The sequence below is a fragment of the Achromobacter denitrificans NBRC 15125 genome (assembly GCF_001571365.1).
Taxonomy (GTDB): Bacteria; Pseudomonadota; Gammaproteobacteria; order Burkholderiales; family Burkholderiaceae_B; genus Achromobacter; species Achromobacter denitrificans.
Window position 1 is genome coordinate 1 of the sequence record NZ_BCTQ01000023.1, and the last position, 110,369, is coordinate 110,369.

At 67.3% G+C, this 110,369-nt stretch carries 111 protein-coding genes, 1 pseudogene and 1 riboswitch (1 of these 113 running past the window's edge); of the genes and pseudogenes, 71 read left to right on the forward strand and 41 right to left on the reverse strand.

Translation table 11 applies throughout. The features are described from left to right. From ADE01S_RS18940 to ADE01S_RS18955, 4 genes are all read left to right on the forward strand, one after another. Positions 1-363, forward strand: a 363-nt coding sequence (locus ADE01S_RS18940; RefSeq protein WP_062683279.1) for a YraN family protein, incomplete at its 5' end; no start/stop codon positions are given. A gap of 85 nt (positions 364-448) precedes the next feature. After that, positions 449-1,042 (forward strand): phosphoheptose isomerase, encoded by a 594-nt coding sequence (locus ADE01S_RS18945; RefSeq protein WP_062683280.1) that lies wholly within the window; start codon positions 449-451, stop codon positions 1,040-1,042. After that, positions 1,039-1,776, forward strand: coding sequence for a BON domain-containing protein (locus ADE01S_RS18950; RefSeq protein WP_062683281.1), 738 nt, complete (start codon positions 1,039-1,041; stop codon positions 1,774-1,776). Before ADE01S_RS18945 ends, ADE01S_RS18950 begins: the two co-directional genes overlap by 4 nt. Further along, on the forward strand, positions 1,773-2,264 hold the full coding sequence (locus ADE01S_RS18955; protein WP_062683282.1) for a TlpA disulfide reductase family protein: 492 nt from the start codon (positions 1,773-1,775) through the stop codon (positions 2,262-2,264). The genes ADE01S_RS18950 and ADE01S_RS18955 overlap by 4 nt, the downstream gene beginning before the upstream one ends. Before the next feature lie 70 nt (positions 2,265-2,334). Here the strand turns inward: ADE01S_RS18955 and ADE01S_RS18960 are convergent, their stop codons facing one another. Further along, positions 2,335-3,123 carry a MetQ/NlpA family ABC transporter substrate-binding protein gene (locus ADE01S_RS18960; protein WP_062683283.1) on the reverse strand — a complete coding sequence of 263 codons (789 nt, stop codon included), beginning with the start codon at positions 3,121-3,123 and terminating at the stop codon, positions 2,335-2,337. A 264-nt stretch (positions 3,124-3,387) separates the two neighbouring features. On the opposite strand from ADE01S_RS18960, the gene argB reads away from it, so the two are divergent. The 5 genes from argB to ADE01S_RS18985 all read left to right on the forward strand — a co-directional run bounded on the left by argB (position 3,388) and on the right by ADE01S_RS18985 (position 8,650). Next, entirely contained in the window at positions 3,388-4,290 is a 903-nt protein-coding gene (gene argB, locus ADE01S_RS18965) for an acetylglutamate kinase (protein WP_062683284.1), read from the forward strand. A 121-nt stretch (positions 4,291-4,411) separates the two neighbouring features. After that, positions 4,412-5,158 (forward strand): pyrimidine 5'-nucleotidase, encoded by a 747-nt coding sequence (locus tag ADE01S_RS18970; protein WP_062683378.1) that lies wholly within the window; start codon positions 4,412-4,414, stop codon positions 5,156-5,158. A 54-nt stretch (positions 5,159-5,212) separates the two neighbouring features. Further along, positions 5,213-5,788, forward strand: coding sequence for a nucleoid occlusion factor SlmA (gene slmA, locus ADE01S_RS18975; protein ID WP_062683285.1), 576 nt, complete (start codon positions 5,213-5,215; stop codon positions 5,786-5,788). A 303-nt stretch (positions 5,789-6,091) separates the two neighbouring features. Next, a complete protein-coding gene (locus tag ADE01S_RS18980; protein ID WP_062683286.1) occupies positions 6,092-7,585 on the forward strand; it encodes a DASS family sodium-coupled anion symporter in 1,494 nt (497 codons plus the stop codon). Between the two features lie 12 nt (positions 7,586-7,597). Next, positions 7,598-8,650: an Ldh family oxidoreductase gene (locus ADE01S_RS18985; protein WP_062683287.1), complete on the forward strand. Its 1,053-nt coding sequence runs from the start codon at positions 7,598-7,600 to the stop codon at positions 8,648-8,650. A 449-nt stretch (positions 8,651-9,099) separates the two neighbouring features. Here the strand turns inward: ADE01S_RS18985 and rodA are convergent, their stop codons facing one another. From rodA to ADE01S_RS19010, 5 genes are all read right to left on the reverse strand, one after another. Beyond that, positions 9,100-10,236 (reverse strand): rod shape-determining protein RodA, encoded by a 1,137-nt coding sequence (gene rodA / locus ADE01S_RS18990; protein WP_062683288.1) that lies wholly within the window; start codon positions 10,234-10,236, stop codon positions 9,100-9,102. Next, positions 10,233-12,161 carry a penicillin-binding protein 2 gene (gene mrdA, locus ADE01S_RS18995; protein WP_062683289.1) on the reverse strand — a complete coding sequence of 643 codons (1,929 nt, stop codon included), beginning with the start codon at positions 12,159-12,161 and terminating at the stop codon, positions 10,233-10,235. Before mrdA ends, rodA begins: the two co-directional genes overlap by 4 nt. Positions 12,162-12,176: 15 nt before the next feature. Beyond that, positions 12,177-12,743, reverse strand: a complete 567-nt coding sequence (mreD, locus tag ADE01S_RS19000; protein ID WP_062683290.1) for a rod shape-determining protein MreD — start codon at positions 12,741-12,743, stop codon at positions 12,177-12,179. Beyond that, positions 12,730-13,614 carry a rod shape-determining protein MreC gene (gene mreC, locus ADE01S_RS19005; RefSeq protein ID WP_062683291.1) on the reverse strand — a complete coding sequence of 295 codons (885 nt, stop codon included), beginning with the start codon at positions 13,612-13,614 and terminating at the stop codon, positions 12,730-12,732. Before mreC ends, mreD begins: the two co-directional genes overlap by 14 nt. Before the next feature lie 84 nt (positions 13,615-13,698). Beyond that, complete coding sequence (locus ADE01S_RS19010) at positions 13,699-14,742, reverse strand: rod shape-determining protein (RefSeq protein ID WP_006216320.1); 1,044 nt, start codon at positions 14,740-14,742, stop codon at positions 13,699-13,701. A 227-nt stretch (positions 14,743-14,969) separates the two neighbouring features. On the opposite strand from ADE01S_RS19010, the gene gatC reads away from it, so the two are divergent. The 6 genes from gatC (at position 14,970) to ADE01S_RS32165 (ending at position 19,017) form a co-directional block, all read left to right on the forward strand. Next, complete coding sequence (gene gatC, locus ADE01S_RS19015) at positions 14,970-15,278, forward strand: Asp-tRNA(Asn)/Glu-tRNA(Gln) amidotransferase subunit GatC (protein WP_043546962.1); 309 nt, start codon at positions 14,970-14,972, stop codon at positions 15,276-15,278. Positions 15,279-15,281: 3 nt separating this feature from the next. Then, entirely contained in the window at positions 15,282-16,871 is a 1,590-nt protein-coding gene (gene gatA / locus ADE01S_RS19020) for an Asp-tRNA(Asn)/Glu-tRNA(Gln) amidotransferase subunit GatA (protein WP_062683292.1), read from the forward strand. A gap of 4 nt (positions 16,872-16,875) precedes the next feature. Next, positions 16,876-18,333, forward strand: a complete 1,458-nt coding sequence (gatB, locus tag ADE01S_RS19025) for an Asp-tRNA(Asn)/Glu-tRNA(Gln) amidotransferase subunit GatB (protein WP_062683293.1) — start codon at positions 16,876-16,878, stop codon at positions 18,331-18,333. 131 nt (positions 18,334-18,464) lie between these two features. Then, positions 18,465-18,710: a type II toxin-antitoxin system Phd/YefM family antitoxin gene (locus tag ADE01S_RS19030; protein ID WP_062683294.1), complete on the forward strand. Its 246-nt coding sequence runs from the start codon at positions 18,465-18,467 to the stop codon at positions 18,708-18,710. After that, positions 18,707-18,862, forward strand: a complete 156-nt coding sequence (locus tag ADE01S_RS32160; RefSeq protein WP_242663411.1) for a hypothetical protein — start codon at positions 18,707-18,709, stop codon at positions 18,860-18,862. Before ADE01S_RS19030 ends, ADE01S_RS32160 begins: the two co-directional genes overlap by 4 nt. Next, positions 18,859-19,017: a type II toxin-antitoxin system VapC family toxin gene (locus ADE01S_RS32165; RefSeq protein ID WP_242663410.1), complete on the forward strand. Its 159-nt coding sequence runs from the start codon at positions 18,859-18,861 to the stop codon at positions 19,015-19,017. Before ADE01S_RS32160 ends, ADE01S_RS32165 begins: the two co-directional genes overlap by 4 nt. Positions 19,018-19,068: 51 nt before the next feature. Here ADE01S_RS32165 and pyrE read toward each other — a convergent pair whose 3' ends face one another. After that, positions 19,069-19,752, reverse strand: a complete 684-nt coding sequence (gene pyrE, locus ADE01S_RS19035) for an orotate phosphoribosyltransferase (RefSeq protein WP_062683295.1) — start codon at positions 19,750-19,752, stop codon at positions 19,069-19,071. Between the two features lie 132 nt (positions 19,753-19,884). Here pyrE and ADE01S_RS19040 point away from each other — a divergent pair, with 132 nt between their 5' ends. Beyond that, positions 19,885-20,673, forward strand: coding sequence for an exodeoxyribonuclease III (locus tag ADE01S_RS19040; RefSeq protein WP_062683296.1), 789 nt, complete (start codon positions 19,885-19,887; stop codon positions 20,671-20,673). On the opposite strand, the gene ADE01S_RS19045 is transcribed toward ADE01S_RS19040, so the two are convergent. Then, positions 20,655-21,584, reverse strand: coding sequence for a LysR substrate-binding domain-containing protein (locus ADE01S_RS19045; protein ID WP_062683297.1), 930 nt, complete (start codon positions 21,582-21,584; stop codon positions 20,655-20,657). The genes ADE01S_RS19040 and ADE01S_RS19045 overlap by 19 nt on opposite strands. Before the next feature lie 105 nt (positions 21,585-21,689). Here ADE01S_RS19045 and ADE01S_RS19050 point away from each other — a divergent pair, with 105 nt between their 5' ends. Both ADE01S_RS19050 and gdhA read left to right on the forward strand, forming a co-directional pair. Continuing rightward, on the forward strand, positions 21,690-22,301 hold the full coding sequence (locus ADE01S_RS19050) for a LysE family translocator (RefSeq protein ID WP_062683298.1): 612 nt from the start codon (positions 21,690-21,692) through the stop codon (positions 22,299-22,301). Positions 22,302-22,730: 429 nt separating this feature from the next. Continuing rightward, a complete protein-coding gene (gene gdhA / locus ADE01S_RS19055; RefSeq protein ID WP_062683299.1) occupies positions 22,731-24,077 on the forward strand; it encodes an NADP-specific glutamate dehydrogenase in 1,347 nt (448 codons plus the stop codon). Between the two features lie 253 nt (positions 24,078-24,330). Here the strand turns inward: gdhA and ADE01S_RS19060 are convergent, their stop codons facing one another. Both ADE01S_RS19060 and ADE01S_RS19065 read right to left on the reverse strand, forming a co-directional pair. Continuing rightward, on the reverse strand, positions 24,331-24,831 hold the full coding sequence (locus ADE01S_RS19060; protein ID WP_062683300.1) for a copper chaperone PCu(A)C: 501 nt from the start codon (positions 24,829-24,831) through the stop codon (positions 24,331-24,333). 19 nt (positions 24,832-24,850) lie between these two features. Then, positions 24,851-25,750 carry a LysR family transcriptional regulator ArgP gene (locus ADE01S_RS19065; RefSeq protein ID WP_062683301.1) on the reverse strand — a complete coding sequence of 300 codons (900 nt, stop codon included), beginning with the start codon at positions 25,748-25,750 and terminating at the stop codon, positions 24,851-24,853. A 150-nt stretch (positions 25,751-25,900) separates the two neighbouring features. Between ADE01S_RS19065 and ADE01S_RS19070 the strand changes: the two genes are divergently transcribed. The 7 genes and pseudogenes from ADE01S_RS19070 (at position 25,901) to ADE01S_RS19095 (ending at position 32,853) form a co-directional block, all read left to right on the forward strand. Beyond that, positions 25,901-26,533, forward strand: coding sequence for a LysE/ArgO family amino acid transporter (locus tag ADE01S_RS19070; protein ID WP_062683302.1), 633 nt, complete (start codon positions 25,901-25,903; stop codon positions 26,531-26,533). After that, positions 26,524-26,655, forward strand: a pseudogene (locus ADE01S_RS32170) (antibiotic biosynthesis monooxygenase); the annotation flags it as partial. The gene ADE01S_RS19070 and the pseudogene ADE01S_RS32170, both read left to right, overlap by 10 nt. A 52-nt stretch (positions 26,656-26,707) precedes the next feature. After that, positions 26,708-27,646 (forward strand): LysR substrate-binding domain-containing protein, encoded by a 939-nt coding sequence (locus ADE01S_RS19075; RefSeq protein ID WP_062683303.1) that lies wholly within the window; start codon positions 26,708-26,710, stop codon positions 27,644-27,646. A gap of 319 nt (positions 27,647-27,965) precedes the next feature. Then, a complete protein-coding gene (locus ADE01S_RS19080; RefSeq protein ID WP_062683304.1) occupies positions 27,966-29,129 on the forward strand; it encodes an ABC transporter substrate-binding protein in 1,164 nt (387 codons plus the stop codon). A 183-nt stretch (positions 29,130-29,312) separates the two neighbouring features. Beyond that, a complete protein-coding gene (locus tag ADE01S_RS19085) occupies positions 29,313-30,185 on the forward strand; it encodes a branched-chain amino acid ABC transporter permease (RefSeq protein ID WP_013396765.1) in 873 nt (290 codons plus the stop codon). A 5-nt stretch (positions 30,186-30,190) separates the two neighbouring features. Then, on the forward strand, positions 30,191-32,113 hold the full coding sequence (locus tag ADE01S_RS19090) for a branched-chain amino acid ABC transporter ATP-binding protein/permease (RefSeq protein WP_062683305.1): 1,923 nt from the start codon (positions 30,191-30,193) through the stop codon (positions 32,111-32,113). A gap of 17 nt (positions 32,114-32,130) precedes the next feature. Beyond that, on the forward strand, positions 32,131-32,853 hold the full coding sequence (locus tag ADE01S_RS19095) for an ABC transporter ATP-binding protein (protein ID WP_062683306.1): 723 nt from the start codon (positions 32,131-32,133) through the stop codon (positions 32,851-32,853). 219 nt (positions 32,854-33,072) lie between these two features. Here the strand turns inward: ADE01S_RS19095 and ADE01S_RS19100 are convergent, their stop codons facing one another. From ADE01S_RS19100 to ADE01S_RS19110, 3 genes are all read right to left on the reverse strand, one after another. Beyond that, positions 33,073-33,498: an organic hydroperoxide resistance protein gene (locus ADE01S_RS19100; RefSeq protein ID WP_062683307.1), complete on the reverse strand. Its 426-nt coding sequence runs from the start codon at positions 33,496-33,498 to the stop codon at positions 33,073-33,075. A gap of 141 nt (positions 33,499-33,639) precedes the next feature. Continuing rightward, a complete protein-coding gene (locus ADE01S_RS19105; protein ID WP_062683308.1) occupies positions 33,640-34,101 on the reverse strand; it encodes a MarR family winged helix-turn-helix transcriptional regulator in 462 nt (153 codons plus the stop codon). A gap of 59 nt (positions 34,102-34,160) precedes the next feature. Further along, positions 34,161-34,871, reverse strand: a complete 711-nt coding sequence (locus ADE01S_RS19110) for a Crp/Fnr family transcriptional regulator (protein ID WP_062683309.1) — start codon at positions 34,869-34,871, stop codon at positions 34,161-34,163. 169 nt (positions 34,872-35,040) lie between these two features. On the opposite strand from ADE01S_RS19110, the gene ADE01S_RS19115 reads away from it, so the two are divergent. The 7 genes from ADE01S_RS19115 (at position 35,041) to ADE01S_RS19145 (ending at position 43,686) form a co-directional block, all read left to right on the forward strand. Further along, positions 35,041-37,017: an AMP-dependent synthetase/ligase gene (locus tag ADE01S_RS19115; protein WP_062683310.1), complete on the forward strand. Its 1,977-nt coding sequence runs from the start codon at positions 35,041-35,043 to the stop codon at positions 37,015-37,017. A 5-nt stretch (positions 37,018-37,022) separates the two neighbouring features. After that, a complete protein-coding gene (locus ADE01S_RS19120) occupies positions 37,023-37,820 on the forward strand; it encodes an ABC transporter ATP-binding protein (RefSeq protein ID WP_062683311.1) in 798 nt (265 codons plus the stop codon). 11 nt (positions 37,821-37,831) lie between these two features. Further along, complete coding sequence (locus ADE01S_RS19125) at positions 37,832-38,761, forward strand: branched-chain amino acid ABC transporter permease (RefSeq protein WP_062683312.1); 930 nt, start codon at positions 37,832-37,834, stop codon at positions 38,759-38,761. Positions 38,762-38,771: 10 nt separating this feature from the next. Then, the gene (locus tag ADE01S_RS19130) at positions 38,772-39,836 is read left to right on the forward strand and encodes a branched-chain amino acid ABC transporter permease (protein WP_062683313.1); all 1,065 of its coding nucleotides are present in this window, start codon (positions 38,772-38,774) and stop codon (positions 39,834-39,836) included. A 168-nt stretch (positions 39,837-40,004) separates the two neighbouring features. Then, positions 40,005-41,342 carry an ABC transporter substrate-binding protein gene (locus tag ADE01S_RS19135; protein ID WP_082775850.1) on the forward strand — a complete coding sequence of 446 codons (1,338 nt, stop codon included), beginning with the start codon at positions 40,005-40,007 and terminating at the stop codon, positions 41,340-41,342. 153 nt (positions 41,343-41,495) lie between these two features. Beyond that, the gene (locus ADE01S_RS19140) at positions 41,496-42,335 is read left to right on the forward strand and encodes an ABC transporter ATP-binding protein (RefSeq protein WP_062683314.1); all 840 of its coding nucleotides are present in this window, start codon (positions 41,496-41,498) and stop codon (positions 42,333-42,335) included. 82 nt (positions 42,336-42,417) lie between these two features. Then, positions 42,418-43,686 (forward strand): phenylacetate--CoA ligase family protein, encoded by a 1,269-nt coding sequence (locus ADE01S_RS19145; RefSeq protein ID WP_062683315.1) that lies wholly within the window; start codon positions 42,418-42,420, stop codon positions 43,684-43,686. A gap of 19 nt (positions 43,687-43,705) precedes the next feature. Here ADE01S_RS19145 and ADE01S_RS19150 read toward each other — a convergent pair whose 3' ends face one another. The 5 genes from ADE01S_RS19150 to ADE01S_RS19170 are packed head-to-tail and all read right to left on the reverse strand — an operon-like array spanning position 43,706 to position 46,983. Continuing rightward, positions 43,706-44,533, reverse strand: coding sequence for a sulfite exporter TauE/SafE family protein (locus ADE01S_RS19150; RefSeq protein WP_062683316.1), 828 nt, complete (start codon positions 44,531-44,533; stop codon positions 43,706-43,708). 10 nt (positions 44,534-44,543) lie between these two features. After that, positions 44,544-45,779 carry an NAD(P)/FAD-dependent oxidoreductase gene (locus tag ADE01S_RS19155; RefSeq protein WP_062683317.1) on the reverse strand — a complete coding sequence of 412 codons (1,236 nt, stop codon included), beginning with the start codon at positions 45,777-45,779 and terminating at the stop codon, positions 44,544-44,546. Positions 45,780-45,798: 19 nt separating this feature from the next. Continuing rightward, entirely contained in the window at positions 45,799-46,218 is a 420-nt protein-coding gene (locus ADE01S_RS19160; RefSeq protein WP_062683318.1) for a YeeE/YedE family protein, read from the reverse strand. A 1-nt stretch (position 46,219) separates the two neighbouring features. Further along, positions 46,220-46,651, reverse strand: a complete 432-nt coding sequence (locus tag ADE01S_RS19165) for a YeeE/YedE family protein (RefSeq protein WP_062683319.1) — start codon at positions 46,649-46,651, stop codon at positions 46,220-46,222. Further along, positions 46,648-46,983, reverse strand: coding sequence for an ArsR/SmtB family transcription factor (locus ADE01S_RS19170; protein WP_062683320.1), 336 nt, complete (start codon positions 46,981-46,983; stop codon positions 46,648-46,650). The genes ADE01S_RS19165 and ADE01S_RS19170 overlap by 4 nt, the downstream gene beginning before the upstream one ends. A 124-nt stretch (positions 46,984-47,107) precedes the next feature. Between ADE01S_RS19170 and ADE01S_RS19175 the strand changes: the two genes are divergently transcribed. The 10 genes from ADE01S_RS19175 (at position 47,108) to ADE01S_RS19220 (ending at position 57,443) form a co-directional block, all read left to right on the forward strand. Then, complete coding sequence (locus ADE01S_RS19175; protein ID WP_062683321.1) at positions 47,108-47,971, forward strand: MBL fold metallo-hydrolase; 864 nt, start codon at positions 47,108-47,110, stop codon at positions 47,969-47,971. Between the two features lie 95 nt (positions 47,972-48,066). Further along, positions 48,067-49,533, forward strand: a complete 1,467-nt coding sequence (pap, locus tag ADE01S_RS19180; protein WP_062683322.1) for a polyphosphate:AMP phosphotransferase — start codon at positions 48,067-48,069, stop codon at positions 49,531-49,533. 23 nt (positions 49,534-49,556) lie between these two features. Beyond that, a complete protein-coding gene (locus tag ADE01S_RS19185) occupies positions 49,557-50,006 on the forward strand; it encodes a GNAT family N-acetyltransferase (RefSeq protein WP_062683323.1) in 450 nt (149 codons plus the stop codon). Then, a complete protein-coding gene (locus tag ADE01S_RS19190; RefSeq protein ID WP_062683324.1) occupies positions 50,003-50,467 on the forward strand; it encodes an HIT family protein in 465 nt (154 codons plus the stop codon). Before ADE01S_RS19185 ends, ADE01S_RS19190 begins: the two co-directional genes overlap by 4 nt. A gap of 319 nt (positions 50,468-50,786) precedes the next feature. After that, positions 50,787-52,007, forward strand: coding sequence for a Na+/H+ antiporter NhaA (nhaA, locus tag ADE01S_RS19195; protein ID WP_062683325.1), 1,221 nt, complete (start codon positions 50,787-50,789; stop codon positions 52,005-52,007). Between the two features lie 59 nt (positions 52,008-52,066). After that, positions 52,067-52,456 (forward strand): DUF488 domain-containing protein, encoded by a 390-nt coding sequence (locus ADE01S_RS19200; protein WP_062683326.1) that lies wholly within the window; start codon positions 52,067-52,069, stop codon positions 52,454-52,456. 143 nt (positions 52,457-52,599) lie between these two features. After that, positions 52,600-53,388, forward strand: coding sequence for a 3-hydroxybutyrate dehydrogenase (locus tag ADE01S_RS19205; protein WP_062683327.1), 789 nt, complete (start codon positions 52,600-52,602; stop codon positions 53,386-53,388). Positions 53,389-53,485: 97 nt separating this feature from the next. Then, positions 53,486-54,148 carry a thiaminase II gene (tenA, locus tag ADE01S_RS19210; protein WP_062683328.1) on the forward strand — a complete coding sequence of 221 codons (663 nt, stop codon included), beginning with the start codon at positions 53,486-53,488 and terminating at the stop codon, positions 54,146-54,148. A 497-nt stretch (positions 54,149-54,645) separates the two neighbouring features. Further along, positions 54,646-55,407: a uracil-DNA glycosylase gene (locus ADE01S_RS19215; protein ID WP_062683380.1), complete on the forward strand. Its 762-nt coding sequence runs from the start codon at positions 54,646-54,648 to the stop codon at positions 55,405-55,407. Positions 55,408-55,682: 275 nt separating this feature from the next. Next, the gene (locus ADE01S_RS19220; RefSeq protein ID WP_062683329.1) at positions 55,683-57,443 is read left to right on the forward strand and encodes a DEAD/DEAH box helicase; all 1,761 of its coding nucleotides are present in this window, start codon (positions 55,683-55,685) and stop codon (positions 57,441-57,443) included. Positions 57,444-57,570: 127 nt separating this feature from the next. Here ADE01S_RS19220 and ADE01S_RS19225 read toward each other — a convergent pair whose 3' ends face one another. The 4 genes from ADE01S_RS19225 to ADE01S_RS19240 form a co-directional block, all read right to left on the reverse strand. Then, a complete protein-coding gene (locus ADE01S_RS19225) occupies positions 57,571-58,362 on the reverse strand; it encodes an IclR family transcriptional regulator (RefSeq protein WP_062683330.1) in 792 nt (263 codons plus the stop codon). Positions 58,363-58,444: 82 nt separating this feature from the next. Further along, positions 58,445-59,818 carry an MFS transporter gene (locus ADE01S_RS19230; RefSeq protein ID WP_062683331.1) on the reverse strand — a complete coding sequence of 458 codons (1,374 nt, stop codon included), beginning with the start codon at positions 59,816-59,818 and terminating at the stop codon, positions 58,445-58,447. A 177-nt stretch (positions 59,819-59,995) separates the two neighbouring features. Next, positions 59,996-61,015: a 4-hydroxy-2-oxovalerate aldolase gene (gene dmpG / locus ADE01S_RS19235; protein ID WP_062683332.1), complete on the reverse strand. Its 1,020-nt coding sequence runs from the start codon at positions 61,013-61,015 to the stop codon at positions 59,996-59,998. 15 nt (positions 61,016-61,030) lie between these two features. Beyond that, positions 61,031-61,987, reverse strand: coding sequence for an acetaldehyde dehydrogenase (acetylating) (locus ADE01S_RS19240; RefSeq protein WP_075873307.1), 957 nt, complete (start codon positions 61,985-61,987; stop codon positions 61,031-61,033). Positions 61,988-62,181: 194 nt separating this feature from the next. Here ADE01S_RS19240 and ADE01S_RS19245 point away from each other — a divergent pair, with 194 nt between their 5' ends. Beyond that, positions 62,182-63,372: a class I SAM-dependent methyltransferase gene (locus ADE01S_RS19245; RefSeq protein ID WP_062683333.1), complete on the forward strand. Its 1,191-nt coding sequence runs from the start codon at positions 62,182-62,184 to the stop codon at positions 63,370-63,372. Between the two features lie 5 nt (positions 63,373-63,377). On the opposite strand, the gene ADE01S_RS19250 is transcribed toward ADE01S_RS19245, so the two are convergent. Together ADE01S_RS19250 and ADE01S_RS19255 are read right to left on the reverse strand one after the other, a co-directional pair. Next, entirely contained in the window at positions 63,378-64,490 is a 1,113-nt protein-coding gene (locus ADE01S_RS19250; RefSeq protein ID WP_062683334.1) for a tRNA nucleotidyltransferase/poly(A) polymerase-related protein, read from the reverse strand. Continuing rightward, entirely contained in the window at positions 64,487-66,616 is a 2,130-nt protein-coding gene (locus ADE01S_RS19255; RefSeq protein ID WP_062683335.1) for a lytic transglycosylase domain-containing protein, read from the reverse strand. The genes ADE01S_RS19250 and ADE01S_RS19255 overlap by 4 nt, the downstream gene beginning before the upstream one ends. Positions 66,617-66,738: 122 nt before the next feature. Between ADE01S_RS19255 and ADE01S_RS19260 the strand changes: the two genes are divergently transcribed. The 11 genes from ADE01S_RS19260 to ADE01S_RS19310 all read left to right on the forward strand — a co-directional run bounded on the left by ADE01S_RS19260 (position 66,739) and on the right by ADE01S_RS19310 (position 77,754). Then, on the forward strand, positions 66,739-67,413 hold the full coding sequence (locus ADE01S_RS19260) for a 5-formyltetrahydrofolate cyclo-ligase (protein WP_062683382.1): 675 nt from the start codon (positions 66,739-66,741) through the stop codon (positions 67,411-67,413). A gap of 479 nt (positions 67,414-67,892) precedes the next feature. Beyond that, entirely contained in the window at positions 67,893-69,323 is a 1,431-nt protein-coding gene (locus ADE01S_RS19265) for a circularly permuted type 2 ATP-grasp protein (RefSeq protein ID WP_062683336.1), read from the forward strand. A 2-nt stretch (positions 69,324-69,325) separates the two neighbouring features. Continuing rightward, a complete protein-coding gene (locus ADE01S_RS19270) occupies positions 69,326-70,294 on the forward strand; it encodes an alpha-E domain-containing protein (RefSeq protein ID WP_062683337.1) in 969 nt (322 codons plus the stop codon). Positions 70,295-70,323: 29 nt separating this feature from the next. After that, the gene (locus tag ADE01S_RS19275) at positions 70,324-71,127 is read left to right on the forward strand and encodes a transglutaminase family protein (RefSeq protein WP_062683338.1); all 804 of its coding nucleotides are present in this window, start codon (positions 70,324-70,326) and stop codon (positions 71,125-71,127) included. Between the two features lie 55 nt (positions 71,128-71,182). Beyond that, positions 71,183-72,046, forward strand: a complete 864-nt coding sequence (locus tag ADE01S_RS19280; protein ID WP_062683339.1) for a proteasome-type protease — start codon at positions 71,183-71,185, stop codon at positions 72,044-72,046. 134 nt (positions 72,047-72,180) lie between these two features. After that, the gene (locus ADE01S_RS19285) at positions 72,181-73,179 is read left to right on the forward strand and encodes a tripartite tricarboxylate transporter substrate-binding protein (protein ID WP_062683340.1); all 999 of its coding nucleotides are present in this window, start codon (positions 72,181-72,183) and stop codon (positions 73,177-73,179) included. 56 nt (positions 73,180-73,235) lie between these two features. Then, complete coding sequence (locus ADE01S_RS19290; RefSeq protein WP_165695623.1) at positions 73,236-74,000, forward strand: IclR family transcriptional regulator; 765 nt, start codon at positions 73,236-73,238, stop codon at positions 73,998-74,000. Positions 74,001-74,278: 278 nt separating this feature from the next. Beyond that, the gene (locus tag ADE01S_RS19295; protein WP_062683342.1) at positions 74,279-74,728 is read left to right on the forward strand and encodes a MaoC family dehydratase; all 450 of its coding nucleotides are present in this window, start codon (positions 74,279-74,281) and stop codon (positions 74,726-74,728) included. Between the two features lie 10 nt (positions 74,729-74,738). After that, positions 74,739-75,593, forward strand: a complete 855-nt coding sequence (locus ADE01S_RS19300) for an HpcH/HpaI aldolase/citrate lyase family protein (RefSeq protein ID WP_062683343.1) — start codon at positions 74,739-74,741, stop codon at positions 75,591-75,593. 2 nt (positions 75,594-75,595) lie between these two features. After that, positions 75,596-76,753 carry a CaiB/BaiF CoA transferase family protein gene (locus ADE01S_RS19305; RefSeq protein WP_062683344.1) on the forward strand — a complete coding sequence of 386 codons (1,158 nt, stop codon included), beginning with the start codon at positions 75,596-75,598 and terminating at the stop codon, positions 76,751-76,753. Between the two features lie 29 nt (positions 76,754-76,782). Next, a complete protein-coding gene (locus tag ADE01S_RS19310; RefSeq protein WP_062683345.1) occupies positions 76,783-77,754 on the forward strand; it encodes a Bug family tripartite tricarboxylate transporter substrate binding protein in 972 nt (323 codons plus the stop codon). A gap of 82 nt (positions 77,755-77,836) precedes the next feature. Here the strand turns inward: ADE01S_RS19310 and metF are convergent, their stop codons facing one another. The 9 genes from metF to ADE01S_RS19355 all read right to left on the reverse strand — a co-directional run bounded on the left by metF (position 77,837) and on the right by ADE01S_RS19355 (position 86,552). Next, positions 77,837-78,685, reverse strand: a complete 849-nt coding sequence (metF, locus tag ADE01S_RS19315; RefSeq protein WP_062683346.1) for a methylenetetrahydrofolate reductase [NAD(P)H] — start codon at positions 78,683-78,685, stop codon at positions 77,837-77,839. 143 nt (positions 78,686-78,828) lie between these two features. Further along, positions 78,829-79,164, reverse strand: a complete 336-nt coding sequence (locus tag ADE01S_RS19320; protein WP_006389784.1) for a phage holin family protein — start codon at positions 79,162-79,164, stop codon at positions 78,829-78,831. A gap of 119 nt (positions 79,165-79,283) precedes the next feature. Continuing rightward, the gene (gene ahcY / locus ADE01S_RS19325) at positions 79,284-80,702 is read right to left on the reverse strand and encodes an adenosylhomocysteinase (RefSeq protein ID WP_062683347.1); all 1,419 of its coding nucleotides are present in this window, start codon (positions 80,700-80,702) and stop codon (positions 79,284-79,286) included. A gap of 100 nt (positions 80,703-80,802) precedes the next feature. Beyond that, positions 80,803-80,937, reverse strand: a riboswitch (S-adenosyl-L-homocysteine riboswitch). Between the two features lie 42 nt (positions 80,938-80,979). After that, a complete protein-coding gene (locus ADE01S_RS19330; protein WP_062683383.1) occupies positions 80,980-82,071 on the reverse strand; it encodes a glycosyltransferase family 4 protein in 1,092 nt (363 codons plus the stop codon). Between the two features lie 100 nt (positions 82,072-82,171). Further along, complete coding sequence (locus ADE01S_RS19335) at positions 82,172-82,408, reverse strand: DUF1289 domain-containing protein (protein ID WP_062683348.1); 237 nt, start codon at positions 82,406-82,408, stop codon at positions 82,172-82,174. Between the two features lie 87 nt (positions 82,409-82,495). Continuing rightward, entirely contained in the window at positions 82,496-83,398 is a 903-nt protein-coding gene (locus ADE01S_RS19340; RefSeq protein ID WP_062683349.1) for an alpha/beta fold hydrolase, read from the reverse strand. A gap of 48 nt (positions 83,399-83,446) precedes the next feature. Then, positions 83,447-84,097, reverse strand: coding sequence for a 3-isopropylmalate dehydratase small subunit (gene leuD, locus ADE01S_RS19345; RefSeq protein WP_062683350.1), 651 nt, complete (start codon positions 84,095-84,097; stop codon positions 83,447-83,449). Then, positions 84,094-85,515 (reverse strand): 3-isopropylmalate dehydratase large subunit, encoded by a 1,422-nt coding sequence (leuC, locus tag ADE01S_RS19350; RefSeq protein WP_062683351.1) that lies wholly within the window; start codon positions 85,513-85,515, stop codon positions 84,094-84,096. The genes leuD and leuC overlap by 4 nt, the downstream gene beginning before the upstream one ends. Positions 85,516-85,568: 53 nt before the next feature. Next, a complete protein-coding gene (locus tag ADE01S_RS19355; protein WP_062683352.1) occupies positions 85,569-86,552 on the reverse strand; it encodes a tripartite tricarboxylate transporter substrate binding protein in 984 nt (327 codons plus the stop codon). Between the two features lie 126 nt (positions 86,553-86,678). Between ADE01S_RS19355 and ADE01S_RS19360 the strand changes: the two genes are divergently transcribed. Then, positions 86,679-87,602, forward strand: coding sequence for a LysR family transcriptional regulator (locus ADE01S_RS19360; RefSeq protein WP_062683353.1), 924 nt, complete (start codon positions 86,679-86,681; stop codon positions 87,600-87,602). Between the two features lie 27 nt (positions 87,603-87,629). Here the strand turns inward: ADE01S_RS19360 and ADE01S_RS19365 are convergent, their stop codons facing one another. Continuing rightward, positions 87,630-88,637: an Lrp/AsnC family transcriptional regulator gene (locus tag ADE01S_RS19365; RefSeq protein WP_062683354.1), complete on the reverse strand. Its 1,008-nt coding sequence runs from the start codon at positions 88,635-88,637 to the stop codon at positions 87,630-87,632. A gap of 81 nt (positions 88,638-88,718) precedes the next feature. Between ADE01S_RS19365 and ADE01S_RS19370 the strand changes: the two genes are divergently transcribed. Both ADE01S_RS19370 and ADE01S_RS19375 read left to right on the forward strand, forming a co-directional pair. Further along, the gene (locus ADE01S_RS19370) at positions 88,719-90,035 is read left to right on the forward strand and encodes an MFS transporter (RefSeq protein WP_062683355.1); all 1,317 of its coding nucleotides are present in this window, start codon (positions 88,719-88,721) and stop codon (positions 90,033-90,035) included. 2 nt (positions 90,036-90,037) lie between these two features. Further along, positions 90,038-91,465 (forward strand): amidase, encoded by a 1,428-nt coding sequence (locus tag ADE01S_RS19375; RefSeq protein ID WP_062683356.1) that lies wholly within the window; start codon positions 90,038-90,040, stop codon positions 91,463-91,465. Between the two features lie 66 nt (positions 91,466-91,531). On the opposite strand, the gene metK is transcribed toward ADE01S_RS19375, so the two are convergent. After that, positions 91,532-92,695, reverse strand: coding sequence for a methionine adenosyltransferase (metK, locus tag ADE01S_RS19380; protein WP_062683357.1), 1,164 nt, complete (start codon positions 92,693-92,695; stop codon positions 91,532-91,534). A 282-nt stretch (positions 92,696-92,977) separates the two neighbouring features. On the opposite strand from metK, the gene ADE01S_RS19385 reads away from it, so the two are divergent. The 5 genes from ADE01S_RS19385 to xerC all read left to right on the forward strand — a co-directional run bounded on the left by ADE01S_RS19385 (position 92,978) and on the right by xerC (position 97,420). Then, positions 92,978-93,844 (forward strand): lysophospholipid acyltransferase family protein, encoded by an 867-nt coding sequence (locus ADE01S_RS19385; protein WP_062683358.1) that lies wholly within the window; start codon positions 92,978-92,980, stop codon positions 93,842-93,844. Between the two features lie 40 nt (positions 93,845-93,884). Further along, entirely contained in the window at positions 93,885-94,775 is an 891-nt protein-coding gene (locus ADE01S_RS19390) for a lysophospholipid acyltransferase family protein (RefSeq protein ID WP_062683359.1), read from the forward strand. A 28-nt stretch (positions 94,776-94,803) separates the two neighbouring features. Beyond that, positions 94,804-95,715: a diaminopimelate epimerase gene (gene dapF / locus ADE01S_RS19395; protein ID WP_062683360.1), complete on the forward strand. Its 912-nt coding sequence runs from the start codon at positions 94,804-94,806 to the stop codon at positions 95,713-95,715. 3 nt (positions 95,716-95,718) lie between these two features. Further along, the gene (locus ADE01S_RS19400; RefSeq protein WP_062683361.1) at positions 95,719-96,396 is read left to right on the forward strand and encodes a DUF484 family protein; all 678 of its coding nucleotides are present in this window, start codon (positions 95,719-95,721) and stop codon (positions 96,394-96,396) included. An 88-nt stretch (positions 96,397-96,484) separates the two neighbouring features. After that, positions 96,485-97,420 (forward strand): tyrosine recombinase XerC, encoded by a 936-nt coding sequence (gene xerC, locus ADE01S_RS19405; RefSeq protein ID WP_062683384.1) that lies wholly within the window; start codon positions 96,485-96,487, stop codon positions 97,418-97,420. 12 nt (positions 97,421-97,432) lie between these two features. On the opposite strand, the gene ADE01S_RS19410 is transcribed toward xerC, so the two are convergent. The 5 genes from ADE01S_RS19410 to ADE01S_RS19430 are packed head-to-tail and all read right to left on the reverse strand — an operon-like array spanning position 97,433 to position 101,663. Further along, positions 97,433-98,395 (reverse strand): nickel/cobalt transporter, encoded by a 963-nt coding sequence (locus ADE01S_RS19410; protein WP_062683385.1) that lies wholly within the window; start codon positions 98,393-98,395, stop codon positions 97,433-97,435. A 44-nt stretch (positions 98,396-98,439) separates the two neighbouring features. Further along, positions 98,440-99,123, reverse strand: coding sequence for a DUF1007 family protein (locus ADE01S_RS19415; RefSeq protein ID WP_062683362.1), 684 nt, complete (start codon positions 99,121-99,123; stop codon positions 98,440-98,442). Beyond that, a complete protein-coding gene (locus tag ADE01S_RS19420) occupies positions 99,084-100,061 on the reverse strand; it encodes a metal ABC transporter substrate-binding protein (RefSeq protein WP_062683363.1) in 978 nt (325 codons plus the stop codon). The genes ADE01S_RS19415 and ADE01S_RS19420 overlap by 40 nt, the downstream gene beginning before the upstream one ends. A gap of 19 nt (positions 100,062-100,080) precedes the next feature. Continuing rightward, entirely contained in the window at positions 100,081-100,947 is an 867-nt protein-coding gene (locus ADE01S_RS19425) for a metal ABC transporter permease (RefSeq protein WP_062683364.1), read from the reverse strand. Beyond that, on the reverse strand, positions 100,944-101,663 hold the full coding sequence (locus ADE01S_RS19430; RefSeq protein WP_062683365.1) for a metal ABC transporter ATP-binding protein: 720 nt from the start codon (positions 101,661-101,663) through the stop codon (positions 100,944-100,946). Before ADE01S_RS19430 ends, ADE01S_RS19425 begins: the two co-directional genes overlap by 4 nt. A gap of 331 nt (positions 101,664-101,994) precedes the next feature. Here ADE01S_RS19430 and ADE01S_RS19435 point away from each other — a divergent pair, with 331 nt between their 5' ends. From ADE01S_RS19435 to hslU, 5 genes are all read left to right on the forward strand, one after another. Then, entirely contained in the window at positions 101,995-102,501 is a 507-nt protein-coding gene (locus ADE01S_RS19435; protein WP_062683366.1) for a Fur family transcriptional regulator, read from the forward strand. Between the two features lie 375 nt (positions 102,502-102,876). Then, positions 102,877-103,983, forward strand: a complete 1,107-nt coding sequence (locus ADE01S_RS19440) for a CobW family GTP-binding protein (RefSeq protein WP_062683367.1) — start codon at positions 102,877-102,879, stop codon at positions 103,981-103,983. A gap of 125 nt (positions 103,984-104,108) precedes the next feature. Beyond that, positions 104,109-104,573, forward strand: coding sequence for an RNA polymerase-binding protein DksA (gene dksA, locus ADE01S_RS19445; RefSeq protein WP_043544572.1), 465 nt, complete (start codon positions 104,109-104,111; stop codon positions 104,571-104,573). Between the two features lie 307 nt (positions 104,574-104,880). Continuing rightward, positions 104,881-105,420, forward strand: a complete 540-nt coding sequence (gene hslV / locus ADE01S_RS19450) for an ATP-dependent protease subunit HslV (protein WP_062683368.1) — start codon at positions 104,881-104,883, stop codon at positions 105,418-105,420. Positions 105,421-105,490: 70 nt separating this feature from the next. Next, on the forward strand, positions 105,491-106,825 hold the full coding sequence (hslU, locus tag ADE01S_RS19455) for an ATP-dependent protease ATPase subunit HslU (protein WP_062683369.1): 1,335 nt from the start codon (positions 105,491-105,493) through the stop codon (positions 106,823-106,825). A gap of 89 nt (positions 106,826-106,914) precedes the next feature. Here hslU and ADE01S_RS19460 read toward each other — a convergent pair whose 3' ends face one another. Beyond that, the gene (locus ADE01S_RS19460; protein WP_062683370.1) at positions 106,915-107,220 is read right to left on the reverse strand and encodes a copper-binding protein; all 306 of its coding nucleotides are present in this window, start codon (positions 107,218-107,220) and stop codon (positions 106,915-106,917) included. A gap of 209 nt (positions 107,221-107,429) precedes the next feature. On the opposite strand from ADE01S_RS19460, the gene ADE01S_RS19465 reads away from it, so the two are divergent. The 4 genes in view from ADE01S_RS19465 to rfbA are tightly spaced (at most 51 nt apart) and all read left to right on the forward strand, a layout consistent with a single transcriptional unit that may run on beyond the window. Next, positions 107,430-107,984 carry a cob(I)yrinic acid a,c-diamide adenosyltransferase gene (locus ADE01S_RS19465; RefSeq protein WP_062683371.1) on the forward strand — a complete coding sequence of 185 codons (555 nt, stop codon included), beginning with the start codon at positions 107,430-107,432 and terminating at the stop codon, positions 107,982-107,984. A gap of 51 nt (positions 107,985-108,035) precedes the next feature. After that, positions 108,036-109,097, forward strand: coding sequence for a dTDP-glucose 4,6-dehydratase (gene rfbB / locus ADE01S_RS19470; protein WP_062683372.1), 1,062 nt, complete (start codon positions 108,036-108,038; stop codon positions 109,095-109,097). Between the two features lie 13 nt (positions 109,098-109,110). After that, positions 109,111-110,022, forward strand: coding sequence for a dTDP-4-dehydrorhamnose reductase (gene rfbD / locus ADE01S_RS19475; RefSeq protein WP_062683373.1), 912 nt, complete (start codon positions 109,111-109,113; stop codon positions 110,020-110,022). Then, a protein-coding gene (gene rfbA, locus ADE01S_RS19480; protein ID WP_062683374.1) for a glucose-1-phosphate thymidylyltransferase RfbA crosses the window boundary here: on the forward strand, positions 110,004-110,369 show its start. Its footprint extends 516 nt past the window's final position; the window shows 366 of its 882 coding nt (coding positions 1-366); it begins with the start codon at positions 110,004-110,006; its stop codon lies beyond the right edge, outside the window. The genes rfbD and rfbA overlap by 19 nt, the downstream gene beginning before the upstream one ends.

Consider the following 110,369-nt stretch of genomic DNA (forward strand, 5'->3'; position numbering starts at 1 on the left):
TCGCCCACGCAGCGCAACGGCGACCGCCACGAGGCGGCCGCGCTGCGCCTGCTGCGCGCGCGGGGCCTGATGCTGCTGGCGCGCAACCTGCGCACCCGCGCCGGCGAGATCGACCTGGCCATGCGCGACGGCGACACGCTGGTGTTCGTCGAGGTCCGCGCCCGGGGCGACGGCCGCTATGGCGGCGCGGCGGCCAGCATCGGCCGCGAAAAACAGGCCAGGGTGGCCCGCGCCGCGGCCCATTGGCTGCCCGAACTGGCCCGGCGGCATTGGCGCGGCCGCCCGCCCGCCGCCCGCTTCGACGCGGTGGTCTTCGAGGCCGGCCACCCCCAGTGGCTGCGCGGGGCGTTCTGGCTGGACTGACCCCCCGCCACGCCGGTAACGGCGCGTCCGCGGATCGTTACGCCTGGACAGAACGGCGTTACGGCACCGTGAGATAATCGCGCCCATGGACATGACCTCTCGTATGACGTCGCACTTTCGCGACGCCATGGCTGCGTGCGAACAAAGCATGAACGTGCTGGCCGAACCGCTGGCGATAGCGGTGGACGTGCTGTTCGGCGCCCTGGCGAACAACGGCAAGATTCTGGCTTGCGGCAACGGCGGCTCGGCCGCCGACGCGCAGCACTTCATCGCCGAACTGGTGGGCCGCTTCGAGCGCGAACGCCTGCCCCTGGCCGGCATCGCGCTCAATACCGACACCTCCATCCTCACCGCCGTCGGCAACGACTACGGCTTCGACGAAGTCTTCGAGCGCCAGGTCAACGCCTTCGGCCAGGCCGGCGACGTGCTGGTGGCGATCTCCACCAGCGGCAATTCCCCCAATGTGGTGCGCGCCATGGAAGCCGCCAGCGCCCGCGAGATGCACGTGCTTGCCCTGACCGGCAAGGGCGGCGGCGTCATGGGGGAACTCATTACGCCCATGGACGTCCATCTATGTGTTCCCAGCGATCGCACGATGCGCATCCAGGAAGTCCACATTCTGCTGCTGCACGCGCTGTGCGACGGCATTGACGCTCTTCTGCTTGGAGACACCGAATGATTTCTGACGCCCGTACCGCAGTCCGTCCGCTGATGCTTGCCGCGGCCCTCTCCGCGGCCACGCTGTCGCTGTCGGCCTGCGCGCCGCTGATCGTGGGCGGCGCCGCCGCCACCACGGCGGTCGTCGTGACGGACCGCCGGACCTCCGGCGTCCAGCTCGAAGACCAGAACATGGCGTTCAAGGCGCAGAGCCAGATCTCGCAGAAACTGGGCGACACCGCCCGCGTCAACGCCATGGCCTATGGCGGCCACCTGCTGCTGACCGGCGACGTGCCCACGGAAGAAGCCAAGAGCCAGGCCACCGCGATCGCCCAGGGCGTGGAAAACGTCAAGCAGGTCATCAACCAGCTGACGGTCGGCCCCATCGCCTCGTTCGGCGTGCGGTCCAACGACACCTGGCTGACCTCCAAGGTCAAGAGCACCCTGCTCAATACCAAGTACGTGCCCTCGGGCACCATCGCGGTCACGACGGACCACAGCGTGGTCTACCTGATGGGCAAGGTGACGCAGGCGGAAGGCGAGTATGCCGCCAACGCCACCGCCGACGTGGGCGGCGTGGCCAAGGTGGTTAAACTGTTTGAAACGATCAGCCGCGAGGAAGCGATCCGGCTGTCGAACAGCGGTTCCCAGTCCACAACCACCGAAGCCAAAGCGCCCATCGAAAGCGGCGCCGGCGCGGCCAGCGACAATGCGGGCGGCACGGGCGGCGGCGTAGAGGTCATGCCCATCAAATGAAAAAAGCCATCGTAGCGCTCGCCGTCCTGGTGGCGGTCGGCATCGGCGCCTGGTTCGTCCTGCGCCCCGCGCAGACCGCCCCCGACGTCACCTTCACCACCCTGGAAGGCAAGACCTTCTCCATGCAGGACCTGCGAGGCAAGGTCGTGCTGGTCAAATTCTGGGCAACCAGCTGCGTGACCTGCGTGAAGCAGATGCCCGAGACCATCGCGGCCTACAAGGAATACGCAGGCAAGGGCTACGAAGCGGTGGCCGTCGCCATGGACTACGATCCGCCCAACTTCGTGCTGAACTTCGCCGAAACGCGCAAGCTGCCATTTCCCGTGGCGCTGGACACCAAGGGCGACATCGCCCGCGCCTTCGGCGATATCCGCCTGACGCCCACCGCCTTTTTGATCGACAAGAAGGGCAACATCATCAAGCGCTACCTGGGCGAATACGACGTGGCGGAATTCCACGCCACCGTGGAAAAGGCTCTGGCGGGCTGACCCGCCGGCGCGCCAGGGTTCCCCGCGGCGCGCCCATCATCGGTGCAACGGGCGCCCGCGCAGCCAGGCTTCAGAACGCCGGAACGACCGCGCCCTTGTACTTCTCCAGGATGAACTGCTTCACCGCCGGGGTGTGCAGGGCATCGACCAGCTTCTTGATGCCCGGGGCATCCTTGTTGTCGTCGCGGGTCACCAGGATGTTGGCGTAGGGCGAATCCGAACCTTCGATGAACAGCGCGTCCTTGGTCGGCACCAGGCCGGCTTCCAGCGCGTAGTTGGTGTTGATCAGGGCCAGGTCCACGTCATCGAGCGAACGCGGCAGCATCGCGGCTTCCAGTTCGCGGAACTTCAGCTTCTTGGGATTCTCGACCACGTCCGCCGCGGTGGCGAGGATGTTGGCCGGGTCCTTCAGCTTGATCAGGCCCTGCTTCTGCAGCAGCACGAGCGCGCGGCCGCCATTGGACGGATCGTTCGGGATCGCGACGGTCGCGCCGTCCTTGAGGTCGGACAGGCTCTTGAGCTTCTTGGAGTAGCCGCCGAAGGGCTCGACGTGCACCAGGGCCACCGGCACCAGATTGGCCTTGCGGTCCTTGTTGAAGGAATCCAGGTAGGGCTTGTGCTGGAAGAAATTGGCGTCCAGCTGCTTGTCGGCCAGCTGCAGGTTCGGCTGCACGTAGTCGCTGAAGACCTTGATGTCCAGCTCCACGCCTTCCTTGGCGAGTTGCGGTTTCACCACTTCCAGGATTTCGGCGTGCGGGACCTGGGTCGCGCCGACCACCACTTTTTCGGCGTGGGCCGCATTCGCCGCCACGAGGAAAGCCGACGCCACCAGGGCGGAACGGACAAGATTCAAACGCATGTATTGCCTCTTATAGGGATGAAAATTGGGGACGGCTTTCCGACCCTGACGGCCTGGCCCCCTTTTGCGGGGCCCGCCGTGGCGAAAACGCCCCCAATTTACCTGAATGCCGGTTATTTGTCGGGCATATGAACATGGGTTTAAAGCATAAGAAACCTGTGGGTACTACAATCCGTCGTATGCTTGCGCTACCGCGTTCCGAACGCGTTTTTGTGCAGGCATTTTTTCTAACCACTCATACGTATATTTGCCGACTTAGCTGCCATGACCGACACCCCCGACCCTGCTGCCGTTTCGTCTCCTGCCGTCAAAGCCGCCGTGCTGTCCGAGGCATTGCCGTACATTCGACGATTTCACGGCAAGACCATCGTGGTCAAGTACGGCGGCAACGCCATGACGGAAGAGCGATTGCAGCGTAGTTTCGCGCACGACGTGGTGCTGCTGAAGCTGGTGGGGTTGAACCCGGTGGTGGTGCACGGCGGCGGTCCGCAAATCGACGACGCGCTGCGCCGCATCGGCAAGCAAGGCACCTTCATCCAGGGCATGCGCGTCACCGACGCCGAGACCATGGAAGTCGTGGAATGGGTGCTGGGCGGCCAGGTCCAGCAGGACATCGTCATGATGATCAACGAAGTCGGCGGCAAGGCCGTCGGCCTCACCGGCAAGGACGGCGGGCTGATCCAGGCCCGCAAGAAGCTGATGGAAAACAAGGACAACCCGTCCGAGCCCATCGACATCGGCTTCGTCGGCGACATCACCATGGTCGAGCCGGCCGTGGTCAAGGCGCTGCAGGACGACCAGTTCATCCCCGTCATCTCGCCCATCGGCTATGGCGAGGACGGCACGGCCTACAACATCAATGCCGACGTCGTGGCCGGCAAGATGGCGGAAGTGCTGGGCGCCGAAAAGCTGCTGATGCTGACCAACACCCCGGGCGTGCTGGACAAGGGCGGCAAGCTCCTGCGCAGCCTGTCGGCCCAGACCATCGACGAGCTCTTCGCCGACGGCACGATCTCCGGCGGCATGCTGCCCAAGATCTCGTCCGCGCTGGACGCCGCCAAGAACGGCGTGAACTCCGTCCACATCGTCGACGGCCGCGTGCCGCACTGCCTGCTGCTGGAAATCCTGACCGACCAGGGCGTCGGCACGATGATCAGCTCGCACTGATGCACCCCCCCGTAGCGCTGCGCGCTTCCCCCCCGGGGGGGCGCCGCCGCGGACCGGCGGAGCCGGATCCGCGCGGCCCTGATTGGGGCGGCCTTGCCATATCTCCCCCGCGGTGCTTCTGATGCGAGTCCATCGCCAGTTGCTGCGGCCCGCGGTGCGGCTGCGACGTTCCCGGCGGACGGCCGAAGGCGCCTCCGAGCGCCTGTGGCTGTTCGACCTGGACAACACGCTGCACGATACCTCGCACGCCATCTTCCCGAAGATCGACCATGGCATGACCATGGCCGTGGCCGAGGCGCTGAACGTGGATATCGACACGGCCAACCGCCTGCGCTCGCAGTACTGGAAGCGCTACGGCGCCACCATGATCGGCATGGTCCGGCATCATGGCGTGGACGCCCACGATTTCCTGCACCGCAGCCACGACTTCGACGTCGATTCCCTGGTGCGCGCGGAGAAGGCGCTGGCCTACAAGCTGCGCCGGCTCCCCGGCCGCAAGGTGCTGCTGACCAACGCGCCGCTGCACTACGCCCGCGCCGTGCTCTCGCGCCTGGGCATCCTGCGGCAGTTCGACAGCCTGTGGGCCGTCGAGCACATGCGGCTGCATGGCGAATACCGGCCCAAGCCCTCGCCCGCCCTGCTGCGCTACGTGCTGGCGCACGAAGGCGTGCCGGCCCACCGGGCGGTGCTGGTGGAGGACACGCTGGCCAACCTGCGCGGCGCGCGCCGGGTCGGCCTGCGCACCGTCCACGTGTACCACCCAGGCACCCCGTTCTCCCGCGGCCGGTCGCAACGTCCGGCCTACGTCGACTTGCGGGTAAACTCCGTCAGTGATTTGCTGTTACGCCGACGCCCCTTGCGGGGATAGCGGCGCGCTCCTCCCTCCCCTTCACCGTCAGCCTGCGCGAGAGCAGACACTTCCATGGCGAGCAAACCCGGCGAGCGCAAGACCCAGATTCTGCAGACCCTGGCCGAGATGCTGGAGCAGCCGCACGCCTCCCGCATTACCACGGCCGCCCTCGCCGCGCGCCTGGAAGTCTCGGAAGCCGCCCTGTACCGGCACTTCGCCAGCAAGGCGCAGATGTTCGAAGGCTTGATCGAATTCATCGAAACCAGCATTTTCACGCTGGTCAACCAGATCGCCACCGCCGAGCCCTATGGGCTGGCCCAGGCGCACCAGACCGTCTCCATGCTGCTGACCTTCTCGGAACGCAACAAGGGCATGACCCGGGTGCTGACGGGCGACGCGCTGGTTACCGAAGACAATCGCCTGCAGGAACGCATCAACCACATCAACGATCGTATCGAGGCTTCGCTGAAGCAGTCGCTGCGCATCGCGATCACCGACGGCGGCCTGCCGCCGGAAGCCAATGTGGCCGCGCATGCCAGCCTGCTGACGCACCTGGTGCTGGGCCGCTGGCTGCGCTATGCGCAAAGCGGCTGGCGCGTCGCGCCTACCCTGCACCTGGACGAACAGTTGCGCCTGGCGCTGGGCTGAACCCGCCGATCAAGGCCGCCGCGCGAGCGAATCGGCGGCTGGCCGAGCGGGCCGGATGGGCGGCGCGCGCCCGGATTGGCGTGCGTTCATGCAACATTGCCATGCTTGCCGACCGCGGGGGCCGACGAGCATAATGCGCGGGATGGGTTTTCCACAAGCGCTAATCTCCATTTGCTTGACCTGCATCAATACGGGTTTTCCGCAATGCCGTCACGATCATCCTGTAGCGTCGACATGCCGAATTGATTGATCCCGTGCTCGCGGGGCGGCGTGTCGTCAGTTTGACCTCAACCGGAGATGGATATGACCGCGCAAGCCGCAGTCCCTGCCTCGCAAGCCCCAAAGAAAACCAAAATTCCCATCGGACTGGTTGCCGGCATCGTCGTAATGATCGGCGTGCTGATGCTCCCCCTGCCGGCCGACCTGCCCGTCGCGGGCCACAGGATGCTCGCCATCCTCGCGTTCGCCGTGGTGGTCTGGATTACCGAAGCCGTGTCCTACGAAGCCAGCGCGATCATGATCACGACGCTGATGGCCTTCCTGCTGGGCACGGCTCCGACAGTCAAAGACCCGCAAGTCCTCTACGGCACCTCCGCCGCGATCAGCATGGCGCTGACCGGCTTCTCGAACTCGGCGCTGGCGCTCGTTACCGGCGCCTTGTTCATCGCGGCCGCGATGACCTTCACCGGGCTGGACCGCCGCATCGCGCTGGTGACCCTGGCCAAGGTGGGCACCAGCACGCGCCGCATCCTGATCGGCTGCATCGCCGTGACCATCGTGCTCAGCCTGGTCGTGCCCAGCGCCACCGCGCGCAGCGCCGCCGTGGTGCCCATCATGATGGGCGTGATCGCGGCCTTCGGCGTGGACAAGCGCTCCAACATCGCCGCCGGCATCATGATCATCGTGGCGCAGGCCACCAGCATCTGGAACGTCGGCATCCAGACCGCCGCGGCGCAGAACCTGCTGACCGTGGGCTTCATGGAAAAGATGCTGGGCCAGCGCGTAGCGTGGTCGGACTGGCTGATCGCCGGCGCCCCCTGGTCGCTAATCATGTCGGCCGTGCTGATCGTCATCGTGCTCAAGCTGCTGCCGCCGGAAAGCGACAGCATCGCGGGAGGCAAGGAAGCCGTCGAGAAGTCGCTGCTTGAGCTGGGCCCCATGACCGGCGCGCAAAAGCGCCTGATGGCCGTGTCCATCATGCTGCTGCTGTTCTGGTCGACCGAAGGCAAGCTGCACAAGTTCGACACCACTTCCACCACCTACTTCGGCCTGGTGCTGCTGCTGCTGCCGCGCTTTGGCGTGATGACCTGGAAAGACGTGCAGTCGCGCATTCCGTGGGGCACCGTGATCGTGTTCGGCGTCGGCATCAGCCTGGGCACCGCGTTGCTGACCACGCAGGCAGGCCAATGGCTGGGCAACCAGGTCGTCGCGCACACCGGGCTGGACCACCTCGGACCGCTGGCCATCTTCGCGATCCTGGCGGCCTTCCTGATCATCATCCACCTGGGCTTCGCCAGCGCGACCGCCCTGACCTCGGCGATGCTGCCTATCCTGATCTCGGTGCTGGCCACGCTGCCGGGCGACTTCAGCCGCCTGGGCATGACCATGCTGCTGGGCTTCGTGGTGAGCTACGGCTTCATCCTGCCGATCAACGCGCCGCAGAACATGGTGTGCCTGGGCACGGAAACCTTCAACGCCAAGCAGTTCGCCAAGGTCGGCATCCTGGTCACCATCATCGGCTACGCGCTGATGATCCTGATGGGCATGACCTACTGGCGCTGGCTGGGCTGGCTGTAAGGAGGGCGCACGATGAAACTGTCGCTAGCCCAAGCCAATGAATACGGACGCCGCGTGCTGATGGCCCAGGGCGTGCCCGAGGACATCGCCCGCGACGTGGCCGAACACCTGGTGGAGTCCGACCGCGTCGGCTACACCAGCCACGGCCTGTCCATCCTGACGAACTATCGCCGCGTGCTGTCCGAGGGCCTGGCCCGGCCGGACGGCCGCCCGGAACTGGTCAACGATCGCGGCGCCATGCTGGCCTACGACGGCCACCACGGGCTGGGCCAATACGTAGGCAAGGTAATCATCGAGAAGGCCATCGAGCGCACGCAGGAGCACGGCCAGTGCATCCTCACGCTGCGCCACAGCCATCACCTGGGCCGCATGGGCCACTTCGGGGAAATGGTGGCGGCCAAGGGGCTGATCCTGCTGGCCTTCACCAACGTCATCAACCGTTCGCCCACCGTGGCGCCCTTCGGCGGCGCCCAGGCCTGCCTCACGACGAACCCGCTGTGCTTCGCCGGCCCGCTGCCCGGCGGGCGGCCCCCGTTCATCGTGGACATGGCCACCAGCTCCATCGCCGTGAACAAGGCCCGCGTGCTGGCCGCCAAGGGCGAGCCCGCGCCCGCGGGCTCCCTGATCGATGCCCAGGGCAATCCGACCACCGACCCCAACGCGCTCTTCACCGACCCGCCCGGCGCCCTGCTGCCGTTCGGCGGCCACAAGGGCTACGCGCTGGGCCTGGTGGCCGAACTGCTGGCCGGCGTCCTGTCCGGCGGCGGCACGATCCAGCCCGAGCATCCCCGCATCGGAGTGGCGACGAACAATATGTTCGCGCTGCTGCTGGATCCGCAGGTGGACTTCAATACGGACTGGCGATCGATGGAGGTGGGCGCGTTCATCGACTACCTGCACGCCTGCAAGCCTCAGCCTGGCGTCGAAGCCGTGCAGTATCCGGGGGAATACGAGGCCCGCAACCGGGCGGTGAACGCGGATTCGGTGGAATTCGACAGCCGGATCTGGGATGGGTTGATGAAGCTGGCCGTTGATCTTGGCGTGCCTGAGGCGTTGCCTTCTTGAGGTAGCAGGCTGTTCTTGCGGGTAGCGTTTGTTTGCTTGCTTTCGGACGTCTTGGGTTCTCAAGACGCCCGTCAGCATTAACGCCTCGATGGTGGCTGCTCATCCCCGAACTTCACCAGGTCGCTGATCATCACCTGCCGCTAAGCCACGATGCCAGATGGGTGGCGCGCGCGAGAGAGTCGTCAAGCGCACACCGCTACCTGCCGCGCGCCACCCATCACCGCCCCACCCACTGAACGGTGATGTCATCAGAAAACGACTGCTCGCATTCGCGACAGCGAACACCATCGAAATTTCAGAAATCACGTATGTCGTTTTCGGCCGCCTGCGCGGACGAAAACGACGGGCAGTAAAAGACTCGCCACTACCCACGGCTCCAGCAGCGCACCAGGCCAAGACGGGCGACCTACGAAGAACCCGCAGCGCCCACTAGCAAACCAGCAAAAAGATCAACTCTTAGCCGACCGATGCCGACTAATACTCATCATGATCCCAAACGCAATCCCCATGGTGAACAAAGCCGTCCCCCCATAGCTCATGAACGGCAACGGCACCCCCACCACGGGCAGGATCCCCGTCACCATCCCCACGTTCACGAACACGTAGATGAACAGCATCATCGTCAGCGAGCCCGACAGCAGGCGTCCGAACTGCGAAGAGGCGCGCGACGCGATGGTCAGGCCGCGGGCCATCATCAGCCCGTACAGCACCAGGAGCGCGATGCCGCCGTACAGGCCGAACTCCTCGGCATACACGGCGAAGATGAAGTCGGTGGTGCGTTCCGGGATGAAGTCCAGGTGGGTCTGGGTGCCCTTCATGTAGCCCTTGCCGTAAACGCCGCCGGAGCCCACGGCGATCATCGACTGGATCGTGTGGAAGCCCTTGCCCAGCGGATCGGAACTGGGATTGAGCAGCGTGCAGACCCGGTGCTTCTGGTAATCGTGCAGCACGACCCAGTCCACCTCGGGCTCGCACAGCTGGTCCTCGTAGTAGACCAGCGTGCCGATGGCGATGATGCCGGCCAGCAGGACCGGCACCAACAGCTTGAACGACAGGCCCGCGAAATAGATGACGAAGAAGCCGGCGCCGAACACCAGCAGCGCCGTGCCCAGGTCGGGCTGCAGCACGATCAGGCCGAAAGGCGCGGCCAGCATCGCGGCCGCGGCCAGGAAGTCGCGGATGCGGACCGCCCCCTCATGGCGCTGGAAGTACCAGGCCAGCATCATGGGCACGGCGATCTTCATCATCTCGGACGGCTGGATGCGGGTCACGCCCAGGTTCAGCCAGCGGGTCGCGCCCTTGCTGGTCTCGCCGAAGAATTCCACGCCCAGCAGCAGCACCACCCCCACCACGTAGAAGGGCAGGGCGAGCTTCATCAGCCACTTGGGCGGAATCAAGGCCATGGTCCACATGGCGAAGAAGGCGATGATGAAATTGCGCGACTGCTCGGCGAACCGCCAGTCGGTGCCGCCCACCGCCGAATGCATGACGGTCAGGCCCAGGGCCGCGAACATCAGCAGGATCGCCAGCAGCGGCCAGTCGAAAGCGGTGAACACCCGCAGCAGGATGAGGCCCAGGCGTTTCATGGTTTGCGCACCACTTCGGAGGCGATGGTTTCAACCGAGGCCAAGGGATCCGCGCGCTCCGGCCGCACGATCTTGTCCTGCCGGTCCTTGGCCAGCCAGTAGTCGAACACCTTGCGCGCCACGGGCGCCGCGACGCTCGCGCCCCAGCCGGCGTTTTCGACGATCAGCGCCACCGCGATGCGGGGGTGCTCCAGCGGCGCGAAGCCCATGAACAGGGCGTGGTCGCGCAGGCGCTCGTCGATGGCGCTGGCGCGGTAGTGGCCGCCCCGCAGGCTGAACACCTGGGCGGTGCCCGTCTTGCCGGCCGCCTGGTAGGGCGTGTTGGCGAAGGCGCGCCGCGCCGTGCCGGCGCGCACCACGTCCGCCATGGCGTTCTTGATCACGTCGACGTTGGCCTGCTTGAGCGGAATGCGGTAATCCGGCGCGGATTCGGTGGGCTTGGCCACGCCGCTGCGCGGATCGCGCACCGCATGCACCAGGTGCGGGCGCCGGTAGAGGCCGTTGTTGGCCAGGGTGGACGTGCCCTGCGCCAGTTGCAGCAGCGTGAAGGCGTTGTAGCCCTGCCCGACCGCCACGGAAATCGTCTCGCCCGCATACCAGCGCTGGCGCTCCTTGTCCTTGTAGGCCGAACGCTTCCAGTCGGTGGACGGCAGCACGCCGCGCTTCTCGCCTTCCAGGTCGATGCCGGTGATCTGGCCGAAGCCGAACTGCTTGGTGAAATCGTGCAGCGCGTTGACCCCGATCTCGGGGCCGAGGGAATAGAAATACGTGTCGGACGACACCACGATGGCCTTGTGCATGTCGGTCATGCCGTAGGCCGCGCCGCCGGCGTTGCGGAACTTCTGGCCGCCGAATTCGAAGTAGCCCGGGTCCGAGATCCGGTCCGTGGCGCGGCGCTTGCCCAGTTCCAGGGCGGCCAGGCCCACGAAGGGCTTGTAGGTGGAGCCGATCGGATAGGTGCCGTACAGCGGCCGGTTGATCAGGGGGTGATCGGGCGATTCGTTCAGCATGCGCCAGTTGTCGACGTCGATGCCGTCGACGAACAGGTTGGGGTCGAAGGACGGCTGCGAGACGAAGGCCAGCACCTCGCCGGTATCGGGGTCCAGGGCGACCAGCGCCCCGCGCTGCCCCTCGAATGCCTCTTCGGCCACTTTCTGCAGGCCCAGGTCGATGGACAGCATGATGTCGGAGCCCGGCACCGGATCGATCCGGCGCAGCGTGCGCATGGGCCGCCCGCCGGCGGTCACTTCGACCTCTTCCAGGCCGGTGCGGCCGTGCAGCTGCTCTTCCCAGGTCTTCTCGATGCCCTTCTTGCCGATGACGTCGGTGCCGCGGTAGTTGCCCAGCAGCCCGGCGCGGTCCAGCTCTTCGATGTCGCCCTCGGCGATGCGGCCGATGTAGCCCACCACGTGGGCGGCGGACAGGCCTTGCGGATATTCGCGCACCCAGCGGGCGCGCAGCTCCACGCCGGGGAACTGGAAGGCGTGCGCCGCGAACCAGGCGGCCTCGGTCTCGTTGAGGTTGTTGCGCAGCTGCAGGCTGGCGTAGCGGCTGGACTCCGCGGCGCGGCGCTTGAAGCGCCGCTGGTCGGTCGGGCTGATGTACACGACCTCGGTCAGCCGGTCGAACAGCTCGTTCACGTTGCCGGCGTGCGCCGGCACGACTTCAAGCGTATAGGTGCGGTAGTTGCGCGCCAGCACTTCGCCGTTGCGGTCCAGGATTTCGCCGCGGCGCGGCGGAATCGGCACGACGGCGATGCGGTTGCGGTCCGCGCGTTCGGACAGGCCCTCGTAGCGGTCCACCTGCAGGTACCAGAACCGGCCCACCAGCACGCCGAAGCAGGCCAGCGCGAAAATGCCGCCGACCCAGGCGCGCAGGCGGAATCGCTGCTTCTGCTGCTGGCCGGTTTTCTTGAATTCGAACATGACGCGGCGCCGCCGTCAGGCGGAGGACGATTCGGCGTCGTCGGCACCGCGCTGCGGCAAGTGCAGGACCCAGCCCGCCAGGGGCCACAGGGCGGTGGTCAGGAGCACGCTGACGCCCCAATCCCAGCCGGGCCATTTGCCGGCCAGCCACGCATGGATGATCTGGGTCAGGAAGCGGGCCAGGAAGAACACGGGCAGCATGTGCATCGCCTGGCTCCAGAGATCGAAGCGTTGCAGGCGGCGGTGCAGCACCACGGCACCGTAGGCGACCAGCGTGTACGACAGCGCGTGCTCGCCCAGCAGGCCGGCATCGTGCACGTCCATCAGCAGGCCGAAGAAGAACGCCGTGAACAGTCCCACCCGGCGCGGCTCGTGCACGCACCAGAAGGCGATGATCAGCAGCAGCACGTCGGGCGCGCCCTGCCACAGGCGCCACGGCAGCAGGGAAACCAGCCACACCAGCAGCACGGTTCCCCAGACGAACACGCCATGCGCCGGGCCGGACAGGCGGTCGGGCTGGACGTTGCTGGGGGTGCCCAGGCGGGGCCGGGCCTGCCCCGAGGATTGATTAGTCCGATCCACCGGAATCGACCTCCTGACGGTTGGATTCGGCGCGGGCCACGTCCACCTGCAGGACCAGGAAGTGGCGGTAGCGTTCGGGATGGGCCAGGGGCTCGCACACGGCGCGCGCGAAACCGGATGCCGTATCGCGCTCGACCGAGGTGACCTTGGCCACCGGCAGGCCGGCGGGGAACAAGCCGCCGACGCCGCTGGTAACGATGGTATCGCCTTCTTTGATGTCGGCGTTGGCCGCCAGGTAACGAACTTCCATCTTGCCCGGCGAGTTGCCCCCGAACGCGATCAGCCGCAGCCCGTTGCGCAGGAGTTGCACGGGAATGGAGACCTGCTCGTCGGTGACCAGGGCGGCCTCGGCCGTCATGGGCGTCACGCGGACGATCTGGCCGACCACGCCGCCTTCGTCGATCACCGGCATGCCCGGCGCCAGGCCGGCCTTGCTGCCCTTGTTGAAGACCAGGCGCTGGGTGAAGGCGTTGGTGGGTTCGTACATGACCTCGACCACCACGGCGGATTGGGCCACGGTGTCGGTCACGCCCAGCAGGCGGCGCAGCTGCGCGTTCTCGGCGGCCAACTGGGCCGCGTGCGTGGCAACCTGGGCCAGCTCGATGCGCTGGCGCTGCAGGGCTTCGTTTTCGCTACGGATGAGGTTGGCCGCGTTGACCCACTCGTTCACCTGCTGGACGAGGTCGCGCGGCGCCATGACGGCGCGCTGGAAGGGGTACAGCGCCACGGACATCGCCCGGCGCGCCGGTTCCAGCATGCGCCACTGCGAATCCATGACGATCAGGGCCAAGGCAAGGACGACCAGAACGACCAGCCGCACCTCCGCAGGTGGGCCGCGCCTGAATAGGGGGGGAGTCCCTTGTCGTTGCATGAATCTCAGCCCGGACGCCCGCGTCCGTCGCTCCGGCAGCGGCCGGAGCCGTGAAAAAGCGGGGCTCCGGGCTGGCGGGCAAAATTAGTCGTTGATGAAGATCGCGCCCAGCTTTTCAAGGTGTTCCAGCGCCTCGCCGCAACCGCGCACGACGCAGGTGAGGGGATCGTCCGCCACCACGACGGGCAGACCGGTTTCTTCCTGGAGCAGGCGATCGAGGTCGCGCAGCAGCGCGCCGCCGCCGGTCAGGGCGATGCCCTTGTCGGTGATGTCGGCGCCCAGTTCCGGAGGCGTCTGTTCCAGCGCGATCTTCACGGCGGAAACGATCTGGTTCAGCGGGTCGGTCAGCGATTCCAGGATTTCGTTGGACGAAACGGTGAAGCTGCGCGGCACGCCTTCGGCCAGGTTGCGGCCCTTGACCTCGATCTCGCGGACTTCGGAGCCCGGGAAGGCCGAGCCGATTTCCTTCTTGATGAGTTCGGCGGTGGGCTCGCCGATCAGCATGCCGTAGTTGCGACGGATATAGTTGACGATGGCTTCGTCGAACTTGTCGCCGCCGACGCGCACGGAGCCCTTGTAGACCATGCCGCCCAGCGAGATGACCGCCACTTCGGTGGTGCCGCCGCCGATGTCGACGACCATGGAGCCGCTGGCGTCGGAGACGGCCAGGCCGGCGCCGATGGCCGCGGCCATCGGTTCTTCGATCAGGAACACGTGGGACGCGCCCGCGCCGAGGGCCGATTCACGGATGGCGCGGCGTTCGACCTGGGTGGAGCCGCAGGGCACGCAGACGATGATCCGCGGGCTGGGCGCCAGCATGTTGCGGGGGTGCACCATGCGGATGAATTGCTTGAGCATCTGCTCGGTGACCGTGAAATCGGCGATCACGCCGTCTTTCATGGGCCGGATGGCCTCGATGTTGCCGGGTACTCGGCCGAGCATCTGCTTGGCTTCATGGCCGACGGCCTGAATGATCTTCTTGCCGTGGGGACCGCCTTCATGACGGATTGCGACGACGGAAGGCTCATCGAGCACGATGCCCTTGCCGCGGACGTAGATCAGCGTGTTGGCGGTACCGAGGTCGATCGCCATATCGCTGGAAAAATAACTGCGCAGGAATCCGAACATGGGAGCTCAGCTAAATTCTGGGGGGAATTGGGTTCATGCCGCGGGGCGTAGGGCCCGAAAAGGGACGGGTCCGCCTGTCATCACGACGATTAAACCGTGAATCATAACTTATAATTTCCCCGGAAATAGCGCATAAATGCAGGCTATTCAAGCTTTGTAACGGGTTCGGCGTATGCATACTGCCCTGTCCCGCCCTTCGGCCTTCGCTTATCGATTTTGCAATCCCCATGGCGCTCAATGACACAGATGTGGCCCGCATTGCCCGGCTGGCCAGAATCGAACTGACCCCCGACCAACGCGCTCTCGCGCAAGCCGAACTCAACGGCATCCTCCACCTGATCGAACGGCTCCAGTCGGTCGATACCCAGGGCGTCGAGCCGCTGGCCCACCCCTTGTCCGCCCATGAGGACATCGTGCTGCGCCTGCGTGAAGACGCCGTGACCGAAGCCAGTTCGGAAGCGCGCCGCGAGGAACTCCTGGCCAACGCTCCCGACGCCCAGGACGGCCTGTTCCTGGTTCCCAAGGTCCTGGATTAAGTCATGACGAAACCTGCTCTGCACACCCAATTCGAGGGGATCGCCGGCCTGCGCGCGGCCCTTGCGCAACGCCAGGTCAGCGCCGTCGAGCTCGCCCAAAGCGCCTTGGCGGCCGCCGACGCGGCCAGCGGCCTGAATAGCTTTTTACATATTGACGCCGAATTGACGCTGGCCCAGGCCCGCGGCGCCGACGCGGCGCTGGCTGCCGGCACCGCCGGTCCGCTGGCCGGCGTCCCGATCGCCCACAAGGACGCGTTCGTCACCCGCGGCTGGCGCACCACCGCCGGCAGCAAGATGCTCGACGGCTACGTCAGCCCCTTCGACGCCACCGTCGTCGAACGCATGGAACAGGCCGGCGCCGTGTCGCTGGGCAAGCTGAACTGCGACGAATTCGCCATGGGTTCCGGCAACGAGAACTCCGCCTACGGCGCCGTGAAGAACCCCTGGGACCACGCCGCCGTGCCTGGCGGCTCCTCGGGCGGCTCGGCCGCCGCCGTCGCGGCCCGCCTCGTGGCCGCCGCCACCGGCACCGACACCGGCGGCTCGGTGCGGCAGCCCGCCGCCCTGTGCGGCGTCAGCGGCATCAAGCCCACCTACGGCACCGTCTCGCGCTACGGCATGGTGGCCTTCGGCTCCAGCCTGGACCAGGCCGGCCCCCTGGCCCCCAGCAGCCGCGACCTGCTCGAACTCCTGGACGTCATCAGCGGCTTCGACCCGCGCGACGCCACCAGCCTGCAAAAGTGCGACGATGCCGTGAACGAACCCGGCCGCGTCCGCCGCGATTTCGACGCCGCGCAAAGCCGCTACGACGCCGCCGGCAGCCAGCCGCTCAAGGGCTTGCGCATCGGCGTGCCGGCCGAATACTTCGGCGCCGGCCTGGCGCCGGACGTGGCCGCCGCGGTCGAGGCCGCGCTGGCCCAGTTCGAAGCGCTGGGCGCCGTGCGCGTGCCGGTCTCGCTGCCGCGCACCGAGCTGGCCATCCCCGCCTACTACGTGATCGCCCCCGCCGAAGCGTCCAGCAACCTGGCCCGCTACGACGGCGTGCGCTACGGCCACCGCGCCGCCGAGTACGGCGACCTGAACGAAATGATCAGCCGTTCGCGCGCCGAAGGCTTCGGCGACGAGGTCAAGCGCCGCATCCTGATCGGCACCTACGTGCTGTCCCACGGCTACTACGACGCCTACTACCTGCAGGCCCAGCGCCTGCGCCGCATGATTGCGCAGGATTTCCAGCGCGCCTATGCCGGCCAGTGCGACGTGATCATGGGCCCCGTGACCCCCACCGTGGCCAAGAACATCGGCGACAACCGCGACGATCCCACGGCCGACTGGCTGGCCGACGTCTACACGCTGGGCGTGAGCCTGGCCGGCCTGCCGGCCATGTCCGTTCCCTGCGGCTTCGGCGCAAATGGACTGCCCCCCGAGGGGGCTGCCAGCGCCTTGGGGCGGCCCGGCGGCGCTGGCGCCCGTCCACGCCCTGTCGGCCTGCAGATCATCGGCAACTACTTCGACGAAGGCCGCCTGCTGGCCATCGCCGACCGCTACCAACAAGTGACGGACTGGCATACGCGTGCCCCTGTCCAGCAAGGCTGAGAAAATGAACTGGGAAATCGTCATCGGCCTGGAAACGCACACCCAGCTTTCCACGGACTCCAAGATTTTTTCGGGCAGCAGCACCCAATTCGGCGCCGCGCCCAACACCCACGCCAACGTGGTCGACCTGGCGCTGCCGGGCAGCCTGCCGGTCATGAACCGCGGCGCCGCCGAACGCGCCATCCGCTTCGGGCTGGCCGTGGGCGCCGAGATCGCGCCCCGCTCGGTGTTCGCGCGCAAGAACTACTTCTACCCCGACCTGCCGAAGGGCTACCAGATCAGCCAGTACGAGCTGCCGGTGGTGGTGGGCGGCTCGCTGTCGTTCTTCGTGGGCGAGGAAGAGAAAACCGTCAACCTGACGCGCGCTCACCTCGAAGAGGACGCGGGCAAGTCGCTGCATGACGACTTCCACCTCGCCAACGGCGCCCCCGGCAGCGGCATCGACCTGAACCGCGCCGGCACGCCGCTGCTGGAAATCGTGACGGAACCCGAGATGCGCTCGGCCGCCGAGGCCGTGGCCTATGCCCGCGCCCTGCACAGCCTGGTCGTGTGGCTGGGCATCTGCGACGGCAACATGCAGGAAGGCTCGTTCCGCTGCGACGCCAACGTGTCGGTGCGCCCGGTGGGCCAGAAGGAATTCGGCACCCGCACCGAGATCAAGAACGTCAACTCGTTCCGCTTCCTCGAACGCGCCATCGTCCACGAAGCGCGCCGCCAGATCGAACTGATCGAGGACGGCGGCACCGTCGTGCAGGAAACCCGCCTGTACGACGCCGACCGCGACGAAACCCGCAGCATGCGCAGCAAGGAAGACGCGCATGACTACCGCTACTTCCCGGATCCCGACCTGCCGCCGCTGGTGATCTCCAGCGCCTGGGTGGACGAAGTGCGCGCCGCCATGCCCGAACTGCCGGCCGCGCTGCGCGCCCGCTTCGAATCCGACTACGGCCTGACCGCCTACGACGCGGCCCAGCTGTCCGCCAGCCGCGGCCTGGCCGCCTACTTCGAATCGGTGGCGCGGGCCCTGCCGGCCGGCCAGGCCAAGCTGGCGGCCAACTGGATCATGGGCGAAGTGGCCGCAACGCTGAACAAGGAAGAGAAGGACATCGCCGACTCGCCCGTGCAGGCGCCCGCCCTGGCGGCCCTGATCGGCCGCATCATCGACGGCACCATCTCCAACAAGATCGCGCGCGAAGTGTTCGGCGCCATGTGGGCCGGCGAGAACGGCGGCCAGCCCGACGCCATCATCGAGGCCCGCGGCCTGAAGCAGATCAGCGACACCGGCGCCATCGGCGCCATGATCGACGAGGTGCTGGCGGCCAACCCGGCCATCGTGGAAGAGTACCGGGCCGGCAAGCAGAAGGCGTTCAACTCCCTGGTCGGCCAGATCATGAAGGCCGCGCGCGGCAAGGCCAACCCGCAGCAGGTGAACGACTTGCTGAAGCAGAAGCTGGACGCCTGATCCTCTGCGAAGCGCGTCCTTCAACGGCTGCGCTCACGAGGTATCAGACAAAACGAAGGGCCGCGGCATCTTGCCGCGGCCTTTTGTTTGGCCAAGAATGATTTGTTCGACTCTCGATCAGAGGCTTGGCCATGAATTATCTCGAAATCAGCAGCAGCGACCTCCTGCACCGGTTTTCCGACCACCTGCAAGCCGTGCGCCAGGGGCAGCACTTCATCATTTCGGTTGACGGCGTGCCCTGCGCCAGGCTGACCCCCGCCCTGCCCACGACGTCGCTGGATGCCCACAATGCGCTCGAAGCGATGAAGTGCTTCACGCCAGCGCCGGCCGTTTCCCACGAAGTGATCCGATCCTGGATCGAAGAGGGCCGGGAATGAATCCCATCCGCCTGATACCGGACGCATCGGTCGTCCTGGCCTGGCTGCTGGGCCGTGTCGACGCCCACGTCGGCTGCCCATTTTTCCCGATCCACGCCACCCGTCTTCCAGCATTCCCCGCAGCTATCAACTGGCTCGCACTCACGGATTGACCGTCTACGATGCCAGCTACCTGGAACTCGCCCAGAGGAGCAGGGCGTATCTGGCCACCTTTGATCGCAAGCTGGCGGATGCGGCCCGGGCCAGTGGCGTTGCCGTCTTCGGCCAGCCCCACGGCATCGCCGAGCCCGCGGCAAGCTACGGCTAAAAGGGCGGCACCAGGCCGCCCTCTATCCGCGTCGCTGTAAACGGGTGTTTCCTACACCCCGTACTTCGTGCGGTAGGCCAGCACCGCGTCGCGGTGTTCGGCAAACGACGCGTCGTCCTGCAGCAGGGCCAGGATGTCCGACAGCGAGGCAATCGACACCACGGGGATGCCGTAGGTTTTCGCCACGTCCTGCACGGCGGAATGCGCCGACAGGGCGTCGTCCGGGCCCGCGCGTTCCATGCGGTCCATGGCGATCAGCACGGCGGCCGGCTCGGCGCCCGCGGCGCGGATGATCTCGACCGACTCGCGCACCGAGGTGCCCGCGGTGATCACGTCGTCGATGATGACGACCTTGCCCTGGAGCGGCGCGCCCACCAGCGTGCCGCCTTCGCCGTGGTCCTTGGCTTCCTTGCGGTTGTAGGCGAACGGCACGTCGCCGCGGCCCTGCATGCCGGGATGGCCGGCCAGCGCGACGGCCGTGGCGGTGGCCAGCGGGATGCCCTTGTAGGCCGGCCCGAAGAGCATGTCGAAGGCCACGCCCGAATCCAGCAAGGCCTGGGCGTAGAACTGCGCCAGCTTGCCGACCGAACCGCCGCTGTTGAACAGGCCCGCGTTGAAGAAATAGGGGCTGATGCGACCCGACTTGACCTTGAAGCTGCCGAAACGCAGCACGCCCTCGTTCAAGGCGAAGCGGACGAAGTCGAGAGCGGTTGCGGAGGAATGGGCGGCGGTCATGCGAGAGGATCCGGTAGGTGGCAAACGCTGGCATTTTATCCGTTGTCGGGGCTATTCCCTGGCATCCGCGCCGAGTCGGTTAAATTCCTGGCATTGTCCGGCCCCTCGCGGCCGCCCTATAGGAGTCCTGCTTTGCTGCGCGTTACGTCGATCAATCTCAATGGTATCCGGTCCGCCTTCCGCAAGGGCCTGCAACCCTGGATGGAAAAGCATGCCGCGGACGTGCTCTGCCTGCAGGAAATCAAGGTTTCCCACGACGACCTGACCGAGGACCTGCGCCATCCGCCCGGCTATACCGGCCACTTCCACCACGCGGTGAAGAAGGGCTACAGCGGCGTCGGCATCTACCTGCGCAACGCCGCCGAGCGCGTGCACACCGGCCTGGGCTGCGAGGAATTCGACCCCGAGGGGCGCATCATCCGCGCCGACTGGAAAAACTTGTCGGTGATCAGCGCCTACCTGCCCTCGGGCTCCAGCGGCGACGAGCGGCAACAGGCGAAGTACCGCTTCCTGGACCGCTTCGGTCCCTGGATCGACGGCCTGATGCACGAGCACCGGACCACCGGCCGCGAGTTCATCATCTGCGGCGACTGGAACATCGCGCACAAGGAAATCGACCTGAAGAACTGGAAGGGCAACATGAAGAACTCGGGCTTCCTGCCCGAGGAACGCGCCTGGCTGACCGACGTCTTCGACAAGCGCGGCTTCGTGGACGTGTTCCGCACCATCGACGAACGGCCGGACCAGTACACCTGGTGGAGCAACCGCGGCCAGGCCTGGGCGAAGAACGTGGGGTGGCGCATCGACTACCAGATCGCCACGCCCGGCATCGCGGCCAAGGCCCGCAGCGTCGCCATCTACAAGGACGAACGCTTTTCGGATCACGCGCCGCTGACGATCGACTACGACGCCACGCTCTGATCCCGCGCGGGCCAGGCGGCGGCTTCGCGCAACGACGCGGCCGCCTCCTCCCGCAACCATTCCAGGAAAGCCGCCGCCCGCGGATCCTCCGCGCACGGCCGCGGCGACAGCAGGAAATAGGCGGAGCCGTCCCGCGTGAAGCCGCGGGGCGCCTCCAGCCGGCGGTCACGCAAGGCATCGCAGGCCATCAACGCGGAGCCGATCGCCACGCCCAGCCCGGCCGCCGCCGCCTGCAAGCTCAGATAGAAATGCTCGTAGACCGGCCCGGCACGCCGCGGAGGCTTGCGGCCCGCGGCCAAGGACCATTGCCGCCAGGCCTGCGGTCGCGTCGCGCTGCCGAGCGCCGGCGCCCCGCCCCAGTCATCCTCGTCCGCGCCGGCCGACACCGCGCCCACCAAGCCCGGCCGGCACGCCGGGCCGGTCCATTCGTCGCACACGCGCTCGGCATGCAGCGCGGCGTCCCACTCGAAATCGTTGCGCCGCAGCGCCACGTCCACGCCCTGGGCGGCGAAGTCCAGCGGGCCGCCGGCCGCGTACAGATGCACCTGCGCGCCCGGATGGCGCCGCTGGAAATCCGGCAAGCGCGGAATCAGCCACATCATCGCGATCGTCGGTTCGCAGGACAGCACCAGCGGCGCATCGCCCGCCGGCTGGCGCAGCCGGGCCAGGCCGGCCGACAGCTGCTCGAACAGCGTGCCGGTCAACTCGTGCAGCTGCCGGCCTTGATCGGTCAGGAAAACACCCCGATTCCGCCGCTCGAACAGCGCCAGGCCCAGGCTCTCCTCCAGTAGCCTGACCTGTCGGCTTACCGCCCCGTGCGTGACGTGCAGTTCCTCGGCCGCCTTGCCGAATGCCTGGTGACGGGCCGCGGCATCGAACACGCGCAGAGCATTGAGGGGCGGCAATTTCATGGCGATTGGTGATTTTTTCTGACGGATACCCAGCATTAAAAATCGTTTTTGGGTCGGGCGCCAGCGCGCCAGAATGCCGGCTCTCCTTCCACTTGCCGCCTCGCCATGACCGAATTGATCGCCGTCGCCCTCATCACCGTTCTCGCCGTCATCAGCCCGGGCCCGGACTTCGCCATGGTCACGCGCTACAGCTACCTGTTCGGCCGGCGCACCGGCCTGACCTGCGCCCTCGGCATCGCGCTGGGCGTGCAGGTGCACGTGTTCTATACGATGTACGGCGTGAGCCTGCTCGCCCACCATGCGCAATCCGTGCTGCAGGGCATCAAATTGGCTGGCGCCTGCTACCTGGCCTACGTCGGCTGGAAGACCTTCTTCAATCGCGCGCCCGTCGACGGCGGCTCGCCGGCAGGCCCGGCGATATCGGCCTGGCGGGCCTTCCGGGGCGGTTTCCTCACGAATGCCCTGAACCCCAAGACCACCCTGTTCGTGGTCAGCACCTACACGCAGCTCGTCTCGCCCGGCACGCCGCTGGCGTGGCAGTTCGGGTATGGGCTGTTCATGTCGTTGGCGCACTGGCTCTGGTTCAGCGTCGTGGCCTGGTCGATTTCCTCGCCGCTGCTGCGCCAGCGTCTGCTCGCCCATCAGGCAACGGTGGACCGCGCGGTGGGCGCCGTCCTGATGGCGCTGGGCGGCGCGCTCGCCGCCGCCCAGCTATGAACTGTTGCCTGCGTGTGACTTTTCTCAAATAAATAAATGGGGACGTATAAATAGCGCGCCCCCGCCCAACGAGTGTCCGAAGCGCTTCGCCCGGCCTATCCGACGCCCCTACGGTTAAGGGGACAGCCTTGATCTTCCTGGCTTAAAAATTGGGGACATATTAATTTCCCTAGGAAATTCAAGGAAATCGACCAAAATCAGACTGTTCCAGCCCTTCCCGCAGCTTTTCCAGAAGCAATACGTCCCTATTTTATCGTCTAGAAAAAGAGCTTTGATATCAACGTGATGGCGCGTTTTTCGGCTTTGCGCAGGGCAACAATTTAGCCCTACAATTCCGCACCATACAGGTGCGACCTTGCACCAAAACCGTGTATTTCGCGCCCCAATCCGGCGCAGTCCGCACCTATTCGAAGCACCCCCGAGGAGATCATGTTGAAAGTGCAGAGTCTGGACGACTTCCTGCGTGGCGTCGCCGCGCGCGACCCGCAACAGCCTGAATTCATGCAAGCCGTCCAGGAGGTGATGCTGAGCCTGTGGCCTTTCATCGAAAAGCACCCCCACTACGCCGAGCACGCCGTGCTCGAACGCCTGGTGGAACCGGAACGCGTGATCCAGTTCCGCGTGTGCTGGACCGACGACCGCGGCCAAGCCCAGGTCAACCGCGCTTTCCGCATCCAGCACAGCTCGGCCATCGGCCCGTTCAAGGGCGGCATGCGTTTCCACCCCTCGGTGAACCTGTCCATCCTGAAGTTCCTGGCCTTTGAACAGACCCTGAAGAACTCGCTGACCACGCTGCCCATGGGCGGCGGCAAGGGCGGCTCCGACTTCGACCCCAAGGGCAAGTCCGACGCCGAAGTCATGCGCTTCTGCCAGGCCCTCATGATCGAGCTGTACCGCCACCTGGGCCCGGACACCGACGTGCCGGCCGGCGATATCGGCGTGGGCGCGCGCGAAGTCGGCTTCATGGCAGGCATGATGAAGAAGCTGTCGAATTCGACGGCCAGCGTATTCACCGGCAAGGGCCTGACGTTCGGCGGCAGCCTGATCCGCCCCGAAGCCACCGGCTACGGCACCGTGTACTTCGCGGAAGAAATGCTCAAGCGCGTGGGCCGCTCGTTCGACGGCCTGCGCGTATCGGTATCGGGTTCGGGCAACGTGGCGCAATACGCCATCGAGAAGGCCATGGCGCTGGGCGCCAAGGTCGTTACCATCTCCGATTCCAACGGCACGGTCGTGGACGAAGCCGGCTTCACCCATGAGAAGCTGGTCGCGCTGATGCACATCAAGAACGACCTGCGCGGCCGTCTGGACACGTACGCCCGCCAATTCGGCCTGAAGTACGAAGAAGGCAAGCGTCCGTGGCACGTGCCCGTGGACGTGGCCCTGCCCTGCGCCACCCAGAACGAACTGGAACTGGACGACGCCCAGACCCTGATCAAGAACGGCGTGCTCTGCGTCGCCGAAGGCGCCAACATGCCTGCCACGCTGGAGGCCGCCAAGGCCTTCATCGCGGCCCGCGTGCTGTACGCGCCGGGCAAGGCCAGCAACGCCGGCGGCGTGGCGGTGTCGGGCCTGGAAATGGCGCAGAACTCGGCCCGCCTGGCCTGGACGCGCGAAGAAGTCGACACCCGCCTGCATGCCATCATGCGCGACATCCACGAAAACTGCGTGCGCCACGGCCACACCGAGCGCGAATACGTGAACTACCTCGACGGCGCCAACATCGCCGGTTTCGTGAAGGTCGCCGACGCCATGCGCCAGCAGGGGTTGTACTAACCCCCCCCCCGAAAGCGCTGCGCGCTTCCCCCCCCAGGGGGGCGCCGCTGCGGACCGGCAGAGCCCGGCTCCGCGCGGCCCCGATGGGGGGAGACCTGCTTCATCAGGGCAGACCTGCTTTCTTGGGCAGAACTTGTCTGATCAGGGAGGATCTGCCTCATTGGCAGGGACCCACCTGAACCAGCCATGCAGACTTCTCGGATCTTTCGGGTGAACCACACCCGCGCCCTCGGGCGCGGGCGGCGCTTGACGCTTAGTGCTTCATCGCGCCGTGGTTCATGCCGCCGTGGTTCATGCCCGGGTTGTGCGATGCGGGCTTGACCTTGAATTCCACGGCCACTTCGCCCGCCTTTTCGAACTTCAGCTTGGCCGGCACCGTGGCGCCGTCGGTGAACGGGGCCTTCAGCTTGATGAACATGACGTGGTAGCCGCCCGGGCTCAGCTTGACCTCGGTGTCGGCGGGCAAGGCGATGCCGCCTTCCACCTGGCGCATCTTGGACACGCCGTTCTCGGTCTGCACCGTGTGCAGCTCGACGCGCTCCGCGGCGTCCGAGGTGACCGACAGCAGGCGGTCTTCCGCCTTGGCGTCATTGTCGATGTCCATATACCCCGCGCCATTGGACTGGCCCGGCGCCGAGGCGCGGACCCAGAGGTCGTCGATCTCGATCTGGCCAACCTTGTAGTCCTTCGCCCAAGCCGTGCCGGCCGTGCACAGGCCCAGGGCGGCAATGACAGCGAACTTGCGGATGTTCATGGGTTGTTCTCCTAAGGGGTTAACGCCGCCGGATCAGGCCGCGAGCGGCCGACAGAACCGAATCGGTCAGGGCTTCCATCGCTTCGGAGTTTACCCGCCAATGCTGCCAGTACAGCGGCACATCCTCCCATGCCCGCCCCCGAAGCAGCATCAGCTGACCTGCATCAAGATGCTCCTGCACCAGCGGCAGGGGATTCATGGTCCAGCCCAGGCCGCCCAGCGTGGCCTGCACGAAGGCGCGCGTGGACGGCACCCACCAGACGGGCGGCTGCCAGGGCGCGGGATCCGCGATCTTGTGCGCGAAGCGGGCCTGCAGGGCGTCCTTGCGGTTGAACACCAGCACCGGCGCCTGCGCCAGCGTCTGCGCATTCACGCCTTGCGAAAAATAGCGCTTGTGGAAAGCCGGCGTGCACGTCGCCACGTAGCGCATGCTGCCCAGCGCATGGATGCGGCAGCCCTGCACGGGCTCGGCCAGCGCGGTCACGGCGCCCAGCACCGAGCCGTTGCGCAGCAGGGCGGCGGTGTGGTCCTGGTCTTCCGATTGCATGTCCAGCGTCGCGCGGGTGCGCGCCGAGAACTGCAGGGCCGCGTCGACGAACCAGGTTTCCAGGCTGTCGTGGTTGACCGCCACCGGAATGCTGGCATACGGCACGTCGTCGTCTTCCACGCCCAGCCGGTTCAGGGCGTCGTGCTCCAGCAGCGCGGTCTGCTCGGCCAGCCGGACCAGCACCTGGCCGTCCGACGTGGCCGCCGCCGGCACCGTGCGCTGCACCAGCAGGCGGCCCATGCGATCTTCCAGCGCCTTGATCCGCTGCGACACCGCGGACGGCGTGACGTTGAGCGACAGCGCCGCGCGCTCGAAGCTGCCTTCGCGCACCACCGCGGCCAGCGCGCGCAGGTTTCCGTGATCGAGTCTCATAAGATTAGTTTTACTTAAGATAGTGAAGAAAAATTAGCTTTAATTCATACGCTTGGCAAGGGAAAATGACGCATTGCCGACACCCCAGCCGTGTCCGGCACCGGTAAAGAAGCGCCGCCACAGGCGCAGCAGTCATAAGGTGTATGCGTCATGTTCGCCACGTTTTCCTCCCCCCTTTTCTTCACGGCCTGGGCCAGCGGAACGGCCACCGGGCTGGGCCTGTTCGCCGTCGTGGGCGCGCAAAGCGCCTTCATCCTGCGCCAGGGGCTGATGCGAGCGCATCTCCTGAGCGTGGTCGCCATCTGCGCGCTGATCGACGCCGTCTTCATCTTCGCCAGCGTTTCGGGCCTCCAGGCCCTGACGTCCTGGTTCCCCTGGCTCACGACCGCCGTGCTGTGGTTCGGTGTGGCCTTCCTGTCCTGGTATGCGTTCCAATCGGCGCGCCGCGCCTGGACGGCCACGGGCGGGCTGGCCGCGGCGCGCGAGGCCGTGCCCTCGCGCCGCGCCGCCATGCTGGGCGCGCTGGGCTTTTCGCTGCTGAATCCGCACTTCTGGCTCGACATGGTGGTGGTCGGCTCGCTGGCGCATGGCTTCGAAGACGCCCGCATGGCATTCGCCGCCGGCGCGCTCACCGCCAGCCTGCTGTGGCTGGCCGTGCTGGGCATCGGCTCGCGCCTGTTCGCGCCGTTCTTCGCCAGCGCGTCGGCCTGGCGTATCCTGGACGGCCTCATCGCCGTGGTCATGGCCGCCCTGGCCGTCAGCCTCGCGATCAAAGGCGTCTGAACCGCCATCCCGCGCACCGGGAGGAGAAAGCCGCCCAATCGCGCTGGCTTGGCGGCTACCGCGTCGTGATTTCCCAGGTGCTCCGGCAGTACGGAGAGGGGCTGGCGCCGCCGTCCTTATAATCGGTCCGTTGCCAATCATTCGTCAGGCGCAGCGCCGGCCCCCCAGACGATCATGCGCGGACCCTCCCCCAAAGACGTGCGCCTGCCGCCGCTGGCCGCCATCCAGGCGTTCGAAGCGGCCGCGCGCCTGGGCTCCTTCGAACGTGCCAGCGAAGAGCTTTTCGTCACGGCCAGCGCCATCGGCAAGCGCATCGCCGCCCTGGAAGCCTTGCTGGACGTCTCGCTTTTCATCCGCAGCAGCCGGGGCGCCACGCTCAGTTCGGCCGGCCGCGAATACCTGGATCAGGTGCGCACCGCGCTCGACCTGCTGTCGGACGCCTCGCTGCACAAGCGCGGCGAACCCAAGCCCGAGCCGCTGCGCGTGGTCTCCACCCCGACCTTCGCGCGGCAGGTCCTGATTCCCTACCTGCCAAGCTTCACCGCCGCGCATCCTGACATCGAGCTGGAAATCATGCTGTCCATTCCCTACCTGGACATCATGCCGCCGAACGCGGACGTCTGGATCCGCTTCGGCAGCGGCAAATACCCCGGCCTGCACGCCCATCCGCTCACCGAGGATCCGGTCTTCGCTGTCTGCGCGCCAGGCTACCGCGACGCGCGCGGCCCCTTCAAGCGGCCCGCCGACCTGGCGCGGGCGCAGCTGCTGCGCTGTCCGATGGAGCCCTGGCGCCCCTGGCTCGCCGCGGCGGGGCTGGACTGGCCCGAGCCCTCGCGGGGCGTGTGGCTGGTCGACCTGGGCATGATGCTGGCCGCCGCCCGCGCCGGCCAGGGCATTGCGCTCACGCGCCGCACGCTGGCCGCGGAATGGCTGGACGAAGGCAAGCTGGTGCGCGTGCTCGACATCGAAATCCCCGGGGAATCCCAGTACTACCTGTGCACCGAATCCTCGCGTCCGCCCGGCGGCGCGCGGCAAGCGTTTTCCCTATGGCTGGAAGACGTGTGCAAACAGGCATCCCAATGGCCATGCGGCCTTCGGGGCGGCCAGGAATAAATTTCCAGCCTGGGGCGGAATGAAATTCCGCGCAACAGCGCGCCGCGCTGGCTAGGATGCGGCCAACGCAACTGTCCCATTGGCCGCCACGGCGCATTCCCGGCCCCGTTCCTCTCGTTCCATCCCTTGCTGCATTGCAACGCATGACCGAGGCCCCCGTGCGCTCGTACTAGGTATTTACGCGGAAAAACGCCGCCGGGTCAGATTCGCGTAAGCGATTGGGCAGAGAGTCACGACACGCAACACAGGAGAGCGCCGGGATACTCGGCGCGGGCATACGGTTTTCCACGCAGTTCTACCAATTACAACGGAGACATCCATGGATTTTCGTTTGAAGCTGCTAGCAGGAACCCTCGCATTTGCCGCAACGGCCGCCGCCCACGCGGCCGACCCGATCAAGATCGGCGTCGCCGGCCCCTACACCGGAGGCTCGTCCTCCATGGGCGTCAGCATGCGTGACGGCGTGCGCCTGGCCATCGAAGAAATCAACAAGAACGGCGGGGTGCTGGGCCGGCAACTGATCGCCGTCGAACGCGACGACGAAGCCAAGAACGAGCGCGGCGTGCAGATCGCCCAGGAGTTGATCAACAAGGAGCAGGTCGCCGCCACCGTCGGCTACATCAACACCGGCGTGGCGCTGGCCTCGCAGCGCTTCTACCAGGACGCCAAGATCCCGGTGTTCAACAACGTGGCCACGGGCAGCGTCATCACGCACCAGTTCAAGGCCCCCGAGTACCCGGACAACTACGTGTTCCGCAACGCGGCGCACGACAGCATCCAGGCGCCGATGATCGTCGAAGAAGCGATTACCCGCCGCGGCTACAAGAAGGTCGCGATCCTGGCCGACTCCACCAACTACGGCCAGCTTGGCCGCGAAGACCTGGAAAAGGCCCTGGACAGCAAGGGCATCAAGCCCGTCGCCGTCGAGAAGTTCAACATCAAGGACGTCGACATGACGGCCCAGCTGCTCAAGGCCAAGTCCGCCGGCGCCGAAGCCGTGCTGACCTACGGCATCGGCCCCGAGCTGGCCCAGATCGCCAACGGCATGACCAAGCTGGGCTGGAAGGTGCCGATCATCGGCAGCTGGACCCTGTCCATGGCCAACTACATCGACAACTCCGGCGCCAACGGCGAAGGCGCGCGCATGCCGCAGACCTTCATCCAGGATCCGGACACGCCGAAGCGCAAGGCGTTCATCGACGCCTACCTGACCAAGTTCAAGCCCAAGAACAACCGCATCGACTCCCCGGTGTCGGCGGCCCAGGGCTATGACTCGATCTTCCTCCTCGCCGCCGCCATCAAGCAGGCCAATTCCACCGACGGCCCGAAGGTCCGCGAAGCGCTGGAAAACCTGCAGACGCCGGTCGAAGGCGTGGTCATGACCTACAACAAGCCGTTCAGCCACGAGAACCACGACGCGATCACCGCGAAGGAAGTGGTCATCGGCGAGGTCAAGGGCGGCCGTGTGGTCAAGGCCAACTAGACGCCCCCCCGAAGCGCGTTCGCGCCCCCCCAGGGGGGGCGCCTCTGCGGACCGGCAAAGCCGGCTCCGCGCGGCCCGGACCGGGGCGGCGTTGCCGAGCCGCAGCTCTTCGCGTTGGACAACTAAACGCCGCGTTCCGCCCACATCGCCTGGATCGGAACGCCGGCGCTACGAACACACACCATGATTCTTCTACAGCTTATCTACAGCGGTATCGCGCTGGGCATGATCTATGCCGTCATCGCGTTCGGATACCAGCTCACCTTCGCCACGTCGGGCACCTTGAACTTCGGCCAGGGCGAAGCCCTGATGCTGGGCGCGCTCGTCGGGCTCACCCTCGTCGGACTGGGAGTGAACTACTGGGTGATGATTCCCATCGTCTGCATTTTCGGCTTCGCGCAAGGCGCGCTGGTCGAGCGCGTGGGCGTCAGGCCCGCCATCAAGACCCGCTCCGAGTTCGGCTGGATCATGGCTACCATCGCGCTGGGCATCATCTTCAAGAACGTGGCCGAGAACATCTGGGGCCGCGACGACCTGCGCTTCCCCTCGCCGCTGCCCGAGGCGCCGATCCAGGTGCTGGGCGCCAACGTCCTGCCGATGGAACTGCTGGTGGTGTTCGGCGCGCTGGCCATGATGCTGCTGGTCGAAATCTTCAACCGCAAGTCCATCTACGGCAAGGCCTTCGTCGCCACGTCCAATGACCGCGACGCCGCCGGCCTGATGGGCATCAACACCGGCATGGTGATCACGTTCTCCTACGCGCTGTCGTCGCTGACCGCCGCCTTCGCGGGCGTGCTGGTGGCGCCGCTGACGCTGACCGGCGCCACCATGGGCGCGGTGCTGGGCCTGAAGGCGTTCGCCGTCGCCATCATCGGCGGCCTGTCCAGCGGCATGGGCGTGGTGGTGGGCGGGCTGATCCTGGGCATTGCGGAAACGACTACCGGCTTCTACCTCTCCACGGGCTACAAGGACGTGCCCGGCCTGGTGCTGCTGCTGCTCGTCCTGACCTTCAAACCCGCCGGCCTGTTCGGCAAGACCGCGATCAAGAAGGTGTAACGACGATGAAACCCCTGCACCTCCTGCTTTCCATCGTGGCCGTGGCCTGCCTGGCCGCCGTGCCGCTGGGCGTCACCAACACGTATTACCTGCACCTGATCGAAACCATCATGATCTACGCGATCCTGCTGTTCGGGCTCGATATCGTGGTGGGCTACACGGGCCAGGTCTCGCTGGGCCATGCCGGCCTGTTCGGCATCGGTTCCTATGTGGCCGGCGTGCTGTTCTTCCATCTGCAGATGCCGATCTGGATCATCCTCCCGGCCGCGATCCTGATCGCCGCGGCCTTCGGGGCGGTGCTGGCGCTGCCGGCGCTGCGGGTCACGGGCCCGTACCTGGCCATGGTCACGCTGGCGTTCGGCACCATCATCCAGATCCTGATCAACGAGATGACCTTCCTCACCGAAGGTCCCCTGGGCATCAAGATCAACAAGCCGTCCATCGCCGGGCACATCCTCACCAAGAGCGAGTATTTCTGGCTGGTCGCCGCGCTGCTGGTGCTCTCCCTGATCGTGGTGCACCGCATCCTGAAGTCGCACCTGGGCCGTTCCTTCGAGGCCCTGCGCGACAGCCCGATCGCGTCGGACTGCATGGGCGTGTCGGTCTACCGGCACAAGGTGTTCGCCTTCGTCATCAGCGCGGGCTTCGCCGGCCTGGCGGGCGCGCTCTACTCGTACTCGGAACAGTACATCTCCCCCAATACCTACAACTTCGAACTCACCATCCTGTTCCTGCTGGCCATCATCATGGGCGGCCGCAAGAGCCGCACCGGCGCGCTGCTGGGCGCCTCCATCATCGTGCTGCTGCCCAAGATGCTGGACGACATCTCCACCTTCAGGCTGATCGCGCTGGGCGTGGCCGTCCTGGTCACCGCGGGCAGCGCGATGGCGATAGCCAAGGGCCGCACCGAGCCCCGCCGCGTGGCGGTGCCGGTGATCGGCACGATCGTCCTGGCAGCCTTCGCCTATTGGCTGGAAGCGGTGACCGACTGGCGCCTGACCATCTTCGGCGCCATGATCCTCTTCGTCGTGTACTACCTGCCCGACGGCATCGTGGGTTTCGTGCGCAACCTGTTCTTCTCCGGCCGCCGCACGGCGCTCACCGTCAAGTCGGACTTGGTCAAGGAGCAGGAAGCGGTGCCCGACGCCGCCAAGGGCAAGAACGAGACCCTGCTGGCGGCCAAGGGCGTGCTGATGCAGTTCGGCGGCCTCAAGGCGCTGAACCAGGTCGACCTCACCGTGAAGCGCGGCACCATCCATGGCCTGATTGGCCCGAACGGTTCCGGCAAGAGCACGATGATGAACGTGCTGACCGGCATTTACGTGCCGACCGCCGGGGCGGTGGAATTCTCGGGCAAGTCCCTGGTGGGCCTGGCGCCCGCCGACATCGCCGAAGCGGGCATCGCGCGGACGTTCCAGAACGTGCAGCTCTTCGGGGAAATGACCGCGCTGGAAAACGTGCTGGTCGGCCTGCACCACACCTTCACCACCGGGCTGGCCGGCATCGCGCTGCGCACGCCGAAGTGGAAGGGAGAGGAACAAGGAGCCCGCGCGCGCGCCATGGCACTGCTGGAATTCGTGGGCCTGGAATCGCTGGCCAGCGAAGAGGCCCGCAACCTGCCCTACGGCAAGCAACGGCTGCTCGAAATCGCCCGCGCCCTCGCGCTGGATCCGCAGTTGCTGCTGCTCGACGAGCCCGCGGCCGGCTTGACCGCGCCCGACATCGTGGAGCTGCTGGCCATCATCCGCAAGGTGCGCGACCACGGCATTACGCTGATCCTCATCGAGCACCACATGGACGTGGTGATGGGGGTTTGCGACACGGTCTCGGTGCTGGACTTTGGCCAGAAGATCGCCGAGGGCCTGCCCAACGAAGTGCAAAGCAACGCCAAGGTCATCGAGGCGTATCTGGGCGGCGCGCCCGCCTGACGCCAAGGGGACGAAACATGCTATCGATCAAGAATCTGGAAGCGGGCTACGGCAAGGTGAAGGTGCTGCACGGCATCAGCATGGAAGTGCCCAAGGCCAAGGTGGTGACGCTGATCGGCTCCAACGGCGCCGGCAAGACGACCACGATGCGGGCGCTGTCCGGCATGATCCGCCCCACCGCGGGCGAGATCACCCTGGGCAGCAAGCGCATCGACGGGCTGGAATCCCACCGCATCGCCCGCCTGGGGCTGGCGCACTCGCCCGAAGGCCGGCGGGTGTTCCCGACCCTGTCGGTGACCGACAACCTGCTCCTGGGCGCCTTTCCGCGCCTGACGGGCAGCCGGCCCAAGGGGGACGTGCAGGCCGACCTGGGCCGCGCCATGGATCTGTTTCCACGCCTGAAGGAACGCCGCGACCAGCTGGCCGGCACGCTATCCGGCGGCGAGCAGCAGATGCTGGCCATGGCGCGTGCCGTGATGCTGAATCCCGAACTGGTGCTGCTGGACGAACCGTCGATGGGGTTGGCGCCCATCCTGGTGGAGGAAGTGTTCAGGATCATCGCCCGGCTGAAGGAAGAAGGGGTCACGATGCTGCTGGTCGAGCAGTTCGCGGCCGCGGCGCTGAACGTGGCGGACTATGGATACGTGCTGGAGAACGGGCGGATTTCCGTTCATGGGACGGCGGATAAGTTGAAGCATGATCCGGCGGTTGTAGCGGCCTATCTTGGTGGCTCGCATTAGTTTGGTTTGTTTGCCGGCTGCTTGTTTGAGTTCTTGAGACGCCCGGCGCGGGGGTGACTCGCGTGGCGCGGGTCAACGGTGGTGGGTGGGGGAGGATCTTGCGGGGCCCGCCCCAGGCCGGCCGCGCGGGCGGCCTTTTGGGGCTTACGCTGTGTCTTGCGTCGTGCCTATGACGCTCACGCGCATGGGGCGGGCTTGAGCCCCGCTCGAAGAACGATATCAGACGATCGTCAACGTCACATCGATGTTGCCACGCGTCGCGTTCGAGTACGGGCAAACGATGTGGGCTGCCGCGACCAGCTTCTCGGCTTCGGCGCGGTCCATGCCCGGGAGCGAGATCTTCAGTTCCACTTCGATCCCGAAGCCCGTGGGGATGGGGCCGATGCCCACGCCGCTGTCGATCGTGGCGTTCGACGGCATGGCGATCTTGTCGCGGCCGGCGACGAACTTCATCGCGCCCATGAAGCAGGCCGCGTAGCCCACCGCGAACAATTGCTCGGGATTGGTGCCGGCCGCGCCGGCGCCGCCCAGTTCCTTGGGCGTGGTCAGCTTGACGTTCAGGTTGCCGTCGTCGGAGGCACCCGTGCCCTCACGGCCGCCGGTGACGTGCGCGTGGGCGCGGTACAGCACTTTTTCGATAGACATGATGGGTTTCCTTCGTAAAGAGAAAAGGGGAACTGCCTGGCCTGGCGGGACCATTCCCGCTACGGCCTACCAACAACATCGCACACAACTATATCGTGCACTACTTAAATGACCGGAAGATGGCAGGCGCCACCCTCCGCCTCAAAGACTGCCGACCAGCTTCTCCCGCAGGGCATGCAGGGCCTTCATGGTGCCCTGCGCCTCTTCCAGCGTGCATTGCGCGGCCGAGGCGATGGCCTGGGGCACTGCCTGCGCCTTCTCGCGCAGATCGCGGCCTTGCCGGGTCAAGGCCACGATCACCTGGCGCTCGTCTTCCTGGGCGCGCTGCCGCGTCACCAGGCCGGCCGCTTCCAGCCGCTTGAGCAGGGGCGTCAGCGTGGCCGAATCCAGGAACAGGCGTTCGCCGATATCCGTAACCGTGATGCCATCGCCTTCCCACAACACCAGCATCACCAGATACTGCGGGTAGGTGAGGTCCAGATCGCGCAGCAGCTTGCGGTACACCTTGTTCATCGCCAGCGAGGTCGAGTACAGGGCGAAGCACAGCTGGTTGTCCAGCAGCAGCGGATTGAAGCCGCTCTTGGGTTTGGATCTGGATTTCATTGCGCAATATTAAATAGCGCGCTATTTAACGTCAAGCGTTTTTTTCGGCGCGAGGCGCGCTAGCCGGCCGCCGGCTCTCCCTCGGCCGCGCCGCGATCCGACCCATAATGTTTCAAGCCTTCCAGGTCCAGCACCCGGACCGCGCCGTACTCCACGTTCAGCAACCCGGCCTCTTCCAGCTTGCGCAGCGCCTGGTTGGCCCGCTGGCGCGATACCCGGGCCAGATAGCCTACTTCTTCCTGGGTAATCGTCAGGCGCATCCCCATGCCGGGATACAGCAAAGGATTGAACAGTTCAGCCAGGCAGCGGGCCACGCGCGCGTCCGGGTCCAGCAGACGGTCGTACTCCGCCTTGCCGATGAACTGCGCCACGCGCTCGTTCAATTGATGGAGCAGATAGCGGTTGAAGGGGATGCTGGTGTCCAGCAGCCAGTCGAACGTCGCGCCGGGCAGGCGCGCCACCACCGAATCCCGCAGCGCGACGATGTCGTACTTGCGGACTTCGCGCTTGAGCAGCGAGCCCTCGCCTATCCATCCGCCGGCGGGCACGCCGGTCAGCGAGGCCACCTTGCCTTCGGCATTGCCCACGGACACCTTGACCAGGCCGGCCAACACGCCGATCCAAGCCTGTGCGAGTTCGCCTTTGCGCTCTATGATCGACCCGGCAACGACCTGCTGCACGGTCAGGTCCCGCTCGACGCGCATTTGCTGTTCGCGATCGAGCACGCGAAACCAGGCCGCGGCAAGTTGCAGGGAGTCGGATAGCTGCATCGGGAATACCCTAAAAGGTCCTTGAATGTCGCGATGGTGACAGTTGGTAGCAACCCAACCTTATACCTTAACTCCTGCCGTAAATCTAAAACCAACTGGTCAAGCACCTCATCGCCACCGCCGCCCGCGCGGACTCCTGGCCCGATGCGCCCAAACCGGAGGAGACAACGTGGCACATACACCGCCCGCATCCGCACGGATGCCGGCGGCGTCGGACACCTTTCCGGCGCTGCTGTTCACGCATGCCAAGGTTCGTGGGTCGCGGCCCGCGATACGCGAGAAAGATCTGGGGATCTGGCAAACCCTTACGTGGTCCGAAGTGGCGGAGCATGTCCGGCACGTCGCCCATGGGCTGGCCGCATTGGGCATCCGCCCCGGCATGCACGTGGCCGTCGTCGGCGAGAACCGTCCCCGCCTGTACATGGCCATGATGGCCGCCCAATCGCTGGGCGCGATTCCCGTTCCGCTCTACCAGGACGCGGTCGCCCAGGAAATGGTCTACGTCCTGCAGGACGCCGAGATCAGCGTGGCCATCGTCGAAGACCAGGAACAGGTCGACAAGATGCTGGAGATCAGCGAGCAATGTCCCGCGCTCAAGCGCGTGGTGTTCGACGATCCTCGCGGCCTGCGGCATTACACCGACGCGATGCTGATGTCCTATGAAAGCCTGGAGTCGCTGGGCGCCGAGTACGCCGCGCAGCATCCCGGCTTCCTGGATGCCGCCATCGCCGCCGTGCAGCCGCAAGACCCGGCCGCCATGTTCTACACGTCCGGCACCACCGGCAAGCCCAAGGGCGTGGTGCTCACGCACCATGCGCTGATCGACCGCGCGCGCGCCGTGTCCGAACTCGAAAAGCTGACCGACCAGGAAGACGTGCTGGCCTACCTGCCGCCCGCGTGGATCGGCCAGAACATGTTCTCGTACACGCAGCTGCTGGTCACCGGCTTCACCGTGAACCATCCCGAGTCGCCCGACACCGTGTCGATCGACATGCGGGACATCGGCCCCACCTATTATTTCGCGCCGCCGCGCGTGCTGGAAGGCCTGCTCACGCACGTGATGATCCGCATGGAAGATGCCGGCTTCATCAAGCGCAAGCTGTTCGCCAGCTGCATGAAGCTGGCGCGCCGCGTCGGCACCAGGATCCTCGACGGCGAATCCGTCAACGCCTGGGACCGCCTGCGCTATGCGCTGGGCAACGCGCTGATCTACGGCCCGCTGCGCAATGCGCTGGGCATGAGCCGCGTGCGCGTGGCGTACACCGCGGGCGAAGCCATCGGGCCCGACCTGTTCGTGTTCTACCGCTCGATCGGCATCAATCTGAAGCAGCTCTACGGTTCCACCGAAACCTCGGTGTTCGTCTGCGTGCAGCCTGACGGCCAGGTGCGCGACGACACCGTCGGCCCCCCGGTGGACGGCGTGGAGATCCGCGTGGCGGAAAACGGCGAGATCCTGGTGAAGAGCCCCGGCCTGTTCAAGGAGTACTACCGCAACCCCGAGGCCACGGCCGAGGCGCGCAGCGCCGACGGCTGGTTCCACACGGGCGACGCGGGCTATCTCGACACCGACGGCCAGCTGAAGATCATCGACCGCGCCAAGGACGTGGGCAAGCTCGCCAACGGCAGCCTGTTCGCGCCGAAGTACATCGAGAACAAGCTCAAGTTCTTCCAGCACATCAAGGAGGCCGTCGCCTTCGGCGCCGACCGCGACGACGTCTGCGCCTTCATCAACATCGATCTGGAAGCGGTGGGCAACTGGGCCGAGCGCCGCGGCATGCCCTACGCGGGCTATACCGACCTGGCGTCCAAGGACGAGGTCTACCAGCTGATCGCGGAATGCGTCGAGCAGGTGAACGCGGACCTGGCCACCGATCCCAAGCTCTCGGCCTCGCAGATCAGCCGCTTCCTGATCCTGCACAAGGAACTCGATCCCGACGACGACGAGCTGACCCGCACGCGCAAGGTGCGCCGCGCCTTCATTGCGCAGAAGTACGGTGTGCTGATCGACGCGCTCTACAGCGGCAAGCCATCGCAATTCATCGAGACCGAAGTGAAATTCGAAGACGGACGCACCGGCAAGATCTCGGCGGACCTGAAGATCCGCCCGGTGAAGACGTTCCCCGCCATCACCGCCCGAGCCGCGTAAAGACCATGAGCCACAACGACCGCGACCAGCGTATCGGCGACGTCATGCTGGACATGCAGAACATTTCGCTGTCCTTCGGCGGCGTCAAGGCGCTGACGAACATTTCCTTCAACGTGCGAGAGCACGAGATCCGCGCCATCATCGGCCCCAACGGCGCGGGCAAGAGCTCGATGCTCAACGTCATCAACGGCGTCTATACGCCCCAGGAAGGCGCCATCGCGTTCCGGGGCGAGCACTTCTCGCGCATGAACCCCCGCCGCGCCGCCGAGATGGGCATCGCGCGCACCTTCCAGAACCTGGCGCTGTTCAAGGGCATGAGCGTGCTGGACAACATCATGACCGGCCGCAACCTGCGCATGAAGTGCGGGCTGCTGGCGCAGGCCTTCCGCCTGGGCCGCGCCGAGCGCGAAGAAATCCAGCATCGCGAGTTCGTCGAGAACATCGTCGACTTCCTCGAAATCCAGGCCTATCGCAAGACGCCGGTCGGCCGCCTGCCCTACGGCCTGCAAAAGCGCGTGGACCTGGGCCGCGCCCTGGCGATGGAGCCGCGCCTGCTGCTGCTGGACGAGCCGATGGCGGGCATGAACATCGAAGAGAAGCAAGACATGAGCCGCTTCATCCTCGACGTGAACGATGAATTCGGAACCACCATCGTGCTCATCGAGCACGACATGGGCGTGGTCATGGATATTTCCGACCGCGTGGTGGTGCTGGACTACGGCAAGAAGATCGGCGACGGCAAGCCGGACGAAGTCCGCGCGAATGAAGACGTCGTAAAAGCCTATCTAGGCGTGTCGCACTAAGGCGGACAGACATGGGATTTTTTCTAGAGACCTTATTCGGCGGCCTGATGAGCGGCATGCTGTATGCCCTGATCGGCCTGGGCTTCGTGCTGATCTTCAAGGCATCCGGCGTCTTCAACTTCGCGCAGGGCGCGATGGTGCTGGTGGCCGCGCTGTCCATGGCGCGCTTCTCCGAATGGCTGCCGCGCTGGTTCGGCTTCGAAAACATGATCCTGGCCAACGTGCTGGCGTTCATCGTCAGCGCGGCCGTGATGTTCCTGCTGGCGGTCGCCATCGAGCGCTTCGTGCTGCGCCACCTGGTCAACCAGGAGGCCACCACCCTGCTGATGGCCACGCTGGGCATCAGCTACTTCCTGGACGGCCTGGGCCAGATCACGTTCGGCAGCTCGGTGTATTCCATCAATGTCGGCATGCCCAAGGATCCGCTGATGATCCTGGACTCCGTCTTCGAGGGCGGGCTCCTGATCAACCTTGAGGACCTGACGGCGGCCGTGATCGCCGCGCTGCTGGTGGCGGCCCTGGCGCTCTTCTTCCAGTACACCTCGACCGGCCGCGCCCTGCGCGCGGTGGCCGACGACCACCAGGCGGCGCAGTCCATCGGCATCCCGCTCAACCGCATCTGGGTCATCGTCTGGAGCGTGGCGGGCCTGGTGGCGCTGGTGGCGGGGATCATCTGGGGATCGAAGTTCGGCGTGCAGTTCACGCTGTCCACCGCGGCCCTGCGGGCGCTGCCGGTGGTGATCCTGGGCGGCCTGACCTCGGTGCCGGGCGCCATCCTGGGCGGCCTGATCATCGGCGTCGGAGAGAAGCTGTCCGAGGTCTACCTGGGGTCGCTCGTGGGCGGCGGTATCGAAATCTGGTTCGCCTATGTGCTGGCGCTGGTGTTCCTGCTGTTCCGTCCGCAAGGGCTGTTCGGCGAGAAGATCATCGACCGGGTCTGAGGAATAAAACATGTTCTATCGCGAAAACGGCCAATTCAAGACCAGCTATCGCGCTGACCAGCAGATCTTCCCGATCCGCCAGGACCGCATCTTCATCTGGCTGCTGCTGGCGGTGGCGTTCATCGCCATCCCGGCGCTGGCCAGCGACTACCTGCTGCGCGCCATCCTGATCCCGTTCCTGATCCTGGCGCTTGCCGCCGTGGGCCTGAACATCCTGGTGGGCTATTGCGGCCAGATCTCGCTGGGCACGGGCGCCTTCATGGCGGTCGGCGCCTATGCGGCCTGGAACTTCGGGGTGCGCTTTCCCGGCATGCCGCTGATCGCGCAGATCCTGCTGGGCGGATTCTTCGCCACCATCGTCGGCGTGATCTTCGGCATACCCAGCCTGCGCATCCGGGGCCTGTACCTGGCGGTGGCCACGCTGGCCGCGCAGTTCTTCGTGGACTGGGCGTTCCTGCGCATCCCCTTCTTCACCAACTACTCCTCGTCCGGCAACGTGTCGGTGCCGCCGCTGACCGCCTTCGGCCTGCCCGTCCAGAGCGCGATGGAGAAATACCTGTTCGTGCTGATCCTGGTGGTGGTGTTCAGCCTGCTGGCCAAGAACCTGGTGCGCGGCGCGATCGGCCGCCAGTGGATGGCCATCCGCGACATGGACGTGGCGGCCTCCGTCATCGGCATCCGCCCCATGTACGCCAAGCTCACGGCGTTCGCGGTCAGCTCGTTCATCGTCGGCGTGGCCGGCGCCTTGTGGGGCTACATCCACCTGGGCTCCTGGGAGCCGCTGGCGTTCGACCTGTCGCGCTCGTTCCAGCTGCTGTTCATGGTGATCATCGGCGGGCTGGGCTCGATCATCGGCAGCTTCTTCGGCGCGGCCTTCATCGTGCTGGTGCCGGTGGCGCTCACCAACATCCCGCACATGCTGGGGCTGCCGCTGTCCGTGGACACGGCGGCGCACGTGGAGCACATGGTGTTCGGCGCGCTGATCGTGTTCTTCCTGATCGCCGAGCCGCACGGCCTGGCCAGGCTGTGGAGCATCGGCAAGGAAAAGCTGCGGATCTGGCCCTTCCCCCACTAGGGGCGGGCCCCGCCGAAGCAGGTTCAGTACCGGAGTTGCGTTACGTCGTACCGATCATCGTCTGCCGCGCGGCAAAACTTCGCGGCCGGCATCCTGAATACCCGGCTCAAGACCGGGCCAATCCCGGTGTCCCAGGGTTTATGGACCCAAACACCACGCAGGAGGTAAATGGAGATGAAGCGTCTTAACCTGAAGTTGGCGGCAGCCCTGGTGGCCGCAGCCGGCGCCGTCGGCGCCGTGGCCACGCCGGCAATGGCGGCCGAAGAGCAGTTCGTTCCGTTGCTGGTGTACCGCACCGGATCCTTCGCCCCCCTGGGCATTCCCTGGGCCGACGGCAAGCTGGACTACCTGAAGCTGGTCAACGAGCGCGATGGCGGCGTCAACGGCGTCAAGATCACGTACGAGGAATGCGAAACCGCCTATGCCACCGACCGCGGCGTGGAATGCTATGAACGCCTGAAGGGCAAGGGCACCGGCGCATCGGGCTTCGACACCCAGTCCACCGGCATCACCTTCGCGGTCAGCGACAAGGCCATGGTCGACAAGGTGCCGGTCGAGACGATGGGCTACGGCCTGTCGCAATCGGTCGACGGCAGCGTATTCGAATGGAACTTCCCGCTGCTGGGCACCTACTGGACCGCGGCCGACGTGATGATCCAGGACATCGCCAAGAAAGAAGGCGGCATGGACAAGCTCAAGGGCAAGAAGATCGCCCTGGTCTACCACGACTCGCCGTATGGCAAGGAACCGATCCCGCTGCTGCAGAAGCGCGCGGCCAAGGAAGGCTTCGAGCTGGTGCTCTACCCCGTGACCGCGCCCGGCGTGGAACAGAAGTCCACCTGGCTGCAGATCCGCCAGGCGCGCCCGGCCTACGTGCTGCTGTGGAGCGCCGGCATCATGACGCCCACCGCGATCCGCGAAGCGCAGGCCAGCGGCTATCCGCGCGACAAGATGTACGCCATCTGGTGGGCCGGCTCCGAAGGCGACGTCAAGGACCTGGGCGATGTCGCCAAGGGCTACAACGCCATCACCATCCACAACAGCGGCGCCGAGCACGACAAGGTCTACGACGACCTGAAGAAGTTCGTCTACGACAAGGGCCAGGGCGCGGACAAGACCGGCAAGACGACGCTGGGCACCATCGCCCATACCCGCGGCATGATGATCTCGATGCTGCAGGTGGAAGCGATCCGCACCGCGCAGGAGAAGTTCGGCAAGGGCAAGGCGCTGACGCCGGAGCAGGTGCGCTGGGGCTTCGAGAACCTGGACCTGACGCAGGAGAAGCTGGACAAGCTGGGCTTCGGCCAGATCATGCGTCCGGTCAAGACCTCTTGCGACAACCACAAGGGCGACGACTGGGCCCGCATCGTGCAGTGGGACGGTTCGAAGTTCAAGGTCGTCTCCGACTGGTACCAGTCGGACAAGACCATCCTCGACCCCATGGTCAAGGAAGGCGCGGCCAAGTACGCCAAGGAAAAGAACATCACCCCGCGTGATTGCAAGTAGAGGGTGAGTTGCCCCCCGCAGCGCCTTTGGCGCTCCCCCCCAGGGGGCGCCGATTGCATGCGGGGGGGAGCGCGAGGATGTACCGCCGATAGCAGATATGAACCGGAGGCTGGCCCACACCGGGCCGGTCGCCACCACGCAGCAGGAACGATCATGAATACCGCCAATACTGCCACCGCCACGGACGCGCCCAAGGTGCTGCTCGACGTGAACGGCATCGAGGTGATCTACAACCACGTGATCCTCGTGCTCAAGGGCGTGTCCCTGCAAGTGCCGGAAGGCCGGATCGTGGCCCTGCTGGGCGCCAACGGCGCGGGCAAGACCACGACGCTGCGCGCCATCTCGAACCTGCTCAAGGGCGAACGCGGCGACGTCACCAAGGGCTATATCCAATACCGCGACCAGCGCATCGAAAAGCTGTCGCCGGCCGAGCTGGTCAAGCGCGGCGTCGTGCAGGTCATGGAAGGCCGCCACTGCTTCGCGCACCTGACCATCGAGGAAAACCTGCTGACCGGCGCCTATACGCGCAGCATGAGCCGCGGCGATACCGCGGCGGCGCTGGAACGGGTCTACCAGTATTTCCCCCGCCTGAAGCAGCGCCGGGCCAGCCAGGCCGGCTACACCTCGGGCGGCGAGCAACAGATGACCGCGATCGGCCGCGCGCTGATGGCCAATCCCAACATGATCCTGCTGGACGAGCCGTCCATGGGGCTGGCGCCGCAGATCGTCGAGGAGATCTTCGAGATCGTGCGCGACCTAAACCAGCGCGAACGCGTCAGCTTCCTGCTGGCGGAGCAGAACACCAACATCGCGCTGCGCTACGCCGACTACGGCTACATCCTGGAAAACGGGCGCGTGATGATGGACGGCGCGGCCTCGGACCTCGCCGAAAACGAAGACGTAAAGGAGTTCTACCTCGGCATTTCCAGCGGCGAACGCAAGAGTTTCCGCGACAACAAGTTCTACCGCCGCCGCAAGCGCTGGCTGGCCTGATTCCTGGAGCGGCGAAGCCGGCGCGGTCCGGCCCGCCGCCGGCAACGACACCGCAGTACGGCACACGAGAGGGTGCGATCCCATGTCCGAGTTTTTCGATGTTCTGGAAACCCGCGCGCCCGAGCAGCGCGAGCGCGACCTGATGGCCGCCCTGCCCGGCGCGATCGCCCGCGCGATTGCCCGGGCGCCGGCCATCGCCGAGCAATTGCGCGGCATCGACCCCGCAACCATCACGTCGCGCGAGGCCCTGGCGCGCCTGCCCGTGCTGCGCAAGCACGAACTGCTGGAGCGGCAGCAGCACAGCCGCGACGATGCCGCCGTGCCCGCGGGGCCGCGCAAGGCCTTCGGCGGATTCTCCGCGATCGGCTGGGGCGAAGCGATGCGCGTCTTCGCCTCGCCGGGCCCGATCTATGAGCCGGAAAGCGCGCGCGCCGACTACTGGCGTTTCGCCCGCGCCCTGCACGCGGCGGGCTTTCGCGCCGGCGAGCTGGCCTACAACTGCTTTTCCTATCATTTCACGCCCGCCGGCTCGATGATGGAAACCGCCGCCCACGCGGTGGGCTGCACCGTGTTCCCGGGCGGCACCGGGCAGACCGAGCAGCAGGTGCGCGCCATCCAGGATCTCGCGCCCACCGGCTACACCGGCACGCCGAGCTTCCTCAAGATCATTCTGGAGAAAGCCGACGAGCTGGGCGTGAAGCTGGATTCGCTGCGCCGCGCGCTGGTGTCCGGCGAGGCATTCCCGCCGTCGCTGCGCGACTGGCTCGCCGCGCGCGGCATCGAGGGCTACCAGGCCTATGGCAGCGCCGATCTCGGCATGGTGGCCTTCGAAACGCCTGCCCGCGAAGGCCTGGTGCTGGGCGAGGACATCATCGTCGAGATCGTCCGCCCCGGCACCGGCGAGCCCGTGCCCGACGGCGAGGTCGGCGAAGTCGTGGTCACCACCCTGAACCCCGACTACCCGCTGGTGCGGTTCGGCACCGGCGACCTGTCGGCCGTCATGCCCGGACTCTCGCCCTGCGGGCGCACCAACACCCGCATCAAGGGCTGGATGGGGCGCGCGGACCAGACCACCAAGGTGCGCGGCATGTTCGTGCACCCGTCGCAGGTCGCCGACGTGGCGCGCCGCCACCCCGAAATCCTGCGGGCGCGCCTGGTGATCAGCGGCAACACCGGGTCGGACCGCATGGTGCTCAAGGTGGAATCGCAATCGCGCAGCGAGGAACTCGGCAAGCGCATCGCGGAATCGGTGCGCGACGTCACCAAGCTGCGCAGCGACGTGGAATGGGTGGACGCCGGCAGCCTGCCGAACGACGGCAAGGTCATCGACGACGTGCGCACCTACGAGTGAACGACGCGGCCGCGCAGAGTCACGCGGCCGCGATCAGCGCCATCGCGCCTTTTGCCAGCATCGCCACGGCCACCGCCGCCGCGAACAGCGCGAAACACTGCTGCAGGCGGCGCGGCGCGAACCGATCGGCGACCGCCCGGCCGGCCAGCATGCCCAGCACCGCGGAAGCCGTGAACGGCGCCGCGATCCCCCAGTCCAGATGGCCGCCCGCCGCCGCGGCCGCGACGCCGCTGGCCGATACCAGCGCGATCACGGCCAGCGAGGTGCCCACGATGGCCTGCATCGGCAGGTCGGTCGAGCGGCGCAGCGCCGGCACGATGACGAAGCCGCCGCCCACGCCCAACAAGCCCGACAGGAAGCCCGCGATCGCGCCGGTGCCGGTCAAGGCGCGGGCGCAAGGAGCCGTCCAGCGCAGCCGGCCGGTGCTGGCGTTGAGCTGGCAGGGCGGCACGCGCCGCGCCTGCGCGGCGGCCGCGGGCCGGGCGCCCTGGTTCCACATCCGCCATGCGACCAGGCCCAGCACGCCGGCGAAGATGATGGCCAGCGGCGCGTTGGGCAGCCGGCGCGCGGCCCACAGGCCCAATGGCGACACGATGATGCCGGTGACGGCCATGAACCCCGCCGCCCGATAGCGGACCAGGCCCTTGCGCAGGCCCAGCGCGGCCCCCAGCGCGGCGGACAGCCCGACCGCGAGCAGGGCGATGGGAGCGGCCTGCGCCACCTGCAAATGCAGCCCGAAAACCAGCAGGGGCACGGCCATGATGGCGCCTCCCGCCCCGGTCAGCCCGAGGATGAGGCCGACGCATCCTCCCAACGCGGCGCTGGCCGCCCATACCGTGGCGATCATGGGCGCGCGCTCAGTTGCCCAGCGGGCGGGCAAGCCATTCGCGGCCCTTCAGCATGCCGTTCCAGTAGATCCACGGCAGCATCCTGGCCTTGAGGAACCAGGCGCTCTTGCGCGGCACCGTCGGATCCAGAGGAAAGGTCGGCAACAGCTTGCCGCCGTAGCCGAACTCGGCCAGCACGATGCGGCCGCGCTCGACCGTCAGCGGGCAGGATCCGTAGCCGTCGTAGGTCACCGGCATGGCGTGGCCTTCGCGCAGCGCCAGCAGGTTCTCGGCGACCGTGACGATCTGCTTGCGCGCCGCCGCGGCCGTCTTGGCGTTGGTCGTGCTGATGCCGTCGCCCAGGCCGAACACATTGCCATGGCGGACGTGGCGCAGCGTGGCCGGATCGACCTCGCACCAGCCGGCGGCGTCCGCCAGCGAGCTGTTCTTCAGGAATGCGTGGGGCACCTGGGGCGGCACCGCATGCAGCATATCGAAGGGCTTTTCCACGCGCGCGACCGCGCCGTCCGGGCCTTTCACGTCGAACCAGGCCTTGCGCGCCGCGCCGTCCACGGCCACGAGCGCCGAGTTGAAGGCCAGCGCGATTCCGTAGCTTTCCACGTAGCGCATCAGCGGCGGCACGAAAGTCGGCACCCCGAAGAGCGCCGCGCCGGCGAGGTCGAATTCCACCTCGATGCGGTCCAGCACGCCCGCTCGGCGCCAATGGTCGCAGGCAAGGTACATCGCCTTCTGCGGCGCGCCGGCGCACTTGATGGGCATGGCCGGCTGCGTGAACAGCGCGCGGCCGCCTTTCAAGCCCCGCGCCAGCTCCCAGGTGTAGGGCGCGAGGTCGTAGCGGTAATTGGAGGTGACGCCGTGCTGGCCGAGCGTCTCGGCCAGGCCGTCCACCTGCTCCCACGCGAGGCGCAGCCCCGGGCAGACGATCAATTGCTCGTAGGTCACGGCGCGGCCGTCCGCCAGCAGGACGCGATCGGCCTCGGGCTCGAAGCCGGCGGCCGCGGCCTGCAGCCACGTGGCGCGCCGCGGCATGACGGCGCGGGTCGGGCGCATGGTCTTGCTCACGTCGAAGGCGCCGCCGCCGACCAGGGTCCAGGCGGGCTGGTAATAGTGCTTGTCGCTGGGTTCCACGACCGCGATGCGCAGGTCCGGACGCCGACGCAACAGGCTGGCGGTCACGCCGATGCCTGCCGCCCCGCCGCCCACCACCACCACGTCGAAATCGCGTTGGCCTTGTGCCATGGGCATGCTTGTCTCCGCTGCCGGTCTACCGGCTTCTGATTTTCTGCAGGATTGAAAATATCGCCATGCCGGCAAGCATGGCGGCCACGAACACCAGTGCTTCGCGCACGCCGGCCGACGCCGCCACCAGCGCGGGCCCCGGACAGAAGCCGGCCAGCCCCCAGCCGGCGCCGAAAACCAGGCTGCCCACCGCCAGGCGCCGGTCGATCCGGGTGGCCGTGGGCCAATGCATCGGCTCGCCCGACAGGCTGGCCCGGAAGCGGCGCAATACGGCGAAGCCGATCGCCGTGATCAGCACCGCGCCCCCCATCACGAAGGCGAGCGACGGATCCCAGGCGCCGGCAAGATCCAGGAAACCCAGCACCTTGGCGGGATTGGCCATGCCGGAGACGATCAGGCCCAGCCCGAAGACCAGTCCCGACACGAAAGCGAACAGGGCGTTCATGTCAGCCTCCCGCCAGATGGCGCATGACGTAGACCACGGCGAAGCCGGCGGCCATGAACAATGCCGTCGCCGCCAGCGACCGCGGAGAACCGCGCGAGACGCCGCACACACCGTGGCCGCTGGTGCAGCCCGAGGCGTAGCGCGTGCCCAGGCCGACCAGCAGGCCCGCCACGATCAGGCGGCCCGTGCCGGCTTCGACCGTGATGGCCGGCAGCGCCGCGCCGAGGCGGTACAGCCAGGGCGAGGCGAACAGGCCCAGCAGAAAGGCCAGCCGCCACGCGCCCCCGCGCTCAGGCGTCAACAAGCCGCCGAGGATGCCGCTGATACCGGCGATGCGGCCGGCGCCGCCCATCAGCAGCACGGCCGCGGCGCCGATGAGCAAGCCGCCCAGGGCCGACGACACGGGAGTGAAGGCGGACCAGTCCAGATTCATTTGAGTGACTCCATGGCGCGGCCGCAGTACAAACTGGATAACGTCTTCATGACCTGGCTGACCTCGAAGCTGGCCATCTGGTAGTAGACGTACTTGCCTTCGCGCCGCGTCGCCACCAGCCCTTCATCGCGCAGCACGCCCAATTGCTGGGACAGGGTGGGCTGGCGGATGCCGGTGAGGGCTTCGAGTTCGCCTACATTGCGCTCGTTCTGCACCAGCTGGCAAAGCAGCAGCAGGCGGTCTTCGTTGGCCAGCGCCTTGAGCAGGGCGCAGGCCTGGGAGGCGGATTCGCGCAGGACGGCGACCTCGCACTCGGTCAGGACTTCGTTCATTTGATGAGCATCAATCGGCCTTGGAGAGTTTGATCATTATATTGACCAATAGAATATTCAACAATATTATTGAAAAAGATATATTGTTTTGACCATGCAGCGAAACGCTGCCAGGCGAGCGTCCATGTCCCCCCAGATCCAAGGCTTTTTCGATCCCGTCACCGCCACCATCACCTACGTGGTCCACGAGGCCGCGCCGGGCGGCGCCTGCGCCATCATCGATTCGGTCCTGGACTACGACCCCAAGTCGGGCCGCAGCAGCACCGCCAGCGCCGACCGCGTGGCCGACTACGTGCGCCAGCGCGGCCTGAAAACCGAATGGCTGCTGGAAACCCATGCGCACGCCGATCACCTCTCGGCCGCGCCCTACCTGCAGCGGCAGTTGGGCGGCGTTATCGCCATCGGCCAGAGCATCCAGACCGTGCAGGGCGTGTTCAAGAAGATCTTCAACCTGGAGCCGGAGTTCCAGCTGGACGGCTCGCAGTTCGGCCACCTGTTCGCCGACGGCGAAACCTTCCGCATCGGCGAGCTGACGGCGCAGGCCATCCACGTGCCGGGGCATACGCCGGCCGACATGGCCTACCTGATCGGCGACGCCGCCTTCGTGGGCGACACGCTGTTCATGCCGGACGTGGGCACCGCGCGCTGCGACTTCCCCGGCGGCGACGCCCACCAGCTATACCGCTCGATCCAGCGCCTGCTGAGCCTGCCCGCCGGCACCCGGCTGTACATGTGCCACGACTACCCGCCCAGCGGCCGCGACGCCTCCTGGCAGACCACGGTGGCCGAACAGCGCCGCGCCAACATCCACGTGCGCGAAGGCATCGGCGAAGACGATTTCGTCGCCATGCGCACCCGCCGCGACGCGACGCTCTCGATGCCCACCCTCATCCTGCCGGCCATCCAGGTGAACATCCGCGCCGGGCACTTTCCGCCCGCCGAGGACAACGGCGTTCGCTACCTCAAGATTCCCGTCGACGCCTTGTGAATCCCGCGGGGGCCTGACGCGTCCGGGCTTGCGCGCCCCAGGCTTATCCCGCAAGATCGTCCGATCGCAGAATTGCCGACCCGACGGATCCCTCCATGTTTGCCGAAGCCGAAGCCGACCCCAGCCTGTCCAAGGAAGAATTCAAACCGCTGGAGGCACGGCTGCGCGTCGCCCTGCTGAACGCGCAGTACCAGCGGCTGGCCAACGCGAACAAGACGCTGCTGGTGGTCGTGGCGGGGATCGACGGCGCCGGCAAGGGCGCCACGGTCAATCTGCTCAACGAGTGGATGGACCCTCGCCACATCAAGACCCTGGCCTACGGCCCCCGCGAAGGCGAAGAACTGGAGCGCCCGCCGCTGTGGCGCTATTGGAAGGACCTCCCGCCCAAGGGCAGCACCGGCATCGTGTTCGGTTCCTGGTACGCGTCGCTGATCTACGAAGCCACGCGGAAGAAGCCCAACCATGACAGCATCGAGGCGCAGGCCTCCACCATCCGGCGCTTCGAGTCCATGCTGGCCGCCGAAGGGGTGCAGATCATCAAGCTCTGGTTCCACCTGTCGGCCGACGCCCAGAAGGCGCGCGCCGAACGCCTGCTGGCCAGCCCCGAGACCTCCTGGCAGGTCAGCCCGATCGACCTGAAGGTCTACAAGAAATACGACCGCATCCGCGCCGCCGGACAAACGGTGCTGAACCATACCGACAGCGGCCACGCGCCCTGGGTCGTGATCCCCAGCGCCGACGAGAACATGCGTTCCGCCCGCACGGCCGAGGCCGTCCTGGCCGCCATGCGCCAGCGCGGCGTGCCCCGCATCTCGCCCTCCTTCGTGGCCCATTCGCGGCCCGCGCGCGTCGCCGACCGCCTCGGCCAGCTCGACTACGACGCCAAGATCGAGAAGAGCGACTACGACTCGGAACTGGGCCTGCTGCAAGGCAGGCTGGCGCGCGCGGCGCGCGCCCGGAAATTCCAGGACCGCTCGCTGGTGCTGGTGTTCGAAGGCCAGGACGCGGCCGGCAAGGGCGGCGCCATCCGGCGCGTGACGCACGCGCTGGACGCCCGCCAGTTCGACATCACCCCCGTGGCCGCCCCCAACAGCGAAGCGCTCGCGCGACCCTACCTGTGGCGGTTCTGGCGCCAGGTGCCGCGCCACGGACGCATCGCCATCTTCGACCGCTCCTGGTACGGCCGCGTGCTGGTCGAACGCGTCGAAAAACTGGCGGCGCCCGCTACCTGGCGGCGGGCGTACGCCGAAATCAACGACTTCGAGGAACAGCTGGTCGCAAGCGGCGCGATGGTGCTGAAATTCTGGCTGGCGGTAACGCCCGAGGTGCAGCTGGAACGGTTCAAGGAACGCGAAAAATCGCCCTTCAAGAACTTCAAGATCACCGAGGAGGACTGGCGCAACCGCGACAAGTGGAAAGACTACGCGGCCGCCGCCAACGAAATGCTGGCCCGGACCGACGTCGCCCACGCGCCCTGGCATCTGGTATCTGCCAACGACAAGCGGTACGCTCGGGTGCAGGTGCTGCGGCACATCGTCGAAGCCATGGAAAACCAACATTGAACCGCCCCGGGAGGCCGCAAGCCATGAGTACCGTTGAAATCCGTCCGATCGTCGCCGCCGACTTCGAAGCCTGGCTGCCGCTGTGGAAGGGCTACCAGGACTTCTACCGCGTCGACATCGACGACGCCGTCACGCGCAACACCTGGTCGCGTTTCCTGGACGGCAATGAACCCATGCATGCCGCGCTGGCCTACGACAGCGGCCGGGCCATCGGCCTGGTGCACTGGATTTTCCATCGTTCCACCTGGACCGCCGGCGACTACTGCTACCTGCAGGACCTGTACGTGGCCCCGGACGTGCGCGGCACCGGCGCCGGGCGCAAGCTGATCGAACACGTCTACGAGCAGGCCGCCGCGGCCAACTGCGCGCGCGTGTACTGGCTGACCCACGAAACCAATGCCACCGCCATCCAGCTGTACGACCGCATCGCAGACCGCTCCGGCTTCATCCAGTACCGCAAGGTGATGCCGTGAGCGCGCGCGACCCCAACTGCCCGCTGTGCCAGGAAGACGGCGGCACGCTGCTGTGGCGGGGGCCGCACCTGCGCATCATCGAGGTAAGCGACCCGGACTACCCGGGCTTCACGCGGGTGGTCTGGAACGGCCACCTGGCCGAAATGACCAGCCTGTCCACCCATGGGCGCGACCTGCTGATGCGGGCCGTGTACGTCGTCGAAGAGGCGCAGCAATCCATCCTGGCGCCCGACAAGATCAACCTGGCGTCGCTGGGCAACATGGTCCCGCACCTGCATTGGCACGTCATTCCGCGCTGGCGCGGCGACCGCCACTTCCCCGATGCCATCTGGGCGCCGCCGCGGGTGGCGGCGGGCGCGGAATCCGCGGAATGGAAGGAACGGCAGGCCCGGGTGCAGGCCCTGCTGCCGCGCTACCGCGACCGCCTGGTCGAGGGAATGAACGCCCTGCTCTGGCACTGAATCCACGGCCTGGGCGGGCAGTGCCGGGGCGCAGGTCAGCGCTATCCGGTCCGTGCGCCCTTCCGGTCGGCCTCGCTGCACCCGGCGGGTCCGCTCAAGCCCCGCCATCGTTCTACCCGACCCGCCCGTTCAGGGACGGACGTCGGAGACCGCCGCCATCCCCGCGTGGGTTCCACCTGACGCGAGTTGTTTCGAATCGCGCATTTTCCCCGATAAATAGACGAGGTTCGCCGAAGTAAAACGGGCAGCGCCGCGTCATTCAGATAAAATTCAGGTTTGCCCGCACGCGGCCCACGCGGTCGACAAGGACTCCAAGACAGTGACTCTTCCGGCTACGCCCCCGCCCAAATCCGCCTCGTTCCTGCAAGCGTTCCTGCGGTCCGAAGCATTGGGCGGCTACGTCCTCATGCTGGCCGCCCTGATCGCGCTGGTGGTCGCCAACAGCCCCGCCGCCCCCCATTACTTCGGCGCGCTCGAAACCAAGCTGGGCTTCCAGGCGGGCCCTATCGTGCTCAAGGAAACCGCCCTGCACTGGATCAACGACGGCCTGATGGCGGTGTTCTTCCTGCTGGTCGGGCTGGAGATCAAGCGCGAAGTGCTCGACGGGCAGTTGCGCGGGGCCGCCCGCATCGTCCTGCCCGGCATCGCCGCGGTGGGCGGCATGGCGCTGCCGGCGCTCATCTACGTGCTGGTCAACGCCGGCAGCCCCGACACCCTGCGCGGCTGGGCCATCCCCGCCGCGACCGACATCGCGTTCGCGCTGGGCATCCTGGCGCTGCTGGGCAGCCGCGTGCCGACGTCGCTGAAGATCTTCCTCACCGCGCTGGCGATCCTGGACGACCTGGGCGCCATCATCATCATCGCGCTGTTCTATACGTCGACGCTCAATACCTTCGCCCTGGGGATGGCGGGCGCCCTGCTGGCCAGCCTGTTCTGCCTGAACCGCATGGGGGTGTTGCGCCTGGCGCCCTATCTGCTGATCGGCGTAGTGCTGTGGTATTTCGTCCTGAAGTCCGGCGTGCATGCCACGCTGGCCGGCGTGGCGCTGGCGCTCGCCATCCCGCTGCGCCCGCAGAACCAGGGCCATCCCGGCACGCATTCGCCGCTGCATGCGCTGGAACACACCTTGCACAAGCCGGTCGCCCTGCTGATCGTTCCGCTGTTCGGATTCGCCAACGCGGGCGTGTCCTTCTCCGGCCTGGGCCTGGGCAGCCTGGCGCAGCCCGTGCCGCTGGGCGTGGCCCTGGGCCTGTTCCTGGGCAAGCAACTGGGCGTGTTCGGCTTTGCCTGGCTCGCCATCAAGAGCGGCATCGCCAGCCTGCCGCGGCACGCCACCTTCGCGCAGCTGTACGGCGTCGCGCTGCTGTGCGGCATCGGCTTCACGATGAGCCTGTTCATCGGCGCCCTCGCCTTCACCGACCCGGCCGCCGTTGACGCCACCAAGATCGGCGTCCTGACGGGGTCGCTGGTGTCGGCCGTGACCGGTTTCGTGCTGCTGCGCGCCTGCGGCGCGCCCGCCGGCCACCCCGAAAAATCGTGAAGGGGCTCCGCGGGCGCTAAAGTAGGCGGGGTACGCCGCCACGATCCCGAGGAGCCGCCATGAAAACGCCCGCCATCACCCTGCAACGCGTCTACGAAGGCACCGGCCCGGAAGGCAACTACCGGGCGCTCGTGGACCGCGTCTGGCCGCGCGGGCTGCGCCGGGCCGACCTGGGGCTGGACGAATGGGCCCGGGATCTCGCGCCCACCACCGAACTGCGCAAGTGGTTCAACCATATCGAAGAACGCTGGGAAGACTTCCGCCGCAAATACCTGGCCGAACTGGCCGCGCCCGACCAGCAGGCGCGCATGGCCGCCCTGCTGGAGGCCGCCGGCAAAAAGCCCCTGACCCTGCTCTACGGCGCCCACGATGCCGAGCACAATCAGGCGGTCGTGCTGCGCGACGCCCTGCTGGCCTATGCCGGCCATCACGGCAAACGATCCGCCTGAGCCGCTGTCCGGGGCCGGGCGCGGCCCGCCCGGCGTTCAGCCAGCTCTCATGCTGAAGCGCTACCATCGAACCATGCTCCCTGCACCCGTGGGCGACGCGGCCCAGCCCGGCCCACAGTCAATCCCAACCTGGAGGTAATAGCATGCAGCATGATCTGAACGGAAAAACCGCCGTCGTCACCGGCGCCGCCAGCGGCATCGGCAAGGAAATCGCGCTCACGCTCGCGCGCGCCGGCGCCTCGGTTGCGATCGCCGACCTGAACCTGGCGGGCGCCGAGGCCGTCGCCCGGGAAATCGAGCAGGCTGGCGGCAAGGCGATGGGCGTCGCGATGGATGTCACCAACGAAGAGGCCGTGAACCAGGGGATCGACCGCGTGGCCGCCGCCTACGGCAGCGTCGACATCCTGGTCTCGAACGCCGGCATCCAGATCGTGAACCCCATCGAGAACTTCGCCTATGCCGACTGGAAGAAGATGCAGGCGATCCACGTCGACGGCGCCTTCCTCACCACCAAGGCCGCCCTCAAGCACATGTACAAGGACAACCGGGGCGGCGTCGTCATCTACATGGGCTCGGTCCATTCGCACGAAGCCTCGCCGCTGAAATCCGCCTACGTCGCCGCCAAGCACGCGCTGCTGGGCCTGGCCCGCGTGCTTGCCAAGGAAGGCGCGGCCCACAATGTGCGCTCGCACGTGATCTGCCCGGGCTTCGTGCGCACGCCACTGGTCGAAAAGCAGATTCCGGAACAGGCGAAAGAGCTGGGCATCAGCGAAGAAGACGTCGTCAAGAAGGTCATGCTGGGCGACACGGTGGACGGCGTGTTCACGACCGTCGAGGACGTGGCGCAGACCGCCCTGTTCCTGGCCGCCTTCCCCAGCGCCGCGCTCACCGGCCAATCGTTCGTGGTCAGCCACGGCTGGTACATGCAATAGCCGCGTCCCGCGGCGTCCGCGAGGCCTTTGGTACCCTAGCCGCTTTGCCGGCCGGCGCGCACCCTGCGCGCCGGCGGACACGCCTTGAGGAAACGCCATGTCGTTCAGTTCCGACGCCTGGGCGCGCAACGCCGCGCTCTACGAAAAAACGCGCACCATGCCGTTCAACCTGGAGCTGGCCAGCGGCCAGCTCGACGAGAACGCCTTTCGCCACTACATGATCCAGGACGCGCACTACCTGGTCGCGTTCGGCCGCGCCCTGGCCATCGCGGCGGCCAAGGCCGACCACGCCGACGGCGTGGTGCAGTTCGCCGACGCCGCCAAGGGCGCCGTCGTCGTCGAACGCAGCCTGCACGCCGGCTTCATGAAGCAGTTCGGCATCGACGAAGCCACCTTCGAGGCCACGCCGCTGTCGCCCGCCAGCCACCACTACACCAGCTTCCTGATCGCCACCGCCTGGAGCGCCCCGTACCCGGTCGCGCTCGCCGCCTTGCTGCCCTGCTTCTGGATCTACGCCGAAATCGGCCGCGATATCCAGGCGCGCGCCGTGACGCCCAACCCGTACTCCGCCTGGATCGACGCCTACGCGGGCGAAGATTTCCACGCGCTGGTGCGCGCCGTCATCGCCACGGTGGACCGCTGCGCGGAAGCCGCGTCCGCGGAAACCCGAGAGGCCATGCACCAGGCCTACACGCACGCCGCCCAGCTGGAATGGATGTTCTGGGATTCGGCATACCGGCAGGCCGGCTGGCCGGTCTGAGGCCCTGGCACGGCGCGCGCCTTGCCGCGCGCGCCCGATCCCGCCCAGAATTGATTTTGTTTCCCCCTACGGCAACCCAGAATCCTCTTTGCCTGGTTTTGGCTGCGCCTTAGGGCCATCAGAGAATGGCTTGATACCAAGCATCGACGCTTTCGACGCATACATCCCGACTGAACCAATCAAGAAACCCAGCAAAATCACCAAGTAGGAATCATATCTAAGCCCGCCAAAGAGCAATGCAATACCTACCAACGAGAGCACACCGCGCACCCAGCGTTTGAAGTTGCCATTTCTTATTAGCATGTATTTTTGGTGCCGTAGACAGGGTTTCAGACTACGCTTTTTCGGACTGTAGGGCGCAGGGGAGAGAAGTCCAGTCTGACACCTTATTGCCGGCGCCATCGGACTGTTCCCAAAAAGCACCGGCGGACAAACCCTGGGTAGGCTCTTGCGCCACCGCACAGCCGCCCGTGCCGGGCTATGCCAAAATCGCGCCCATGCCGACCGATAACCGCCTGATTCCCCACGCCCTCGCCGCCCAGACGGCGCAACTCCCCGCCGCCTGGCTTGCGGCCTTCGCCGACCCGGGCGTGGCCGATGCGCTGGCGGCGGCGACCGCCCACGTCGAGAAGCGCCTGGGCGAAGGCGCCGTCATCTACCCCGCCACGCCCTTCCGCGCCCTGCAAGGGCTGGCGCCGTCGGACGTGCGGGTGGTGATCCTGGGGCAGGACCCCTACCATGGCCCGGGCCAGGCCCAGGGCCTGGCATTCTCGGTGCCGGACGACTGCAAGCGTCCGCCCAGCCTGCGCAATATCTTCAATGAGATCGCCCAGGAGTTTCCCGGCACTCCCGTGCCGGCCGGCAACGACTTGAGCCACTGGGCCGAGCAGGGCGTGCTGCTGCTGAACACGGCGCTGACGGTGGAGGACGGCACGCCCGCCTCTCACGCCAAGCGCGGCTGGGAAACGGTGACGGACGCGCTGATCTCGCTGGTCGCCCGCGACCCGTCCCCCAAGGTTTTCATGCTCTGGGGCGCGCATGCCCAAGCCAAGCGTCTGTTGCTGCCGGACAACAGCGGGCATCTGGTCCTGATGTCCAATCACCCGTCGCCGCTCTCCGCGAGGCGCCCGCCGGTGCCCTTCCTGGGCTGCGGTCACTTCCTGGCCACCAATGAATGGCTGGCCAACCAAGGGAAAAACCCTATTGATTGGGGGCTGGACAAAAAAACAGTTTCCATGCAAGGCGAATTCAGGTTATGATCGCCGCACTGCACAAAACGAGTTCGGCATTTACCGCCTTGATTTAGCGGAAGTTTTCGCAGTCTGCCGGGCAAACAGCCCCGGCCACTGCCGAACCATCATCGATTCCTGACCCCTTTCCTTTCGCCCTGCGTTCCAATCTCCACACGAGAACGCGCCACGCGCATGGTTGATCCGGTCGGCACGATGCTCCATCAACCGTCGCCTGGATCCGGCCGCCTAATCTCCTGGCCCGACCAAGCACTGCGTCGCATTGATTGCGGCAAGGGAAAGTAATGTCTTTCGAAACCCTGGGTCTCGCGCCCGCCCTGTTGTCGGCCGTCCAAGAAGCCGGCTTCGCCACCCCCACCGCCGTCCAGGCCGCCGCCATTCCGCAGGCCCTGGCTGGTCACGACCTGATGGTGTCCTCGCAGACGGGCAGCGGCAAGACCGCCGCCTTCATGCTGCCGGCGCTGCACCGTATCGCTCAGCAACCCGCCAACAAGGGCGTCGGCGTGCAAGTGCTGGTGCTGACCCCGACCCGCGAACTGGCCCTGCAGGTCACCGACGCCACCGCGACCTACGGCCGCAAGCTGGCCGACCTGCGCACCGCCACCGTGGTGGGCGGCATGCCCTACGGCGCGCAGCTCAAGGCGCTGTCGCGCCGCGTGGACGTGCTGGTCGCCACCCCCGGCCGCCTGATCGACCACCTGCAATCCGGCCGCGTCAAGCTGAACACCGTGCACACGCTGGTGCTGGACGAAGCCGACCGCATGCTGGACATGGGCTTCATCGAGGACATCGAGACCATCGTCGAGCGCCTGCCGGAAGGCCGCCAGACGCTGCTGTTCTCCGCCACGCTGGACGGCACCGTTGCCAAGCTGGCCTCGCGCATGATGCGCGAGCCGCAGCGCATCGAGATCGCCGGCGCCAAGGAAAAGCACACCAACATCACGCAAAGCCTGCTGTACGCGGACGACGCCAGCCACAAGATGCAGCTGCTGGACCACGTGCTGCGCGACGCCTCGCTGGACCAGGCCATCGTCTTCACGTCGACCAAGCGCGGCGCCGACGACCTGGCCGACCGCCTGGCCGACCAAGGCTTTGCTGCCGCCGCCCTGCACGGCGACATGAACCAACGCCAGCGCACCCGCACCCTGACGCAACTGCAGCGCGGCCAACTGCGCATCCTGGTCGCCACCGACGTGGCCGCCCGCGGCATCGACGTGCAAGGCATCAGCCACGCCGTCAACTTCGACCTGCCGATGCAGGCCGAAGACTACGTGCACCGCATCGGCCGCACGGGCCGCGCCGGCCGCAACGGCCTGGCCTTCACGCTGGCCACGCACTCCGAGCGCCACAAGGTTCGCCGCATCGAGCACTACATCGGCCAATCGATCAATCCTGAAGTGATCGCCGGCCTGGAGCCCAAGCGCACCCCGCGTCCGTCGACCGGCGGCGCCCCGCGTGGCGGCAAGCCGTTCGGCAAGCGTCCCGGCGGCGGCTACCAGGGCAACCGCGAAGGCCGCTCCTTCGGCGGCCCGCGAGGCGAGTTCAAGCCGCGTGAAGGCGGTTACCAGGGCGCCCGCGAAGGCGGCTTCCGCGGCGATCGCGACGCGCGCCCGGCTCGTTCGTTCGGCGATCGCCCCAGCTTCGGCGATCGTCCCAGCTTCGGCGATCGTCCGCAGCGCGAAGGCGGCTACCAGGGCAATCGTCCCTGGGGCGACCGTCCCCAGCGTGAAGGCGGCTTCCGTGGCGGCGACCGCGACTCGCGCCCGAGCTTTGGCGACCGCCCCAGCTTCGGCGACCGTCCCCAGCGCGATGCGCGCCCGTTCAGCGAGCGCCCGCAGCGTGAAGGCGGCTTCCGCGGCGGCGACCGCGATTCGCGTCCGAGCTTCAACGACCGCGCCAGCTTCGGCGACCGTCCGCAACGCGAAGGCGGCTTCCGTGGCGGCGACCGTCCCGAAGGCGGTTTCCGCGGCAAGCCTTCGTTCGACAAGCGCCCCGGCGGCCCCGCCAAGCGCTTCGCCAAGCCGGCCGGCGCGCGCCGCGACTGATCCCGGCCCCAGCGGTTCGACAAGAACCGCGCCGGCGATCTGACCGCACCCCAGGCATCGGAGGACAATCCGATCCCTGGGGTGTTTTGCATTCTCGGCCAGCAATCCGCCTGACGCGGATCTCCGGCTACGTGCTTCTCGCGCCCAGCAGCATGCTGATCTTGCGGGCGACGTTCTGCACGAGCGGAATGATCTCGTGCATGCGGGCTTCATCGGTATAGGCGTCCGTGCTCGTCACGCTGATGGACGCGACGATTTCTCCGCTGGCATCGCGCACAGGCGTGCCGACGCAACGGATCCCGTCGACGTTTTCGCCCAGGTCAAAGGTGTATCCCTTCGCGGCATAGATCGCCATGGCTTCCAGCCACTGCTCCAGCGACAGCGGTCCGGCCAGCCCTTTTGCCGCCTCTTGTTCGTAGCGCTTCGTCCAGGCGGCGCGCCCCTGATCGAGAATCAACGCCTTGCCCACGCTGGTGCAACACACGGGCTTGCGCCCGCCTATGCGCGTATTGACTTCGATGGGGCGTTTGCCGCCGATCTTGTCGAGATAGATGATGCCTTCGTCTTCATCCAGCGCGGCCAGATGCACCGTGTCTTGCGTCTGCTCGGCCAGTTCCTCCAGCAAGGGACGGGCCGTCGTGGTGATGGCCGATTCGCGATAGGCCAGGAAACCCAGCTCGACCAGCCGGCTGCCCAGGCGATATCCCTTGCGGGGCTCGAAATGCAGGTAGCGGATCTGCACCAGCGCCGAAGCCAGCCGGTGCGTGGTGCTGAAGGCAATGCCGGTTCTGTCCGAGATGTCCTTCACGCTGCGGCAGCCTTCGGCCACCGCGCTCACCACGTCGAGTCCGCGAAAGAGGGTCTGGCTGGCGAGCGGCTTAGCGATCTTGGCGGTCTTGGTGTCGGGCTTTTCGGTCATTTCGTGAGCAGTGAGTGACGGATCGTGAAGCATCGGCCAGCCATCGGCGCCGCCGGCGCCGATGCCTCACGCACTCGCTGCGTCACGCATCCAGCGGTTGTCCGGTGCGATCCTTGGTGAAGCTGATCGCGATCAGCGATACCAAAGCGCACAGGGCAATGAAGATCGCAACCGGGACATAGCTGCCATGATACCGGGCCAGCAAGGCCGTGGCGATGAGCGGCATCGGGCCGCCGACCAGCGCGGCCCCTACCTGGTAGCCGAGCGAAATGCCGGTGTAGCGCACATTCGGCGGAAAGCTCTCGGCGAAGAAGGTGCCCAGCACCGAACCGTAGGTGGACCAGATGATGGAAAAGCCGACCACCACCGCCGCCGTGGAAATCAGCGCCGAACCCTGGTTGAGCAGCCAGAAGTAAGGCAGCGCATAGACCACGATCGCGACCGAGCCCCACACAAAGACTTTCTTGCGGCCGATCCGGTCGGACAACGCGCCAAAATACAGCATGACCGGCACGGCGATCAGCGCGGCGACCAGCACCACGTTCAGCGCCGCGACACGCTCATAGCCCAGGCCCACCAAGTACGAAATGGTGAACGTGGCGAAGAGAAAGAAGGTGCTGGTCTCCACGAACTTGGCGCCAATGGCGATCAGCACGGCGCGCCAATGTCGGGTCAGCGTTTCCACCAGCGGCATCCGCTTGTGTTCGGCGCTCTTGGGATTCGCCCGCGCCTCTGCGGCCACCTTGCGGAAGGACGGCGTCTCTTCCACCTTGTTGCGGATCCACATGCCGATCAGCACGAGCACGATGGACAGCACGAACGGGATGCGCCAGCCGTAGGACAGGAAGGCTTCTTCCGAAAACAGCGCACTCAGGCCCGAGGTGACGAAGTTGCCCAGCGCCAGGCCGAACAGCGCGCCGGTTTGCGGCACCGCGCCGTAGAAGCCCCGCTTTTCGGCGGGCGAGTATTCCACCGCCAGCAATACGCCGCCTCCCCATTCGCCGCCCAGCGCCAGCCCCTGCAACAAGCGCAGCAGGGTCAGCAAGATGGGCGACCATACGCCTATGCTCGCATAGGTCGGCGTCAGGCCGATCAGCACCGTGGAGATCCCCATGATGGACAGCGTTATCACCAGCGTCTTCTTGCGGCCGACGCGGTCGCCCACGTGCGCAAAGACGATGCCGCCTATGGGACGTATCAGGAACGCCAGCGCGAACGAGGCGAGCGCCAGCAACTGGCTGGTCACGGGGTCGTCCGAGGGAAAGAACAGCCTGCCGAAGACGATGGACGACATGGTTCCGTAGAGGAAATAGTCATACCACTCGATGGTGCTGCCCACCGCGCTGCCAAACAGCGCGCGCCGGCGGTCGGCCGGGCTGATGGCGGCGGTTGCCGAAGCGGCGTTGTTGCCCGCCGGCCTGTTGCCCGCGGTCGGGGCCAGTTGTGTTGCGCTCATGGTCTTGTTTGTCTCGTGAGTGTTCGATCGGACATCCGCGGAGAATTCCCCGCATGAAATGGATGCCGTGCTTTTCTTGTACTTGCGCCGGCAAACCGCCGGCTCGGACCCAGCCCGCCTCAAGCCTGCCGGCTGCCCACGCGGGAGCGGCCGGCAGCGGGCTTGGTTTCCCGCGGCTCAGGCGCGCTGCTTGAGGATGTCCAACGCCACGTCGACGATCATGTCCTCCTGGCCGCCCACCATGCGGCGCTTGCCCAGTTCGACCAGGATGTCCACCGTCTTCAACCGATACTTCGCCGCCGCCGCCTCGGCATGGCGCAAGAACGAGCTGTACACGCCCGCATAGCCCAGCGCCAGCGTCTCGCGGTCCACCCGCACCGGACGGTCCTGCAACGGGCGCACGATGTCGTCGGCCGCGTCCATGAGCTTGTAGAGATCGGTGCCATGGTTCCAACCCATGCGGTCGATGGCGGCGATGAAGGCCTCCAGCGGCGCATTGCCCGCGCCGGCGCCCATGCCGGCCAGACTCGCGTCCACGCGGTCGCAGCCCTCTTCCACCGCGACGATGGAGTTGGCCACCCCCAGGCTCAGGTTGTGGTGGGCATGCATGCCGGTCTGCGTTTCAGGCTTGAGCACATCCTTGAACGCGCGAAAGCGGTCCCGCACATCCTGCATGCCCAGCGCGCCGCCGGAGTCCACCACGTAGCAGCAGGTCGCGCCGTAGCTCTCCATGAGCTTGGCCTGCCGCGCGAGGGCCTGCGGTTCGGTCATGTGGCTCATCATCAGAAAACCCACCGCCTCCATGCCGAGATGGCGGGCATATTCGATGTGCTGCCGGGACACATCGGCCTCGGTGCAGTGCGTGGCCACGCGCACCACGCGCACGCCGGCGTCATAGGCGTTCTTCAGGTCGTGCACGGTGCCGATGCCGGGCAGCAGCAGCGTCGCGATCCTGGCGTGCTTGACCACGCTGGCCACGGCCTCGATCCATTCCAGATCGGTGTGCGCGCCAAAACCGTAGTTGAAACTCGATCCCTGCAGGCCGTCGCCATGCGCGACCTCGATGGAATCCACTTTGGCGTCATCCAGCGCCTGGGCGATCCGCCTGGCGTCTTCAACGCTGTATTGATGACGGATGGCGTGGCTGCCATCGCGCAGCGTCACGTCGGAAATGTAGATTTTCTTGGCTTGATTCATGGTGTGTTGCCGCTCTCAAACAGCCACGGTGGTTGCCAGCATGCGCTTGGCCATGTGTTCCGCGGTGCGCAGACCCGCGCTGGTCATGATGTCCAGGTTGCCGGCGTAGGCCGGCAGATAGTGGGCCGCGCCTTCAACTTCCAGGAAGATCGAGGTCTTCAGTCCCGTGAGCGCATCGCCCACGCCAGGCAGGCGCACCGGCGTGTCGATACGGTCGAACTGCACCCGCTGCTTCATACGGTAGCCGGGCACGTAGGCCTGCACGGCGGCCGCCATCTCCTCGATCGAACGGGCGATCGCGTCTTCGTCGGCCAGCTCGCTCAGCGTATAGACGGTGTCGCGCATGATCAGCGGCGGCTCGGCCGGGTTCAGCACAATGATGGCCTTGCCCTTGGTGGCGCCGCCCACCGCTTCGATCGCCCTGGACGTGGTCTCGGTGAACTCGTCGATGTTGGCGCGCGTGCCGGGGCCCGCGCTCTTGCTGGAGATCGACGCCACGATTTCGCCATAGTGCACTTTGGCGACGCGCGACACGGCCGCCACCATCGGAATCGTCGCCTGGCCGCCGCACGTCACCATGTTCACGTTCAGCGCGTCCAGGTGCGCCTCGCCATTGACCACGGGAATGCAATACGGGCCGATGGCGGCGGGCGTGAGATCCACCATGCGGATTCCGGGCTTGAGGGCGCGCAGGAAGGCATCGTTCTTCACATGCGCGCCGGCGCTGGTGGCATCGAACACAAAGTCAATCTCTTGGAAGACCGGCAGCCGCGCCAGGCCTTCGACGCCCTCGTGCGTGGTGGCCACGCCCAGGCGCGCCGCGCGGGCCAGGCCGTCCGATTGCGGGTCGATGCCGACCATCGCCCCGATTTCGATGTGTTGCCCATGGCGCAGGATCTTGATCATCAGATCCGTGCCGATGTTGCCGCTGCCAATGATGGCGGCCTTGAGTTTGCGTTGGGTGTTCGACACGTGGCTCCTTCCTCTTTCCTGGCATCGTTCTGTGCTTCGACGTGGGAGCGAGTGTAGGGAGGTTTTTTTAAATTATCAATATATAAGTATCAATCTCATATAGTGAGTAAAAAGGCTAGCGCCAGCAGGCGGCCTGAATCCGGCGCGCCTCCGAGGCCCGGCTAAAATTGCCCGATTCTTCAAATAGCCGCTCCATGCAACGCCCTTCTCCCGCCCATCTCCCGCCTCTGGACCCCGCCGCCCAGGAACACAGCGCCGCCATGGCTGCCCACCTGCGCGACGCCATCATGGCCAATGGCGGCTGGCTGCCCTTCGACCGCTGGATGGCGCAGGCGCTGTACGCGCCCGGGCTGGGCTATTACGCGGCGGGCAACGTCAAGCTGGCCGATGCGGATGGCGACGCCCGCGCGCCGGCCGGCGACTTCGTCACCGCCCCCCAGCTGACGCCGCTGTTCGCCCGCACCCTGGCGCGCCAGGCCGCCCAGGTGCTGCGCCAGACCGGCACCGACGCCGTGCTGGAATTCGGCGCCGGCACCGGCGCGCTGGCCGAAGGCGTGCTGGGCGAACTGGACGCGATGGGGCTGGCGCAGACCCGCTACCTGATCCTGGAAGTGTCCGCCGACCTCCGCGCGCGCCAGGCCGAAAGGCTGGCGGCGTATGGCGACCGCGTGCAGTGGCTGGATGCGCTGCCCGCCGCCTTCGCCGGCTGCGTACTGGCCAACGAAGTCCTGGACGCGATGCCCATTTCGATTTTCCGCTGGAGCGAGGACGGGAGCACGGTGCTGGAACGCGGCGTGGCGCTGGACGCCTCCCAGGCATTCGCGTGGGACGACCGGCCCGCGCCGCCCGAGCTGGCGGCCGCCGTCGCCGGCCGCATGCCGGCGCTGCCCGGCTACATGTCCGAAATCAATCTGCAAGGCGAGGCCTGGATCGCCGCGATGGGCAGCTGGCTCGAACGGGGCGCCGCGCTGCTGGTGGACTATGGCTTCCCCCGCGGCGAGTATTACCATCCGCAGCGGGCGGGCGGCACGCTCATGTGCCATCTGCGGCATCACGCGCACGGCGATCCGTTCACCGCGCCGGGCCTGCAGGACATCACCGCGCACGTCGACTTCACCGCGATGGCCGATGCCGCGCTGGCGGCCGGCCTGCAAGTCCTGGGCTATACCTCGCAGGCCCGCTTCCTGATGAATGCGGGGCTGATGGACCTGCTGGCCCAGCTCGATCCCGCGGATGTGCAGAACTACGCGAAAACCGTCGCCCCGGTGCAGAAGCTGCTGTCCGAAGCGGAAATGGGCGAGCTGTTCAAGGTGCTGGCGGTGGGACGCGGCATGACCGAGCCGCTGACGGGTTTCTCCCGCGGCGACCGACTGGGCAAGCTATAGCGGCGCTATGGCGAGGCGGCGTCCGCGCGCAGGCGCTCCAGCCTGGCTTCGCGCACGCTTTCCTTGATGCGCGCCGGATCGCCGGCGCAGGCTTTCGCGATCGCGCCCGCGTCCACGCCGCGCACCGCGGCCACGCGCAAGCGCCACGCCGCCCGGTCCACGGGCTGGCGCACCGACGCGGCCTCCAGAAGATCGAAGAATCGTTCCGGCTTGCGCAGCGCGTCGGCGCGCTCCATCAGAACCAGTTGCGCGACGATGGGATCCGCATGCTGCGTGGAAGCGTCCAGGCCGGCCAGCACCTCGGGCAGCAGCCGCGCGTAGTCGTTGCATTCCGTGGGCACGCGCAGCCGGCGGCCCAGGGCCTCGCGCTCGGGCGTCAGGCGGCACAGCAACGCGTAGCGGCCCGGCAAGGACAGGCCCATGCCGGCCGCGCGATCGACGTCCGCGGCCACCTCGTCCACGCCTTGCAGCTCCGGCATCACCCTCGCCAGCGCGCCGCAAGCCTGCAGGACGCCCAGCATGCGCGAGGGCGTCGCCGCCATCAGGCCGCGCGACAGTTCTTTCCAGACCCGCTCGGCCACCAGCGCGTCGGCCTCGCCGGCCTCGACCATGCGCCGGCATAGTTCCAGCGTCTCGGGCGCGATGGTGAAATCGCCGAAGCGCGCCGCGAAGCGTCCCAGCCGCAGGATGCGCACGGGGTCTTCCTCGAAGGCCTCGCCCACGTGGCGCAGGACCCGGCCCCGCACGTCGGCCTCGCCGCCCAGGGGATCGATCAGGCCGCCCTCCGGCGTCTGCGCAATGGCGTTGACCGTCAGGTCGCGGCGGCGCAGGTCTTCTTCGAGCGTGACGTCGGCGCCGGTGTAGAACGTGAAGCCTTTGTAGCCCCGCCCCGATTTGCGCTCGGTGCGCGCCAGCGCGTATTCCTCTTTGCTGCGGGGATGCAGGAAAACAGGGAAATCGCCGCCCACCGGGATGAAGCCCCGCCGCGCCATCTCTTCGGGCGTGGCGCCCACGACCACCCAGTCATGGTCGCCGGGCGGCAGGCCGAGCAGCGCGTCGCGCACCGCACCGCCTACGACATAGACCTGCAAGCCCTCTGTAGCCGAATCCCGGCTCATGGGATCGAGGTGCTTTCGGCGCCCAGCGGCACGACGTTGCCCAGGCGTTCCTTCAAGGACTGGGGCTGGCCGCTGAACATCGCCGCGTAATACACCGAGTTGGACATCACGTTCTTCACGTAAGTGCGGGTTTCATTGAAGGGGATCGTCTCGGCGAAGATGGCGCCTTCCACCGGATGCGAGAACGTCGAGCGCCAGTTGTGCGGGCGCCGCGGGCCGGCGTTGTAGCCCGCGCTGGCCAGCATCTGCGAACCGTTAAGGTCGCGCAGCACCATGTTCAGGTAATTGGTGCCGAGCTCGGTGTTGGTGTCGAAGTCGTTCACGCTATCGGGCGTGAAGTTGCTCATGCCGATCTTGCCCGCCACCCATTTGGCGGTGGCCGGCATCAGCTGCATCAGGCCGGAGGCGCCCACGTGCGAACGGGCATCCATGATGAAGCGGGATTCCTGGCGGATCAGGCCGTAGACCCAGGCCGGATCCAGCGCGATGGCATTGGCCTTGGCGGTGACGCGGCCCTCGAACGGCGCGATGAAGCGCTGGCTGAAATCGACTTCCTTTTCGGTGCGGTCGGAGGTATTGACCACGCGGTCGTAGATGTTCTCGGCGCGGGCCAGTTCGGCGGCCGCCAGGAGCTGGCGGTCGCTCATGCCGCGCAGGCTGAAGTTCCATTCGGGCACGGCTTCGGAGCGCCAGCCCAGGCGGAACAGCTGCACGGCGCGGCGCAGGCCCGGATTGGCGCGGGCCTCGGCGATCTCCTGGTCGCTGATGGGCGCGGGACGCGGCGGCACGTTGATGCGCCGGCCCAGTTCCTCGGCGGCCAGCTGGCCGTAGAAATCGAAGCGGTCCGCGATGCTGGCGTAGGCCGCGGCGGCCTGTTCCGTGTTGCCGCGGGCGGCCTGCCCGCGCGCCTTCCAGTACACCCACGACGTATCCGCCTGCTGCGAGGCCGGCATCTGCTCGATGGACTCGATCACCCACTTCCAGTCGATCTTGGGCTGGCGCAGGGCGGCGCGCACCTTCCAGGCGGCGTTGTATTCCGTCATGCGGATATGGCCGGCCTCGTGGTACCAATCGTCCGCCCGGCTGTCCAGGTTCAACGCGGCCACCAGCGCATACTGCCCGCGCACCCAGGCCAGGTTCGACTTGGCCATGGCCTTGGACCATTCCGCGGACTTGGCCCATTCGCGGCGCAGATAGGAATCGGCCACGCTGACGTCGGAGCGCGCCAGGCGGGCCAGCGCGATGGTCACCAGTTCCTTCTCGTTGCGGCCCACGGGCAGACGGTCCTGGCGCGTCAGCCACTTCATGGGATCCTTCATGAGCTGGTCGTAGGTTTTCAGGTCCTGCGGCTCGAACATGTATTGCGCGAACTTGCGCGCGTCGGTCGTCTTGTTGGCCTCGATGGCATCGCGCAGCTGGGGTTCCAGTTGCTCCCAGCCGAGGATGCCGTCGGCCACGAGCTGGTCGTACAGCGCCCAGCAGGCGCCGCCCGGCGCGAACACCGCCACGGCCTGCGCCGCGGTGGCGCGCTGCCCGGTCATGTGGCGGCCGTCCAGGATGGCGCATTCGATCTGGGCGTTGCTGTTCCGCACGGGCGCGAGCTTGCGCACGGTTTCGAAGTCGCCGCTGCGCGCGGCCGCGAGCAGCCAGTCGGCGCGCAGCCGGTCGGCCAGGTAGGCGTCGGGATTGTTGTTGATGAACTGCTGCAGCGCGGCGGTGGGCCGGCCGGTGGCGGGCGGCGTCCAGAGTTGGTAGCGCAGCAGCCAGTATTCCGGGTACATGCCCAGAGGGTCGGGCTTGGCTTGCGGCACCAGCGCGCCCAGGACCGACCATTGCTTGCGGTTCATGGCCTCGCGCGCGGCGACCACGGCGGCCAGCGCCGGCGTGTCGGCCGTGGGAGGCAGGCCCGCCAGCACCGCCGGCGGCACCGAGATCACGGGCTGCGCGGCCTGGACGGCGGGCTGCGGCTGGATGTTGACGGCCGCGCTGCGCTGTTGCGCGTCCACCGGCGCGCAGGCCGCGGTGAAAAGCGCCACCAGCGGCAACCATCGGCGCAGGCCGGACCCGGCCTCGGCGGCGATGCGCTCGGTTTTCTGATACCGTCCGGGTTGGAGAGTCTGTGTCATGCCCTGCCCCTCATGCACGGGCCATGCCGCAAGCCCGCCTGCCGGCCGTCCGCATGCTGGCAATCCGCATGCCGGCCATCCGCACATCCGCCATCTTTGTCCATCCCCATCACAGCCACCGCATGACTACGCAAAATACTCCAGAGGATACCGCAGTCCAGCTACGCACGCGATTGCGGAAAATGCGCGCAGAACTGCCGGAAGACCAGCGCAGCCGCGGCGGCCTGCTGATGCGCGCCCGGCTGTTCACCTGGCTGAACGTGGCCCGCGACGAAGCCGTCCGCGCCGGCCGCCCGGCGCCCGCCACCGTGGCCGCCTTCTGGCCCATGGCGGACGAGCCCGACCTGCGCCCCCTGCTGCAGCAATGGGTCGATGGCGGCGTGGCGGTGGCGCTGCCGGTGGTGCGGGAACGCAACGCGCCGCTGGCGTTCCTGCCCTGGACGCCGGACGCCGAGCTTCGCGCCGGCCCCTACGGCATCCAGGAGCCGGTCCATGGCGCCGAAGTGCTTCCCGACGTGGTGCTGGTGCCGACCCTGGGCTATACCGAACACGGCGACCGCCTGGGCTACGGCGGCGGCTATTACGACCGCAGCCTGGCCGCCCTGCGCGAGCGCGGCCATCCGTTCATCGCGATCGGCATCGCCTGGAGCTGCGGCGAACTGGACCCGGGCTACCAGCCCGCGGCCCATGATTTCCCGCTGGACGCCGTGCTGACCCAGGACGGCTGGGTGCCCCAGGCACCGCTGGAACAGGGGGGAGCCGGCGGCACCACCCTGCACAGCTACCGGATGAACTGACGCACCAGCATCGCCCGGCGACTTGCACCAAAACGGTGCATGATGTAACATAGCGGGCTTCGGCCTCGATCCGAGGCCGCCGCAGTTCCCCGCCCGCAACCCCTACGCCCGCGGCATCAGCCCCCGGCGGATTGCGGCCCGTTCCGCCCCCTTCCCGCATTCCCGCCGCGCCTTGCGCGCGGCGCGCCCGGCGTCATGGCGCCTTTGCCTGCCGCCGCCCATCCGATGCAGCCGGCCGGCCTCCGCGCCCGCCGTTCTGCCGCCCCTTCCACCCCTCGGCGCGCGCCTCGTCCGCGCCGCGGCCGGCGCTTGCGCCATAAGCCCATTCCCGCGCGTCAACCGACACGGGGATGGCGTTCCAACGTCCTTGGGAGGATATTGTCCCAAGAGGTCCCCGCTCCGGCAAAGCTGGCACGCGGGTTGCTTGTTTCGCAGGGGCCGCGCGCCAGCCGGCCGCCAGCACCAGTACCGGAGGAGCCATGAAGGACAGAACATCCCGTCCCGCCGCCTATGACGAAATGCACGACAGCACCGGCGGCATACGCTCCCATTACCAGGCCTTCGAGCGCTGGCATGCCGAGCAGTCCGCGGAGGCCATGGCCGTGCGCCGGCTCGAAGCGGACCTGAGCTTTCGCCGGGTCGGCATCACCTTCTCGGTCGCGGGCGACGCCGCCGGCACCGAGCGCCTGATCCCCTTCGACCTGATCCCCAGGATCATTCCCGCCGACGAATGGCGCCTCCTGGAAGCCGGCCTGAAGCAGCGCGTGCGCGCGCTGAACATGTTCATCCACGACATCTACCACGGGCACGACATCGTGCGCGCCGGCGTGGTGCCCGCCGAGCAGGTGTTCCTGAATGCGCAGTACCGTCCGGAAATGCAGGACGTGGACGTGGCCGAGGACATCTACTGCCACATCGCCGGCGTGGACATCGTGCGCGCCGGCGCGGGCGAGTTCTACGTGCTGGAAGACAACCTGCGCGTGCCCTCCGGCGTGTCCTACATGCTGGAGAACCGCAAGATGTCGATGCGGCTGATGCCCGACGCCTTCAGCCGCATCAAGGTGGAGCCGGTCGCGCACTACCCCGACCTGCTGCTGGACAACCTGCGCGAGGTGGCCCCGCACGGCGGCGACGATCCCACCGTGGTGGTGCTGACCCCGGGCATGTACAACTCGGCCTACTTCGAACACGCCTTCCTGGCCCAGCAGATGGGCGTGGAGCTGGTCGAGGGCCAGGACCTGTTCGTCGAACAGAACACCGTCTACATGCGCACCACGCAAGGCCCCCGCAAGGTGGACGTGATCTACCGCCGGCTCGACGACGACTTCCTCGACCCCCTGTCGTTTCGCGCCGATTCCGCGCTGGGCGTGCCCGGCCTGCTGTCGGTGTACCGCGCCGGCCGCGTCACGCTGGCCAACGCCATCGGCACCGGCATCGCGGACGACAAGTCCACCTACCTGCACGTGCCGGACATGATCCGCTTCTATCTGGGCGAAGAGCCGGTGCTGTCCAACGTGCCGACCTGGCGCTGCAGCCGGCCCGAGGAACTGTCGCACGTGCTGGCCCACATGCACGAACTGGTGGTGAAGGAGGTCCACGGCTCGGGCGGCTACGGCATGCTGGTGGGCCCCTCGGCCTCGCGCGCGGAGGTCGACGCCTTCCGCGAGCGGGTGCGCGCCAATCCCGCCAACTACATCGCGCAGCCCACGCTGGCGCTCTCCACGGTGCCGACCTATGTGGAATCCGGCGTGGCGCCGCGCCACGTGGACCTGCGCCCGTACGTCCTGTGCGGCAAGGATATCCGGACCGTGCCCGGCGGCCTGTGCCGCGTGGCGCTGACCGAAGGTTCGCTGGTCGTCAACAGCAGCCAGGGCGGCGGCACCAAGGACACCTGGGTACTGGAGGACTGAACATGCTGAGCCGAACCGCCGACAACCTGTTCTGGATGTGCCGCTACACCGAGCGCGCCGAGAATACCGCCCGCATGCTGGACGTGAACCTGCAGATGTCGCTGCTGCCGCAAGACGCGCAGACGCGCGAAGGCTCGTGGCTGGGCGTGCTGCGCATCTCCGAGCTGCAGGGCCTGTACCAGCAGAAATACGCGACCATTTCGCCGCACGACGTGCTGGAATATATGGTGCGCGACCCCGAGAATCCGTCTTCCATCTTCTCCTGCATGCGCGCGGCCCGCGAGAATGCGCGCGCCGTGCGCGGCAGCCTCACCACCGAGGTCTGGGAAACGTACAACACCACCTGGCTGGAACTGCTGAAACACCTGCATACCGGCCTGCTGGAGCGCAATCCCGGCGAATTCTTCGAATGGGTGAAGTTCCGCTCGCACCTGGCCCGCGGCGTCACCATCGGCACCATGCTGCAGGATGAAGCCCTCTATTTCCTGCGCATCGGCATGCACCTGGAACGCGCCGACAACACCGCACGCATGCTGGACGTGAAATTCCACGAGCGCGACGGCAACGGCCATGAGCGCGCCGAACCTGCCGGCGCCGCGGCGCTGCAAAGCGAGTTCTACCGCTGGTCGGCGCTGCTCAGCTCGGTGTCGGGGCTGGAGATCTACCGCAAGGTGTACCGCGACGTCATCACCCCGGACCGCGTGGCGGAACTGCTGATCCTGCATGGCGACATGCCGCGCTCGCTGCTGGCCACGATGCGGGCGGTGGCCGACGACCTGGCGCGCGTCTCCAACCAGCGCTCGACCGAAACCGAACGGCGCGCCGGCATGCTGTGCGCGGAGCTGCAATACGGCCGCGTAGAGGACATTCTGGCCAGCGGTCTGCACCAGTACCTGGACCATTTCCTCGACCGCATCAACGACCTGGGCAACCGGATCAGCCAGGATTTCCTGGTGCCGCTGTCGGCCTAGGGCCTGTTGATATTCATACGGAGGCAGGAATGAAACAGCTCATCACGCATCTCACGCACTACCGCTACACCGCGCCTGTCACCTACAGCATCCAGACGCTGCGCCTGACGCCCCGCGACGACGAGCACCAGCGCGTCCTGCGCTGGCACATCGAGGCCCCCGGCGCGCTGGAAAAACAGGTGGACGCCTACGGCAACATCACCCATACGCTGACGCTGAACCATCCGCATACCGACATCGAGCTGCGCGTAACCGGGCAGGTGATGGTGGCGCCGCTTGCGCGCGGCCTGCTGGGCGGCGAGGACAGCCGGCTGCCGGTGCACGCCTACTGCGTGCAGACGCCGCTGACGCAGGCCGACGATACGGTCATGGCGTTCGTGCGCGCAGCGCTGCCCGGCGGCCTGAATACGCCCGACGACGTCCTGGCGCTTGCCACCGCCGTCAGCGACCGCGTCGCCTACGAGCCCGGCACGACCGACGTCACCACCGCCGCCGCCCAGGTGCTGGCGATGGGCCACGGCGTCTGCCAGGACCATGCCCACCTGTTCCTGGCCTGCGTGCGCGGCCTGGGCGTGCCGGCCCGCTACGTCAGCGGCTACCTCTACACCACCGCCGAGCACGCGGCCAGCCACGCCTGGGCGGACGTGTGGCTGGCCGGCATCGGCTGGACCAGCGTGGACATCACCAACCGCCAGTTCGCCTCGGACTGCCACTGCCGGCTGGCGGTGGCCCGGGATTACGACTCGGCCTCGCCGGTGCGCGGCGTGCGCAGCGGCGGCGGCGAGGAATCCATGGAGGTCAGCGTGCAGGTACAGACGAGCGCCCAGCAGTAACATTCGCCAGGCCGCGCCGCAATACAATGCGGCGTGGTTTCCCCAATTTCCGATCATGACCTACTGCGTAGCAGCCCGCCTTGATTCCGGCCTGGTCTTCCTGTCCGATTCCCGCACCAATGCCGGGGTCGACCAGATCAGCGTCTTCCGCAAAATGACCGTCTTCGAGCGTCCGGGCGACCGCGTGATGGTGTTGATGACTTCCGGCAACCTGGCGGTGAGCCAGGCCGTGCTGAACGCGCTGACGCGCCAGAATGCCGAAGGCGGCGAGACGCTCTGGAACGCGCCCGACATGTTCGAGGCCGCGCACCGCGTCGGCGCCGCCGTGCGCGAAGTCTTTCACCGCGAGGCCCCGGCCCTGCACGAGCAAGGCGTGGATTTCAACGTCAACCTGATCTTCGGCGGCCAGATCGGCCCGGAGCGCTGCCGGCTCTTCCAGGTGTACGCCGCCGGCAACTTCATCGAGGCGGGCCAGGAATGCCCGTATTTCCAGATCGGCGAGGCCAAGTACGGCAAGCCCATCCTGGATCGCGTGCTGCGGCCGGACACGTCGCTGGACGAGGCCGCCAAGTGCGCGCTGATCTCGATGGACTCCACGCTGCGCTCGAACATTTCCGTGGGCCTGCCGCTGGACCTGCTGGTCTACGACACCCACGCGCTGCGCGTCACGCATTTCGCCAGCATCGACGAGCACAACGAATACTTCCGCATGATCCGCGGCACCTGGGGCGAACGGCTGCGGCAGGTCTTCGCCGAAATCCCCGATCCGCTGTGGACCAGCCCCGAAGACCCCGTCTCGCTGGTGCCCTCCGGCCGGGTGCACCAGCCGCTGCGCGCCGAGCCGGTGAACGAGCCCGGTCCGAGCTATCCGGCGCCGCAGGTGCTGGCCGAGGACCCCGGCAAGGACCAGGCCGCCTGAAGCACGAGGCTCCCGGGCCGCGCAAGCACGCGTAAACCCGGCTTTCCGCCAGCCGAAGCCCGGCTTGCGAAACCGCGAATTCTCATTCCTGGCGTGTCGGCCGACACTAGACGGCACAACCACAGGAGTGAGACATGCCCCCTATTTTCGCGCGCGCGGCGAAATCCGCCGCCTGGCCGGTCCTGGCCCTGTCGTGCCTGGCTTTCGGCAACGCATCCGCGCAAGGCACCTATCCCAACCATCCCATTTCGCTGGTCGTGCCCTTCGCGGCGGGCGGCCCCACCGACGTGGTGGCCCGCAGCCTGGGCGCCTCCATGTCGAAAACGCTGGGCCAGAGCATCGTCGTCGAAAACCGCACCGGCGCGGGCGGAACCCTGGCGTCCACGCACGTCGCGCGCGCCGCGCCCGACGGCTATACCTTCCTGATCCACCACAACGGGATGGCCACCGCGCCCGCCCTCTACCGCAAGCTGCCCTTCAATCCGCTGACCGATTTCGCCTACGTCGGCCAGGTGGCGGACGTGCCCATGACGCTGCTCGGCCGCAAGGACCTGCCCCCCGGCGACATGCCGGCGTTCATCAAGTACGCGCGCGAGAACGGCGACAAGGTCAACCTGGCCAACGCCGGCCTGGGCGCGGTGTCGCAGCTATGCGGCATGCTGCTGCAGGAATCGCTGGGCGCGCAGTTCACCACCGTGCCCTACGCGGGCACGGCCCCCGCGCTGACCGCGCTGCTGGGCGGCCAGGTGGACGTGCTGTGCGACCAGACCACCCAGACCATCCCGCACATCAAGGCGGACCGGGTCAAGCTCTATGGCGTCACTACGCTGGACCGCATCCAGGCCCTGCCCGACACGCCGACCCTGCAGGAAAGCGGCCTGAAGGGCTTCGAGGTCAAGGTGTGGCATGGCGTCTATGCGCCCAAGGGCACCCCGCCGGAAGCCATCGCCAAGGTCAACGCGGCCCTGCGCGCCGCGCTGAAGGACCCTGTCTTCACGCAGAAAATGACGGAACTGGGGGCCGAGATCGTGCCTGAATCCAAGCAAACGCCCGAAGGCCTGCAAACCTGGCTGCAGACCGAAGTCGACAAATGGGGCGGCATCATCCGCAAGGCGGGGGTGTACGCGGACTGAGGCGCGGAGGGCAGCGGCTGTTGCCGCTGCCCGTTCATGAATATATATTCGCGTGCATGAGTACGAACGACGTAAAAAGCGCGAGGCGCGTGCTGGACATCCTGCAATTCTTCGCGGCCACGCAGGCCCCCGCCACCCTGTCGCAGATCTCGGCCGGGCTGGGCATCCCCAAGTCCAGCTGCCTGGCCTTGCTGGACACCCTGGAGGGCGATGGCTATGCGCACCAGACTGCGGGGCGCTATTACCTGACCCGCCGTTGGCTGAACGAGGCCCGTACCGTCGCCGAGCACGACCAGCTGACCACGCGCATCCGGCCCACGCTGGAAGCGCTGCGCGACGAGCTGGGTGAAACGCTGATCCTGGCGCAGCGGTCCGGCGACCACGTGGTTTATCTCGACGTGGCCGAACCCGACCGCATCGTGCGGTTCACGGCCAGGGTGGGCCAGCTCAAGCCGCTGCACGCTTCCGCTTCCGGGCGCGCGCTGCTGGGCGCCATGGCGCCGGCCGAGCGCGAAGCGCTGGCCTCCCGCCTCAGCCTGGACCGCTACACCAGCCAGACCGTCAAAACCCACAAGCAATTGCTGCGGCTGATCGAAACCGAGGCCACGCGAGGCTGGCACGTGAACCTGGCCGAACACCAAGCCGACACGCTATCGGTCGCCGCGCCCCTGGTGCTCTACGGCACCGTGCTGGCGCTCGTCGTGGGCGCGCCGCTGGATCGTTCCGCCGCCAAGGCCGACGCCATCGGCCAGACCCTGCTGGCGGCCGGACGGCAGCTTGCGCAACGCATCGACGGTCCGGCCGTCTCGCCCGCGAAGTAAATCCCCCGAAGGCGCCCTGCCTCGGGCGCCTTCTCCGGCTTGACGCCGCCCCTGTTCCATCCCCCCTTTGCTCCTACGCCTCGCCCCGCGAGCGGCGACGCCCTGCACGTCCGTTCCTTGCGGCAGGGCTTGCGGGTTTACACCAAGCAAAAATCGTTGCCGGCCATCGTTCATATCTATAAACTTTTGTTCAAGAGTAAGAACGCATTCGACAATTGTCCGTCGAGGCGGCGCCAACCCCGGGCTGCCGCCCGGCGCGCTACCCAGAAGGAAGGAAGATGGCTGGCCTCTATTACGAACAGTTTTCCGCCGGGCAGGCGTTCGAGCATGCCTGGACCCGCACCCTGACCGAGATGGACAACGTGCTGTTCAGTTCATTGACGATGAACGTGCAGCCGCTGCACCTGGACGCGCACTTCGCCGCGCAGACCGAATTCGGCAAGCCGCTGGTCAACAGCCTGTTCACGCTGGGCCTGCTGATCGGCATGACCGTCAACGACACCACGCTGGGTACCACGGTGGCCAACCTCGGCATGACCGACGTGGCCTTCCCCAAGCCTGTTTTCGCGGGCGACACCCTGCACGTGCGCACCCGCGTGCTGTCGATGCGCGAAAGCCGTTCCCGGCCCGATGCGGGCATCGTCGAGTTCGAACACACCGCGCTGAACCACCGCGACGAAGTGGTCGCCGTCTGCAAGCGCTCGGCCTTGATGCGCAAGCGGCCCTAGGAACTCCGCCATGACCCGATCCCTGCTGTTCGTGCCCGGCGATTCCGCGCGCAAATTCGACCATGCGGCCGCCAGTACCGCCGACGCGCTGATCCTGGACCTGGAAGATTCCGTCGCGCCCGACCGGAAGGCCGAGGCCCGCATGGAGGTCCGCGCCATGCTGGAACGCGGCGCCGCCGGCAAGCCGCTGTGGGTGCGCATCAATGCGCTCGACGGCTGCGATGCCCTGGCCGACTTGGCCGCCGTGATTCCGGCCGCCCCCTACGGCATCGTGCTGCCCAAATGCACCGGCCGCGAAAACATGCGGCAGCTGTCGCACTACCTCGATGCGTTCGAGGCCGCGGCCGGCGCCATCCCGGGCGCCACCCGCATCCTGGCCATCGTCACCGAAACCGCGCAATCGCTGTTCGGCCTGCACGACTACCGCGGCGCCACGCCCCGCCTGTGGGGCCTGGCGTGGGGCGCGGAAGACCTGGCCGCGGACGTCGGCGCGCTGCTCAACCGCGACGTGGGCCGCTATACCGAACCTTTCCGCCTGGCGCGCTCGTTGTGCCTGATGGCGGCCGCGGCGGCGGGCGTGCGCGCCATCGACACGGTCTGCGTCGAACTCGATGCGCCCGAAGTATTGGCCGACGAGGCCAGCGAAGCGTTCCGCGACGGCTTCGTCGGCAAGATGGCGATCCATCCCCGCCATGCCGACGGGATCAATGCGGCACTCTCGCCCGACGAAGGCCAGTTGCGATGGGCGCGGGCCGTCATCGCCGCATTTGCCGGAAATCCGGGCGCGGGCACGCTGCGGCTGGAAGGCAAGATGATCGACCGGCCCCACCTGCGCCTGGCGCGCCGGCTGCTGGGGGAGGACTGATCATGCCCGGACCGCTGCACGGGATACGAATCATCGACATGACCAGCGTCGGAATGGGCCCCATGGCCACCCAGATGCTCGGCGACATGGGCGCGGACGTGATCAAGATCGAGTCGGCGGAGGGCGATGTGTTCCGCCACGTCACCCCCCAGCGCCATGCCGCCATGAGCCATACCCACCTCAACCTGAACCGCAACAAGCGCAGCGCCGTGATCGACGCGAAGACCGCCGAGGGCCGGGCGCAGCTCGATGCCCTGATCGGCGGCGCCGACGTGTTCATCTCGAACATGCGCGCCCCCGCCATGCGCCGCCTCGGCCTGGACTACGCGACGCTTTCGGCGCGCTTTCCCGGCCTCGTCTATTGCGCCTGCTATGGCTATTCGGAAGCGGGTCCGTATGCCGGGCGCGCCGCCATCGACGACACCATCCAGGCCGCGTCCGGCATGGCGTGGCTGCAGGGCGGCGCGGGCGCCGGCGCTCCCCGCTACGTCAATTCCGTGGTCGCCGACAAAGTGGTGGCCCTTTACGTGGCCAACGCGGTAACCAGCGCGCTGTTGGCACGCGAGCGCGGCGCCGGCGGCCAGGCGGTCGAAGTGCCGATGTTCGAATGCATGGTCGCCTTCCTGGCGCCGGAGCATCTGGCCGGCCTGACGTTCGTGCCGCCGGAAGGCCCGGCCGGCTATGCGCGCCTGCTCAACGAATACCGTCGCCCGTTCCGCACGCGCGACGGCTACATGAGCGTGGTGCCCTACACCACGCCGCAGTGGCAACGCTTCTTCGCCCTGGCCGGACACCCGGACATGGCGCAAGACCCGCGCTACCTGACCCTCAACAGCCGCAGCCGGCATTTCCCCGAGCTGTACCGCTACGTCGAGACGGTGCTGGCCGAACGCACCACGGCGCAATGGACCGGGCTGCTGGCGACCGCGGATATCCCGTTCGCGCCGGTCAACGGCTTCGAGGAGCTGCTGACCGATCCGCACCTGCGGGCTACCGGCTTCTGGCACGAATCGGAACACCCCACCGAAGGGCGCCTGGTGCAGGCCGGGCTGCCCGTCAGGTTCAGCCGCACGCCCGCCGACATCCGGCGGCATCCGCCCGGGCTGGGCGAGCACACCGCCGAAATCCTGGCGGAAGCCGGCGCCGGGCGGAACCGCTGACGCCACGAGACAAGCATGAGGAGACAACCATGAAAACAACGACCCGATCCGCCGTCATCGCGGCCGCGCTGTGCCTGCCCGCGCTGGCCGGCGCCGCGGACTATCCGCAGGCGGACAAGCCCATCCACTTCGTCGTCGGCTTTCCGGCCGGCAGCACCATCGACAACGTGTCGCGCGTGGTGGTGGACGATATCCGCGCCCGCACCGGCGCGCAGATCATCGTCGAGAACAAGCCCGGCGCGCTGGGCGTGCTGGGCGTGGACACCGTGGCGCGGGCCGCGCCCGACGGCTACACCATGATGCCGAGCTCAAGCGCCACCAGCTCGTCGGGCCCCTACCTGTCCAAGGCGTTCCAGCGCTACGACGCCATCAAGGACTTCACCCAGGTCGGCCGCGTGGTCCGGTTCGACGTCGTGATCGTCACGCGCGCCGCCGGCAAGCACGGCGACGCCCGGCAACTGGTGGCGGCGGCCAAGGAGAAGCCCAACGCCGTGACGAGCGGCTACGGCTCGGGAACGGGCCAGGTCGTCGCGGCCGCCTTCAGCCGGGCCGCGGGCGCCGAGGTGCTGGGTGTGCCGTACAAGGGCCAGCCGGCCGCGGTGACGGACCTGCTGGGCGGGCGCATCGATTTCGTGGCCGCCGACCTGGGAGCGGTGCTGCCGCAGATCCGCGCGCAGAACCTGAATGCCGTGGCCCTGGTATCCAGCAAGCGCTCGACCATCCTGCCGGCCGTACCCACGGCCCAGGAACTGGGCATGGGCAGCCTCGACCTGACAGGATGGATCGGCGTGGCCGGCCCCGCCGCCCTGGCGCCCGGGGCCGCGAAGTGGTGGTCCGACCAGTTGACGGCGACGATGCGCGACCCCGCCGTGCAGGAACGGCTGCGCGCGATGGGGATGGAGCCGGACCTGGCCGTGGGCGACCCCCTGCAGCAATTCGTAAAGGCGCAATACGACGCCTGGGGACAACAGATCCGCCAGGCGGGCATCCAGCCGGAATAGGCGCCCCTCGGCGAGCAGCAAAAAGCCCACCCTCGCGGGTGGGCTTTCTACGTCTGCCCGGCGGCGGGCTGGCGCGTGGCGCTTACGCCTGCAGCGACAGTTCCTTCCACACCGCCATCGGCGCTTCCGCGTGGTTCAGCGTGTAGAAGTGCAGGCCCGGCGCGCCGTTGTCCAGCAGCGTCTGGCACAGCTCGGTCACCACGTCCACGCCGAAAGCGCGGATGGAAGCCTTGTCGTCGCCGAACTCCGCCAGGCGCAGGCGGATCCAGCGCGGCACTTCGGCACCGCACATTTCCGAGAAACGCAGCAGCTGCGTGTGGTTCGTGATGGGCATGATGCCCGGCACGATGGGCACGGCCACGCCCTTGGCCTGGGCGCGGTCGACGAAGTCGAAATAGGCGTCGGCGTTGAAGAAATACTGCGTGATGGCGGCATCGGCGCCCGCCCGCACCTTGCGCACGAAATGGTCCAGGTCGGCCGAGGGGTTGGCCGCCTGGGGGTGCATTTCTGGGTAGGCGGCCACTTCGATGTGGAACCAGTCGCCCGTTTCCTCGCGGATGAACGACACCAGTTCGTTGGCGTAGCGCAGTTCGCCCGCGTCGCCGCCCATGCCCGAAGGCAGGTCGCCGCGCAAGGCGACCACGCGCCGCACGCCTTCGTTTTTGTAGGCTTGGAGGATGTCCCGCAGGTCCTGGCGGCTGGAGCCGACGCACGACAGGTGCGGCGCCGCATCGCAGCCCAGGTTGCGCAGCGTGCGCACGGCATCCGCCGTGCCGGCGCGGGTGGAACCGCCGGCGCCGAATGTCACGCTGACGTACTTGGGCTGGATGGCCAGCATCTGCTTGGCCGCGCGCACCAGCCGTTCTTGGCCGGCCAGGTCGCGCGGGGGAAAGAATTCCAGACTGAATGCTGGGGAAATCGAATCAGACATTATCAGTTATCCATGGCGCCACGCGCATCGCATGAAACGGGCTCCTCCCCATCGGGATGCCGCGGAGCCGGCTTTGCCGGCCCGCTGGCATGCCCCCTGGAGGGGGGAGCGCGCAGCGCTTCGGGGGTGAGCCCTAACTACATTCAGGGAATCAGCTTGGTCAGCAGGCCGGAGATGATGCTGTACAGGATCGCACCGCCCACGGCCCACCAGAACCCGTTGACCTGGAAGCCCTTCAGCACGGAGCCGACGAACCAGAACAACAGGGCGTTGATGACGATGAGGAAGAGACCGAGGGTGACGATCGTGATGGGCAGCGTGAGCAGCACCAGCACCGGCTTGACCAGCATGTTCACCAGGCCCAGCACCAGCGCGGCGATGAGCGCCGATCCGAAGCTGGCCACCGTGATGCCCGGCAGCAGGTAGGCAACGGCCAGCAAGGCCACCGCGTTCAGGATCCAGACGAGTATCAATGCCATGTTCGACCTCCTGTTTTGAGTCCGGCGGCCCCGCGGACGTCATGCAATCGCGAGGGGGCTCCGCGGACCGGAAAGCCCGCGCCGACATGGCGCGGCACTTTCCTATTTTGCTACAACCATCAATAGCGGTAGTGGTTGGGCTTGTAAGGGCCCTCGACCGGCACGCTGATGTAGTCGGCCTGGTCCTTGCGCAGCGTGGTCAGGTTCACGCCCAGCTTCTTGAGGTGCAGGCGGGCGACCTTCTCGTCCAGGTGCTTCGGCAGCACGTAGACCTGGCCGGACTGGTAGGCCTCGTTGCGCGTGAACAGTTCGATCTGGGCGATCGTCTGGTTGGCGAACGACGAGGACATCACGAACGAGGGGTGGCCGGTGGCGCAACCCAGGTTCACCAGGCGGCCCTGGGCCAGCAGGATGATGCGCTTGCCGTCCGGGAAGATCACGTGATCGACCTGCGGCTTGATCTCTTCCCACTGGCAGTCGGCCAGGCTGGCGACGTCGATTTCGTTGTCGAAGTGGCCGATGTTGCACACGATCGCCTGGTCCTTCATGGCGGCCATGTGCTCACGCGTGATGACGTGGTAGTTGCCGGTGGCGGTGACGAAGATGTCGCCGTGCGCGGCGGCTTCGTCCATCGTGACGACCTTGAAGCCTTCCATGGCGGCCTGCAGGGCGCAGATCGGGTCGATTTCGGTGACCCAGACTTGCGCGCGCAGGGCGACCAGCGCCTGGGCGCAGCCCTTGCCCACGTCGCCGTAGCCGGCCACGACGGCGATCTTGCCGGCGACCATCACGTCGGTGGCGCGCTTGATGCCGTCCACCAGCGATTCGCGGCAGCCGTACAGGTTGTCGAACTTGGACTTGGTGACCGAGTCGTTGACGTTGATGGCGGCAAACGCCAGCTCGCCCTTCTGCGACATCTGGTAGAGGCGATGCACGCCGGTGGTGGTTTCTTCCGTCACGCCCTTGATGAGCGCCAGGCGGGTCGAGTACCACTTGGGATCGCGCTTGAGCGTTTCCTTGATGGCGGCGAACAGGATGCGCTCTTCGTCGCTGCCCGGATTGGCCAGCACCGAAATGTCCTTTTCGGCCTTGGTGCCCAGGTGCAGCATCAAGGTGGCGTCGCCGCCGTCGTCCAGGATCATGTTGGCGTTTTCGCCATTGGGCCATTCGAAGATCTTGTGCGTGTACTGCCAGTACTCTTCCAGCGTCTCGCCCTTGACGGCGAAGACCGGCGTGCCCGACGCGGCGATGGCGGCGGCGGCGTGGTCCTGCGTGGAGAAGATGTTGCACGAAGCCCAGCGCACTTCGGCGCCCAGGGCCACCAGCGTTTCGATCAGCACGCCGGTCTGGATGGTCATGTGCAGGCTGCCGGCGATGCGGGCGCCCTTGAGCGGCTGCTGGGCGGCGAATTCCTCGCGGATGGCCATCAGGCCGGGCATTTCGGTTTCGGCGATGGCCAGCTCGCGGCGGCCCCAGCCGGCCAGCGACAGGTCGGCGACGATATAGTCGGAGAAGGATTTGTCAGTCACAGCGTTCATGGTGTGTAGGCTCCACGTGAAATACGAACGGCGCGCAGGATGGCCGGACAACGCGAATACACCACGACAGTCGAGTGCTCGCCTTTCCCGCCATATGCGACAAAGGTGAGCGCCGTTGCTGTAGCGCCGCGCAAGGCGCGCCGCTTGAACAAGGATTCCTGAGCCTGGCGAGCCGGGTTCCGCGGGCAGTGTGTGCCACGCGAACCGCAGGGTCGTCGCAACGCTCCTCAGGATTGCCGGGCATTGTACCCGGTAACCGGCCGACGGGCAGCATGCCTTATCGGCCATTTCCGCGTCGGGCGGCCTCCAGCGTGTACGTTCCCTCCGGCACGCAGGACACGTCCGCGTCGGCCGCGCCGTGGGCGGTGCCGTCCAGCGGCACCAGCGCCGCCAGCAGGTCCGACGCCACGGCATCCCAGCTGCGGGTCAGCGCGTGCTCGCGCACCGCGTGGCGGTCCAGCGACAGCGCGGCGCGGCAGGCATGGGCCAGGTCCTCGTCGAGGAAGCCCGTCGCCCCCTGCGTCACCACCGCCAGCGGCGCCTCGCTGCGGAAGGCGGCCACCGGGGTGCCGCAGGCCATGGCTTCCAGCATCACCAGGCCGAAGGTATCCGTCAGGCTGGGGAACACGAACACGTCGGCGCCGCCGTACAGCGCCGGCAGCGCGCCGTCCTGCTGCATGCCCGTGAAGATCGCATCGGGAAAACGCTTTTTCAGGCGCGCCTCGTCCGGCCCGCCGCCCACGACCACCTTGCTGCCCGGCAGGTCCAGCGACAGGAAGGCATCCAGGTTCTTCTCGCGCGCCACCCGCCCCACGCTCAGGAATACGGGACGGGGCAGGCCCTCGAAAGCCGCGCTGGGGCCGGGCTGGAACTTGCGGGGATCCACGCCGCGCGACCAGATGCTCAGGTTGGCCAGGCCGCGCCGCGCCAGGATGTCGCGCACCGTGGGCGTGGGCACCAGCACGCGCTGCGACGGCCGGTGGAACCAGCGCAGGTAGCGCCAGGGCAGCGCCGCCGGGATGCCCATGCGCGCCTGCAGGTAGTCCGGGAACAGGGTATGGAACGAGGTCGTGAAGCGCCAGCCCCGCGCCAGCGCCATGCGGCGCGCGGCCAGGCCCAGCGGCCCTTCGGTGGCGATGTGCAGCGCGTCCGGCACGATGTCTCCCAGGATCCGGCGCAGTTGCCGGCCCGGTTGCAGGCAGAGGCGCAGGTCCGGCTCGGATGGCGCCGGCACGGTCCGGCTGCCCTGGGGATTCACCACGATCAGCTCGTGGCCCCATTCGCCGAGGATCTGCTGCATGGTCGTCCAGGTGCGGACGACCCCATTGACTTGCGGATGCCAGGCATCCGTGACGAGGACGATGCGCATGATCGAGCCGGAAGTGGGCAATAGCGCGATTTAGCCCGCGCCATGTGACAAGCCCAAGACCGCCCGGCCGCGCCGCGCGGGAGGCGGCCCTTTCCGGCCCTCAGTTGTTGCGGCGGGGATACCCCTGCGCCTTGATGCGCACCCAGACTTCGCGCTTTTCCTCTTCGGTCATGAAGACCCAGTTGGCGACTTCCATGGCCGTGCGGCCGCAGCCGCGGCAGATTTCGTCGAACAGCGTGGAGCAGACCGCGACGCAGGGGGAATCCGTGGCCTTGAAGGCGCGTTGCGCGTCTTCGGCGGCAGGCAATTCGGACAGGTCGACGGTGTAGCGGTTCATGGGCGAAGGTTAACACTCGGAGTGCGTCCCCTTTTGGATGGCCCTACAGGGCGTCCAGGCTTGGTTGACAGCCGCTCCCCCCTGGCGCTATCGGCCCGGCGCCGCGTCCCAGCCGAAAAAGGCGCGCGCCTGCGCCAGCAGGGCGTCGGGGGATTCTTCCGCGAGGTAGTGCGCGCCCGCGAGCGGGCCGCCGGACGCGTCGTCCGCCACGGCGCGCCACAAGCCCAGCACGTCGAAATTCTTCCCCACGGCGCCCCGCTCGCCCCACAGCACCCGCAACGGCTGGCGCACGCGCTCGCCCGCGGCGCGGCCCGCGCGGTCATGCTCCAGGTCCAGCGCGGCGGAAGCGCGGTAGTCCTCGCAGATGCCCGTGGCCCAGTCGGGCAGCCGGGCGGCGCGCTCGTACTCGGCCATCGCCGCCTCGGAAAAATGCGCCAGCCCGCCGGGCCGTCCGCCCATCACCGAACGCAGATAGAAAACGGGGTCGCGCTCTATCATGGTTTCGGGCAGGGGCGCGGGCTGGATGAGCCAGAACCAGTGGTAATACGCCTGGGCGAAGGCGCGCGTCGTGCCTTCGTACATATCCAGGGTCGGCGCGATATCCAGCAGCATCAGGCGGGTGACGGCGTCGGGGTGATCCAGCGCCAGCCGATGCGCCACGCGCGCGCCGCGGTCATGCGCCAGCACCTCGAAGCTGGAATGGCCCAGGGCCTGCATCAGCCCGACCATGTCGGCTGCCATCTCGCGCTTGGAATACGCGGCGTGGTCCGCGCTGGCGGCGGGCTTGTCGCTGTCGCCGTAGCCGCGCAGGTCCGCCGCCACGCAGGTCCGGTGCCGCGTCAGTTCCGGCCATACGCGGTGCCAGATGGCGTGGGTCTGCGGATGCCCGTGGAGCAGCAGCATCGGCGGACCGGAGCCCTCGATACGCGCGGCGATCTCGATGCCGTTGGCGGCGATGCGGCGGATGGGAAGATCGAAGAAATCGGTCATGGGTCTCTCCTTGCGGGCTGCGCGGGCTTGCGCCGGCGCGAACCGTCGTTAGTCTGCAGCGCTGGCGTCCAGGCGGTCGCGCACCCGGCGCGCCACGTCCTTCATCCACGGATGGCGCGCCCAGTGGGCGGCCTCGAAGCGTTCCACCTCGTCCAGCCGCTGCAGCGACGCGCCCACCATATCCAGGCCCTGGACATACATGTGACGATGGCGCTCCGGCAGGCTGAAGCCGGCGCTCCAGCCGTCCGCCGCGCTCACGCGGCCGGCGGCCACGTCGATGCCCACGCGGTTCGTGGCCACCTCGGATACCCGGGCGAGCAGCGCGTCGACCTCCGCCGGCGCCAGGCTGACCAGCAGCAGGCCATTATTCACCGCATTGAAATAGAAAATCTCGCCGAAGCTGGGCGCGATCACCGCGCGGATCCCGAACTGCTGCAGGCCCCACACGGCATGTTCGCGGCTGGAGCCGCAACCGAAGTTCGGCCCGGCCACGAGGATGGATGCGCCGGCGTAGGCCGACCGGTTCAGCACGAAGTCCGGGCGCGGCGCGCCGTCGGCGTCGAAACGCAGGTCATGCAGCAGGCCCCGGTCCAGCCCCGACTTGTCGATGATGCGCAGGAACTGTTTCGGCATGATCTGGTCGGTATCCAGATTGGAAAAGGGCAAGGGCGCGGCCACGCCTTCAATGATCGGATTCATGCTTGCTGCTCCCAGGCGCGGACGTCGACGATGCGGCCAGCCAGCGCGGCGGCGGCGGCCATGGCCGGACTCATCAGGTGGGTGCGCCCCGCGCGGCCCTGCCTGCCTTCGAAGTTCCGGTTGGTGGTGGACGCGCAGCGCTCGCCCGGGCTCAGCACGTCATCGTTCATGGCCAGGCACATCGAACAGCCCGGCTGGCGCCATTCGAACCCCGCCTCGATCAACTGCGCGGCGATGCCCTCCGCCTCGGCCTGGGCGCGCACCGCCCCCGAGCCGGGCACCACCATGGCCCGCACGCCCGCCGCAACCTTGCGGCCGCGCGCAATACCGGCCGCGGCGCGCAGGTCTTCGATGCGCCCATTGGTGCAGGACCCGATGAACACGCGGTCTATCGGCAGGCCCGCGATGGGCGTTCCCGGCGCAAGGCCGACGTACGCCATCGCCTTCTCCAGCGCCAGGCGGGCCAGCGCGTCGGGCTCGGCCCGCGGATCGGGCACGACGCCGTCTATCGGCATGGCCTGGTCGGGGCTGGTGCCCCAGGTGACGAACGGCGCGATCGACGCGGCGTCCAGCACATGCTCCACGTCGAAGCAGGCATCGGCGTCTGAACGCAGTTCGGCCCAGCACGCGCGCGCTTGCGCCAGGCTCTCGCCCCGCAATTGCGGCGCGCGGGCGGTGACGTACGCGTCGGTGGTGGCATCGGGCGCGATCAGCGCCGCGCGGGCCCCGGCCTCGACCGTCATATTGCACAGCGTCATGCGGGCTTCGGCCGACAGCGCGTCTATCGCCTCGCCGCAGAACTCCACCGCATGCCCGCGCGCGCCCTGCGCGCCGATGCGATGCACCACGCAGATCACCAGGTCTTTCGCCGTCACGCCGAGCGACAGAACGCCGTCGACGCGGATGCGCATGTTGCGCGCCACTCGGTACACCAGCGTCTGCGTGGCCAGGATGTGCTCGACCTCGGAAGTGCCGATGCCGAAGCCCAGCGCCCCGAGCGCGCCGTAGGTCGTGGTGTGGCTGTCGCCGCACAGCACCACCATGCCCGGCAGCACCATGCCGTGCTCGGGCGCGATCACGTGTTCGATGCCTTGCAGCGGGTCGGTGGTGTCGAACAGCGCGATGCGCTGCGCCTCGCAATTGCGCTTGAGGTTGGTCGCCTGGCGGGCGGACGCCTCGTCGGCGATCACGCGCAGTGCCGCCGGCACCGGATGGGTGGGGATGATGTGGTCCACCACCGCCATCTGCTGGCCGGGCCGCAGCACCGCGCGCCCGCGCGCGGCCAGGCCGCTGAAGGCTTGCGGACTGGTGTATTCGTTCATGATGTGCAGGTCGACATAGAGCAGGACGTGCTCCTCGTCGATCCGGGCCACCTCATGGCTGGCCACCAGTTTGTCGTACAGCGTCATGCCGCGCATGTCTTGCATCCTGAAAATAATGCGCCCCGCGTGAGGCGCGTATCGAAAGCGGTTCAGTTGGCCTGGATGCCGGCGTCCTTGACGATGCCGGCCCAGCGCGTCATCTCGTCGGCGACCATGGCATCGGTCTTGTCGGGCGTGGAGATCAGCGGTTCGAAGCCTTCCTTGCCCATGCGCTGCGCGAGCTCCGGCGACTGCAAGGCCTGCGCCAGCTTGGCGTTCAAGGTATCGATCACGGGCTGCGGCGTGCCCGCGGGCGCGCTGATGACGAACCAGGTGTTGAACTCGTAGCCGGGCAGGCCGGATTCCGCGATGGTGGGCACATCCGGCAGCAGCGGCGACCGCGTCGTGCCGGTCACGCCCAGCGCGCGGAGCTTCTTGCCGTCCACCTGCGGCTTGGCCGCCGACAGCACGGGGAAACTCATCTGGACCTGGCCGCTGATGGTGTCCAGCATGGCGGGGCCGCCGCCCTTGTACGGCACGTGCAGGATCTGCGTGCGCGACACCGACTTGAACAGTTCCGCGGCCATGTGGAACGTGCTGCCCGTGCCCGCCGAACCGAAGCTCAGGTCGTTCGCCGGCCGGGCGCGCACATAGGCGAGGAGGTCGCTCACGTTGGCCACCGGCAGGCTGTTGGTCACCGTCAGCACGTGCTGAGACGTCCCGACCGTGCCCACCGAACGCAGGTCTTTCTTCGTGTCGAACGGCATGCTCTGGAAGAGCGCGGGGTTGATGGCCAGCGACATGGTGTTGATGGCGAGCGTGTAGCCGTTGGGTTCGGCGCGCGCCACGGCGGCCATGCCGATATTGCCGGAGGCGCCCGCGCGGTTCTCCACGATGACGCTCTGCCCCAGGGCACGGCCCCAGGCGTCGGATATCAGGCGCGCCGCGATGTCCACGCTGCCGCCGGGCGCGAACGGCACGATGAGCGTGACGGCGCGTTCGGGAAACGCGCCGGCGGCGATGGCCGTTCCGGTCCAACAGGATGCGACGGCAAGGGCCGCGCACAGGGCGCCGGCCGCGGGTTTGATCTTCATTCCTGGTCTCCTCGTGTGGCCGCGTTCTGCGGCTCTATGGTGGCGAGTCCAGTGTATAGGCCCATTGGATTCTTATAATTAATGATTAACAGAAAGCTTTATTAAATTTGATTTATAAATAGGCGTATGGACGCCCTATCGGATCTCGCTTTTTTCTCGCTAGTGGTCAAACACGGCAATCTGTCCGCGGCCGCCCGCGAACTGGGCCTGACGCCACCCGCGGTCAGCACGCGGCTGGCCAAGCTGGAGCAGCGCCTGGGCGTGCGGCTGCTGAACCGGACCACCCGCCGGGTCAGCGTCACGCAGGAAGGCGAGCTCTATCTGGCCGAGGGCGGGCGCATCCTGGCGGATCTCGAAGCCCTGGAACGCTCGGTGTCCAGCGCCCGGGCGCAACCGCAGGGCCTGCTGCGGCTGAATGCCACCTTCGGCTTCGGGCGCGCCCACATCGTGCCCGCGGTGTCGGACTTCGCCCGCCAGTATCCCGAGGTGGAAGTGCAGATGCGGCTGACCGACAGGCCGTTGAACCTGATCGAGGAAGGCTTCGACGTGGCCGTGCGCTTCGGCGACCTGCCGGACGCGCGCCTGACTGCCCGCAAGATCGCGTCGAACCGGCGGCTGCTCTGCGCCTCGCCGCGCTATCTCGACACCTACGGCGAGCCGCGCGCGCCGGGCGACCTGCAACGCCATCGCTGCATCGTGGTGCGCGAGAACGACGTGGCCTACGGCACCTGGCGGCTGGAGTCCGGCCCGCGCGCGGAAACCGTCAAGGTGCGCGGCCCGGTCAGTTCCAACGACGGCCAAAGCGCCCTGGAATGGGCGCTGGATGGACATGGCATCGTGATGCGCTCCGAATGGGAAACGGCCGCGCACCTGCGCGCGGGCCGCCTGCGCGTGGTGCTGCCGGACTGGCACACGCCGGCGGCCGACATCCACGCGCTGTATCCCGAACGGCTGAACCTGCCGGCCAAGACGCTGGCCTTCGTGGAATTCCTGTCGCAGCGTTTCGCCCGGCACCTGCGGGCCCCGGGTTCGGACGACGCGGTCTGGTAGCGCCCCCTCGCCCTTGGTGAACCGCGCCTAGACGGCGTCCGGTCCCAGGCGCGCGCCGGCCCGCAAGATGCCGCAACGCTTGTGCGCCCGCATCACCACGCCGACTTCGCTGTTCAGCACGCCGTCGAGTTCGCCCAGGCGGCGCGTCACCACGTCCCACAGATGCAGGCTGTCGCGGCACAGCACGTGCCAGAACAGCTGCGACGCGCCGCTGGTGCCGAACAGGCAGCGCGTGTTCGGATCCAGCGCCAGATGCGCCGCCAGCGCATCCACCGCCTGCGGCCGCACCTGCACGGAAATCACCGCCTCCACCGGGAATCCGACCAGCGCCGGCTCCACCTCCACGCGGAAACTCAGGGCGCGCCGCTCCACCATGTACTGCAACAGGCGCTGCGCGGTGGGCTCGCTGACGCCGGCCTGCTCGGCCAGTTCGGCCAGGCTGGCGCGGCCGTCGCGCATCAAGTAGGCCACCATGCGCTGCTCGGCATCCGTCAGGGCGGCAGGCGCCTGCGCCGCGGCGGGCTCGGCCGTGGTGTCCGCCGCCTGGGCCTGGATGCGCCACTGGCCGGCGCGCCGGAACGGCCGCAGCACCAGCCGCGCCTCCACGTGTTCCACGCCGGCAATGGATGGCAGCACGCGCGTCACCACGTCCGGCATGTCGGCCGCATCCGCCAGCGTCAGCTCGGCCATCAGGTCGGCCGAACCGGCCAGCGTGACCACCAGCTGGCTGATATCCAGCCGCGCCAATTGGTCCGCCACCTCCGGCACGTGGCCGGAACGGCAGCGCACCCAGGCGTGCAGCACCACGCCGCGGCCGGTGGCCAGGGGATCGGGCTCGGCGATGACACGCAAGGCGTCGGCATCCATCAGGCGCTTGATGCGGCGCGCGACCGTGCGCTCGGCGATGCCGGTCGCGGCGCCCAGCTCGCGCCAGGATGCGCGCGGGTCGGCCTGCAGCGCGATCAGACAGGCGAGATCGGTGTCGTCCAGCCCTGAGGCTAGGGGCTTACCCTTACTTGACGTGTCCATATTCATTAAATTAACGTTCGCGCATTGATAAAAACACAAAATTAAACGGTCTTTTTGACCAAAAATAAATTCTTATTTGAGGTTTCCATGAGCAGCACTTCAGCGCCCCTGCGCAAGCCGCAGAGGGCAGCCGCCTCGACCGGCACCGCGCCCGTCTCCCGCTCGCGCACCATCCTGGCCGGTAGTGTAGGCAATGCGGTCGAATGGTTCGACTGGACCATCTACGCGTCCTTCGCCATCTTCTTTTCCAGCCAGTTCTTCCCCGAAGGCAACGAAACCACGGCCCTCCTGGCGACGTTCGGCATTTTCGCCGTGGGCTTCTTCATGCGCCCGGTGGGCGGCTGGCTGCTGGGCATTTTCTCCGACCGCTACGGACGCAAGGCCGCGCTGGGCCTGACCATCCTGATGATGGCCGGCGGCTCGCTGATCATCGCCGTCACCCCCACCTACGCCACCATCGGCCTGGCCGCCCCGCTGCTGCTGACCGCCGCCCGCCTCCTGCAAGGCCTGTCGCTGGGCGGAGAGTATGCCTCGGCCACGACCTTCCTGGCCGAAATGGCGCCGTCGAACAAGCGCGGCTTCTATTCCAGCTTCGTGTTCTTCAGCGCGGCCGTGGGCATCCTGGCCGCCTCGGCCATCGGCTGGGTGCTGACCTCCACGCTGACCAAGGCCGACATGGCCGCCTGGGGCTGGCGCATTCCGTTCTTCCTGGGCGCCCTGGGCGGCCTGGCCGGCATGTGGATCCGCCGCTCGATCCCGGAAACCGAGGCGTTCTCCCACGCCAAGAAGGCCGGCGTCGAAAAGCAGCCGTTGCGCACCCTGCTGCGCGACCATCCGCGCGAAGTGCTGCGCATCGTGGGCTTCTCCATCCTGACCACGTTCGCGTTCTACATCTTCGTGGCCTACGTCCCCACCTACGCCATCCGCCAGGTGGGCGCCGATCCGAAGACCGCGTTTGCCGCCAACACCGTCGCGCTGATCGTATTCATGCTGGTGCAGCCGCTGTTCGGAATCCTGTCCGACCGCATCGGCCGCAAACCGCAGCTGATCTTCTTCGCCGGCGGCTACCTGGTGTTCTTCTATCCGCTGATGACCACGCTCGGCCCCTCGTTCGGCTCGATCCTGGCCGTGGAGCTGTTCGGCCTGGTGCTGTACGCCATGTACACGGCCATCGCGCCGGCCATCATGTCCGAGCAGTTCCCGACCAGCGTGCGCGCCGTCGGCATCGGCACGCCGTACAACCTGGTCGTGGCGCTGCTCGGCGGCACCACGCCTTACCTGCTGACCTGGCTGCAAAGCAAGGGCATGGAGCGCTGGTTCTTCTACTACGTGCTGGCGGGCGCCGTGATCACCCTGATCACCTTCATCCGCATGCCCGAGACCAAGGGCCAGGACCTGAAATAATCATGCCCGCACAAGACACCGCCCTGCATTTCCGAGAGGCCCGCGAACTCGCCCGCGCCATCCGCCAGCGCCAACTGAGCTCGCGCCAGGTCACCGTTCACTTCCTGGACCGCATCGAGCGCGCGCCCGCGCTCGGCGCCTACAGCGAGGTCACGGCGGAACGCGCGCTGGCCCTGGCCGACGCCGCCGACCGCCTGCTCGCGGCGGGCATCCTGCTCGGCCCCCTGCACGGGGTGCCGGTGGCGGTGAAAGACAGCGTGCAATGGGAAGGCGTCACGGCCAGCCTGGGTTCCAGCGCCCTGCGGGGCCGAGTCAGCGGCCAGACGGCCGCAGCGCTCGGCAAGCTGGCCGCGCAAGGCCTGGTCGTCCTGGGCAAGACCCGCATGACCGAATTCGCATTCGGGCTGTCGGGGCAGAACGCCACGCAAGGCACGGCGCGCAACCCCTGGGACGCGCAAACGGCGCGCGCGCCGGGCGGCTCGTCCAGCGGCGCCGGCGTGGCCGTGGCCGCGGGGCTGGCCCCCTTGGCGCTGGGCGGCGACACCGGCGGGTCCGTGCGCGCACCCGCAGCGCTCAACGGCGTGGTCGGCTACAAACCCTCCACCGGCGTCATCAGCCGGGCGGGCTGCCTGCCGCTGTCGGAAACGCTGGACGTGCTGGGCCCGATTTCGCGCAGCGTGACGGACGCCCGCCTGCTGACGCAATTGCTGGCCGGCCCCGACCTCGGCGACGACACCACGTTGGCGTTTCCGGCCAGCGCCATCGCCGCCTTGAACGAGCCCGCCGCGCGCGGCGCCGGTCCCGTGGCCGTGCTGCCCCCCGAGGCCTGGCCCGCGCCATTGGCCGATGCCGGCCTGCGGACCTGGCACCAGGCGCTGGAACAGCTGGCACGCGCCGGCTTCACGCCCACCCCCTGGCACCCGCCGGCGGCCCTGTCGTTCGAGCGCATGGCGCAAGACAATTCGCTGGTGCTGGCCTACGAGGCCTACCGCCACTACGGCGCGCTCGCCGAAGACCCCGCCCAGCCGCTGTGGGAGGTGGTGCGGGCCCGCATCGCCGCGGGCGGCCGGATCTCGCCTGCCGATTATGAAGCCGCCCTGTTGCGCCGCGCCGCCGACATGGCCGCCTTCGCGCAGGCCATGGCCGGCGTGGACGCATTGCTGATGCCGGCCTGCGACCAGGCCGCCCAGGCGCTGGATCCGGACGACACCCGCCACGCGGGGCTGGGCAAGCTGCTGCGGCCCGCCAACTTCCTGGGCTCGGCCGCCATCGCGCTGCCCGCCGGCTACGACGCCGAAGGCATGCCCATGGGCGTCCAGCTGCTGGCGCCCGCGGGCGCCGACGCCGCGCTGCTGGACTGCGCGGCCGCGCTAGAGCCCGTGCTGGCGCCGGCGGTTCGCCACCCGGACCTGTCGGCCTGGGGACTGTGATCCCGACGCCGCAATGAAATACGCCCCCGCAGCGCGGGGGCGTATTCCATTTGAAGCAAGGCGCGCTTACACGGCCTTCTTCAGTTCCTGCACCTTGTCCGTGGCTTCCCACGAGAACTCCGGCTCGGAACGGCCGAAGTGGCCATAGGCCGCGGTCTTCGTGTAGATCGGACGCAGCAGGTCCAGCATGTTCACGATGCCCTTGGGACGCAGATCGAAGTGTTCGCGCACCAGCTTGGCGATCTGGTCGTCGGGGATCACGCCCGTGCCTTCGGTGTAGACGGTGATGTTGATCGGCTCGGCCACGCCGATGGCATAGCTGACCTGCACCTGGCACTGGCGGGCCAGGCCGGCGGCCACGATGTTCTTGGCCACGTAACGCGCGGCGTAGGCGGCCGAACGGTCCACCTTCGAGGGATCCTTGCCCGAGAACGCGCCGCCGCCGTGCGGGCAAGCGCCGCCGTACGTGTCGACGATGATCTTGCGGCCGGTCAGGCCGCAATCGCCTTGCGGGCCGCCGATGACGAAGCGGCCGGTCGGGTTGACCAGGAACTTCGTCTTGGGCGTGATCAGGCCTTCGGGGAAGCTGGGCTTGATGATGTCTTCGATCACCGCTTCGCGGATGGTTTCTTGCGAAACTTCAGGCGAATGCTGGGTCGACAGCACCACCGTATCGACTTCCGCCGGGCGGCCGTCGATGTAGCGGAACGTCACCTGCGACTTGGCGTCCGGGCGCAGCCACGGCAGGCGGCCGTCCTTGCGCAGTTCGCTCTGGCGCTGCACCAGGCGGTGCGCGTACCAGATCGGGGCCGGCATCAGGTCGGGCGTTTCATCGCACGCGTAGCCGAACATCAGGCCTTGGTCGCCCGCGCCCTGGTTCAGGTAGTCTTCGGAACTGCGGTCCACGCCCTGGGCGATGTCCGGCGATTGCTTGTCGTAGGCGACGAGCACCGCGCAGCCCTTGTAGTCGATGCCGTATTCGGTGTTGTCGTAGCCGATGCGGCGGATCGTGTCGCGGGCGACCTGGATGTAGTCGACGTTGGCGGTCGTGGTGATCTCGCCGGCCAGCACGACCAGGCCCGTGTTGCACAGCGTTTCGGCTGCGACACGCGCGTTCGGGTCCTGCGTGAAGATGGCGTCGAGGATCGCGTCGGAAACCTGGTCGGCTACCTTGTCGGGATGCCCTTCGGAGACGGATTCGGAAGTAAAGAGAAAGTCGTTGTTGGCCACAGATGCGTCCTTACGTGCCCGGCATTGCCGGCGCATAGGTTCACGAGGCGCGTTGCACCTCGGACCGCATGCCTCTCGGCATACACTGATCTGGGCGCGACGCTTTAGCGGATTTGGCAAAGGCCGCGCAAAGCGCTACACCCTTGCCGTCGCCCCGCAAGTTGTCGGTTAACTCGGCGACTGCCGCTATTTTAAGCGAAAATGCCGTTCTGCTGCCGGCGCCGGGCCCCGTGCCCGTTTCCCGGCCCCAGACGCGCCTTCGCCAGCCCAACCCATCGCCGCATGCTGCTCTTCCTGTTCAGACTATTCGCCGCCCTTCCCCTCCCTGTCGCGCACGCCCTGGGGCGCCTCGCCGGGCGCGCGATCTACGCCTGGCCTGGCAAGTACCGGCGGCGGCTACAGGCCAACGCCGCCCAGGCCGGCTATCCGGCCCCGGCCTTCGCGCGCCGCGCGGCGGGCGAGATCGGCGCCATGATCCTCGAAAGTCCGCGGGTCTGGTTCCGCAACGAAGACAGCCTGTCCCGCGTGGTGTCGGACGACAACGACGTGGTGAGCGCGGCCCGCGCCGAAAACCGCGGCATCCTCTTCCTGACGCCGCACCTGGGGTGCTTCGAGATCACCGCCCGCTACCTGGCCCGCCAGATGCCCATGACGGTCATGTTCCGCCCGCCGCGCAAGGATGTCCTGGCCCCGCTGCTGGAAACCGCGCGCAACAGCTCGGCGGTCAATGCGGTGCCGGCCACCATGCAGGGCGTGCGCGAATTCGTGCGGGCGCTGCGCCGGGGCGAATCCGTGGGCATGCTGCCCGACCAGGCGCCCGGCGTGGGCGACGGCGTCTGGGCGCCCTTCTTCGGGCGCATGGCCTACACCATGACGCTGCCGGGCAAGCTGGCCACGCAGACCGGCGTTCCCATCATTCTCACCGCCGGCGAACGGCTGCCGCGCGGACGGGGCTGGCGCATCCACTACGTGCGGGTGCCCGAGCCGCTGCCGGCCGACGCCGAGTCGCAGGCGGCGCTGCTCAACGCCGCCATGGAAACGTTGATCCGCCGCTGCCCCGAGCAATACCTCTGGAGCTACAACCGCTACAAGACGCCGCGCGGGGCGCCCCCGGCGCCGGCCGCCGATACGGCCTCCACGGCGGGCTGAGCCCCGCCGCGCCCCCGCCCGTCGTCCCCCTGCTGACACCATGACTGATTTCAAAACGCGCGCGCTGGTCTCCCTGTTGAAATGGTTCGGCCGCATCAGGCCGTCGACCCGGCTGCGCATCGGCGCCTGCCTGGGCTGGCTGGCGCCGCGGCTGGCCAAATCGCGCGCGCGCATCGTCCGGCGCAACCTGGAACTGTGCTTTCCAGACCAGCCGGCCGCCGTGCGCGAACGCTGGCTGGCCGAGCACTTCCGCGCGCTGGCGCAATCCATCGTGGACCGCGGCGTGCTCTGGTACGGCGCGCCCGAAGCCGTCAAGGAAATGGTGACGCAGACCGGCAGCGACCGGATCAATGCGCTGACGGCCGAGGGCCGCTCGGTGATCCTGCTGGCGCCGCACTTCATCGCGCTGGACGCCGCGGCCACCCGCCTCACCATGGACGTGCCCAGCGCCGCCACCATGTACACCCCGCAAAGCGACCCCCACATCGACGCGGTCGTGGCCGCCGGCCGCGCCCGCTTCAACGAGGTTTTCCTGGTCAGCCGCAAGGACGGCGTGCGCGAATTGCTGCGCCACCTGCGCGCGCCCCGCCCCGTCTACTACCTGCCCGACATGGACTTCGGCCGCCAGGGCTCGGTGTTCGTGCCGTTCTTCGGCGTACCGGCCGCGACCCTGCTCGCCACGGCGCAGCTGGCCAAGAAGTGGAATGCCGCCGTCGTGCCCATCGTGGGTTTCTGGAATCCGGATACGGGCCGCTACCATGTGGATGTCCTGCCGCCGCTGGAGGATTTCCCCGGCGAAGGCTCGCTCGAAGACGCCACCGCCCGCCTCAACCGCGAACTGGAATCCTGGGTGCGCCGTTGCCCCAGCCAGTATTACTGGGTCCATCGCCGTTTCAAGACGCGGCCGCCGGGCGAGCCCAAACTCTACTGACCCGCCGGCGCGCCGCCCGCGCCCCAATATGGGCGATAATCCGGTGATGAACTGGAACTTCACCAAAATGCATGGCGCGGGCAACGATTTCGTCATGCTCGACGGAGTCCGCCAAACGATCGAAATGACGCCCGAGCGCGCCCGCGCGCTCGGCGATCGGCATTTCGGCATCGGCGCCGACCAGATCCTCGTGGTCGAACGCGCCACCCGGCCGGACGCCGACTTCCGCTATCGCATCTACAACTCCGACGGCAGCGAAGTCGAACATTGCGGCAACGGCGCCCGCTGCTTCGTGCGCTTCGTGCACGAGCAAGGCCTGTCCGACCGCAATCCGCTGCGCGCCGAAATCGCCACCGGCATCCTGGTGCTGGACGAAGCCGACGACGAGCAGGTCACCGTCGACATGGGCAGCACCCGCTTCGAGCCCGCCGCCCTGCCGTTCGACACCGACGGCCTGGCCTCCCGGCCCGAAGGCGACGACACGCTGTGGGAACTGCCGCTGGACGCGCCCGCGGGCCTGACTGGCGCCATCTGGATCTCGGCGGTGGCGATCTCCAACCCGCACGCCGTGCAGGTCGTGGAAAACGTCGATACCGCGCCGGTTTCCGTGCTCGGCCCGCTGATCGAAACCCATCCGCGCTTCCCGCGCCGCGTCAACGCGGGCTTCATGCAAGTGCTGGACCGGCACAACATCCGCCTGCGCGTCTTCGAACGAGGCGCGGGCGAAACCCTGGCCTGCGGCACCGGCGCCTGCGCCGCCGTCGCGGCCGGCATCCGCCGCGGCCTGCTCGACTCCCCGGTGCGCGTGCAAGCGCGCGGCGGCGTGCTGACCGTCGCCTGGAATGGCGAACAGCTCCGCATGACCGGCCCGGCGGAATCCGTTTTCACGGGGCAGGTCGACATCGACAAGCTCGTCTTCTCCATGGGGCTGAACCGATAAGCCATGACTGATACCGTTTTTACCGCCCAGGACATCGCGGGCTTTCTGCAAGAGAATCCCGGCTTTTTCGACGAACACGCCGACGTCTTCGCCACGCTGCAGGTGCCGCACCCGCACGGCTCGCGCGCCATTTCGCTGGGCGAGCGCCAGATCATGACGCTGCGCGAACGCAACCGCGAACTGGAATGGCGGCTCAACGAGCTCGTGCGCAACGCCACCGCCAATGAAACCATCGGCACGCACGTGGCCAAGTGGTGCAGCCGCCTGCTGTCGGAATGCGATCCGCAGCAAGTGCCCGGCGAGATCGCCCTGGGCCTGGCCGAGCAATTCGACCTGAACCACGTGGCCCTGCGCCTGTGGGACCTGTCCGAACTGCCCGAGACCGGCTATGGCGAGCCCGTCACGCAGGACGTGCGCACCTTCACCGACAGCCTCAAGGCGCCGTACTGCGGCACCGACACCGGCTTCGAGGCCGCCGCCTGGCTGGACGCCAAGCCCAAGTCGCTGGCGCTGGTCCCCTTGCGCCTCGTCGCCGACGGCCCCGCCGTCGGCCTGCTGGTGCTGGGTTCGGACGACGTCGACCGCTTCACCCCCGAAATGGGCACCACCTTCCTGGAATCCATCGGCCAGCTGGCCTCGGCGGCGCTGCACCGCCTGAACCCGGCGAGCCCCAAGGCCTAGGACCCGGGCGGACACGGAGCACGCCTTGCGACCCACCGCGCACGACACCGATCCGCCCGAATCGCCCGAAGCGCCCCTGCCCGACGCGATGAGCGCCTGGCTGCGCCACCTGGAAACGAACCGCCGCTATTCGCCGCATACGCTGGACGGCTACCGCCGCGAGCTGCGCTTCCTGCGCGCGCTGGCCGACAAGGCCGGCCTGCCGCTGGACAAGATCGCCAACGGCCACATCCGCCAGTTCGTGGCGCGCCTTCACGCCGAGGGCCGCGGCCCGCGCAGCCTGGCGCGCACGCTGGCGGCCTGGCGCGGCTTCTATCAATGGTGGGCGCCAGCCATCGAACTGGCCGGCAATCCCGTGGCCGGCGTGCGCGCGCCCAAGGCGCCCCGCGGCCTGCCCAAGGCCTTGTCCGTGGAACAGGCCCAGGCCCTGCTGGACCGCGCCCCGGCGCAGGTCGCGACCGAGCCTTCGGCGCTGCGCGACCAGGCCATGCTCGAACTGCTCTATTCCAGCGGCCTGCGCCTCTCCGAGCTGGTCGGACTGGACTTGCGCTACGAGCGCGCCAACGGCTACGAATCCCGCGGCTGGCTGAACCTGGACGATGCCGAGGTCGTGGTGCTGGGCAAGGGCGGCAAGCGCCGGTCGGTGCCCGTCGGCCAGGCCGCCCTGGACGCCTTGCGCAAATGGATCGCGGCGCGCCCGCAACTGGCGCCCTTCACGGCCCAGCCCGAAGACGCCGCCGCGTTGTTCCTGGGCGCGCGCGGACGCCGCATCTCGCCGCGCGTGGTGCAACTGCAGCTGGCGCGCATCGCGCAAGCCGCCGGCGTGCCCACCCACGTGCATCCGCACGTGCTGCGCCACAGCTTCGCCAGCCACGTCCTGCAATCCGCGCAAGACCTACGCGCAGTGCAGGAAATGCTGGGCCACGCCAACATCTCCACCACTCAGGTCTACACGCGGCTGGATTTCCAGCACCTGGCCCGCGCCTACGACCAGGCGCATCCGCGCGCGGGCCGCAAGTCCTGATCGCGGGCAACCCTAGCCGCCCCCCGCCACCACGCCGCCCAGCAAGGCGACACCCAGCAACAGCACCGCGACCGCCGCTAGCGCTTCCACGCCATAGCGCAAACGCGCCGCGCCCTTGCCCGAGAGCCCGCGACCCAGGCGATTGGCCGCGCCGCCGGCCGCCACGGCCAGGCAAGCCAGGGCCGCAACGGTCAGCCCCGTGCCCAGTCCCATTGCCAAGGCGGACGCCACGCCGGCCAGGAAGAAGCCTTGGGACAAGGCAAACACCAGCACGATCAAGGCGCCGCTGCAAGGACGCAGGCCCACGGCCAGGATGGCCGACCACGCGCGCCGCCAGTTCAGCGGACCGGCCACTTGATCCGGCGCGGGCGCGTGCGCATGTCCGCAGCCGCAATCGTCATCGTGCCCCGCGTGGCTGTGGGCATGGGCATGAGAGGGAGCATGGACGGGCGCCGCTGCCGGACGGCGCAGCAAGGGCCGGATCGCCTTGCGCCACACCAGCCATCCACCCAGCAACGTCACCAGCGCGTACGACGCCAGCTCCAGCCAGCGCGTCGCGTTGTTCATCGTGGCCGCGGTGGCGTTGAACGCGACCGCCAGCACCGCCACCATCGCGATCGCCACCAACGCCTGGATCAGCGCGGACAGCAGCGCAAGCAACGCGCCGTTGCGCGCAGTCTGGCGGTTGGCCAGCACATAGGAAGCAATCACCGCCTTGCCATGGCCCGGGCCCAGCGCGTGGAAAACGCCATAGGCGAACGACAGGCCGATCAGGGCCCAGGCCGCGCCGCCTTCGGCCTGCCAGGCGCGCACCGCCCCCGTCAGCTGCCGGTAGAAATGGGATTGCCAGACGGAGACCTGGCCGAAAAAGCCGGCCAGCCAGCCGGGTCCGCCCGCGCCTGCGCTTTCCGGCACCCCGAAAGGATGCGCGCCCTGGGCCGCCGCCGCCGTCGCCCAGGCCGCGCCGGTCAGCATCAACAGCAAGGCAAGCAGCGCCGCGGCGGGCCGCGACGGCCTCGCTACGGGCACCGCACCTCGATGCGGTGCGTCAGCCCCTTGGTAATGGCGAAAAGCTCGTCGGGCAATGCGTCCGGATCGGCCGGGATCGCGGCCAGTTGCTGCAGGGTTTTCCAATCCAGTTCCTTGGGCTTGCGGTACGCCGACGTACAGGCCGCGGCTTGCGGACCGCCAAGAGCAACCGCGTCCTTGCCATCGAAGGCGTAGGCCACGAAGTACGTCGGATCGTAGATGTCCACCTGCGCGCCGTCCGCGCCGGGCGCGGCGGGCTCGGCCAGGGGCAACGTGAAGGACAGGGTCAGGCGCGCGGTCTTCGGGTTCCAGTCGACGCGGGCATCGCGCGGCTCGGCGAAGGCCAGCGTCTTGCCGCCGACCGTCACCCGGGTGAAGTAGTGCGAGATCGGCTCGCCCAGCGCCTTCATCCAATCCTGCGCCATGCCCTGCCGGACGTCGGCGGGCAGGGAGCCGTCCTTGCCCTTCTTCAAGCCCTGCGTGGCATAAGCGCCGAACATCTCATCAAACAGCCAGACCTGCCGCAGCGCCGTGATGCGCTGCCCGGCATCGATCTCGATGGTCGCGCGGGCGTCGATCCACATATGCGGATGCGCGCTGGCGGCGGCGGCTCCCAGCAGGCCGGTGACGGCGGTCAGGGCTGCAAGGCCGCGGCGAGCTGACGTGCGTTCCATTCGAACATTTCCAGGTAAGTGGCGCCCGGTTGTCCGGGCTTGGACAGGGCATCGGAATAGAGCGTACCACCCACCTTGGCGCCGGTTTCGCGCGCGATCTGCTGAACCAGCCTGGGGCTGCTGATGTTCTCCACGAACACGGCCGGCACGCGCTCGCGCTTGACCTGTTCGATGATGCGCGCCACTTCACCGGCCGACGGCTCGGCATCGGTCGACACGCCCATCGCCGGGATGAACGCCACGCCGTAGGCATCGCCGAAATAGCCGAATGCGTCGTGCGACGTCACCACCTTGCGGCGCTCGGCGGGAATCGCGGCGAACGTCTTGCGGACCTCGGCATCCAGCGCCTGCAACCGCGCGACGTAGGCCTGGGCCCGCTCGCGATAAGCCTGCGCATGCGCCGGGTCGGCGGCGGCCAGTCCTTCGGCCACGTTGCGGGCATAGATCACGCCATTGGACAGGTCCTGCCAGGCATGCGGATCGGCATCGCCGTGATGATGCGCCTCCTTGTGGTCGTGCCCGTGGTCATGCCCGTGGTCGTGGTCGTCGTGATCGCCCTTCCCGCCCGCTTCCGCGAACTTGCGCGGCGCCACGCCCTTGGACGCCACCACGGTCTGGCCCGAGAACCCCGACGACTTCGCCAGGCGCGGCATCCAGGTCTCGAAATCCAGCCCGTTCACGAACAGCACCCCAGCGGCCGACAGCTTCTTCGCGTCGCCCGGCGTGGGCTCGTATTCGTGGGCATCGCCGTCGGGCCCGACCAGCGTGTCCACGCTGACGTCGCCGCCGCCCACCTCGCGCACGATGTCGCCCAGGATGGAAAAGCTCGCCACGGCCTTCAGGGGCGCGGCGGCCAGCGATGGCCCGAAAGCGGCCGACAGGCACAGGCCGGCCAGGGCCAGCAGCGCGCGGCGGCGCGTGGGGAAAACGGAACGCATGGCGAATCTCCTTTTGAAGTCAGGCCCGCCGCAGTCGGCGCGGCGTCCGCAGCAACCCGCCTTGCGGGCCGCCCACGATGGAAAACAGGTAGCAGGCGCCGGCCGCCAGGATGATGGCGGGCGAGGCCGGCACGTTGAAGTGGTAGGACACGAGCAGGCCGGCCGCCGAGGCCGCCACGCCCAGGCCGGCGGCCAGCGGAATCTGGCGGGCCGCGGAGCGGACCCAGAAGCGCGCCGCGGCGGCGGGCAGCATCATGATGCCGACCACCATGAGCGTGCCCAGCACCTGGAAACCCGCCACCAGGTTCACCACGACCAGCACCAGGAACGCCATGTGCACCCAACCGCCCGCGCCGCCGCTGGCGCGCAGGAATCCCGGGTCCAGGCATTCGGCCACCAGCAGCCGGTAGATCGCGGCCAGCGCCAGCAGCGTGACGCTGGCCACGGCGGTGACCAGCAGCAGCGCCGGATCGTCCAACCCCAGCACCGTGCCGAACAGCACGTGCAGCAGATCCATGTTGGAACCGCGCAGCGACACCAGCAGCACGCCCAGCCCCAGCGAAATCAGATAGAACGCGGCGAAGCTGGCGTCCTCGCGCAGCGGCGTCAGCCGGGCCACCAGCCCCGCCAGCAAGGCCACGGCCAGGCCGGTGGCGATGCCGCCCAGCATCATCGCGCCCAGCGACAGGCCCGACAGCAGGAAACCCGCCGCCACGCCGGGCAGAATGGCGTGCGACATGGCGTCGCCCATCAGGCTCATCCGCCTCAGCACCAGGAACACGCCCAGCGGCGCGGCGCCCAACGACAGGGCGCAAGCGCCCGCCAGCGCCCGCCGCATGAAACCGTAGTCCAGGAAGGGCGACAGCACCCATTGCGCGAGGCTCATGCCCGGCCTCCCCCAAGCCATTGCCGCGCCAGCTTCAGGTGCGCGTCGTCCAGCGCGGTGGCGGTATCGCCCCAGGCCACCACCGAACCGGACAGGAGCAGGCATTCGGGAAAGTGGTCGCGCACCAAGTCCAGATCGTGCAGCACCGCGATCACGGTCCGGCCCTGCCCATGCAGGCCGCAAAGCAGGGCCATCAGTTCGTCGGCCGTGTGGCTGTCCACGGCGGCGAACGGCTCGTCCAGTAACAGCACGGGCGCGTCCTGCACCAGCATCCGCGCGAACAGCGCGCGCTGCATCTGTCCGCCCGACAGCGTGCCCACGCCGTGCCCGGCCAGGTCGGCCAGGCCCACCGTTTCCAGCGCATGCATGCAGCGCGCCAGTTCCTCGTCCCCGATTCGGCGCCATCCCCCAACGCGGCGCCAGGCGCCCATGGCCGCCAGTTCCAGCACAGAGACGGGAAACGACCGGTCCAGTTCGGCCGCCTGGGGCAACCAGGCCAGCCCGGCCCGGCCGGCCCCGGTAACGCGCACGCTGCCGGTCATGGGGCGCAGCACGCCCATGATGCCTTTGATCAAAGTGGATTTGCCGGCGCCGTTCGGCCCCACCACGGCGGTCATGCCGCCGGCCGCGAAGCGCCCCGACACCGACTTGAGCGCGGCATGGCCATGCCAGCCGAACGAGGCGTCCGTCAGCTCGATGGCGACGGGCGCGCTCATCGCGGCCACCAATCGAGCGCCCAGCCGGTCAGCGCCCACAAGGCGGCGGCCGCGACCGCCGCGTATGCCATGCGGCGCCAGGCGGAGACGAGGAAAGCGGAGCGCGGCGGCGGACGCTGCCCGGGCGCGGCACCCGGCCGCGGAGGCAAAAGCGTGAAATGCGACATGGAAAATCGGCAGGCGGAAATGCGGGAGGAGCACAGATTTTATTATGTTATATCATAACCAAAATTCTTGATTCGGCGGGTTTCGCCCGCATCTGGGTGTTTTCTGCTACCTTCCTGGCATCTCGCGCGCATCGCGCGCGTTATCCATACACATGAAGCCAGCCATGCCCGCAACGCCCCGCTCCCCCCGCAGCGACACCGTGGACGCCCAGCTCGGCGTCGCCGAGACGCTGTGCGAGCAGCGCGGTCGCCGCCTCACGCCCATCCGCCGCAAGGTGCTGGAACTGCTGCTGCGCCACGGCCGCAGCCTGAAGGCCTACGAATTGCTGGACGCCATGCGCGCGGTGCATCCGGGCGCCGCGCCGCCCACCGTGTACCGCGCCCTCGACTTCCTGATGGACGAAGGCCTGATCCACCGCCTGGACGCCGTCAACGCCTGGAGCGCCTGCCATGACGCCGGCGGCGCCCCCCATGACCTGCTGGTGGTCTGTACGGGCTGCGGCGCGGTCGCGGAAGTGTCCGACCCCGCCATGAGCCGGCAACTGGCCGAGCGCGTGGCCCAGACCGGCTATGCCCTGGCCACGCACGAAACCGAAATCCGCGCGCTCTGCCCGCAATGCCAGAAGAAGCAGCCCGCGGACGACGCCGGACACCATCACCACCATCATTGAACGCGGCCGCCTCGGACGGCCCTCATCCGTCCGGCCCCCTCCCGCCGACGGAAGTCGCGCGCCCGGTCTAGCCCAGGCGAACCCGTCCGCTCTTGAAATCCGGAAAACCGCCCCAAAATAGTGGTATCGCCCGATACTTGACGGCGTACGGCAGCCATCTGAAGGGCTGGCGCCCCAGGGTTGACCCTGGGTTTGCCCCCTGCCCCCGACTGTGCTGTAATCCTGCGTCCGGCCGCTGTCGGCGGCCTTCGCAGCCTGTGGCAAACACCCTCCGGCCAAGCCAGGGAAACCCCGATCCAGAACGTAAGGAGGGGTTGCAGATCCCCATGCCGGAGTTCCTGTTTAACGCCTTGACTTCACGCTAGCAGCTTCGCCATGAACACCCCGCGCAGTTTGGACAAAATGGTTCCCGTCACCATCCTCACCGGCTTTCTCGGTGCGGGCAAGACCACCCTGCTCAAACGCATCCTGACCGAATACCATGGCCGCCGCGTCGCGGTCATCGAAAACGAGTTCGGGCCGGAAAGCATCGACAACGACCTGCTGGTCCAGGACAGCAACGAAGAGATCATCGAGCTGTCCAACGGCTGCGTCTGCTGCACGGTGCGCGGCGACCTGATGCGCACCCTGGCCGAGCTGCGCGTCAAGCGCGAAGCCGGCGAACTGAATTTCGAACGCGTCATCATCGAAACGACCGGCATGGCCAACCCCGGCCCCGTCTGCCAGACGTTCTTCATGGATGACGACATCGCCGAATACTACCGCCTCGACGCGGTCGTCACGGTGGTCGACGCCAAGCACGGCATGTCGACGCTGGACGAACAGCCCGAAGCCCAGAAGCAGGTCGGTTTCGCCGACCGCATCCTGATCTCGAAGAAGGACCTGGTCAACGAAGTCGACTACGAAGCGCTGCGCAACCGCCTGGTTCACATGAACCCGCGCGCGCCGATCACCGCCGTCAACTTCGGCGACGCCGACCTGAAGTCCATCATCGACATCAGCGGCTTCAACCTGAATTCCATTCTGGATATCGACCCGGAATTCCTGGCCGATGAGCACCCCGACGCCGCCCATGCGCATGGTCACGACCACGACCATGGACATGATCACGACCACGATCACGACGGCGATTGCGGGGCGCATTGCAATCATGCGCATCATCACCACCACCACCAGCACGACGACGAAATCGGCGCGTTCGTGTTCCGTTCCAACAAGCCGTTCGATCCCGCGCGTCTTGAGGAATTCCTGGGCGGCGTGGTGCAGGTCTATGGTCCCGACCTGCTGCGCTACAAGGGCATCCTGTACATGAAGGGCATCAACCGCCGCATGTTGTTCCAGGGTGTGCACATGATGATGGGCGCCGAACCCGGCAAGCCGTGGACCGCGGCCGACAAACCGTCCACCAAGATGGTATTCATCGGACGTAAGCTGCCCCAGGAGATTTTTACCCGGGGCTTGGAGCAGTGCCTGGCGGGGTAATCCCCTTCCTGACGTGACGCGATGCGACGAAGGCAGTACTGTGAGGTACGAATAGCGTAGGCAACAAGTAACACGGACCGGGAGTGGAAGCCCGCGCCAGGATCGATTCATAGTGGAGTGTTTTCATGGCTACCAAGGCAGCAACCAAGAAACCAAGCAAGTCGACGAGCGATACGGCGATTGATCTGCCCAGCGAAAAAGAATTGCTGGCCATGCCCGAGTCCGACTACATGAACGAACGCCAGCTGGCCTTCTTCAAGGAACGGCTCAAACAACTCGAACAGGACATCCTGGCCAACGCCGGGGAAACCACCGAGCACCTGCGTGAAACGCAGTTCGTGCCCGATCCCGCCGACCGCGCCACCATCGAGGAAGAGCACGCCCTCGAACTGCGCACCCGCGACCGCGAGCGCAAGCTGCTGAAGAAGGTGCAACAGTCCATCGCCCGCATCGACAGCGGCGAGTACGGCTGGTGCGAGGAAACCGGTGAGCCCATCGGCATTCCCCGCCTGCTGGCACGCCCCACGGCCACCCTGTCGCTCGAAGCGCAGGAACGCCGCGAAATGCGCCAGAAGCTCTACGGAGACTGACCCACCCTGAAAGCGCCGCGCTTTCCCCTGGGCGGCATCGTTGGAGCGGCATCCGCTGCATGCGTCGCCGGTGATGTGAATACAGACATATCCCGCTGATGCGTCCCGTAATCCACCCGTCGTTCCGAAAAGGCTATGCTGGTTTCCGGCATGGCCTTTTTCTTTTCCGGGACGCAACCGGCCTGTCGCGGCGCCAGGCCGGCGGCACGCGGTACCCGGCCAGGCATTCGCTCCACCTCCAGGCGCCGCGCCACGCCTTGAATTTTTCCGGCGCGCCCCCAGCTAGTCCTTTCAAAGGAAGGAACGCATGGAACAATTTCACGCCACCACCATCGTGTGCGTGCGCCGCGGGAACCGCGTCGCACTGGGCGGCGATGGCCAGGTCACGCTGGGCAATATCGTCATCAAGGGCACGGCCCGCAAAATCCGTCGCCTGTACCACGACAAAATCCTGGCGGGCTTCGCCGGCGCCACCGCCGACGCATTCACCCTTCAGGAACGTTTCGAGGCCAAGCTCGAAAAGCACCAGGGCAACCTGATGCGCGCCGCGGTCGAACTGACCCGCGACTGGCGCACCGACCGCGTGCTGCGCCGCCTCGAAGCAATGCTGATCGTGGCCGACGCCGAGCACACGCTGGTCCTGACCGGCAACGGCGACGTGCTGGAGCCGGAACACGGCCTGGCGGCCATCGGCTCCGGCGGCGCCTACGCGCAATCGGCGGCTCTGGCCCTGCTGCGCAACACTGAGCTGCCGCCCGAGACCATCGTCAAGCAATCGCTGGAAATCGCTGGCGACGTCTGCATCTACACCAACCAGAACCACGTCATCGAAACGCTGGGCGACTAACGCCCGCCGCGCGGCGCCCCGGGCGCCGCGCCGCCCTCCCAGCCCGTCCTAGCTTCAAGGATCCGCCCTCATGTCCGCATCCAACATGACGCCCGGAGAAATCGTCTCCGAACTCGACAAGTACATCGTCGGCCAGAATCGCGCCAAGCGCGCCGTGGCCGTGGCGCTGCGCAACCGCTGGCGCCGCCAGCAGGTCGCCGAGCCCCTGCGCCACGAGATCCACCCCAAGAACATCCTGATGATCGGCCCCACCGGCGTGGGCAAGACCGAAATCGCGCGCCGCCTGGCCAAGCTGGCCAACGCGCCCTTCATCAAGATCGAGGCTACCAAGTTCACCGAAGTGGGCTATGTGGGCCGCGACGTCGACACCATCATCCGCGACCTGACCGAATACTCGATCAAGCAGACCCGCGAGCTGGAAATGCGCCGCGTCCGCACCCAGGCGGAAGACGCCGCCGAGGACCGCATCCTCGACGCGCTCGTCCCGCCCGCGCGCGGCGCCTCCGGCGAACCCGAGCGCGGCGAAGACAACAGCGCCCGCCAGACCTTCCGCAAGCGCCTGCGCGAAGGCAAGATCGACGATCTCGAAATCGAGATCGAAGTGGCCCAGGCCGTCCCGCAAATGGACGTCATGACGCCTCCGGGAATGGAAGAAATGGCCGAGCAGCTGCGCGGCATGTTCGCCGGCATGGCCCGCGACAAGAAAAAGCCCAAGAAAATGAAGGTGCGCGAAGCCTTCAAGCTGATCGTCGAAGAAGAAGCCGCCAAGCGCGTCAACGAAGAAGACCTGCGCTCCGTGGCGATCACCAACGTCGAACAGAACGGCATCGTCTTCCTGGACGAAATCGACAAGATCGCGGCCCGCCAGGAAAGCGGCGGCGCCGACGTCTCGCGCCAGGGCGTGCAGCGCGACCTGCTGCCGCTGGTCGAAGGCACCACCGTCAACACGCGCTACGGCATGGTCCGCACCGACCACATCCTGTTCATCGCGTCCGGCGCCTTCCACCTGTCGCGTCCGTCCGACCTGATCCCCGAACTGCAGGGCCGCTTCCCCATTCGCGTCGAGCTGGAATCGCTCACCGCCGAAGACTTCGTGCGCATCCTGTCCGACACGGACGCCTCGCTCACCAAGCAGTACAAGGCGCTCATGGCCACCGAAGACCTCGACCTGGAATTCACCGAGGATGGCGTGCGCCGCCTGGCGGAACTGGCTTTCGACGTCAACGAAACCACCGAGAACATCGGCGCTCGCCGGCTCTACACCGTGATGGAAAAGCTGCTGGAAGAACTGTCGTTCGACGCCACCTCCAGCCAGGACAAGCACGTCCGGATCGACGCCGCCTACGTCAACGCCCAGTTGGCCGAAGCCGCCAGCAGCCAGGACCTGGCCCGCTACGTGCTGTAAGCGCCCGGCAGCCCTGGCCGCCGGCCGAAAGCCGTTTGCCGCGATTCTGCGGCAAACGGCTTTTTCTTTTGGGGTCGCGAGCGCAGGCTTTAGTTCGCGATCTCGGTCACGATGTACTTGCCGTCCTTGCGCTCGGCGGTAAAGGTAACCTTGTCGCCCGCCTTGATCTTGGCCAGCAAGGCCGGATTGGCCTCGTACACCAGCGTCATGGCGGGCAAGTCCAGTTGCTTGATGGCGTCGTGCTTGATCGTGACCTTGCCCGCGGCCGGGTCCACCCGCCGCACCTCGCCGCTGGCCTGGGCCTGCTGCGCGAACGCCAACGGCGCCGCCACCGCCACGACGGCCACGACGGCGGCCGCGGCCATGGGGATTGCGTACTTGCGGTCAAAAACCATGCAGATATCCTCCGATTACAGCGAAAGCGCGACGCGGCGAATGCGGCCGCCCCGGCTTTCCACAATGCTAGGATACCGCCCTTGTGCAACAGTCCGCCCTCGGGAACGCAACAATCCTGACTATTGATTGCGTCGCCCGCGGCGGTACCCCGCCCCGCCGACAGCCGGACACACAACCCGAACCATTCGTCACCACTTCAGGAATTCCCATGGCCAACCGCTTATCTGTCATAGCCACCCGCACGGGAGACGACGGCACCACCGGCCTGGGGGACGGATCCCGCGCCCCCAAGGACGCGCCTCGCATCGCCGCCCTGGGCGACGTGGATGAACTGAACAGCGCCATCGGCCTGCTGCTGACCGAAAGCCTGCCCGCCGAAGTCTCCGCCGACCTCTCCGCCATCCAGCACGACCTGTTCGACATGGGCGCGGAACTCTGCATCCCCGGGCACGTCGCCGTAACCGACGAACAGGTCGCCCGCCTGGACGCGCGCCTGGCCCACTACAACGGCACCCTGCCCCCCCTGCGGGAATTCATCCTGCCGGGCGGTTCCCGAGCGGCCGCGCTGGCGCACGTGGCGCGCACGGTGTGCCGGCGCGCGGAGCGGGCCGTGGTGGCATTGGCGCGGGTGGACAGCGTGAATGCGCCCGTCAGGCAGTACCTGAACCGGCTATCGGACCTGATGTTCGTGCTGGCGCGTTGTATAAACCAGCATGCGGGACAGATGGACACGTACTGGGCGGGCGCCCAGGCGCGCCGCTAGCCCCGCGTCAAGGATGCGCCCGGGCCTCGGAGCCCAGAGGGTTTCACCAACATGAGCATAATCGTTACCGGCGGAGCCGGCTTCATCGGCTCCAATTTCGTATTGGATTGGCTTGCCCACCGTGACGAGCCCATCGTTACGCTGGACAAGCTGACGTACGCCGGCAACCCCGACAACCTATCGTCCCTGCAAGGCGACGCAAGGCACACCCTGATCCAGGGCGACATCAGCGATCTCTCGGCAGTATCGCAACTGCTGGACGCGCACTCGCCCAGGGCAGTGATCAACTTCGCCGCGGAAACCCACGTGGACCGCTCCATCGCCGACCCAGACGCATTCGTTCAGGCCAATATTGTCGGAACGTCGCGTCTGCTGACGGCGGTCCGCGACTATTGGATCCGGCTGGCACCGGACGCCAAGGCCAGCTTCCGCTTCGTGCATATCTCCACCGACGAGGTGTACGGCTCCCTGGAAGCCGGCGCACCGCCATTCACCGAAACGACGCGGTTCGCTCCGAACAGTCCCTATTCCGCCAGCAAGGCTGCCAGCGACCATCTCGTGCGGGCCTTCCACACAACCTACGGCCTGCCGGTGCTGACGTCGAATTGCGCAAACAACTACGGGCCCTACCAGTTCCCCGAAAAGCTCATTCCCCTGGTCATCCACAATGCCCTCGCCGGTCAACCCCTGCCGCTGTACGGAGACGGCATGCAGATCCGGGACTGGCTTTATGTCACCGACCATTGCGATGCCATCCGCAAGATTCTGGAAGCGGGCGATCCGGGCGAAACCTTTAACGTCGGCGGCTGGAACGAAAAAACGAATCTCGACGTCGTGCGCCACCTGTGTGCACTGCTTGATGAGCTCAGACCCCGCGCGGATGGCCGCTCCTACTCGACCCAGATCGTCCACGTTCCCGACCGACCCGGGCACGACCGCCGCTATGCGGTAGACGCGAGCCGCCTGCAACGCGCACTGGGCTGGATGCCGGCCGAGACTTTCGAAACCGGCCTGCGAAAAACGGTACTCTGGTATCTGGGCCACCCACGCTGGGTAGCGAACGTCACCAGTGGCGCCTATCGCGACTGGGCCAGGAAACAGTACGAGACTTAGCAATAAGGACCGCGTGAAAATCCTACTGTTGGGTAAGGACGGCCAAGTGGGCCGGGAACTACACCGCGCACTGGCACCGTTGGGGCAGCTGGTGGCGTTCGGCCGCGATTCCGCCGACCTGCGCGATACGGACGGCCTGTGCGCGGCTCTGTCGGCGCACCAGCCCGACGCGATCGTGAATGCCGCGGCCTATACGGCGGTGGACAAGGCCGAAACCGAGCGCGCCGAGGCAGACCAAGTCAACTCACTCGCGGTGTCCACCCTCGCCCGCCATGCCAAGGCCGTAGAAGCCTTGCTGGTCCACTATTCGACCGATTACGTTTTCGACGGCGCGGCGCGGCAGCCCTACGTGGAAACCGACGCCCCCAATCCTCTCAACGCGTACGGTGTCACCAAGCTCGCGGGCGAACGGGCTATCCGGGACGTGGGCTGCAACGCCCTGATATTCAGGACCAGCTGGGTCTATTCGGCGCACGGCCATAACTTCCTGAAAACCATCCTGCGTCTGGGACAGACCCGGGAAAGCCTGGAAGTGGTGTCGGACCAATATGGCGCGCCCACATCTGCCACGCTGGTGGCCGACACCACGGCGCTAGCTATCCAGCGGCATCTCGGCGGACGGCTTCGGGGCGGGACCTATCACCTGGCCGCTAGCGGCTCGACCAGTTGGCACGGTTTCGCGCAATATATCGTGGCGGCCGCGGTGGCTCGTGGCGCAACGCTGACGCTCGCGCCTGAACGCATCCGGGCGATCCCGACGCGGAATTATCCTGCGGCGGCGGAGCGACCTCTCAATTCCCGGCTGAACACGACCCTGCTGTCGCGCGCGCTCGGCCTCCAGCCGCCCGCGTGGACCGCGCACGTCGACTTGGTGCTAGATCGGCTCATCGAACTCGGAGAATCAACATGGCGCGCAAAGGCATAGTTCTGGCGGGAGGGTCGGGAGCCCGTCTGCATCCAGCGACGCTCGCCATCAGCAAGCAGCTACTGCCCGTTTTCGACAAGCCGATGATCTACTATCCGCTCACCACGCTCATGCTGGCGGGCATCCGAGACATCCTCGTCATATCGACGCCCCAGGACACCCCCCGTTTCCAGCAACTGCTGGGCGATGGTTCGCAGTGGGGCCTCAATATCGAATACGCGATCCAGCCCTCTCCCGACGGGCTGGCGCAAGCATTCGTCATCGGCGCGCCGTTTATCGGCCAGAGCACCTCGGCGCTGGTGCTGGGCGACAATATCTTCTACGGTCATGAACTGCCCAGGCTGCTG

What these genes read in the sequence shown, in the direction of transcription:
- gdhA (WP_062683299.1), top strand. Translation starts at nt 22,731, where the DNA reads ATGTTGAAAGTGCAGAGTCTGGACGACTTCCTGCGTGGCGTCGCCGCG.
- metF (WP_062683346.1), bottom strand. Translation starts at nt 78,685, where the DNA reads ATGTCTGATTCGATTTCCCCAGCATTCAGTCTGGAATTCTTTCCCCCG.
- ADE01S_RS19150 (WP_062683316.1), bottom strand. Translation starts at nt 44,533, where the DNA reads ATGATCGCCACGGTATGGGCGGCCAGCGCCGCGTTGGGAGGATGCGTC.
- ADE01S_RS19440 (WP_062683367.1), top strand. Translation starts at nt 102,877, where the DNA reads ATGAACACCCCGCGCAGTTTGGACAAAATGGTTCCCGTCACCATCCTC.
- dksA (WP_043544572.1), top strand. Translation starts at nt 104,109, where the DNA reads ATGGCTACCAAGGCAGCAACCAAGAAACCAAGCAAGTCGACGAGCGAT.
- ADE01S_RS19435 (WP_062683366.1), top strand. Translation starts at nt 101,995, where the DNA reads ATGCCCGCAACGCCCCGCTCCCCCCGCAGCGACACCGTGGACGCCCAG.
- ADE01S_RS19295 (WP_062683342.1), top strand. Translation starts at nt 74,279, where the DNA reads ATGGCTGGCCTCTATTACGAACAGTTTTCCGCCGGGCAGGCGTTCGAG.
- ADE01S_RS19045 (WP_062683297.1), bottom strand. Translation starts at nt 21,584, where the DNA reads ATGAAATTGCCGCCCCTCAATGCTCTGCGCGTGTTCGATGCCGCGGCC.
- ADE01S_RS19255 (WP_062683335.1), bottom strand. Translation starts at nt 66,616, where the DNA reads ATGACACAGACTCTCCAACCCGGACGGTATCAGAAAACCGAGCGCATC.
- ADE01S_RS19330 (WP_062683383.1), bottom strand. Translation starts at nt 82,071, where the DNA reads ATGCGCATCGTCCTCGTCACGGATGCCTGGCATCCGCAAGTCAATGGG.
- ADE01S_RS19305 (WP_062683344.1), top strand. Translation starts at nt 75,596, where the DNA reads ATGCCCGGACCGCTGCACGGGATACGAATCATCGACATGACCAGCGTC.
- ahcY (WP_062683347.1), bottom strand. Translation starts at nt 80,702, where the DNA reads ATGAACGCTGTGACTGACAAATCCTTCTCCGACTATATCGTCGCCGAC.
- ADE01S_RS18945 (WP_062683280.1), top strand. Translation starts at nt 449, where the DNA reads ATGGACATGACCTCTCGTATGACGTCGCACTTTCGCGACGCCATGGCT.
- ADE01S_RS19265 (WP_062683336.1), top strand. Translation starts at nt 67,893, where the DNA reads ATGAAGGACAGAACATCCCGTCCCGCCGCCTATGACGAAATGCACGAC.
- ADE01S_RS19215 (WP_062683380.1), top strand. Translation starts at nt 54,646, where the DNA reads ATGCCGACCGATAACCGCCTGATTCCCCACGCCCTCGCCGCCCAGACG.
- ADE01S_RS19145 (WP_062683315.1), top strand. Translation starts at nt 42,418, where the DNA reads ATGTCCGAGTTTTTCGATGTTCTGGAAACCCGCGCGCCCGAGCAGCGC.
- ADE01S_RS19390 (WP_062683359.1), top strand. Translation starts at nt 93,885, where the DNA reads ATGACTGATTTCAAAACGCGCGCGCTGGTCTCCCTGTTGAAATGGTTC.
- ADE01S_RS19175 (WP_062683321.1), top strand. Translation starts at nt 47,108, where the DNA reads ATGTCCCCCCAGATCCAAGGCTTTTTCGATCCCGTCACCGCCACCATC.
- ADE01S_RS18980 (WP_062683286.1), top strand. Translation starts at nt 6,092, where the DNA reads ATGACCGCGCAAGCCGCAGTCCCTGCCTCGCAAGCCCCAAAGAAAACC.
- ADE01S_RS19090 (WP_062683305.1), top strand. Translation starts at nt 30,191, where the DNA reads ATGAAACCCCTGCACCTCCTGCTTTCCATCGTGGCCGTGGCCTGCCTG.
- ADE01S_RS19280 (WP_062683339.1), top strand. Translation starts at nt 71,183, where the DNA reads ATGACCTACTGCGTAGCAGCCCGCCTTGATTCCGGCCTGGTCTTCCTG.
- xerC (WP_062683384.1), top strand. Translation starts at nt 96,485, where the DNA reads ATGAGCGCCTGGCTGCGCCACCTGGAAACGAACCGCCGCTATTCGCCG.
- rfbB (WP_062683372.1), top strand. Translation starts at nt 108,036, where the DNA reads ATGAGCATAATCGTTACCGGCGGAGCCGGCTTCATCGGCTCCAATTTC.
- ADE01S_RS19050 (WP_062683298.1), top strand. Translation starts at nt 21,690, where the DNA reads ATGACCGAATTGATCGCCGTCGCCCTCATCACCGTTCTCGCCGTCATC.
- rodA (WP_062683288.1), bottom strand. Translation starts at nt 10,236, where the DNA reads ATGAAACGCCTGGGCCTCATCCTGCTGCGGGTGTTCACCGCTTTCGAC.
- leuD (WP_062683350.1), bottom strand. Translation starts at nt 84,097, where the DNA reads ATGAATCCGATCATTGAAGGCGTGGCCGCGCCCTTGCCCTTTTCCAAT.
- ADE01S_RS19285 (WP_062683340.1), top strand. Translation starts at nt 72,181, where the DNA reads ATGCCCCCTATTTTCGCGCGCGCGGCGAAATCCGCCGCCTGGCCGGTC.
- ADE01S_RS19205 (WP_062683327.1), top strand. Translation starts at nt 52,600, where the DNA reads ATGCAGCATGATCTGAACGGAAAAACCGCCGTCGTCACCGGCGCCGCC.
- pyrE (WP_062683295.1), bottom strand. Translation starts at nt 19,752, where the DNA reads ATGACCGCCGCCCATTCCTCCGCAACCGCTCTCGACTTCGTCCGCTTC.
- slmA (WP_062683285.1), top strand. Translation starts at nt 5,213, where the DNA reads ATGGCGAGCAAACCCGGCGAGCGCAAGACCCAGATTCTGCAGACCCTG.
- hslU (WP_062683369.1), top strand. Translation starts at nt 105,491, where the DNA reads ATGTCCGCATCCAACATGACGCCCGGAGAAATCGTCTCCGAACTCGAC.
- argB (WP_062683284.1), top strand. Translation starts at nt 3,388, where the DNA reads ATGACCGACACCCCCGACCCTGCTGCCGTTTCGTCTCCTGCCGTCAAA.
- ADE01S_RS18955 (WP_062683282.1), top strand. Translation starts at nt 1,773, where the DNA reads ATGAAAAAAGCCATCGTAGCGCTCGCCGTCCTGGTGGCGGTCGGCATC.
- ADE01S_RS19300 (WP_062683343.1), top strand. Translation starts at nt 74,739, where the DNA reads ATGACCCGATCCCTGCTGTTCGTGCCCGGCGATTCCGCGCGCAAATTC.
- ADE01S_RS19160 (WP_062683318.1), bottom strand. Translation starts at nt 46,218, where the DNA reads ATGAACGCCCTGTTCGCTTTCGTGTCGGGACTGGTCTTCGGGCTGGGC.
- ADE01S_RS19425 (WP_062683364.1), bottom strand. Translation starts at nt 100,947, where the DNA reads ATGAGCCTCGCGCAATGGGTGCTGTCGCCCTTCCTGGACTACGGTTTC.
- hslV (WP_062683368.1), top strand. Translation starts at nt 104,881, where the DNA reads ATGGAACAATTTCACGCCACCACCATCGTGTGCGTGCGCCGCGGGAAC.
- ADE01S_RS19200 (WP_062683326.1), top strand. Translation starts at nt 52,067, where the DNA reads ATGAAAACGCCCGCCATCACCCTGCAACGCGTCTACGAAGGCACCGGC.
- gatC (WP_043546962.1), top strand. Translation starts at nt 14,970, where the DNA reads ATGGCGCTCAATGACACAGATGTGGCCCGCATTGCCCGGCTGGCCAGA.
- ADE01S_RS19415 (WP_062683362.1), bottom strand. Translation starts at nt 99,123, where the DNA reads ATGGAACGCACGTCAGCTCGCCGCGGCCTTGCAGCCCTGACCGCCGTC.
- ADE01S_RS19140 (WP_062683314.1), top strand. Translation starts at nt 41,496, where the DNA reads ATGAATACCGCCAATACTGCCACCGCCACGGACGCGCCCAAGGTGCTG.
- ADE01S_RS18985 (WP_062683287.1), top strand. Translation starts at nt 7,598, where the DNA reads ATGAAACTGTCGCTAGCCCAAGCCAATGAATACGGACGCCGCGTGCTG.
- ADE01S_RS19365 (WP_062683354.1), bottom strand. Translation starts at nt 88,637, where the DNA reads ATGAATATGGACACGTCAAGTAAGGGTAAGCCCCTAGCCTCAGGGCTG.
- ADE01S_RS19085 (WP_013396765.1), top strand. Translation starts at nt 29,313, where the DNA reads ATGATTCTTCTACAGCTTATCTACAGCGGTATCGCGCTGGGCATGATC.
- ADE01S_RS19010 (WP_006216320.1), bottom strand. Translation starts at nt 14,742, where the DNA reads ATGTTCGGATTCCTGCGCAGTTATTTTTCCAGCGATATGGCGATCGAC.
- ADE01S_RS18970 (WP_062683378.1), top strand. Translation starts at nt 4,412, where the DNA reads ATGCGAGTCCATCGCCAGTTGCTGCGGCCCGCGGTGCGGCTGCGACGT.
- ADE01S_RS19260 (WP_062683382.1), top strand. Translation starts at nt 66,739, where the DNA reads ATGACTACGCAAAATACTCCAGAGGATACCGCAGTCCAGCTACGCACG.
- ADE01S_RS19185 (WP_062683323.1), top strand. Translation starts at nt 49,557, where the DNA reads ATGAGTACCGTTGAAATCCGTCCGATCGTCGCCGCCGACTTCGAAGCC.
- ADE01S_RS19340 (WP_062683349.1), bottom strand. Translation starts at nt 83,398, where the DNA reads ATGACCGATTTCTTCGATCTTCCCATCCGCCGCATCGCCGCCAACGGC.
- ADE01S_RS19375 (WP_062683356.1), top strand. Translation starts at nt 90,038, where the DNA reads ATGCCCGCACAAGACACCGCCCTGCATTTCCGAGAGGCCCGCGAACTC.
- ADE01S_RS19100 (WP_062683307.1), bottom strand. Translation starts at nt 33,498, where the DNA reads ATGTCTATCGAAAAAGTGCTGTACCGCGCCCACGCGCACGTCACCGGC.
- ADE01S_RS19410 (WP_062683385.1), bottom strand. Translation starts at nt 98,395, where the DNA reads ATGCTGACCGGCGCGGCCTGGGCGACGGCGGCGGCGGCCCAGGGCGCG.
- ADE01S_RS19060 (WP_062683300.1), bottom strand. Translation starts at nt 24,831, where the DNA reads ATGAACATCCGCAAGTTCGCTGTCATTGCCGCCCTGGGCCTGTGCACG.
- ADE01S_RS19335 (WP_062683348.1), bottom strand. Translation starts at nt 82,408, where the DNA reads ATGAACCGCTACACCGTCGACCTGTCCGAATTGCCTGCCGCCGAAGAC.
- ADE01S_RS19105 (WP_062683308.1), bottom strand. Translation starts at nt 34,101, where the DNA reads ATGAAATCCAGATCCAAACCCAAGAGCGGCTTCAATCCGCTGCTGCTG.
- ADE01S_RS19245 (WP_062683333.1), top strand. Translation starts at nt 62,182, where the DNA reads ATGCAACGCCCTTCTCCCGCCCATCTCCCGCCTCTGGACCCCGCCGCC.
- pap (WP_062683322.1), top strand. Translation starts at nt 48,067, where the DNA reads ATGTTTGCCGAAGCCGAAGCCGACCCCAGCCTGTCCAAGGAAGAATTC.
- ADE01S_RS19250 (WP_062683334.1), bottom strand. Translation starts at nt 64,490, where the DNA reads ATGAGCCGGGATTCGGCTACAGAGGGCTTGCAGGTCTATGTCGTAGGC.
- ADE01S_RS19355 (WP_062683352.1), bottom strand. Translation starts at nt 86,552, where the DNA reads ATGAAGATCAAACCCGCGGCCGGCGCCCTGTGCGCGGCCCTTGCCGTC.
- ADE01S_RS19275 (WP_062683338.1), top strand. Translation starts at nt 70,324, where the DNA reads ATGAAACAGCTCATCACGCATCTCACGCACTACCGCTACACCGCGCCT.
- ADE01S_RS19225 (WP_062683330.1), bottom strand. Translation starts at nt 58,362, where the DNA reads ATGACCGAAAAGCCCGACACCAAGACCGCCAAGATCGCTAAGCCGCTC.
- ADE01S_RS19400 (WP_062683361.1), top strand. Translation starts at nt 95,719, where the DNA reads ATGACTGATACCGTTTTTACCGCCCAGGACATCGCGGGCTTTCTGCAA.
- ADE01S_RS19075 (WP_062683303.1), top strand. Translation starts at nt 26,708, where the DNA reads ATGCGCGGACCCTCCCCCAAAGACGTGCGCCTGCCGCCGCTGGCCGCC.
- ADE01S_RS19370 (WP_062683355.1), top strand. Translation starts at nt 88,719, where the DNA reads ATGAGCAGCACTTCAGCGCCCCTGCGCAAGCCGCAGAGGGCAGCCGCC.
- gatA (WP_062683292.1), top strand. Translation starts at nt 15,282, where the DNA reads ATGACGAAACCTGCTCTGCACACCCAATTCGAGGGGATCGCCGGCCTG.
- ADE01S_RS19125 (WP_062683312.1), top strand. Translation starts at nt 37,832, where the DNA reads ATGGGATTTTTTCTAGAGACCTTATTCGGCGGCCTGATGAGCGGCATG.
- ADE01S_RS19095 (WP_062683306.1), top strand. Translation starts at nt 32,131, where the DNA reads ATGCTATCGATCAAGAATCTGGAAGCGGGCTACGGCAAGGTGAAGGTG.
- ADE01S_RS19270 (WP_062683337.1), top strand. Translation starts at nt 69,326, where the DNA reads ATGCTGAGCCGAACCGCCGACAACCTGTTCTGGATGTGCCGCTACACC.
- mreC (WP_062683291.1), bottom strand. Translation starts at nt 13,614, where the DNA reads ATGCAACGACAAGGGACTCCCCCCCTATTCAGGCGCGGCCCACCTGCG.
- ADE01S_RS18950 (WP_062683281.1), top strand. Translation starts at nt 1,039, where the DNA reads ATGATTTCTGACGCCCGTACCGCAGTCCGTCCGCTGATGCTTGCCGCG.
- ADE01S_RS19290 (WP_165695623.1), top strand. Translation starts at nt 73,236, where the DNA reads ATGAGTACGAACGACGTAAAAAGCGCGAGGCGCGTGCTGGACATCCTG.
- ADE01S_RS19030 (WP_062683294.1), top strand. Translation starts at nt 18,465, where the DNA reads ATGAATTATCTCGAAATCAGCAGCAGCGACCTCCTGCACCGGTTTTCC.
- ADE01S_RS19135 (WP_082775850.1), top strand. Translation starts at nt 40,005, where the DNA reads ATGGAGATGAAGCGTCTTAACCTGAAGTTGGCGGCAGCCCTGGTGGCC.
- mrdA (WP_062683289.1), bottom strand. Translation starts at nt 12,161, where the DNA reads ATGTTCGAATTCAAGAAAACCGGCCAGCAGCAGAAGCAGCGATTCCGC.
- ADE01S_RS19230 (WP_062683331.1), bottom strand. Translation starts at nt 59,818, where the DNA reads ATGAGCGCAACACAACTGGCCCCGACCGCGGGCAACAGGCCGGCGGGC.
- ADE01S_RS19170 (WP_062683320.1), bottom strand. Translation starts at nt 46,983, where the DNA reads ATGAACGAAGTCCTGACCGAGTGCGAGGTCGCCGTCCTGCGCGAATCC.
- tenA (WP_062683328.1), top strand. Translation starts at nt 53,486, where the DNA reads ATGTCGTTCAGTTCCGACGCCTGGGCGCGCAACGCCGCGCTCTACGAA.
- ADE01S_RS19220 (WP_062683329.1), top strand. Translation starts at nt 55,683, where the DNA reads ATGTCTTTCGAAACCCTGGGTCTCGCGCCCGCCCTGTTGTCGGCCGTC.
- ADE01S_RS19460 (WP_062683370.1), bottom strand. Translation starts at nt 107,220, where the DNA reads ATGGTTTTTGACCGCAAGTACGCAATCCCCATGGCCGCGGCCGCCGTC.
- ADE01S_RS19420 (WP_062683363.1), bottom strand. Translation starts at nt 100,061, where the DNA reads ATGCGTTCCGTTTTCCCCACGCGCCGCCGCGCGCTGCTGGCCCTGGCC.
- ADE01S_RS19320 (WP_006389784.1), bottom strand. Translation starts at nt 79,164, where the DNA reads ATGGCATTGATACTCGTCTGGATCCTGAACGCGGTGGCCTTGCTGGCC.
- ADE01S_RS19130 (WP_062683313.1), top strand. Translation starts at nt 38,772, where the DNA reads ATGTTCTATCGCGAAAACGGCCAATTCAAGACCAGCTATCGCGCTGAC.
- ADE01S_RS19065 (WP_062683301.1), bottom strand. Translation starts at nt 25,750, where the DNA reads ATGAGACTCGATCACGGAAACCTGCGCGCGCTGGCCGCGGTGGTGCGC.
- leuC (WP_062683351.1), bottom strand. Translation starts at nt 85,515, where the DNA reads ATGCGCGGCATGACGCTGTACGACAAACTGGTGGCCAGCCATGAGGTG.
- ADE01S_RS19310 (WP_062683345.1), top strand. Translation starts at nt 76,783, where the DNA reads ATGAAAACAACGACCCGATCCGCCGTCATCGCGGCCGCGCTGTGCCTG.
- ADE01S_RS19165 (WP_062683319.1), bottom strand. Translation starts at nt 46,651, where the DNA reads ATGAATCTGGACTGGTCCGCCTTCACTCCCGTGTCGTCGGCCCTGGGC.
- gatB (WP_062683293.1), top strand. Translation starts at nt 16,876, where the DNA reads ATGAACTGGGAAATCGTCATCGGCCTGGAAACGCACACCCAGCTTTCC.
- ADE01S_RS19155 (WP_062683317.1), bottom strand. Translation starts at nt 45,779, where the DNA reads ATGCCCATGGCACAAGGCCAACGCGATTTCGACGTGGTGGTGGTGGGC.
- ADE01S_RS18960 (WP_062683283.1), bottom strand. Translation starts at nt 3,123, where the DNA reads ATGCGTTTGAATCTTGTCCGTTCCGCCCTGGTGGCGTCGGCTTTCCTC.
- ADE01S_RS19385 (WP_062683358.1), top strand. Translation starts at nt 92,978, where the DNA reads ATGCTGCTCTTCCTGTTCAGACTATTCGCCGCCCTTCCCCTCCCTGTC.
- dapF (WP_062683360.1), top strand. Translation starts at nt 94,804, where the DNA reads ATGGGCGATAATCCGGTGATGAACTGGAACTTCACCAAAATGCATGGC.
- ADE01S_RS19120 (WP_062683311.1), top strand. Translation starts at nt 37,023, where the DNA reads ATGAGCCACAACGACCGCGACCAGCGTATCGGCGACGTCATGCTGGAC.
- ADE01S_RS19070 (WP_062683302.1), top strand. Translation starts at nt 25,901, where the DNA reads ATGTTCGCCACGTTTTCCTCCCCCCTTTTCTTCACGGCCTGGGCCAGC.
- ADE01S_RS19360 (WP_062683353.1), top strand. Translation starts at nt 86,679, where the DNA reads ATGGACGCCCTATCGGATCTCGCTTTTTTCTCGCTAGTGGTCAAACAC.
- ADE01S_RS32160 (WP_242663411.1), top strand. Translation starts at nt 18,707, where the DNA reads ATGAATCCCATCCGCCTGATACCGGACGCATCGGTCGTCCTGGCCTGG.
- ADE01S_RS19465 (WP_062683371.1), top strand. Translation starts at nt 107,430, where the DNA reads ATGGCCAACCGCTTATCTGTCATAGCCACCCGCACGGGAGACGACGGC.
- ADE01S_RS19080 (WP_062683304.1), top strand. Translation starts at nt 27,966, where the DNA reads ATGGATTTTCGTTTGAAGCTGCTAGCAGGAACCCTCGCATTTGCCGCA.
- ADE01S_RS19110 (WP_062683309.1), bottom strand. Translation starts at nt 34,871, where the DNA reads ATGCAGCTATCCGACTCCCTGCAACTTGCCGCGGCCTGGTTTCGCGTG.
- ADE01S_RS19430 (WP_062683365.1), bottom strand. Translation starts at nt 101,663, where the DNA reads ATGAGCGCGCCCGTCGCCATCGAGCTGACGGACGCCTCGTTCGGCTGG.
- dmpG (WP_062683332.1), bottom strand. Translation starts at nt 61,015, where the DNA reads ATGAATCAAGCCAAGAAAATCTACATTTCCGACGTGACGCTGCGCGAT.